Origin of the sequence: Pseudoalteromonas sp. MM1 (genome assembly GCF_030296835.1) — a bacterium.
Lineage (GTDB): Bacteria > Pseudomonadota > Gammaproteobacteria > Enterobacterales > Alteromonadaceae > Pseudoalteromonas.
Window position 1 is genome coordinate 1,614,803 of the sequence record NZ_AP027922.1, and the last position, 115,343, is coordinate 1,730,145.

Below are 115,343 nucleotides of genomic sequence, written 5' to 3' on the forward strand. Positions count from 1 at the left end.
TTCAAATGGGTTAGTAGGGAACATATCGATAATAACGCGAGCCAGTGTAGGGGCTTCTTTTGCGTTAAAGCTTGCATCTGATGGCAGTGCAATACCTTGGCCTGGGTTAAATAATAACGCCAATGAAATAGCTACCGTGATAGCCACGGCAGTAGTCACTAAATATAAGCCAATAGATTTACCGCCTAAACGGCCTAATTTTTTAGGATCGCTTAAGCTACACGTACCACATACAAGCGAGACGAATACCAGCGGTACAACCAACATTTTTAAGCTGGCAATAAAAATTTGTCCGCCAACATGGAAAAGGCCATCTACAAAAAAAGCTTTAATTGGCAAAGAGAATAACCCAAGAGGAATTAGATAATCGTCTTCACCAGCTAATATAGCTTGAAATAAAAAGCCTACTGCAATACCTAGCCCCATACCTATCATGATACGGGTAGTTAAACTCATTGAACGTATTTTAGACATATTCCCTAATCTATTTTTTCAAATTTGCCATAGACTACCAGCAAGGAAATATTTACTACAGAAAAAAATAACCTTTGCGGAATTTTTTACATAAAAAAGTGATAAAAAACTGTGATATTAGACTAAGTTATAGGTTAATATTAGGTAAACAACTATTAGTAAATAATAACAACGCTAGGGAGAGGTCCATGCCTTTAACGCGACTACTCAGCATTACACTATTTAGCATCATGCTTTGCGCTTGTGGTGGTGGTGGAACAATCGAAAAAGACGGCACCATCGGAGAAGATGACGATTCTACAACAGAAACATCCACTTTTACGGTAACCTTAAAAGGTTATTTACAATCTAGCGACACTGAGTCAAACGCAGTTACAGCCAGTGCTCCTTTAGAACTTAGAGCTACTTTAGAAGATAATGATGGCGATGCGGTTACGGGCGAGCGAATTACTTTTACCCTTGCAGACTCAATAGGTGAATTAAATCCTACAGCAGGCACTGCGTTAACTCAATCAAATGGTATTGCGACAATAGAGCTTACCGCAGGTGAAAACGCGGGAGCTGGTGAAGTAACTGCAACCTATACAGTTGATGGCGTAAGTTACACAGACACATTTGCATTTGAGTCAGATGGCGCTCAATCAACAGATCCACAATTAAGCGTCTCGCTTGTTGATTCATCAGGTGGAGCAACTCGAAGTGTTGACTATTTAAACCCCGCCACTGCTCAAGTTGAACTATTAATTAATAATGAGCCAGCTGCTTATGAATTAATTGAATTCGTGCTTACTGGTTTAGGCACTATAAACCCTACTAATGGTACAGCTTTAACAAATGAACAAGGTATTGCCACAATTAGCTTGCTAGCAGGGACTGAAGCGGGTGCTGGCTCAATTGTTGCCACTTACACAGATAATGAAAATACAGTTTTTAGCTCGGACGGTTATACGTTCACGACTGAAGGCGATGCGCCCATTCAAGGTGAGTCGCTAGACTTTTCTATCGGTTTAAGCCTTACCTCTTCAACGACTTTATCAGAAATTAGTACAATCAGCGCAGCTGACAGTGCGGTAGTTAAAGCAACTATATTAGACGGTGATGGTGTTGAAGTTGAAGGGGCGGTTGTAAACTTCTCATCAACATTAGGAAACTTAATTCCAAGTATTGGTACAGCACTAACAAATGGCAGCGGCGTTGCATCAATTAATTTAACGTCGGGGACTGTAGAAGGGGCAGGTGTTATAACAGCTCAATATGAAGGTGTTGAACAAACTTTGGGTTTTTATACAAAAGGCGATGCTGTAAATCCAGACCAAAGTACTGCCGATATTAGCTTTTCTATTTTACAAAATTGTCCAGCAGACTTTAAATCACAAAGAGATGCAAGCCAATGTGACACAGTGACGAGTATTTCTGGTGATTCAACTGCGATTCTTTATGTACAAGTAACAAATGAAAATTCGACAACACCACTTTCACAAACTTTGGTAACAGCAAGCACAACAATTGGCTCAATTACACCTTCAACTGGTACAGCTATTACCGATGCAAACGGTATTGCACTTTTAGATATAGTGCCAGGTCAAGATGTAGGCGCTGGTGAGATTACTGTGTCAGTGCTTGATAGCGATTTAACCAAGGCATTTCAAATTGCTGCTGTAGATGTTGAAATTGCTATTAGCAGCTCGATTGCTGACGTTGAGCTATTAGCTGCAGGTGCGACAGCACTAATCTCAATAGAAATTTCAAAAGACGGTGAGCTTTATACCACACCACTTACTGTTGAGTTTTCATCTGGTTGTGTTGGCTCTGGTCAAGCACTTATAGATGAAACAGTAACCAGTATTGGCGGCTTTGCGCGCTCTACATACCGCCCACTTACTTGTGTGGGTGGCGATATAATTACAGCCACTGTGATCACCGGTGGCGATACGGTTTCTGCGAGCACGACTATAAATGTATCACCAGCCAATATTGGCTTTTTACAATTTGTAGAAGTGACCGAGCCAGTAATTGCATTAAAGGGCACAGGTGGAGCTGATAGAACAGAAATATCTGAAGTAACATTTAAACTTATCGATTCAAATGGCAATGATTTAGCTTCAAGAACGGTTAACTTTGAACTATCTACGGCAGTTGGTGGTATAACGTTAGGCACCGCCAGCGCAATCACTAATGCCAGTGGTGAAGTAACGACTTCAGTACAATCGGGCTCAATAGCCACGCCTGTACGTGTCATTGCATCGAGTGAAGAAGAGGTTGATGGCAACACGGTTATTGTCACCGCGCCTTCAGATACTCTAGTCGTTAGCACAGGTATTGCTGATCAAAACAGCTTCTCGTTGTCGCGTTCCATTTTCAACCCGCACGCATTAAATGTTGATGGTAATACGGTATCGGTTAACGCTCGTTTAGCTGATCACTTTAACAACCCTGTGCCAGATGGAACTGCAGTTAGCTTTATCACAGAAGGGGGCGTAATAGAGCCAAGTTGTACCACAACTAATGGTGCGTGTAGCGTAACATGGACAAGTAGTAACCCACGTCCATTTACTGACTCTATGTATGAAAATACTATTACACAGAAGTGTGATGGCGGCTTACCATGCCCATTAGGTATTTTAAATAATGACTTAACGGTAGATTTACCCCTAGGCGGACGCGCAACGGTACATGCTTATGCGATTGGTGAAGAAACCTTTTCTGATTTAAATGGTAACGGTTACTTCGATAGCGAAGACTTTTTTGATGATTTATTTGATATTCCAGAAGCCTTTATCGATAACAATGAAGATGGCACTTATGGTGGCAAAGACTGTAATGATGGTACAGATCCATGTTCACGTGATAACTCTACTGGTGACGAGTTTGAAGAGTTTGTTGATTTTGATGGTAATGGTACATGGACCACTGAGAATGGGCTTTACAACGGTTTACTGTGCCGTGAAGAAGACGAACTTGCAGGTATTTGTAGCCGTCAAATGGTTAACGTGTTTCAAAATCAAGAAATCGTGATGTCAGGTGATACTGCTTTCTTTAGACTCGTTACGTACGCTGATGATTGCTCTGCTATTGTGGGTGCAACTGCTTCAGAGGTTCGTGTAAACAGCGACCCTGCAAGCCCACTTGTACGCCGTGTACAAAACGATCCAACCAGCGCGTTAATGTGTCAGGTTGATGCAATAGACTTAACCCAAACTACGGGTGCATCAAGTCTAAACCTTACGGTATTTATTGCTGACCTTTATAACAACCCAATGCCTGCGGAAACTACTATTTCTATTGATACAGACAATGGTATTTTAACGGGTAGTGATAACTACACTTACCCAAATACGACAAGTATTGTGCCTGTAGGCCTTTCGTTTGGTATTACACGTGAGGATTTAGATGGTGGTAATGAGCAATTTAGCGGTATTTTAACTGTCACAGCTGAGGCCCCTTCTGGGCTTGAAAGTACTCTTTCTGTTAGCGTCAGTGACGATTTATAATAGATAGAATGTAAAAAAGCCAACCTTTAAGGTTGGCTTTTTTATTTGTGTTCTATATATTCCTCAGCAATTATTCTAAAAACACTAGTTTGTATAATTTAACAACAAAAATTGTTTGTTTATTCAGTAAATACTGAAAAGTTTGTATTAAAAGCTTGTAACAATAGGTGTTTGTAGATATACCTATAAATATTCGCGCCGTTTATGTCGGCAAAACACATTTAAATATTTGGTTAGAAATAGGCAACTATGGGCAAATCGCTAGTAATTGTAGAGTCACCTGCTAAGGCTAAAACAATTAATAAATACTTAGGTAAAGACTTCATCGTAAAGTCCAGTATTGGACATGTGCGTGATTTACCTACTTCAGGTTCGAGCAAGGCTAAAGTACCGGCGACTAAAACGCCAGCTGAAGTTCGTAAAATGGAGCCTGAAGAAAAGGCAGCGTATAAACAGCAACGAGATTACACTAATTTAGTTGCACGTATGGGTATTGATCCTGAAAAAGGGTGGGAGCCACATTACGAAATTTTGCCGGGTAAAGAGAAAGTAGTTCAAGAGTTAAAAAAGCTGGCCGAAAATGCAGACCAAGTTTATCTCGCAACGGATTTGGATAGAGAAGGGGAAGCAATTGCTTGGCACCTTCAAGAAATTATTGGCGGTGAGCCTGAAAAATATAAACGCGTTGTATTTAACGAAATTACAAAAAATGCGATTCAACAAGCGTTTGAAACACCCGGCGAGCTAAATACCGACATGGTATATGCACAGCAAACACGCCGCTTTTTAGACCGTGTAGTTGGCTTTATGGTATCGCCATTATTATGGGCTAAAGTAGCGCGCGGGCTTTCTGCTGGGCGTGTGCAATCGGTTGCGGTACGCTTATTAGTAGAGCGCGAGCGTGAAATTAAAGCGTTTATTCCAGAAGAGTTTTGGGATATCCACGCCGATGTTAAAAATACTGAGTCACAATTACGCTTAGAAGTCACCAAACAAGCAGACAAGCCATTTAAGCCCGTAAATGAGGCTGAGGCTACAGCCGCAGTTAAACGCCTTGAGAGCGCAGAATATAAAGTAATTAGTGTTGAAGAAAAACCAAGTAAAAGCCGCCCAAGTGCACCTTTTATTACTTCAACTATGCAACAAGCCGCCAGTACCCGTTTAGGCTATGGCGTTAAAAAAACCATGATGCTTGCACAGCGCCTTTACGAAGGCGGTTACATTACTTATATGCGTACCGACTCAACTAACCTGTCAAAAGATGCGGTTGAAATGTGTCGTGATTATGTAACTCAAGAGTTTGGTGCAAAATACTTACCTAAAGAGCCAATTAGCTACAGCTCAAAAGGTAACGCACAAGAAGCGCACGAAGCGATTCGTCCTTCAAGCGTAACAGTACTTTCTGGACATGTAGAAGGCGTTGATGCGGACGCTAAAAAGCTGTACGAATTAATTTGGCGTCAGTTTGTAGCCTGTCAAATGGTGCCTGCAGAGTACGATTTAACAACGCTTACTGTGGCCGCTGATGAGTTTCAACTAAAAGCAAAAGGGCGAGTACTTCGTTTTGATGGTTGGACAAAAGTGCAACCTGCGGTACGTAAAAAGAATGAAGAAGATCAATCGCTGCCAGCAGTAAAAGAAGGCGAAGTACTTAGTTTAATTGAGCTTGATCCTAAGCAGCACTTTACTAAACCGCCAGCGCGCTTTAGTGAAGCAAGTTTAGTAAAAGAGCTTGAAAAACGTGGTATTGGTCGTCCATCTACGTATGCATCAATTATTTCAACAATTCAAGATCGTGGTTATGTACGGGTAGAAAACCGTCGTTTCTTCGCTGAAAAAATGGGCGAAATAGTTACTGACCGTTTGGTTGAGAACTTCACCGATTTAATGAACTTTGACTTTACGGCTAAAATGGAAGGTCGTTTAGATGATATCGCCGAAGGCGAGCGTGTATGGACTCAGGTGCTTGATAAGTTTTATGCTGATTTTTCTACGCAATTGAACATAGCCAAAGATGAGCCAGAGCAAGGCGGAATGCGCCTTAATCAAATGGTCGAAACCGATATTGACTGCCCTACATGTGGCAGAAAAATGGGTATCCGCACAGCATCTACTGGGGTATTTTTAGGGTGTACAGGTTATAACTTACCGCCTAAAGAGCGTTGTACAACCACGATGAACTTAGTTTCAGGGGATGAGGCGGTTGCCGCAGATGTTGAGGACATTGAAACTGAAACATTAATGCAAATGAAGCGCTGTCCAATCTGTGAAACGGCTATGGACTCTTACCTAATAGACGAAACCCGTAAATTACATGTTTGTGGTAATAACCCTGCTTGTGAAGGGTACATCGTTGAGCAAGGTACCTTTAAGATTAAAGGGTATGATGGCCCTATTATCGAATGTGATAAATGTGGCTCAGACATGGAGCTTAAATCAGGCCGTTTTGGTAAGTATTTTGGTTGTAACAACGAAGAGTGTAAAAATACGCGTAAGTTACTTAAAAACGGTGAAGCTGCGCCACCAAAAGAAGACCCAGTACACATACCAGAACTTGAATGTGAAAAGTCAGAAGCTTATTTTGTTTTACGTGATGGGGCTGCAGGTATTTTCTTGGCGGCTAACACTTTCCCTAAATCACGCGAGACGCGCGCGCCTAAAGTGGCTGAGCTAAAGCGTTTTAGAGACCGTATTTCACCTAAGTTTTATTACTTAGCTGATGCGCCAGAAAAAGATCCTGAGGGTAATTTAGCGGTAGTACGTTATAGCCGTAAAAATAAAGCGCAATACGTGATGACTGAAGTGGACGGAAAAGCCACAGGCTGGACTGCTCACTTTGAAGCAGGTAAGTGGGTAGAAGAAGCAAAGAAAAAAGCAACGCCCAAAAAGAAAGCGCCCGCAAAAAAATCGCCGGCTAAGCCTAAAGCAAAAAAAGAAGCTGAATAAACGTTAAAATTTATTTACAAATAAAAACCGGAATGCACAGCTTGTGTCATTCCGGTTTTTTTATATTAGGCTAAGTGTCGCAATGGCTTTGTTAGCCACATAGCCTTATACCAATCCGCAATAATATTTAATCATTTTTAGGGGCTAAACGTGTCGCTATCTGCGTTAAAAAGTTCTCATTTAGAACAACTAAATAGCGAATTTTTTGCCTTGCTATCAACACGTTTTTCCAGTCTCAAAATAGATCACTTAATTATGCTAATTGCTATTAATAAAAGATTTAAATTTTAACAGATGAGACTTTTTTATAGCCTTCAGACTCTAATTCGTCATTTACGCACTGTAATACATATGCATATAAATCATCGTTAGTTACGTCGTCGTCTTTAGCCCAATTTATACACATATCTGTGTATTCTGTTATTGTTTGTGCAGAAGCTGCAGGTGCATCGTCTGCGACTGCATATGTTGCAGATACAGCAAAAAGTGGTGCTACTATTAATGCTAGCAATGCTTTATTCATTTGTTTATTCCTAAATAAATGGTTTGACGATTTAAATACATTTTAATGCTGTACTTAAATAGTGCCCAATGCAGAACAACTCTGTTGGTATGGTGATTTTTAATCGAATTGAAAATAAAAGATAACGAAAAATTTTTATCGTCAAGATGAGTAAATTACTCACTAATTAATATATAAGTAATTGTGCTTAAATAAATTATAAGCTAAGGTCGCTTTTTTATAAAAAGATAAATTAATGTTAGAAGATCAAGTAAAAGCAGCTAATACGGCCCGTAAAATACACAAAGTAGAGCAGGGCTTAGAGTCATTTATATTTAAAGGTCGCTGGTTATTGGCGCCGTTTTTTGTGGGCTTACTATTTGCTGTAATATTACTGCTTATTAAGTTTTTTAAGCAGCTTTATTTAATGGGGATTGCCACTTTTAGCGCGACTAACCAAGAGCTATTGGTAGGTATACTTACGTTGGTTGATACCGCCTTATTGGCAGGTTTATTACTTATTATAATTTTTAGTGGTTATGAAAATTTTGTATCTAAGCTTAATATTGATGGCCATGAAGATAGGCCATCATGGATGGGCAAGGTTGGCTTCTCTGGTTTAAAAATGAAGTTGATCAGTGCAATAGTCGCTATATCGGCAGTGGAGCTTTTAAAGGTATTTATTAATTCAAATATTCACTCAAGTGATGAGTTATTTTGGAAAGTGATAATCCACATTACCTTTGTTAGCTCAGGCGTATTATTTGCGCTTACTGATTATTTAAATAGTAAAACACAGTCACATTAAAAAGGTTAAATTAGTGTTTTGGTGGCCGGTATTTCCTCTTAATACCGGCTGTAGCAGCCCCACGATTTGAGCGCACAAAAAAGCCCGATAAAATCGGGCTTTTGAGTATTATTAGTCAGGGCATTCTCATTTTACAAAAGCAAAATAGCACCCAAAACCGCTTATGCTTAACGTATTACCTTCTAAAGTGGCACTACAATGAGATAGTGAGTCATGCGCTTCAGTCACTGTTTTAGTCAGCTCAACTGTTTGATTGGTTTGTGCTAAATTAAACACACACAGCATTGTTTGCTCATTTAATGTTCTGTAAAAAGCAAGTATAGGCTCGGCCGTCTTAATAAACTCAATGTCGCCTTCTAATAACACAGCATGCTGTTTACGCCATGCCATAAACTCACGGTAGGCATTAAGTATAGAGTCTGAATCTTTATCTTGAACAGATACAGCACTTTGAGTGTGCGCGTTATCGACAGGTAACCAAGGTTTTGCATTACTAAAACCTGCATGTTCTGAGCTATTGTCATCCCACGGCATTGGTGTTCTGCAGCCATCACGGCCTTTAAAGTTAGGCCAAAAAGTAATGCCGTACGGGTCTTGTAAGTCTTCAAATGCAACAGAAGCTTCACCTAAGCCAAGCTCTTCACCTTGGTACATGCATACGCTACCACGCAAAGAAGCAAGTAGGGCTGTAAGCATTTTGCATTGTGCAGAGTTAATTTCACCACTTTGGCTCCAGCGGCTCGCTACGCGCTCTACATCGTGGTTGCTAAACGCCCAGCATGGCCAACCCTCAAGCATACGTTGCTCCAGTGTTTGTACTGTTTCTCTAATGTATTCACTTGAATAATCATCAGTAAGTAGTTCAAAGCTGTAGCCCATGTGCAGCTTATCACCGCCTTGGGTATATTCTGCCATTGTGGCCAATGAATCTTCTGATGAAATTTCACCTAACGACACAGTACCTGGGTACTTATCAAGTAATGCACGTATGTCTTGCATAAACTCAATGTTTTCTGGCTGAGTGTTATTATAATAGTGATACTGAAAAGCATACGGGTTATCTTCACTAAAGCCACGGCCTTGGCGCTTATCTTTTGGCTTTGCTGGATTATCGCGCAGTTGTGCATCGTGGTAGCAAAAATTAATTGCATCTAGCCTAAATCCATCAACCCCTTTTTTAAGCCAAAACTCAACGTTATCAAGCACTGCTTTTCTTACTTCTGGGTTATGAAAGTTTAAATCAGGCTGTTCGGTTAAAAAGTTATGTAAATAGTACTGACCACGACGAGGCTCCCATTGCCACGCGCCGCCACCAAATATAGATAACCAGTTATTTGGCGCTGTACCATCGTCTTTAGCATCTGCCCATACGTACCAGTCGGCTTTATTATTGTTTTGGTTTTCGCGGCTATCTAAAAACCATTGATGTTGGTCTGATGTATGGCTTAACACTTGGTCAATAATAATTTTAATACCGCGTTTGTGAGCTTGATCTATTAATTCGTCAAAGTCGTTCAAGTCACCAAAAATAGGGTCTATGTCGCGATAATCGCTAATATCATAGCCAAAATCTTTCATTGGCGATTTAAAAAAAGGAGAAATCCAAATAGCGTCAACGCCTAAGCTTTTAATGTAATCAATGCGATTAATTATCCCTTTAAGATCACCAATACCATCGTTATTGCTATCTTGAAAGCTTCGCGGGTAAACCTGATAAATAACCGCACCTTTATACCACTGCTGTTGGGCCATGCTTTTCTCCGTCGTTCCACACAGTATTTATATTGTTATTAGTTCGATTGAAACAATCGCTAAATTTTCAAAAAGCATACGTGAAGGGGGCTACTCTGTAAAAAGCCTGCATACGTATGCAGCTAATTTACTCACTTAAAAGTACTTTTAAGAAGGTGTATTTAAGGTGCTGTATTTTTATTGCTAGCTTTACCAATCATGCTTTTTACTTATAAATAAAAAGGTGCGATCTGTTTTGGTGCTTATTTTAAAAGGCTTGCACGGTATTGGTGAAATTGTCGAATGGTCTTACCAATTTCATAAAACTCAAATTATTAAAATAACTTATGTAAATATTAAAAAATGCCTTATTTAACGCTAGTTACACGCTGTATCGTAAGTAATTCATACTGCGCACAAATGTATTTTTATAAAACTCATTAACAATCATGTTGCACCATAATAATAAATTTAAAATCAATAGGTTAGCCTTGGATTTGTGAACTTATTGTTAATTTTTAATGCGTTGCATAGTCTTGAATACGTATGCATAAAGTTGTTAATAAAATAATTCGAGCGTTAATATTGATGCTGACAACAAAATTAGCTCGCCTGTTTGACTATCACTCAAATAAAGAAGCGGGTATCACAATATGGGTAACGGGAAAAACATCATGTCTATGTTCAAACCAAGTATATTAACTTTGGCATTAGCAACTGCAGGTTTAGCAAGCTTTACCTCTGTAGCAGCGCAAGAAGATACAGTTAAAAATGATGACGTTGAGGTTATCGAAGTAAAAGGCTTTCGTGGCAGTGTTGTTGAATCTATCAACACCAAACGCTTTTCTACACAGGTTGTAGAATCTATTTCTGCAGAAGATATAGGTAAACTACCTGACTCATCAATTGCTGAGTCTATTGCACGCTTACCTGGTTTAACAGCGCAGCGCCTAGATGGTCGTGCAAGTAGAGTATCAATTCGTGGTTTTGGTGAAAACGAAAGTGGTACTACGTTTAACGGCCGCGAGCAAGTATCTATTGGCGATAACCGCGGCGTAGAGTTTGACCTGTACCCATCAGAAATCATGAGCGGTGTAACCGTTTATAAAACACCTAACGCAAGTATCGAAGCCGAAGGTATCGCCGGTGTTATTAACATGCAAACCGTGCGTCCTTTAAGTAAAGGCGAGCGTGTATTCCAAGTTAATGGCCAATACGAGCAAACAAGCTTTGATAAACTAAACCCAGACGGTAACGACGATGGTTATCGCGGTACTATTTCATACATTGATCAGTTTGCTGATGACACTATAGGTGTTGCATTTGCACTAAACACCATGAGCTCACCAAACCAAGAAAAACGCTGGAACGCTTGGGGCTACCCCGAAAGAGAAGTAGGTGGCCAAACATATTCAATTTTAGGTGGTGCAAAACCATTTGTGCGTTCATCAACACTTGAGCGTGATTCAGCCATGCTCGTATTAGAAGCGGCTCCAACAGACAAACTAAACATGACGTTTGATGCATTGTATGTTGATTTTACAGATGAAAAAATCTTACGTGGTATCGAAATTCCATTCGCATGGGGCCAAGGCTCAATTGACCCTGCAAGCGTAGCTGTAGATGATGCAAGCGGATTTATTACCAGTGCTGTTACTAATGGCCAGCGTGTAGTTGTTCGTAACGATTATGAAGAGCGTGAAGCAGAGCTAACCGCGTTTGGTTTTAATACTAAATACGATATTGACGATGCTTGGTCAGTTGAGTTTGATGCAAGTTACTCGCAAGTTGATCGTAAAATTTGGAGCCTTGAAAGTTACTCAGGTACAGGGCGTGGTGATTCACGTGGCGTTGCAGATAACTTAGGTTACACATTTAACGGTGGTAATACTGGCGCTACGTTTACTCATGACTTAGATTACAGTGACTATAGTTTGATTCAATTAGGTGGTCCACTTTCTTGGGGGTCAAACAAAGCATTGAATAATAAGTATGGTTTAGTTGATGCTGATGGAAATGATATTTCTGGTTATAAAGATCAGGCACAGGATGGATTCATCAATGCCCCAACCATTGAAGATGAGCTGTCTACGTTAAAGCTAGCGGCTTCTAAAGTATTAGAAAACGAATACTTTAGCTCAATTGAATTTGGCATGTCTTATAAAGAGCGCGAAAAAACCAAAGATTCGCAAGGCTTTTATATGACACTATCGGGTTTTTCACTTGATAATCCTGGCATGCTAGCTGTGCCAGAGCAGTACCGAATGGGCAGTGTCGATTTAAACTTTATTGGCATGGGCGATATGATTGCCTATAACGCTAACAGTTTATTAAACGATGGCTATTATACACTCGTTGACCAAAGATTAGCAGACACAAGTCACTTAACTAAATCGTGGACAGTAAAAGAAGAAATTACTTCGGCGTTTGTACAAGCTAATATTAATGCTGAAGTGAGTGGTTTAGCATTAACAGGTAACATTGGTGTACGTTATGTACATACTGACCAGTCTTCACAAAGTAACGCTTTTAATTCAGACGATGATGGTAATATTTTTGTTACGCCGACAGATCTTAGACACGATTATTCTCACGTATTACCAAGCTTAAACTTATCACTTGCAATTGATGAGCAGCAAACAGTGCGTTTTGGTGCAGCTAAAACAATCTCACGCGCCCGTTTGGATGAAATGAACTCATCTGTTGATGCGTCATACAACACAACACCTGATGAAAATGGTAACTACTGGTCTGTATCGGGTGGTAACCCTAATTTAGAGCCAAAAGAGGCAACGGGTTACGACTTAACATACGAAAACTACTTTAGTGATGAAGGTTACTTCTCTGCTGCGTTTTTCTACAAAGACATAACCCAGTGGATTTTTGACGGCACATACGAAATTGATATGTCGGGCGTTGCTGACCCATCAACAGGTGAAATTCCTGCAACATCTGAGGGGACGGGCAGTGGTAAAGTTAATGGCGGTGGGGGTGACCTATACGGTTACGAGCTATCACTGGCGCTTCCATTTAAAATATTCCACCCGTCACTTGAAGGCTTTGGCTTAATTGCCAGCCATACCGGTATTGAATCTGACATAGAAGATCAAAACGGTAACGAGTACGAGCTACCGGGTCTATCAGATAAAATTCAAAGCTTAACGGTTTACTACGAAATGAATGGTATTCAATTACGTACTAGTATGCGTAAGCGTAGTGACTTCAAAGGTGATGTATATGGGCTAGGTTTTGATACTCAACAAGTTGATATTCTGGGTGAGACTATTTGGGATGTGCAAGCAGGATATGACTTCTCTGAAGCCGGTATTGAAAGCCTCGAAGGTTTATCTATTCAGTTCCAAGTTCAAAACTTAACAGAAGAGCCGTTTACATCGCTTTCTGGCGATAACGCACTACAAGTTCGTGACTACCAAGATTACGGTCGTACTTACTTGTTAGGCTTTAGCTACAAGCTATAATAAAGGTTGTGTGTAGGAGCCCTTGTAATTTGTTTTACAAGGGCTTTTTTATAGCTACTTTATCAAACTTAACAAAGCTTTAAACTGTAAACGTGGACAATAATATGAAACCAATAAAACACGTCGTAATTGCTGGTGGTGGCACGGCAGGGTGGATAACAGCCGCATTGCTTAATAAAGTGTTAGGTAAAGTAATTAACATAACGCTGATAGAATCAAGCTCAATAGGCACTATAGGTGTTGGTGAAGCAACAATTCCGCCTATTATTCAACTTAATAACGCGCTGGGTATAAACGAGCAAGATTTTATAAACGCCACCAATGCATCTATAAAATTAGGTATTGAGTTCGAAAATTGGAAAACCCTCTCTCATAGCTACATGCATGCTTTTGGCTCATTTGGAAAAGATTTCCCCTTTTGTGATTTTTACAATTTTTGGGTAAAGGGAAAAATTACAGGCTCTGAAGATAGCCTATGGGATTTTTCGTTAAATTACCAAGCGGCAAAACAGCATAAATTTGCTCCCCTAAATACTATACCTAATACGCAACTGCCTGGCTTGAGTTATGCGTATCATTTTGATGCAACTTTATATGCCGATTTTTTAAAAAAGATCGCAACATTACGAGGTGTTGAGCATATTGATGCCAAAATAGAGCAGGTAGAACAATGCCCTCTATCAGGCAATATAAAATCATTAACCCTTGATAATGCACAGCAAATAAATGGCGACCTTTTTATAGACGCTACAGGTCAGCGCGCCTTACTCATAGAGCAAACCCTTAACACAGGTTTTGTAGATTGGTCTCATTATTTACCATGCGATAGCGCCGTTGCTGTGCAATCTCGTGGTACTGATTCGCTAAAACCTTATACGCGTTCAATTGCACACAGCGCAGGCTGGCAGTGGCAAATACCGCTGCAAAGCCGAATAGGTAATGGCTTGGTGTATTGTAGTCGTTACTTATCTGACGATGCGGCAACGCAGTTATTATTAAATAATTTACCCGCTGAGCCCATTACTGAGCCGCGGGTGATTAAATTTAAAACAGGACGGCGGTTAAAACAATGGCATAAAAACGTGGTGTCGGTTGGCCTTGCAAGTGGCTTTTTAGAGCCGTTAGAGTCTACCAGTATTCATTTAATACAAAGTGCCGTAACCCGTTTAATAAAGCTGTTTCCGCATAATGGTATTAGCGATGCGTTAGTTGCAGAGTTTAATAAGCAAAGCGTAACCGAAATAGAGCACATTCGTGATTTTATAATTTTGCATTACAAACTAACAGAGCGAGAAGACTCTCCATTTTGGCGACAATGCAAGCAAATGGATATTCCCGATTCATTAGCCCATAAACTCAATTTATTTAAACACACAGGCAAAGTAGTGCGTGAAAACGATGAACTATTTGCAGAGGTTGCTTGGCAACAGGTTTTTATTGGCCAAGGGCTTATTCCCAATGATTACAACAGTATTGTTGACTCACTCAGTAGTGAACAACTTAACGATTTATTTTCCACATTAAACACGCTTATTACTTCAACGGTAGAGCAGCTACCTCCTCATAAAGAATTTTTAGCAAAAATTAAAAAGGTCTAATGATGAAATTTTTAAATAAACTTTTACTCGTAGGTGCATGTACCTTACCAACCATTAGCTACGCACTTGACGTTGAGCCAGCTAATTGGTGGGTTGGTATGAACAAAAATACCATCACCGTCATGGTGCATGAGCAAAACATTGCAAACGAGCAAATTAAATTAGCTAAATACAACGGCGTTAAGTTAAATAAAGTAACGCGCACAGATAACCCAAATTATGTATTTTTAAATATTACTGTTAGCGATGCTGCTAAAGCCGGAACGCTTGAATTTAATAGCAGCAAAACACGCAATAACTTTGAGTTTCCACTTCTTGAGCGAGATAAAAACAGCGCTCAGCGTCAAGGGTTTACATCAGCTGATACGCTTTATTTAATTAACCCAGATCGCTTTGCTAATGGTGATAAACAAAACGATACGGTTCCAAGCATGTTAGAAGCGGCAAACCCAAGTATAAAGGGCGGGCGCCACGGTGGTGATATTCAAGGTGTTATAAACGCATTACCTTACTTAGATGATTTAGGTATAACACAGCTTTGGCTTACCCCAGTACTTGAAAACAACATGCCAGATTACTCTTATCATGGTTATGCGATTACAGACTTTTATAATGTTGACCCACGTATGGGCTCAAACCAGTTATACAAAACGTTATCAATAAAGGCAAAAGAACATGGTATAGGGCTGGTAATGGATATGGTACTAAACCATTTTGGCTCTGAGCATACATGGGTTAAGGATAAACCCACTAAAGATTGGATTAACTTTAATGGCGAGTTTAATAAAGGCAAAAATGCTACTAGCCATGCGCGACAAACCATACAAGACCCACACGCCAGTGAATACGACAAGCGCCAGTTTAACGATGGCTGGTTTGTAGAAACCATGCCTGATTTAAATCAGCGCGAACCACTGTTAAGCGAATATTTAATTCAAAATTCGATATGGTGGATTGAATACGCGGATTTAAGCGGTATTCGCGTTGATACCTACTCATACTCAGATAAAGCATTTTTGAGTGATTGGACAAAAGCCATTATGCAAGAGTACCCAGACTTTAATATTGTTGGCGAAGAGTGGACGTCTAACCCAGCTATTGCCTCTTACTGGCAACGTGGCAAGCATAACCAAGATGGCTATACATCAAGCTTACCAAGCGTGATGGACTTTTCTTTACAGGAGTCTGTAATTCAAGCACTAAATGAAGATGAAAGTTGGAATACCGGTTGGGTTAAAGTATATGAATCGCTAGCTAATGACTTTTTATACCCTGATACCAATAACATTATGGTATTTGCCGATAACCACGATATGAGCCGTGTTTATACCGAACTTGGCCAAGATGTTGCTAAAACAAAAATGGCGATGACGTTATTTTTAACCACACGTGGTATAGCGCAAATGTATTACGGCACCGAAGTACTGTTAGATAACACCCCAAGTAAAGATCATGGCGATATTAGAATCGATTTCCCAGGTGGATTTGAAGGCCAAACGAGTAATGCCTTTACAGGTAAAGGGCTCACAGCGCAGCAAAAAGACATGCACAAAACAATTAGCACCTTGCTTAACTTTAGAAAAGATAGCTCTGCGCTAGATAAAGGCAAACTAGTGCACTTTACGCCTCAACAAGGGGTGTATAGTTATGCCCGCATTAGCGACGAGCAAACGGTGTTGGTATTTATGAATAAAAATACTCAAGCGCTACAAAAAAACATTGAGTATATGCAAGAGGTGATGCCTAACAGCACAACAGCATTTAATTTATTTACTCAAAACACACAAAAGCTTGGTAAAACCATTGAATTACCAGCCATGAGCGCAACGGTACTCGTTATAAATACGCCACAATAGTGACCTGAATACGTATGCAGCAACTGTATGGTTGCTGCAGTAATCTTTAGTATAAAGTTAATAACAATACTGACAAAAAAGACACACAATGAAAAAATCAGTTTATGTACCCGCAGTACTGTGTAGTGCACTTATTGCTACAGGGTGTTCAGAAAATAACAAACCTGAACAACAGCAACCACCTGCACACACACAAAATGAACTTACAAAGCCGGTTGTATATCAAGTATTTACCCGTTTGTTTGGTAATACCCAAACAGCCAATGTGCCATGGGGCACTAAAGAGCAAAACGGCGTAGGTAAATTTGCCGACTTTAACGATGCAGCCCTCAAAGGCATTAAAGAGCTAGGTACCACGCACATTTGGTATACCGGTGTATTACACCATGCGTTAGTGGGCGATTATACCGACTACGGCATTTCACAAGATGACCCCGACGTAGTAAAAGGGCGTGCAGGTTCACCGTACGCAATTAAAGATTACTACGATGTTAACCCTGATTTAGCTGTTAATGTGACAAACCGCATGGGGGAGTTTAGCCAGCTTATAGAGCGTACACATAGCCACGGTATGAAAGTCATTATTGATATAGTGCCTAACCATGTAGCACGAAATTACCAATCACTTGGAAAGCCAAAAGGCGTAGAGGATTTCGGCGCACAAGACAACACCAGTAAAACGTACGATAAAAATAACAACTTTTATTATGTCCCTGGGCAGTCATTTCAAGTGCCTACTTCTACAACCTATACCGTATTAGGTGGAAAGGCTCACCCGCTTGCAGATGGCTTTTTTGATGAAACACCCGCTAAATGGACAGGTAACGGTGCCCGTGCACCAAAACCCGATATTAACGATTGGTACGAAACAGTAAAAGTAAATTATGGCGTAAAGCCAGATGGTAGCTACGATTTTGCTCAATTACCAAATGATTACAAGGACAAGGATTACCGTGCTCATTATGCGTTTTGGCAAGACAAAGAGCTACCGAATAGCTGGTACAAATTTAGAGACATTGCGCTTTTTTGGCTAGACAAAGGCGTTGATGGCTTTAGATATGACATGGCCGAAATGGTACCTGTAGAGTTTTGGAGCTTTTTAAATTCATCAATAAAAATGCACAAAAGCGATGCCTTTTTATTGGCCGAAGTATATAACCCGTTAATGTACCGTGCCTATATTCAGCAAGGTAAAATGGATTACCTTTACGATAAAGTCGGTTTTTACGATACCTTAAAAGCGATAATGCAACTTAAACAACCTGCCACTAGTATTTTTGATGCGCATCAAAGTGTGCTCGATATAGAGCAGCACATGCTGCACTTTTTAGAAAATCACGATGAGCAACGCATCGCAAGTCCAGACTTTGCAGGTAATGCCCAGTGGGGTAAACCTGCTTTAGTAGTTTCTAATTTAATTAGCCGCGCGCCAACGCTTTTATATTTTGCTCAAGATGTGGGAGAAGATGGCTCTGAAAACGCAGGATTTGGCACAGCCACACGTACCAGTATTTTTGATTACATTGGCGTGCCAGCGCACCAAGCATGGATGAATAACGGCAAGTTTGACGGCGCTAACTTAACCGCAGAGCAAGTAGCACTGCGTGACTACTACAAAGCAGTTATGTCACTTAATAGTTTACCTGCTGTATTAGGCGGGGAAATGTCGGCACTTAACCTTGAAGGAAGTGAACGTGTTGTTGGTTTTACCCGCACTTTAGGCCAGCAAAGTGTGTATGTGTTAAGTAACTTTAGCGAACAATCTCAAACAGTTACGGTTAATTTATCAAAGGCACAATTAGGTGCAATGAGTGAAAATACACTATTAAATGATTTACTTGAAAATCACACCCCCCAGCTTAAAGCTCACCCGCAAGGCGCTACATTTAACCTAACACTTGATGCATTTAGCAGCGCAGTATTAACTAATAAGGCTAGCAATGAATAATCAAAATAATAATACCGATAAGCCAAATTTAAGTTTTTGGCAAATATGGAACATGTGCTTTGGCTTTTTAGGCATACAATTTGGTTTTGCTTTGCAAAACGGCAATGTGAGCCGAATATTTCAAACATTAGGCGCACAAGTTGATGATATACCCATTTTATGGGTTGCAGCCCCACTTACAGGCTTAATTGTGCAGCCTATTATTGGTTACTGGAGCGACAAAACGTGGGGCCGTTTTGGCCGCCGCCGTCCGTTCTTTTTTATAGGTGCGGTGTTAACAACGCTTTCATTATTTATTATGCCGCATTCGCCTACGCTTTGGATTGCCGCCGGAATGTTATGGATTATGGATGCGTCAATCAACGTAACCATGGAACCGTTTAGAGCACTTGTAGGCGATAACTTGCCAGAAAAACAACGCGCTACCGGTTATGGTTTACAAAGTTTTTTTATTGGTATTGGTGCAGTGTTAGCCTCGGCGCTACCTTGGATGATGACCAATTGGTTTGACGTAAGCAATACCGCAGCGCCAGGGCAAATTCCTGAGTCTGTTAAATACTCATTTTATTGGGGCGGGGTGGTGTTACTTGTTGCTGTGCTTTGGACCGTGGCGCGAACTAAAGAATACAGCCCAGAACAATTAGCAGCTTTTGAAAAGCAAAGCGCTCAACCTACATCTAGCAAAGTGGTTGATATTAACTTTAATAAAGGCGCTATTATTTTTGTGGTACTGGGTTTAGCAACTCTTGCATTAGTAATTGGGTTATCGCTTGAAAAGGAGCTTTACCTACTTGCTGGTGGTTTATTAGCGTTTGGGATTGTGCAGTGGATTGCAGCAGCGCTTAAAAGTGCTAATAAAACCCAAGGGGGTTTTTACCAAGTAGTACAAGATGTATTTACTATGCCAGAAGCTATGAAGCAGCTTGCATGGGTGCAGTTTTTTAGCTGGTTTACGTTATTTGCCATGTGGATTTACACCACCGCAGCAGTAACAAGCTTTCACTATGGGAGTAGCGATGCAACCTCTAAAGCCTTTAACGATGGTGCAGATTGGGTGGGTATTTTATTTGCCGCTTACAATGGTTTTGCCGCTATTGCCGCTATGTGTATTCCGTTTTTAGTTAAAAAAATGGGATTAAAAGGCGCGCATTGCTTTAATTTATTACTGGGTGCGTTAGGTCTTGCAAGCTTTATGTTTATTCAAGACCCTAAGATGTTACTTATTCCTATGATTGGGGTGGGTTTTGCGTGGGCATCTATATTATCGCTACCTTACGCCATGTTAAGTAACGCACTACCTAGTAACAAAATGGGCGTTTACATGGGTATTTTCAACTTCTTTATTGTTATACCGCAGTTACTTGCCGCCAGTATTTTAGGGCTTATTTTACGTCACGCATTTTCAAATCAGCCTATTTACGCATTATTAATTGGCGCAGCGTCGTTTGTTGTTGCCGGCATTGCGGTAATGCGCGTTAAAAATTCTAATTAAGGACACACAATGAATAAATATAACCTTATAACCGCCTCACTTTTAACATTAGGCTTAACAGCTTGTGGCGCACAAAACACAAGCACAGCTAATGAAAGCACCACAGTACAAGTTAAATCGGCACCTGGCGCACCAGGTGTAGAGCCATTTTGGGCTTATGCAGGTAAAAGCGGTATTGGTACGTCTTACGAGCAATACCAAAAAGGCCAGTACAGTGATTCAGCTGCAACGGGGGATGTGTCTAAAGTATGGTTTTCAATTGCTAAAGGTATGATCACCGAAACCATGTTTGGGCTTATTCACCAAGCGCAAATAAAAGATATGCAGTTTGTTGTAACAGGTAAAGACTTTACCGTTAGTGAAGCTGATGAATTAGATGTCAGCATAGATTACTTATACAAAGATGCACAAGGCCGCCCACTTTCGCTTGCTTATAAAGTAACAAGCACTGATAAAAAAGGCCGCTTTAGTCTAGAAAAACACATATTTACTGACCCTGACGGGCAAACCCTGTTTGTACGCAGCATATTTAATACTGAGCTTGAAGGACTAAAAGCGTATGTGTCTGTTAATCCGTACATTAATAATAACGGCTTAGATGACTTTGCTAGAACAACAGAGCAAGGGCTAGTTGCATGGGAAGACGATAATTATTTATCACTTCAATCAGCAACTCCTTTTAAGGCTAAAACAGTTGGCTTTACAGGTAAAAGCGATGGCATTAACGCACTTAAAACAACGCAATCTTTACAAAACCAGTACACAAATACTGGCGAAAATGCTGGTAATGTAAGCATGTTGGCTGAGCTTGGTGAAATAAGCGCTAACACCACCTTTGATTTAGCATTGAGTTTTGGAAATACGCAGCAGCAAAGTATCCAGCAAGGCGAGCAAAGCTTAGCAAAAGGCTACCAAGCAGTGCTTGATCACTATAATGGTATAGGTGAAGCGCTCGGCTGGGAAGATTACCTACAAAGCCTAAAACCGCTTAATACCATGGTTGAACAAACTGCCGATAACGGCAAGCTTTTATACACCAGCGCCATGGTTTTAAAAGCACAAGAAGATAAAACACACGCCGGGGCATTAATTGCCTCTTTATCTAACCCTTGGGGCGAAACGGTTTCAGCAAAAGAAGGCTCAACCGGTTATAAAGCGGTATGGGTGCGTGACTTTTATCAAGTAGCTATGGCATTTATGGCACTTGGCGATACTGCCACAGCTAAAACAGCATTCGAATACCTTGAAAAAGTACAAGTAAACAGCAAAACACCAGGTAATAACGGCGATACAGGCTGGTTTTTACAAAAAACACATGTAGATGGTGAACTTGAATGGGTAGGTGTACAGCTTGATCAAACCGCTATGCCTATTATGCTCGCCTGGAAGTTACATAAAGCTAATGTACTTAGCGATGAAGAGCTAAAAAGCTGGTACGGCAAAATGTTAAAACCCGCGGCCGATTTTTTAGTTGATGGCGGCCTTGCTAAAATTTTATGGAACGACACGCAAATTACACCACCTGCAACCCAACAAGAACGCTGGGAAGAGCAAGAAGGTTACTCACCTTCGACTACTGCGGCAATAGTCGCAGGCCTTATTACCGCCAGTGATATTGCAACACTAAGTGGTGATGATAAAAACGCAAAGCGCTACCTCGCAACGGCTAAAAAGTACAACAACGATATTGAATCGCAAATGTTTACCACTAAAGGTAACTTAAAAGGCGATAATAGCGATGGTGAATACTTTATTCGTATAGGCCAAGATACCGATGCAAATTCAGACACTAAAATTAACGCTAATAATGGCCGCGAAGGGTTTAATAAAAAGCAAATACTAGATGGCGGGTTTTTAGAACTAGTACGCTACGGCGTACGTGGTGCTAACGACGAAAGCATTGTTAAAACACTGCCTGAGTACGATGACGAAACGCTTGAAGATAACCTGCAAGTTAAATACAGCTTTAGCTTTGATGATGGAAGCGGCACATTTGCGGGCTACCGCCGATATGGTAACGACGGCTACGGCGAAGATGAAGTAATAGGCACTAATTACGCAGAGGGCGGCAGCAATACACCAGGGCAACGCGGTCGTGTATGGCCATTTTTTACAGGTGAACGTGGCCACTATGAAATAGCTGCAGCCAATGCAAACAACGCCCTTAATGATGCAAAACAAGCCCAAATTAAAAACAGCTATGTTAAAGGCTTAGAGCAATTTGCCAATAACGGCCTTATGTTACCTGAGCAAGTTTGGGATGGCGTAGGAGTCAACAAAGCAGGTTATAAGCTAGGCGAGGGCACTAATTCAGCAACCCCATTGGCATGGACACATGCTGAGTACGTTAAACTGGTACGATCATTGAGTGACAAACAAGTATGGGATCATTACCCAGTTGTAGAGAAAGCCTTAAAGTAGAGTTACTTTGAAAAATTTAAAAGCCATGGTTAATAGCCGTGGCTTTTTTGTATTTAATTGGGGTTTAATGTTGAGTAAGGACAATGAAGTTGAGTGATAAATTTTTAACTACTACCCCTAGCAATTAATACCGGTGGCAAAAGGGTGCTTTGCACTTCTTCTTCACGTATTAATTTAAGTAGGTTTTCTACCAGCATTTGCCCTGCAACGGTGGTGTCTTGCGCTATGGTAGTAAGCGGTGGGTTTATATAGCTTGCAATAGCTATGTTATCAAAGCCTACAACGGCTACATCGGTAGGCACTTTTATGTTAGCTTCTTTAAGGGCGCGTATTGCACCAATGGCTATTAAATCACTGGCGGCAAATAATGCGTTAAATTTTATATTATTAGCAATAAGTGAGCGTGTTGCATGATACCCCGACTCCTCAGTAGAAATTGCATTTGCCATTTTTCGCTCATTTATAGTTACGTTATTAGCTAATAGCTCGTCTTTAAACCCTTGAAAGCGAGCAAAAAACTCTGGGCTGTGATCAGATGCATCACCAATAAAGGCACAATCTGTACGGCTATGCGCAATTAAATGGCCTGCTGCAAGTTTACCCCCGCCGTAATTATCACAGCATACGGTGAGGTCAGGGCGGTTATCTACAGTGGCGCCCCAGCAAACAAACTTGGTGTTTTGATCAAGCAGGGTTTTAAATTTTGGCTGGAAGTCTATGTAATCACCGTAGCCGAGTAAAATAATGCCATCGGCTCTGTGGCTATCCTCGTAATCGGCTTGCCAATCAGCACTTGCTGATTGAAACGAAACCAGTAAATCGTAACCTTCTTTTGCACACGCTCGGGTTATGCTCCCCAGCATAGATAAAAAGAATGGATTTATTTGTGATTCATCAGAAGTAGGGTCTTCAAATAATAATAAGGCTAGCGTGCTACTTTGTTGGGTACGTAAGTTGCTGGCATTTTTATCAACTTTATAGTTAAGCTGTTTTGCTATATCGTGAACGCGCTTGCGTGTTTCTTCATTAACAAGGGGGCTGTTACGTAAAGCACGAGATACCGTTGATTGTGAAACCCCTGCATAATGGGCAATGTCAAATGAGGTGGCTTTACCTTTCATTGTTACAACTTACTTAAATGCTAAATAATTGTGTCATTTTCGACTATTAGTGAATTATTTCAAGCTTTTTGCGATTTATTATTGATCTAATCCTGACACCGGTGTCATAATGCTAATGTTTTATCATTTTGTTGTCAAAACGTATTAGCTGCTACTTACTAGTAGCAGCCTTTTTTTACTGTGATAGCTACTTTGAGGTGATAGCTCAAAGTGTATAAATAACAACGCAATGCCGTTGTAAAATAATAAGCATAAGCCGCTTACACAAAAGAGATAATACCATGAGCCAAAATTCGTCTGCCCAGTTTACTCCCATTTTAGTCGCCGATATAGGCGGTACTAACGCTCGCTTTGCATTAATCACCGATTTTAACGAGCAGTCAAACCAATTTGTTATTGAGCATATTAACATATTTCCCAGTGCTAATTTTGGATCTTTAGAAAGCGCGCTTGAACAGTATTTAACAACTATTCCTCATGTTACACCTACTCGCGCATGTTTGGCGGTTGCGGGCCCAATAAAAGCAGGCCAAGTGCATTTAACAAATTTAGGTTGGCACTTTAGTGTGAGTGAATTTAAAGCACATTTTAATTTAACACAATTAGAAGTCATTAATGATTTTGCAGCATTTGCCTACGCAGCGCCTTATTTAGATGCTACGCAAAATATTACAATTAAGCCAGGCCAGGCTGATGCAAATGCAAATATTGGTGTTATGGGCCCAGGTACAGGTTTTGGTGCTGCGTGCTTAGTGCGTACTGCGCAATCTACGGCAGTGTTAAGCTCTGAAGGCGGCCATATGACGCTTGCTCCAGTAAACGAGCTTGACTCTTTATTAATAAATGAGCTTCGTAAAGAGCATCCTCATGTGTCAATCGAAACTGTATTTTCAGGCCCTGGTATTGCACATTTATACAAAGCAATGGCAGCAGTGAAAGGGATTCCAGCTAAAAACTTAGATGCAGCGCAAATTAGTAGCTTGGCTAATAGTGGCGAGTGTGAAGTATGTGATGCAACACTTAATCAGTTTTGTGATTGGATAGGCAGCGTGGCAGGTGATTTGGCGGTAGTATACGGCGCATTAGGTGGCCTATTTATAGGCGGTGGCATTTTACCACGCATGCAAAGCAGATTATTAGAAAGCCGTTTTGTAGAGCGCTTTTCGCAAAAAGGGGTAATGTCGCAATATGCAGGTCAAATTCCGGTTACGTTAGTAACACAAGATAACATTCCGCTTATTGGCGCTGGTGCGTGTTTATTTAACAGCAAATAGTTTTTTGCTTAATGGTTGTATTTGGATAATGAACAAATGAAAAAAGTAACCATAAATAGTGTAGCAAGCCATGCTGGGGTTTCTAAAAAAACCGTGTCGCGGGTTTTAAATAATGAGCCTAACGTAAGTGCGGCTACGCGCGAAAAAGTGCTTAAAGTATTTAAAGAACTTGATTATACGCCAAACCCAATAGCACGAGGCCTTGCCCAAAATCGCAGCTTTATTATTGGTTGTTTATACGACAACCCCAGTAAAAGTTATATAACACGTGTACAAACGGGTGCGCTTGCTGCGTGTAAAGAGAATAACTATAACTTACTAATTCACCCATGCGAATTACGTGGCGACGATTTAATAAACGATATAGAGCAGCTATTACAAACATCGCGCCTAGATGGCGTTGTACTCACACCACCATTTGGTGATTTTGAAAAGCTTGCTAACTTTTTGAAAGCAAAAAAAATTCCGTATGCACGGGTTGCATCAGCACTGCTTGAAGATGATTCAATTTCGGTGCGCAGCAATGACGAGCAGGGCGCCTATGAAATCACCGAGCATTTAATTTCGCTTGGACACAAATCTATCGCCTTTATTAAAGGTCACCCAGATCACAGTGCAACTCAGCAGCGCTTTAAAGGTTACAGACGCGCTTTAGCAAGTCACGGTATAGAATTTGACGAGCGACTAGTAGAAGAGGGTAACTTTAGTTACCACTCAGGTGTAGACAGTGCGCGTAGTATTTTAGATCTATCACCAAGGCCTACGGCTGTATTTGCATCGAATGATTACATGGCGGCGGCGGTACTAAAGCTTGCCACACAACGCCAATTACGCGTACCGGATGATATATCTATTGCAGGGTTTGATAACGCACCCATTGCACGCCATATTTGGCCTGGTTTAACAACAATTGCACAACCTGTAGAAGAAATGACTAAACAAGCTGTGACGCAGCTTATATCGCATATTTCACAGCCGCAAGAACAGCCTTATCAGGTAACACTTGAATCACGTTTAATCACCCGCGAGTCAACAGCTGCAATAAAATAGCCCCCATTTTTGTTTTTCACAGTAACCCGAATTTGAGTGACGCTTATTCGGGTTTTTTTTGTGCGAATTTTAGCAAATAAACTAAAATTCGCGTGGTCATTAATTGTTCACGTTAAAATTTTAGACTATTTTTGTTACTCAGGGTTGACACCGGTGTCAATGCTATGCGTTAATACAGTGACACCGGTGTCAGGGTTGTTGTGAGAGGCTCCCTGGTAGCGTACCTTTGAACGGGTAAATCAAAGATGCTCAGTGCAGTTATTTACGTGGAGTCTGTAATTGCAACTGAGCCTTTTTCCTCTAACTAATAGAGATGAGCTAAATTATGTTGCACCCTCGCATTGAAGAAGTCACCCAGCGCGTTATTGAACGCAGTAAACAAACCCGTCAAGATTATTTAGATCGTATTTCGCACGCAAAAAAACAAACAAGAGTTCGTGCCGGACTAGGCTGCGGAAACATCGCTCACGTTATGGCGGCATGTAGCAGCGACGACAAAGCGCGCTTAAAGGCTGATGAGCAGCCAAATCTTGCTATCATCAACTCATATAACGATATGCTTTCGGCCCATGTGCCATACAAAGACTACCCAGATTTAATTAAAGACCTTGCAACTAAGTACGACGCAACAGCACAAGTTGCTGGTGGCGTACCTGCAATGTGTGATGGTGTTACGCAAGGGCGTGACGGCATGGAACTATCGCTTTTCTCTCGCGATGTTATTGCAATGTCTACAGCGGTTTCATTATCGCATGATGTATTTGACGGCGTTTTTTGTTTAGGCGTATGTGACAAAATTGTCCCAGGTTTATTGATTGGCGCATTATCATTTGGCCACTTACCTGTGTTCTTTTTACCAGCAGGCCCAATGCAATCGGGTATTCCTAACAAAGAAAAAGCACGTATTCGCCAAAAATTTGCACAAGGCTTAGTAAGCCGTGAAGACTTGCTAGAAGCTGAAAGCGCGTCTTACCACAGCGCAGGTACTTGTACGTTTTATGGTACTGCTAACTCAAACCAAATGCTTATGGAAATAATGGGCTTGCACCTTCCTGGTAGCTCGTTTATCAACCCATACACAGAGCTTCGCGATGGACTAACAGGTAATGCTGTAGAAACTATGCTGAAGCAGCTTACAGATGATAAAGAAAGCCCGTGTCTAGCAGATGTGATCAGCGAAAAAACCATTATTAATGGTTTAGTTGGCTTATTATCTACAGGCGGCTCTACTAACCACGCTATTCATATTGTTGCCATTGCAAAAGCGGCGGGTATACAAGTAACGTGGAAAGACATGTCTGATTTATCAGAAGTTGTGCCACTACTTACGCGTATTTACCCTAACGGCTCAGCAGATGTAAATCATTTCCAAGCTGCAGGCGGTATGGGCTTTTTAATGCGTGAATTAGCCGGTGCAGGTTACTTGCATACTGATGTTAAAACAATGCTTGGAGAAGGCTTAGCGCCTTACATGATGGAGCCGCGTTTAGATAAAGACGACAGCTTAATTATGAGCAACTCTACAGGTCCTTCTAAAGTTAAATGGGTAGATTGCCCTGAAAACTCACTCGATGAAGAAGTGCTGCGTCCAATTAGCAATCCATTCAGTAAGCAAGGTGGCCTACAACTACTTACGGGTAACCTAGGTAAAGCCGTAATTAAAGTCTCTGCGGTAGCAACAGAGCACCAAGTAGTAACAGCCCCAGCTAAAGTATTTAGCTCACAAGGCGAACTGCAAGAAGCATACAGCCGTGGCGAGTTAAACCAAGACTTTATTGCTGTGCTTAAAGAGCAAGGCCCTAAAGCTAAAGGTATGCCAGAGCTTCATAAATTAACGCCAGTAATGGCAACTCTTCAAGACGAAGGCTTTAAAGTAGCCATTGTAACTGACGGCCGTATGTCGGGCGCATCAGGTAAAGTGCCTGCTGCTATTCACTTAGCACCAGAAGCTGTTGAAGGTGGCATTATTGCAAAAATTCTTGAGGGCGATTTAGTAACACTGGATGCGCCAAACGGAATATTAAAAGTACATGTTAGCGACGAAGAGCTTGCTAAGCGTGAACTACAACTTAGCCAACCAAGCTTAACCTTTGGTACTGGCCGAGAGTTATTTACTGGATTTAGAAATATTGTAAGCAGCGCCGATTTAGGTGCGAGTGCTTTTGGACTTGAATAATAATTGCCACACACTGGGTAATGAGGAACAAGTAATGAGTATTGAAAAAATCTTAGCGTCGGCACCTGTGGTGCCAGTGGTTGTAATCGAAAAACTAGAAGATGCAGCACCACTCGCTAGAGCGTTATACAACGGTGGCCTAAAAGCACTTGAAATTACGCTACGCACGCCTGTTGCAGTTGAAGCTGTAAAACTAATGAAAGCAGAAGTTCCAGACGCTTATGTTGGTACAGGTACAGTGGTTGATAAAGCAAGCTTTGATGCTTCAGTAGAAGCAGGCGCTGATTTTATGGTTAGCCCAGGTGTAAGTGATGAATTATTAGCATTAGCTAAAAATTCAGACATTCCCTTTTTACCAGGTGCAGCAACTGCGAGCGAAGTTATGCAGTTAGCAAGCCATGGCTTTAAGTATTTAAAATTCTTCCCAGCTGAAGCTGCTGGCGGAACAGCAATGCTTAAGTCGATTGGTGGCCCATTACCACATATTACTTTTTGCCCAACAGGTGGCATTAGCCTAGCAACCGCACCTAACTATTTAGCACTTAATAACGTTATTTGTGTTGGTGGTACGTGGATGCTAGATAAGCAACTAATTGAAAACAAAGACTGGCAAGCCATTGAAGCGCTTGCTCGACAAGCAAGTGAAGTTAAATAGGAGTCTAAAAATGATTAATGTAGCAATTAATGGCTATGGCCGTATCGGTCGCAACGTATTACGTGCACTTTACGAGTCAGCACAAAACAGTGAAATTAAAATTGTAGCAATTAACGACTTAGCACCGGCTAACGTAAATGCACACTTAACACAATTTGACTCAGTTCATGGTCAATTTTCTCAAAAAGTAACACTTGAAGATAACACCATGTTAATTGGTGATGACGTAATTACTTTAACGCAAGAGCGTGACCCTGCAAACTTACCGTGGAAAGAGCTAAACGTAGATATCGTTTTAGAATGTACAGGTTTTTTCACTAAGCGTGAAGACGCCGCTAAGCATATTACAGCAGGCGCTAAAAAAGTTATTGTATCAGCACCAGGTAAAGACTTAGACGCAACGGTAGTACACGGTGTTAACAGCGATGTAATTAACGCTGATAGCAATATTATTTCTAACGCTTCTTGTACCACTAACTGTTTAGCGCCAATTGCTAAAGCAATTAACGACACAGTCGGTATTGAGCAAGGCAGCATGACTACAATCCATGCTTACACAAACGATCAAAACTTATCTGACGTCTATCACCCAGATCTATACCGTGCACGTAGTGCAACACAATCTATGATCCCAACTAAAACAGGTGCTGCTGCCGCTGTTGGCTTAGTACTTCCTGAGCTTGCGGGTAAATTAGACGGCATGTCGGTACGTGTACCTACTATCAATGTTTCTTTAGTAGACTTTACGTTTATTACTAAGCGCGACACAACAGCTGAAGAAATCAACGAAGTAATGAAAGCCGCAGCAACAGGTTCAATGAAAGAAATTTTAGAGTATAACGAGCTTCCGCTTGTATCTATTGATTTTAATCACAACCCTGCGTCGTCAATTTTTGATGCAACGCAAACTAAAGCTGATGGCAAACTAGTTAAAGTAATGGCTTGGTACGACAACGAATGGGGCTTCTCAAACCGCATGTTAGACCAAGTTAAAGCATTAGGTCAGTACTTATAATTGACCCTATAAAAGTTTAGCTTTATCCAACCAAGCCTGCATTATGCAGGCTTTTTTATTTTGATTACTTTATACCAAGTTGTTTAATAAGGTGCTTAGCCCTTTAAAACTAGGGCGCGATGCAATAGCTGTATTTACAGCACGCGCTGCTATATCGGACATTTTATCAAACAGTTCGTTTTGCTTATCGTTAAAGCTTACAGTACTTAGTAAATCCTCAATTAAACACCCAAAAGCGCGTACTTCAATTAACTGTATTTGCTGTTGCTGATGCTTGCTAAGCATGGCTAAATTTGTTGCAGCACCAAAGTCGCCAAATAAAACATCGTACTGTTCATTTATCATGGTGTTGTGTGCGTAAATATCGCCATGGCTTACGTAATTATCATGTAGGTGAGTTAGCGTATTTGCCATCTGTTTTGAAATTTTATAAACAGCTTCAATAGGGTAATTACAACCATCATTAAATGTATCGCGCGTACACGTTTCTAAACTTGGTGGTAAACCCAAATTTGTATAATTGGTATCTATTAATTCCATTACTAAGCCAAGCTGTGTGCTTTGCTCTATGTAACTTAATACGTTTATTAAATTTTTATGGGAGCCTGCTTGTAAACAGCAATTTACTTCATCAAGTGGGTAGCCATCGCTCGTTATTGCCCCTTTAAACAATTTTACCGCCACATCGCGGTGTGCTGTTTTAGCTAAATGAATAACGCCCGATGCACCTTGGCCAATTACTTTTTTAAGCTTAAAATTTTCAAGCGGCGTGTTTTGCAAACGACTGTTAGTTAAGCACTGCGCTTTATTAAATGTATTACCGGCAAAGGCAAGCCAAGCAAGTTTTGGTAATTCTAATAGCCAACCATCAAGTTTTGTTAGGTTATTAGCAGAGAGCCTCACAAGCTCTAGATTAGTACAGTTAGCCATACTCTCGGGTAGGTGTTTTAGGCTATTTCCTGCAAGGGCGAGTTTTTTAAGTTTGGTGTAATTACCAAAGTCACTAGGCAACGCGCTTAATTTGTTATCGGTCAGTATTAACCATTCAATATTTTTAGGTAAGCTGTTTAATGCAAACTGTGTTATTTGATTGCCTTTAAAGGCAACCATAATTAAAGCAGGGCACTTAGCGAGTACTTTAGGTATATGTTTAAACTGGTTAAACGATAAAAACACCCGCTTAAGCTTTGTTAAGCTTGCAAATTCATCAGGTAGTGTAGTGAGATTATTGTTTGATAAATCGAGTACTTCGAGGGTGTCTGCAAGGGTTAAAATTTCCAAAGGAAACTCAGTTAAGCCATCAACAAGTTGTAAGCGAGTAACACCATTCAACCTACCAGCTTTAAGCTGTGCAAGGGTATTCATAAATTTTCACAAGCCTTTTAAAATAAAAAAGCCAACATGGCTGTTGGCTTAAAATAAATACGTTTAGTAAAGTTTAAAACTGCGCGTTATGGTAAACGTTTTGCACGTCGTCACAATCTTCAAGCATGGCTAAAAAGCGTTCCATTACTTCTACGTCTTCACCTTCAATTGGGGCTTCAACTTGTGGTACAAACGAAATCAAGTCTACGTCAAAATCTGTAATCCCCATTTCTTCAAGTGCTGTGCGTGTGTTGTTGTATTCAGTATGCGGAGCAAAAACCGTTACTTTGCCGTTCTCTACTTCTACATCTGTAACATCAACATCGGCCATCATAAGGGCTTCGAGTACAGCTTCATCGTCATCGCCGTCAAAAACAAAAATAGCGAGGTGATCAAATAAATGTGATACTGAATTTTGCGCGCCAATTTTAGCGTTTGCTTTGGTAAAACAAATACGTACATCAGCAAACGTGCGTTTATTGTTGTCTGTTAAACAGTCAACAATAATCATACAGTTGCCAGGGCCGTAACCCTCGTAACGTGTGGCTGCGTAATCTTCACCGCCACCGCCTTTCGCTTTTTCTATTGCGCGTTCAATTACGTGTGCCGGTACTTGGTCTTTTTTAGCGCGCTCAATTAAACGGCGTAGCGCAAGGTTGCCATCAGTATCGACGCCACCGTTTTTAGCACATATGTATATTTCTTTACCGTACTTAGAATAAACTTTAGTTTTAGCACCCGCAGTTTTAGCCATTGAATCTTTTTTGTTTTGGTAAGCTCTTCCCATCTGCGTCTCGCCTTAATATATGTAAATTATTGAATAAAATTGCAAGTCGGTATTCTAAAGGTAAAGCGGCAGTATCGCCAGTAAATGGCTGTAATTAACCAAAGTTCAAGTTAATTAATCTTCCTGCTGTTGTAATTGCCACATTTGAGCGTATTGACCTTTTTTTGCTATAAGTGCTGCATGTGTACCTTGCTCTACCAGCTCACCGTTGTTAAATACCAGTATGTTATCGGCATCGATAATAGTAGAGAGCCTATGAGCAATCACCACGCTAGTATGGTTTTGAGTAACTGCACGCATTGCGTTTAATATTGCTTGTTCAGCGTGCGAGTCGAGTGCTGAGGTTGCTTCATCAAAAATTAAAATAGGAGAGCGCTTTAAAATAGCGCGTGCAATGGCAATACGTTGTTTTTCGCCGCCAGATACTTTTAAACCGCGCTCGCCAACCAGTGTTTTATCGCCTTGCGCTAATGTTGAAATAAAGTCTTTTAAATGGGCCATTTCTATTGCTTTATCTATTTCAGCATCGCTCGCTGAGGGTCTGCCATAGGCTATGTTTTCACGTATAGTGGTATTAAATAGCACAGTGTCTTGTGGCACTATAGCAATGGCACTGCGCAGGCTATTAAGTGTAACTGAATCTATGGCTTGGTTATCTATAGTAATAGTGCCCGAGTTCACATCGTAAAAGCGATACAGTAACCGTGCTAATGAGCTTTTACCCGCGCCACTTGCCCCTACAACAGCTACTTTACTGCCTGCTTTTACTTTAAAGCTAATGTTATTTAGTATTGGGCGACTGGCATTGTAACTAAAGCTTACATTATTAAACGCTATATCGCCTTGGGTAAGTATTAGGTTTTGTGCATTAGGTTGCTCAACGACTTGTGGCTTTTTATTAAGTAAACCCAGCATGTTTTCTAAATCGGTAAGCGCGCGCCTTATTTCTCGATACACAAATCCCAAAAAGTTAAGCGGTAAAAATAATTGGATCATGTAGGCGTTTATCATTACAAGTTCACCAATTGTTAAAGCGCAAGTTATCACTTCTTTGGCGCCTAACCACATCAGCGCCGTTATAGCACTGGCTATAATTAGCGCCTGGCCAGAATTAAGCGCCAGTAACGACATTCTATTTTTCAAACGGGCGGCTTCCCAGTTTGCTAAAAAGGAGTTGTATGTTTTTGCCTCAAATTCTTCGTTATTAAAATACTTTACGGTTTCAAAGTTAAGAAGGCTGTCTATGGCGCGTGTATTACTCAAATTATCGGCGGCGTTTGCCTCACGTATAAAGCGGTTTCGCCACTGCGTTACTGTTACGGTAAAGGTAATATAAATAGCAACCGCCAATAAGGTTATTAACGCAAACCAAACAGAAAATAGCGTCCCAAAAATAATGGCAACGGTGAGTATTTCAAAAAGGGTGGGTACAATATTAAACATTAAAAAACGCATTAAAAAGCTCAGCCCACTCGTGCCGCGCTCTATATCACGGCTTATGCCGCCTGTTTGCCTATCGAGGTGAAACGCAAGCTCTAGTGAGTGTAAATGTTTAAATACTTTTAAACCAATATCGCGCATAGCGTGCTCTGTCACACGCGAGAACACCGCATCGCGTACCTCGCCTAAAAACACGCTGGCAAACCTAAGTCCACCATACATAAGCAGTAGTAACGCCGGGATAACTAAAATAGGATTGATTGATTTATCTACCGAATCGATAATCTCTTTTAGTGCCCAAGGCATTAAGAGTGTCGCGCCTTTAGCACCTATAAGCGCTAAAAGTGCAATAAATACTCGCCCTTTAAATTTAGTAATGTAAGGCCACAGTGTTTTAATGCTTTGTTTTAAGGTCATGGCATCGGCGCGTTTTATAGTACTGTGCTTGGAGCGCATTAAGGGTCTCAGTTAAATTAAATACTTAATTAATAAGCATTGTATTTTAATTACTTGCCCATATATACTACGCATCCCTTGTTTAGTTTGAAGTAACTATGTTTAACGTTCGTGTATTTATAACTGCTTTTTTGCTGTTTTGTGCGCTTTTTAGTGTGCAAAGTAGTGCGCAGTGCGCGACACACAAATTAAACACGGTAGCCATTTCATTGAGTGTATTTGCTGATAGCGTTGATTTAACTAAAACGCTGCCTATATCAAAATCGGTAAAGGGCAGTGAGCACAAAAAAACGCATCAAACGGGCTTTGATGCTCATCAACCTAGGTTAACGGCTAGTAACTCTTCTTTATTTTTACATGCCGCGCAAAGTGAGCCTGAATACGACCTTGTATTTGAGTTTTTTGCACAAACTCTTTTTAGAGAAATACACCTAAGGCCCAACGCTTTTGTTGTCCAACAGCCTTGGTATACACTTGTATCACATAGCAAAAAGTCGCGACTGAGCGGCTGGAAAGATGCAAACTTGCTCTACAGCGCTGTAACTACTTACCACGCTTAATTTTCTTATTTAATTTTTTATTAGGTTTAACGTTTTACGTTTAAGCCTTGAGATTAATTGTGCTTTTAAAAAGTACGTTGCCAGTAATTTACTGGTAATAAGGAAAAAACATGTTAAGTGTAAAAAAAGATCAAAAGTCATTTATGGCTAAATTTAAATTAAGCTATATAGCCATGCTTATTGTGCTGATTTTATTAGCTATTAGCGCATTACCCAACTTATACCCTAATAAATCGTGGTTGCATGTAAGCAACGCGCCTCATAGCGAAACCCAAGCCGTGCTAAGTACTAACACATTAGTTACTTTTTTAAATAACCAAGGCTTTAATGTTGAACAAGGGCTTGATAAGCAAGCAACTATAAATATTTTATTAAACGAGCCAACTAAAAGCGCTCAAGCGCAAGCGGCTATAAAGGCGCAGTATCCAAACACACAAGTTAAAATTGTAGAACATGCAACAAGCCCACTTTGGCTGCAAGAATTTGGTTTATCACCAATAAAATTGGGCCTTGATTTAAATGGCGGCGTGTTATTTGTACTCGACGTAGATTTAGACAAAGCCGTTGATGAGCAATTAGTGAGTGCATATCAACAAGCTAAATCAATCATCGTAAAGCAAAAAGCGCATGGCCTTAAAGCGCTGAAAACGGATCATGGTTTTGAAATTAGCGCACTACCAAATGCGGTGCAAAAACTTAACCCAGTGATTGATGAGCTACAAAGTCGCTTTGCTAATTTAGCGGTTACAACAACCAATAATGGGGACGTTAAAAATGCACTATTTAGTTATTCAGAGCAAGGACGCAGCAGCTTTGATAAAGAAGTAATGAGCCAAACACTCACCACGCTTCGCTCACGCATTGAAGAATTAGGTATTACCGAAGCCGTAACACAGCGCCAAGGTAAGCAGCGTATACGTATTGAGCTACCAGGCGTGCAAGACCCAACCGAGGCAAAGCGCATTATAGGCGCGACTGCTTCACTTGGGTTTTACCAGTTAAAAGAAGTAGGTGGCCAAACATTTAATATGCAGTCTGGTGGGACCATTAAACTTGATCCTGTGCCTATTTTTACCGGTGATCACATTAATAATGCCAACATAGGGCGCGACGACTGGGGTAAACCCCTAGTACAACTGAGCCTAGATGGGCAAGGCGGCGATGCTATGTCGGCATTTTCAAAAGCGAATATTGGTAAGCCTATGGCCACGGTTTACTCTGAGTACTCTCAAAATGCAAACGGTGAAACCGTTAAAAAAAGCGAAGTTATAAACGTGGCTAATATTGCACAGCATTTAAGCTCACGTTTTAGCATTACCAATATGAAAAGCCAACAAGCAGCGGCAGATTTAGCCCTGTTATTACGCGCAGGCTCACTAACCGCGCCTGTAACTATAGTGCATGAGCAAACAATAGGGCCAAGCCTTGGCAGCGAAAATATTAGTAATGGTTTAGCCGCATTAATGTTGGGCATGGGGATTACACTTGCCTTTATGGCGCTGTGGTATCGACGTTTAGGGCTTATTGCAAACGTAGCGCTGTTATTAAATTTAACATCGCTTGTTGGCCTCATGTCGTTATTACCAGGAGTTGTATTAACCCTGCCGGGTATTGCTGGGCTTGTGCTTACTATTGGTATGGCGGTAGATACCAACGTTATTATATTTGAACGAATTAAAGAAGAGCGCAGAAAAGGGCGCTCTGCATATCAGGCGATTCAAGAAGGTTACAAACAGGCGGCCAATACAATATTTGATGCCAATATAACCACTATGATCACCGCGCTTATTTTATACGGCATAGGTTACGGCCCAGTTAAAGGCTTTGCCATCACATTGGCACTTGGTTTAATAACCTCTGTATTTACTGGCGTGTACGTATCAAAAATACTAAGCCAAACGTTATATTTAAAAACGGCTAAAAAAGCAGGAGTAAATGCACATGCTTAACACTTTTTTAAAAGGCGAGGCGGGCACGCGTCTGCGTTTTTCGGGCATGCTTTTGAGCGCCATACTTGTACTGCTATCGGTATTTACACTTAGTCAAAAAGGGCTTAATTTTGGACTCGATTTTACCGGTGGCTACCTAACGGAATTTACCACCAGCCAAGGTGTTGAGCTAAAAGAGCTTCAATCGTTTATTACTAAAAATCACAATGGCGAGTTTGAGCTAACCGCGCAAGGCAATAGCCATTTTCAACTACGCGAAGCGCCTAGCGATTCAACAGCAAATAGTAATGATTGGCAAACTGCCATTACTCAAAACGCAGATATGAACGCTGAGGTATTATCGTCAGCGTATATTGGCTCACAAGTGGGTGATGAACTGTTTGAGCAAGGTTGTTTAGCCCTGTTTTCAGCTATGATTGCAGTAATGCTTTATTTAGCGGTGCGGTTTGAATGGCGTTTAGCTGTTGGCTCAGTAGTTGCGCTAGTGCATGATTTATTACTGGTACTGGGGCTATTTTCGCTATTTCAACTTGAGTTTAATTTAACCGTACTTGCCAGCTTACTCGCCATTATAGGTTATTCACTAAACGACTCAATAATAGTCGGTGATAGAGTACGCGAGCTTTTACGTGTTAAATCTAATAATGCACTTAGCCCCGCAAGTATTATAAATAGCGCGATTAAAAGCACGTTAACGCGTACACTTATTACATCGGGCACCACACTTGCTACGGTTGCCAGCGTTTGGTTACTCGCAGGCGCGCCATTACAAGGCTTTGCCATTGCATTATTTACCGGCATTGTAGTAGGTACGTTTTCGTCTATTTGTATAGCGGCAACCTTGCCTGAGCTTTTAGGATTAAGCGCTGAAAACTACGAAGAAAAACTCGATGTAAAAACCCAAGCATTAATGGATATGCCATAAATGCGAGTCTAAATGATTAAGTAAACATATCGGCGCTTAAAATAATGGTTTTAAGCGCCTTATAACGTTAAAATTAACCACATAGTTTACAGCATTGGTTATTAGCGCTACCTCATGAACAAGACCCACGTAATTGAACACCTTAAATTTGCACTTGAAGCACAATTAAACAGCGCAAAACAAGCTGCCAAAGCCGCGCACGACGCCGCAACTCACGAAGAAAGCGTAGCAGAAACGCAATATGATACCCTAGGGCTCGAAGCCGCTTATTTAGCACAAGGCCAAGCCGAGCGTGTAAACGAATGCTACAAAAGCATTAAACAATTTGAAGCCATTTTTAAAGAGCCGACTCACAATAAAGTGATTATAAGCTCACTCGTTTGTTTAGAAGATGAAAACACCATACAAAAATGGTTTTATTTAGGCCCAGCCGCAGGTGGCTTAACGGTTGAAGTAAAAGGGCTAACTATTCAAGTTGTTACACCCGAAGCCCCGCTAGGCAAACAACTTTTAGGCAAGCAGCTTGACGATGAAGTAAGCCTAAGTATTGCAGGCAATAACCATGAATATGGAGTGGTAGAAATTTTATAAAACATTGGTTTTATATGTAGGTCGGATAAGCGCAGCGCCATCCGACAAAGCTAATTTTTTTCACAACATTATCAACAGTCGTTTTGGTGTAAATCATTAGAACCATTTAATTACTTGTTTACATTAGAGTTGTTTGGTGGAATTATTGAGCGATGAAATATACGCGGTTTGGGGGTGTTATAAACCGCGAAAATGGTGTTTGATAAGTTGTTATGTACTTAGGGAGTATATTTAGAATGTGGCTGATGAAAAATTGGAAGTCGCTAGCCTCTATGTTGATTGTTGTAGGTGTTTTAATGCTGGCAGCAATGATGTATTTCTTTTCATTTGGTGGTGAACTATCAAGTGAATCTGGGGATTGGGGGGCATTTGGTAGCTATTTAAGTGGTACAGCTGGGGTAGTTATTGCTCTTTTTGCAGTAATTTGGTTAATTTACTCAGTCAGTATTCAAAAAGAAGAGCTTTCACAACTCAAGAGTGAGCTTAAAAAATCAGGTGATGAGCAAGTTGTTCAAACGCGCATCAGCTCCCTTACGGCTTTAATCAATTCATACGGCACAGCAGCTTCAGTTAGTCAACAAAAACTCAACGCGTGTAATGATGGTGACAATCATTTTTTACCAAATGAAACACCTGAGACCATCAAGCAAACCATGCAGAATGAGCTTAGCAATATGGCTAAATACACTAAAGAGTTAGAAGTGATACTTCAAGATCGTACATAGCAAACGCTTTAAGTGGGACTATCAACTCTAGGCAGTTTTAGCGTGGTTAGGTGTTTGCAGTGATAAAGCAAGTTAGTTACTAGCCCCTTAAGCTGGCGTTCTACAACTAGGTGAATAATGCGAACAATCGTAGCTTTTGATGATACAGGATCTCCCGGTGTTGATATGCCTTCAAATTGGTTGAAAACCAATCGAAAGACTTATGTAGCAGTTATTTTGCTTTCTGAACAAATAGAGCAACTTACAAATAGTATAAATGCTGGGCTGAAATTAATAAAAGCCCAGTATGGAATCGATGAGTTTCATTTGACAGATATTATGAATGGTAAAGGCCAGTGGAGTGTAATGGAGCAAACTGATAGGTTTGGTACGTTTAAAGTCTTATGTGAAGTGTTTTCTGAGTATTATATACCGTGTGTTGCGCAAACTTGGAGTAAAGAGAGTTATGACTTTAATAATATAAATGCATCTGCTCTACCTGACTTTGAAAATCTTGATAAATATAATTATGAACATGTAGCATTTTATTTAGCGTTAATTAAAAGTGTTAAATATTTATACAAGAAAAACCTATTGGACACTGCATATTTTTATTGCGATGAGGGTATTAGAAAGCCAGGTGTAAATTTATCTTTTAGTTTCTTAAAAAATAATTCAGTTAGTTTTGAAGAGTCAAAGAATAATATTTATCTACAAATCGCAGATTTCGCTGCATACTGTTTTAATAAATCACAAATGCTAGCAGTAAAAGAAAATAAGACTGAAAGTGACTGGGAAATATTAAAATGTTTCCAGAACTCGGGATTTTATTTTTTAGATTCTGTAGAAATAAATGTCCCTAAAGAGCAGCTTAACTCTGAGTTATATGATTATGTTCAATGGCATAACCATGTATATGTGCATCGAAATTAAATTGTATAACAAGATAATTGGACTCCCAACCTCTACACAGTAGTAGAAATTATTTTATGAGTTCAATTATGAATAAGTCAAGATTTGAGAAAAATAAACAAGACACCCATCCTAAATTTTGCAGTTTACGCATAGGTTCGTCTGTTAAATTAAAGTGGGTGTCAAGTTTGGTTTTATTCTCAAGTTTGGTTTTATTCTCAAGTTTGGTTTTCGTTACGGAGTTAGGTTGCATCGATAAAAGTAAAGGGGTCAAATCTTGACTTCAAAAGTAAAGGGGTCAAATCTTGACTTCAGACATCAAGCGCTTTTGAAAGAAATAGTAAACGACTCGAGTAAATAGAGCCTGCTTTTTTCATATAAAAGGTGGAGTATGACCGTCAAGAAAAAAATAAACAGGCAACCATCCTAAATTTTACAGTTTACGCATAGGTTCGTCTGTTAAATTAAAGTGGGTGTCAAGTTTGGTTTTCGTTACGGAGTTAGGTTGCATCGATTATGAATGATGAGTCAAGTAAGAGAAAGTCTTGTGAGCTTGCGAAGGCGTTGTTAACAAGCAATGAAGACTATTTGGATACTGTCTTAGCTTTGTCATTTTTAGGAAATAATATTCATGGTCAATGTTGGGAAACAGAGTTTCATATTTTTGGGCTAATTACATCAGAAACTGATCATTTGCCACTTAAAAAAGTCAGGCAACATTGTAGCGATGAGTTATTATCTAAATCTGACAGTGAAATACAAGAAACTATTAATTATTATTCAACGCAAGTACACGCTGCATGCACTGAAATATTGGAAAAATATGGCAATGTATAACAAACAAGTCATCCCAAAACAAAACAATCAGCATGACACCGATCCAAATTACCAATACAATAAACGCTTATACTTATAAATTAACTGTCGGATGGCATGGCTCCGCCACTTATCCGACCTACGTCAATGTTGTATATATCCTAAAATTACGCTTTATTTAGCTAATGTGTAACAAATAGAGCAGTGGATGTGTAATGCGATATCGTCGTAATTATGTTAAAGGTGGGACGTACTTTTTTACCGTTAATTTGCTCGATAGGAATAAATCGTTGTTGGTTGAGCATATCGATTTATTAAGAGAGTCTATCCGTATTGTTAAATTCCAAAGGCCATTTTATATAGATGCATGGGTTGTGCTACCCGATCACCTTCATGCGGTTTTAACCTTACCAGATGGTGATATGGATTATTCGAGTCGCTGGCGAGAAATTAAAAAGCGATTTTCAAAATCTCTCCCAAAAACAGAGTTTTTAACTCAAACACGAAAACGTAAAAATGAGCGCGGAATTTGGCAGCGCCGGTTTTGGGAGCACATCATTAAAAATAATGATGATTATTGGCATCATATTAACTACGTTCACTTTAATCCGTTAAAGCACGGTTTAATTAGTCGAGTAGTTGATTGGCCTTATTCAAGTTTTCACAGAGCCGTAAAACAAGGTGTTTATACAAATAATTGGTGTGGCGAAAAAATATAAATTATTCGTAGGTCGGATAAGCGAAGCGCCATCCGACGAAGCCATAGTTACATTATACATTTTAGCCTTGTATATAACTCTATTGTTGAATGAAATAACCTAGGTCTTTATGGCGCGTCGGATGGCATGGCTTCGCCATTTATCCGACCTACCCAGCTAGTTAGCCTTTTTTACAAACTTCGCTGTTACCATCATTTCGCCAATACCATCTACTTTACAATCTAGCTCGTGATCTTTTTTATCAAGCACACGCCTTACGACCGCTTTGGTGCCAATTTTAATAACTTGTGAGCTACCTTTAATTTTTAAATCTTTGGCTACGGTTACTTTATCGCCATCATTAAGTAGTGTGCCGTTGGCATCTTTAACTAAAATTGCGTCTTCATCGTTTGTACTATTTGGGTTCCATTCATAGGCGCATTCAGGGCAAATAAGCATTTGTTGGTCTTCGTAAACATATTCAGATTGGCACTGTGGGCAGGCAGGATGTGACATTTATAACGCTCATAAAATAGTAATTTTGCGTATTTTAATCTGCATTAATAGGAAAATATAGTTAATCAATATTTTTTATCTTCACGCTAAAAATATCTCGTTTGTGTGGTTTTTAAAAAGGGCATATAAAGCAGATGTCGCTTAAGCAATTTAAGCGCTAACACTTACAGTAGGTATTTGTTAAAGCACCCATCGTATTAAGTGATACGCGCAATGCCCACTTAGTACGCTGGGTGTTTCTATTTATAGTGCTGAGTATTTTATTAGGCATGCTTTTTATATTTCTGACTTAACTAGGAAAAGTCGTGTTTAAAACCTTAATAGTGGTTGATAACAACGAGCAAACACTTGCTCAATCGTTCGAAAATGTCATTACGTTTAATAGTTACTTACGTGATTACCCAAAACATAATGAACCTAAAACTCGCATTATTAATTTATGCGACTCAAGCCAATACTTGAGTAAGGGTTACTATTGCTCACTGCTTGCAGAGGCGCGTAAGCACCAAGTTTTGCCAAGTGTAAAAACAATAAACGCGCTTAGAAGTGGCCAAGCTCCTATGTCAAATGTGGGGCAAATTGATGGCGAAATTTACTTTGGTAATGCCTTAAACGAATTACAAAGCAAAGCGGCTAAATCGGTATTTAAACAATACCCAGCGCCTATTTTATATGTAGATGAGCAAGGTTTGTTACAGCAAGGTTCGCTAAATACTTTAAACGATGAACAATATAGCAATTTTGTAGCAAAACTAAATACATTTACCCAAACACAATGGCGTATTGGTACTGTGCAGCGCCGTTTTAGATGGGACATGGCAATACTGGTTGATCATAACGAAAAAGTACCACCGAGCGATAAAGACGCCATTGCCCGCTTTATAAAAGCAGCGGCTAAACACGGTATTAATGCACAAGCACTCAGTTTTGATGAAATAGACAATATTGCCCAGTTTGATGCGTTATTTATTCGTCAAACTACAGCGATTGACCATCCAACGTATCGCCTTGCAAGTAAAGCGCAAAGCCTAGGTTTAGTGGTAATTGACGATGCTGAATCTATTTTACGTTGTTGTAATAAAGTGTATTTACACGATGCATTTAATTATCAAAAAGTGCCCAGTTTAAAAACGGTTGTAGTGGCTGATCAATCAGCGCAAACGCTTGAGCAATTAGAAGAGACGTTTACCTATCCGCTGGTGTTAAAAATGCCTGAAGGGTCGTTCTCAAAAGGGGTGTTTAAAGTTGCAAACCGCAGTGAGCTTGAAGCAAAACTAACCGAGCTGTTTGATTATAGCGCATTGGTACTTGCACAAGAATACATGTATACCGAGTACGATTGGCGAGTGGGTGTGTTAAATGGCCGTGCTATATATGCGTGTCGCTATTTAATGGCACGCAACCATTGGCAAATTTATAACCACGACGCTAAACGGTTTTTCTCGGGTGGTTTTGAAACGTTACCTACCTTTGAGTTACCAAAAGCTGTACTAGATGCCGCTTTAAAAGCATGCAAAACAGTGGGTAAAGGGTTATATGGCGTAGATGTTAAAGAGCATCAGGGCCGTGCTTATGTGCTTGAAGTAAATGACAATCCAAGTATTGATCACAAAGTTGAAGACGGCTATTTAGGCGACGAACTATACATGATCATTATGGATGAATTTAAACAACGTTTAGAAGCGCGAGGCCGTGGTTAATAACATGAGCAACCTTGTTATTAGAAAGGCAATTAGCAGTGATTTAAACGCACTAATTGATGTTGAAAACGCGTGCTTTAATAACGATAAATTGAGCCCGCGTAGCTTAAAGCGCTGGTTAAGTGCTAAGCACGGTATTTTGCTAATCGCAGAAAATAGCGAACAAGTATGCGGCTATGGGCTGGTGTGGTGCCATAAAGGCACGCGTTTGGCACGTTTATATTCGCTTGCTGTAAAACCCACAATGCAAGGTAAAGGCATTGCCAAAATGCTTTTAGCTGCGCTTGAAAAACAAACGTGTGAGCGCGGGCGAATTTACCTTCGTTTAGAAGTGGCCGTAAATAACGACAGTGCTATTGGGCTTTATAAAAGTTTGGGTTACAGAGTGTTTGGCCAATATAGCGATTATTATGACGATCACAGTGATGCGTTGCGAATGCAAAAAAATATTCGCCAAACGAGTGAGCTAAAAGTAGCGCGATTAACGCCGTGGTATCAGCAAACTACCGAGTTTACCTGTGGGCCAGCGGCGTTATTAATGGCAATGGGGGCACTTAAGCCAACAACCGAGCTTAGCCAATCACATGAGCTGGCACTTTGGCGTGAAGGTACCACCATTTTTATGACCTCAGGCCATGGTGGTTGCCATCCGTTTGGTTTGGCACTTGCCGCTAATAAGCGTGGTTTTAAAAGCGAGGTAATGGTTAATACCACAGAGCCTTTGTTTTTAGATGGCGTACGCAATGAAAACAAAAAAGTGGTACTTGCCACCGTGCATCAACAATTTGTAGATGGTATTGCACAGGCAAATATACCGCTTGTGCATAAAGATGTTGAGCTTGAGCATATTGAACAGTGGTTAAGCGAAGGCTTTAGTGTGCTCTTATTAATTAGCACATACAGTTTTGATGGTAAAAAATCACCTCATTGGGTGTGCGTTACCCACCTTGATGAGCACTGCGTGTATGTTCATGACCCGTTTTGCGAGCCAGGAAGCGACAAACAACTCGCAATAGATTGCCAGTACGTACCTATAGCACGCAGTGATTTTAGTAAAATGTCAGCATTTGGTGGCCAACGGCTAAGAACCGCAGTGGCCATTGCTAATAATTAATAGGTTTAATGTAAAGAGTGACTTTTTTAGATTTAATTGATGTAGCCCCTTATTCTTGGGCAGCCATTGGCACCGCCGCTTTTTGTGGTGCCATAATTGGTTTAGAGCGCCAGTTACGCGGTAAACCTGTGGGTATTCGCACATCTGCTTTAATAACTTTAGGCACGTATTTGTTTTTATCGACCGCGTTTAACTTACAAGGCGATGTAATTGATCATTCTCGTGTAGTGGGGCAAATAATTACAGGTATAGGCTTTTTAGGCGCTGGCGTAATGCTTGCAAAAGACGGAGCCGTAGTAGGGGTTACCTCAGCTGCAACCATTTGGGTGCTTGCCTCTATTGGCGTAATGATAGCCACCGACAATCTAGCTGCTGCCATTAAGCTTTCGGTGCTGGTGGTTGGTATTTTATATGGGGTAGATGTACTAGAGGCAAAATTTAAAAGCTTAAGTAAAGGCGTCCATACTAAAGTAAAAAATTATCAAAAACGTTACTACCGAAAAGACTTTAATGACCCAGAACGCCACTGATTTAACGCCACTAATTTAGTGGCGTTATTATTTGCATTAACCAAATAACTTTCTTCTCACTACTTTTCTATACTCGCTTGGCGTTTGGCTTAGCACTTTTTTAAATACGCGAGTTAGATGGCCTTGGTCGTTATAGCCAACCTCAAGCGCCACTTCTTGAATAGTTAAATTAGACGACGCTAATAACTCTTTAGCACCTTCAACCCGTAATTGTTGCCAATATTCTATCGGACTTTGGTTAGTGGCAAGTTTAAAGCGCCGTGTAAAGGTACGGTAGCTTAAACTAAATTGTGCCGCTACTTCTTGTAGGTTTAACTCGCTGGCTAAATTGGTTTTAAGCCAAAACTGAATTTGCGCTATTAGTTCATCTGGGTGGCGGTCAACCGCGCCTTCAAGGTAGCGCTGATCTTCGTAGGGTTTACGTACTTCGTGCGAAAAGTTACGTTCTACGTGCTGCGCAGCTGCTTTGCCGTAATATTGGCTAATAATATGTACGATCACATCGGCAAGGGCATTTAAGCTTGCCACCGTATACATGCGCTCAGATTGGGTGATAAAAAAGTCGGGCTTTAGGCTGACCAAAGGGTAGTCGTGGCTAAATTGTTTTGCATAATGCCAATGGGTTGTTGCGGGGTGCCCATCAAGTAACCCTGCCTCTGCAACTAAGCAATTACCAGTACCCACACCAATTAGTTGGCTGCCAGTTTCAAAACTTTCTTGCAGCCATTCAACCACTTCTTTATTAGTACGAACAACTGGGCGAGGGTTTCGCCATATACCGGGTACAATAATTAAATCGTTATGCGGTGCGTTGGCTGTAGTGAAATCGGGAACTATAGCAAGACCAGTACGGTTTTGTATTGGCTCATTATTTTTAGCAATTAAATTTATACTAAGTGGTCTAAAATCAGCTTGGTTTAAATGGCCTTTTGCATAGGCTTCGCCGGCTCTTAGCATTTCAATAGGGAGTGTTAAACTGGTAATAAGTAAATGCGGGTATACTGCTATGGCAATATTTAACGCTGGGTTTACTGATTTGTTATTCATGTGAATGCTCCGACCAGTATTTTTTGGCCTTTAATGCTGAATATTTGGCTATTAAAGCACAAAGTGCTGTGGTGAATCCAATTAAACTGTTTGCTTCTCCTATAACACGTTTTAAAGGTTAATTATGACAGCATTACCTGTAATTGTAGGCATGGGCGGTATTAACGCCGCAGGCCGAACTTCTTTCCATCAAGGTTACCGCCGTATCGTGTTAGATGCATTAAACGCACAAGATCGTAGTGAAACATTTTTAGGCCTCGCCACATTAATGAACTTGGTACGCGTTGTTGATGGCCAATTACAAGATACAAACGGTAATAATGTTGAGCAAAGCGACATAGAAGCACGCTTTGGTGAGCAAATTATTGCTGGCACACTTATTCGTAAAATTGAAAAAGAGCACTTTGATGCAGATGCCACACCTTGGCAGCAAAAAATGACATTAAAGACATCTGACGAAAACGCAATTGTATTTGAAACTCGCGCTCGCGATTTACCAACGCCGGTTCCGGCGAGTTGGCAGGTTGAAGAGCTTGAAGGCAAAAAGGTAAAAGTAACCATAGCCGCAGAGCTAGACGTAAAGCTTGACTCTACCCGTGACAACCCGATTAAATCGGCGGGGCAGTTTCCTACTGGGTTTGATCCATCAATAATGTATAACAGCCGTTATCAGCCACGCGGTTTGCAAGCCACCATATTTGCTGCAAACGACGCTATTAAGTCAACTGGGCTTGACTGGCAACGTATAATGAATAGCGTAGAGCCAGATAAAATTGGTACCTATTCAGCCTCTGTTATTGGCCAAATGGACGATAAAGGATTAGGTGGTTTAGTTAAAGCGCGCCAGCAGGGCGATCGTGTTAGTACTAAGCAATTAGCACTTGGCTTAAATACGATGTCTACTGATTTTATAAACGCGTACGTTACAGGTAATGTAGGTACTACGTTTTCTACCTCGGGCGCATGTGCCACATTTTTATATAACTTACGCGCTGCAGTAAACGATATTCAAGCTGGGCGTACCCGTGTTGCGGTTGTTGCAAGTGTTGAATGCGCTATAACGCCTGAAGTAGTCGAAGGCTTTGGTAATATGAGCGCCCTTGCAAATGTTGAAGGCCTGCGCCGTTTAGATAACTTAAGCAGTGAACAAGAGCCTGATTACCGTAAAAGCAGCCGCCCGTTTGGCGAAAACTGTGGTTTTACATTAGGTGAAGGCGCGCAAGTGACTATTTTAATGGATGATGCATTAGCACTAGAGCTTGGTGCAGACATTATGGGCTCAGTACCAGATGTATTTGTAAATGCCGATGGCATTAAAAAATCAATCACCTCGCCGGGCCCAGGTAATTACATTACCATGGCTAAATCTGCGGCATTGGCAACAAGCTTATTAGGTAAAGACGCGCTACAAAATCGCAGCTTTATTTTAGCGCATGGTTCAAGTACGCCACAAAATAGAGTAACTGAGTCACTTATTTATCATAAAGTAGCACAAACCTTTGCCATTGATAGCTGGAAAGTAACAGCGCCAAAAGCTTATGTAGGGCATACAATTGCCCCTGCTAGTGGCGATCAGCTTGCGATAGCGCTGGGTGTATTTAGCCATAATATTATGCCGGGTATTACGACTATAGATAAAGTTGCTGACGATGTTTATGCAGATCACTTAGATATACGTAACAGTCATTATGATTGCGGCGATTTGGACATAGCTTTTATAAACTCAAAAGGCTTTGGCGGTAATAACGCCACTGCGACTGTACTTAGCGCTAAAGTAACAATGCAAATGCTTGCTAAGCGCCATGGTGAAAAAGCAATGAGTAATTACGCTGATAAGCATACATCTGTTGTTGCTGCGCAAAATACCTATAAAGCACAAGCAGATCTAGGCAAGTACGAATTAGTATACCGTTTTGGCGATGGCGCCATAGATGATAACGATATTGTAATTGGCGAAGAGGGCATTGAACTACCTGGTTTTGATAAAGCCATTTCGTTTACTACAACCAACTCCTATCAAGATATGTTTTAAGCACACATACTTGAATCCAAAGGCGCTGTTTAAGGCGCCTTTTTTTATGCTTGAATTTTACCTAGCTGAGTTTTGCTGCGATTAAAAAACAATCGCTTTTGTTGTTTCTTGTATTGCGTTTATGGGCTAGATTTGTTTTTATATTAGAAACATAATCTAGGATGGATAAATCGATGAAAAAACGTTTACTCGCACTTTCTTTAGCTTCAACCTTTACTCACCTATCTGCATCAGCGGATGACTTTGTACCTGCACAGGTAATAAATAAAAATTACGACCAGCTCACTAATACGTCACCACGCGCATCAAGGTTAGAAGGCATTAACTTAAGTAGCTACGTGGTTGATAAAAACGGGCAGGTGAGTGATATCGAAATTGTAGCCACGGCAGGGCAAAAAAAATATCAACGAGAAGTCGTCGATTACGTTTCTAAACTTAATTATAAAAGTGCACAAATTAATGGCGGTGCTGTTTCTACAGCTAAAACTATTACGGTAAGCTCACAAAATGTACATGCTAGTTTTTCAAACGATCAGGCATCTCCTGGCTTTTTTAAAGATTATGAAAAAGCCAGCCAGCTTATCGATGATAAAAAGTTTGATGAAGCTAAAACGTATATTACTGAGCTTGAAAACGAACATACTAAAAACACCGTTGAAATAGTTTTACTGGCTTGGCTTAAAAGCCAACATAGCTACTTTGTAAAGGATTGGAAAAGCTTTGATAAGTCTATTTATGAAGCGTTTTTGTTTAGAGATAACTTGCCGGATCAAATAAAAAAACGCGTTATTAAAAATGCGCTACAGTGGTTTATTTCAAAGCAAGATTACGTACGTGCTTACGATGCAATTGATGCATTAGGCGATATAGAATCTATAACCTTTTCAGAGCAAAACAAAGCGCAGCTATTAGCGCAAGTAAACGATATATATAAAAATTCGGGTGATATTAATCAGCAAATTTCACTTGAGTCTGAGCAGGCTGTTTTACCTTTATTGTCTAAAAGCGAAGCTGTATTAAAGGCTGAAAAACCATTGTCTAAAGTTCAGCTTAGATGTGAAAACAAAGTAGTGGATTACGATACAAGCGCTATTGATAAAATTGTAATTTCTAAAAATGATATGCGCTGTGGATTATTAATTAAAAGTGCTCATGCCCAAACTGTGACCCTAAAACAAAGTGGTAAAAGCTTTTTATAGCTATTGAGCAAGCTCGCTTATCAATAAAAACCCCGCAGTGTATGCGGGGTTTTGTTTTAAATGTATTTAGCAATTAAGCTGTGTTTGTTATTGCGCTTCCAACCTAAATAGCGTTTAGCAAGTAGCGTTGTTAACCCTATAACCACAGCTATAAATAATAGGGTTGCGCCATAACTCATACCGTAACCAGCTGGAAGGCCTACTAATGTATCTCCGTAAGTCATATCGCTAAAATTAAGCCCTAAAACGGGGATTAGTAGCCAAGCTAATGCGTGCAATAAGTACAAATGTACAAGGTATGAAAACATACTGGTTTTTCCGAGCACTTGTAAAAAGTCACGAGAAAAATCGGTTTTTAGATGGCTTAAACACTTAAGTGCAATAAGCCCAAGGCCTACTGTGAGCAACATGAACTGTAATGACAGTGGGTACTTTGTAGGGTTTAAAAACGACATAACGGTTTCAAACGTATGGTCATGAATTGTAAAAGTTGAAGTATCGCCGTATAAATTAAAACCTCGTAATACTGCATATAAAGCTAAGCAACTTACACCAAGTAAAGCAGCATGGTTTATTGATTTTGTACTGTATTGTTTTGCTTTGTAATAAACACCAGCGCAATAAGCGAGTGCCATTAAGCCTACAATGGGGGCTACAGGGTAGGTTGTTCTGATTTTAAAATCGAAAGGCAGTTCGAGTACATTTTTTTGATGAGCGATAGACCAAAGCGTATTTGCTAGCGTATTAGGCTCAAAACTTACACCATCAAACATATTGTGGCCAAATACTAATAATAGGCCAGCTATAAATACAGCATGTAGGCCAATTAAACGAAGCAGCCCCAGCATTACAAATCCCCAGCCAATAGCCCATATAACTTGTGCGTATAACATTGGAAATAACGGGTTAAAGCTCCACGACCATGAGACGATTGTAAATTCAAACAAAATAAGTACCAAACCGCGGACAATCAAGTTTTGTGAAAATGCTTTGGTGGAGGCATATTTATGCTCGGTTATAGCCGCCGAAAGCCCCGCTAAAAATACAAATAAAGGGGCGCAAAAGTGTGAAACAAAGCGCGTAAAAAAGGTGAGGGGATCAGTCCCTGGAATAGTCATCGGGTCGGTGACTGAATAATTTAGGCAGTAATACATGCCATGGTCTATCACCATAAAAATGATGATAATACCTCGAAGTAAATCAATGTGATGCAATCGAGGCGTTACGGAAGGGGTCGACATAGTTAAGCTCAAAACGCGTGTTGAAAATTTACCGGTATTATATGTTATATAATAACGCCATGCGAGTTTGAGGGAGTTAGTTTATGTGCATGTAAGCTGCACTTTTTAAAGTTGGTAAAAAGTTTAGTATTCAGATTTGTGGCTATTTAAACTTTTTAACGTACCTGAGTGTTATAAAATTAATAACAGCGAGCAGTATCGCTATTTCATAACGGCTGTAGGCTACAGCAATGCCAATTAACCCCATATTCCAGATACTTGCTGCGGTTGCAGTGCCTGATGTTGACTTATTATTTTTTAAAATTGCACCACCGCCTATAAAACCAATACCAGTGATTATGCCTTGTAGCATTTTAGACTGCGCTTCTGCGCCATCTAAAACCGACATAGCTATTAATGCATACCCACACGATGCTACGGCAACTAATGGAAAAGTTCTTAACCCTGCACCATCGTGGCTGCGCTCTCTATCGTAAGCCATAGGAAGAGCCAGTAAATAGGCTATGCCGAGGTGAATTAAATTATCTATGATTTCGTTCCATTGTAAATCAATTTCCATTGTTATTCCTGTTGGTAAAGTTTGTAAATTAATAGCAATAGATAAGCCAACTTAAAACTAATTATAAAACAGTGACTTATTAGTTAATTGTGCCCCTAAAGTTAAAAGAACTAGAAACATTTACACAATCAGTTACGCTTTTACTCAATAATGAACATAAATAGCAATGTGCAGACGTTGCTTTTTAGAGAATTTAAATAACACGTTTTTCATTACTTCCGCCGAGGTTTTCACCTATTAAACCCTAAATTAGCTCACTTAATTAAGCAATTGGCATAAGAAGATTTGAACTGTGTATTAAAGCGCCTTATTCTTTTAAACATAAACAACATATGCGCGAGAGCCACTTGCACTTAACAACTCCAAAGCTTGAAAAAACAGCCTTATTTCTTTGCATTAGTTTATCTATTGTCGCTTTTTTATTTCCTGAATTACTAACGGGAAACTTACAGCCAATTATTAATGATTTATTAGGCTTGTTAGGAGCACCATTTTTTATTTTGGTAAATCTTTTACTATTTGCGGTAATTGTTATTGCGATTAGCCCAATTGGGCAACGTAAAATGGGTGGAGAACAGGCCCATATTGAATTTAGTCTGTTTGGCTGGCTTTCTATGCTTTTTGCGGCAGGAATGGGATCGGGGCTCATTTTTTGGGGTGTAGCAGAACCTGCACTTCACTCAGTTAATCCTGTACTAAAACAAAGTTTATATGCAAACACTCAAACGAGTGGCTTGGCGCTTACACTTGTAAACTGGGGAGCACATGCATGGGCACTGTATGCGGTGTTTGGTTTAGTTTTAGGAGGGCTTAGTACTCAAAGTGGTAAAGCTGGCGATATAACCGCGCCTGTAATTAATGCAACCAAAGGGATTATTAATAGAGGTTGGCAATTAAAGTTGAGCTTTAGTATTAAACTTATAGCCATATTTGCAATATTTTTTGGCGTCGTAGGGACTATTGCAAACTCAACGTTATTGCTTCGTAAAGGATTGGAGTTAAAGCTTGGCGTTGAGTCGGTATTGCTTTCAGGTTTTATTATAATTAGTTTGATCGTTATTTTGTATACGGCTTCGGCAAAGCTTGGCCTGAAAAAGGGTGTGCAAGCGCTGAGTAAGTTTAATGTTTTTTTAGCTTTTGGGCTGATTATATGGTTATTGTTTTATGTACCGATAAAACCAATTATTGATATAGCAATTGGGGGGACTTGGGATTACATTCAACTTATTACTACTGGTACTTGGCAATTAGAAAGCGTACTTAAAAACCCTGAGTGGGCAAATGGTTGGACCTATAATTATTATTTTTGGTGGTTAGCTTGGGGGCCATTTGTAGGTGTGTTTTTAGCTAAAATAAGCCAAGGTAGACCGGTTTGGCAATACATTATAGGCGTAGTGTTTGTGCCTACGTTTGTCACCATAATATGGTTTAGTGTTTTTTCGGGGTCGGCTATAGCGTGGGACCAAACGCACAATGCAGGTATTTTAGCGGCTATTAAAGCCGATTATACTCAAGGGTTATTTGTATTTTTTGCACAATTAGGCTGGCAAGGAAGTATTTTAATTTGGTCAAGCTTACTGCTTTTGCTGATTTTTGTAGCAACATCGGCAGACTCAGCAATACTTGTAATAAAGGAGTTAAGTTCGTCAAATAAAAATATGCATACTAATAACTCAGCTAGTTTATATGGGTGGGCTTTTGCTTTAGGTTTATGTGCCTTAGTATTACTTGTTCAAAATAACGAGCCACTCAATAGAAGTGTTGCCATTATTGGTGCGCTTCCGTTTTTGGTTATTTTTATTTTACAGCTGGTGGGTTTTATTAAAGAGTTTATAAGTGAATTTAAGCACTAGCGCTTACATATTTTTACAATACTATTTATAAGGTTGTATATAATTTAGGTAATATTTTGATCAGGATACATCATGAGAACGTTAACTGTATTTTTATGTGTTATTTACCTAAGTGGCTGCACAGTCGCCGGTGCCATAATTGATGGCCAGGCACAGTCAAATGCACGTGATAATAAACATAGTAATAGTCCTGCTCGTTCAGAGCCTTATAAAAATCCACTCGAACCAGTACCTAAAGACAAAAACGGGTTTAGCTTTACCGATATAGGATTGAAAATAGATTCATTGCTGATCAATTTAGTCAAAGGTGAGGGCAATACGGTACAAGTTTGCAGGGAAGTGAATAAAGTATTGAAAGAGTGTGTAGAAGTAGATAGATCCGAACTACACACTAATGAAACTACGCAGATAAAAACTGACTATGAAATGATAAGTGTTGGTCAATAAAACTGCTTATAAAAAAGTAGCTATGATCGTAGCCTGGTTGCATTTCAATACTAAGCGGATAGCCTTTATTTTTAGCAACAGCCGCTAAGTTTTGTGGCTTAAGTTGCTCCTCTAAAAACCCATCGGCATCACCCTGTGTAACAAGCATAGGGAGAAAATCAGCCTGTTGGGCTTTTTTCATCAACTCGCACGAATCGTATTGAGCCCAAAGCTCTTTATCAGTGCCTAAATAACCCGTAAACGCTTTCACGCCCCATGGGCAATCAATTGGATTTACGATAGGACTAAAGGCCGATGCGCTAACAAACGCTTTAGGGTTTTTAAGTGCCACCATTAAAGCGCCGTGCCCGCCCATAGAGTGACCGCTAATTGCTTTAGTACTGGTCACTGGAAAGTGTTGTTCAATAAGTGTTGGAAGCTCATCCACCACATAGTCATACATATTAAAATGTGTATTGAACGGTGCTTGTGTCGCATTTACGTAAAAGCCAGCGCCTTGGCCAAAGTCGTAATTATCGTCATCCGGGACATTATCACCACGTGGGCTTGTATCAGGCGCTACAATAGCAATGCCCAGCTCAGCCGCTTTTCTAAATGCGCCGGCTTTTTGCATAAAGTTTTCATCGGTACAAGTTAAGCCCGACAACCAATAAAGCACCGGCACTTTATTTTTTTCGCTTGCGCCAGGGGGTAAAAATACCGCAAAACGCATTGTGCAATGGGTACTTGTTGCTGCGTGGGTATATTGTTTGTGCCAACCACCAGCTACTTTTGTACTTGAGATATTTTCTAACATAAAAATCCTTAAAAGCCGCAAACCTTTAGGTTTTACGGCTTTTTAAATTGCTTACTAGTTGCGTATTAGTAGTGAATTACTGTACGAATACTTTTACCTTCGTGCATTAAATCAAACGAATCGTTAATTTCTTCAAGGCTCATTGTATGAGTAATAAAGTCGTTTAACGCAAATTCACCAGCCATGTAGCGCTCAACTATTTCAGGAAGTTGCGAGCGACCTTTAACGCCACCAAATGCGCTACCACGCCATACACGACCAGTAACCAGTTGGAAAGGGCGTGTAGAAATTTCTTGGCCAGCACCGGCTACACCAATGATTACCGACTCCCCCCAACCTTTATGACAACACTCAAGGGCAGAGCGCATTACATCAACGTTACCAATACATTCAAATGAGTAGTCAACACCGCCATCGGTCATCTCAACAATCACTTCTTGAACTGGCTTATCGAAATCTTTAGGGTTTATTAAATCTGTTGCGCCAAGTTTTGTCGCAAGGTCAAATTTACTGGTGTTAATATCAACACCAATAATACGACCTGCACCTGCCATTTTTGCACCAATAATTGCTGATAAACCAATACCACCCAGGCCAAAAATAGCCACAGTATCGCCTGGTTTTACGTTTGCAGTATTTGTTACAGCACCCATACCTGTAGTTACACCACAGCCTAATAAACAAATTTCTTCAAGCGATGCTTCTTTGTTTACTTTAGCTAATGAAATTTCTGGAAGTACTGTGTACTCAGAAAACGTTGAACAACCCATATAGTGGTAAATTGGCTGGCCGTCTTTAAAAAAGCGTGTTGTGCCGTCTGGCATAAGGCCTTTACCTTGTGTTTCGCGCACTGCTGAACACAGGTTAGTTTTGCCTGATGTACACATTTTACATACACCACATTCAGCTGTGTATAAAGGAATTACGTGATCGCCCACTTCAACACTGGTTACGCCTTCGCCCACTGCATACACAACGCCTGCGCCTTCGTGACCTAAAATTGCTGGGAAAATACCTTCTGGATCTTCACCCGACAAAGTAAATGCATCAGTATGACAAACACCAGTAGCGGTAATTTTTACCATTACTTCGCCTTTTTTAGGCATCATCACATCAACTTCTTCAACGCTTAGTGGTTGGTTAGGTCCCCACGCAATAGCTGCTTTTGATTTTATAAATTCAGACATGTGTTTATCCTTTGTAGTGGTTTTAAATAACAATTGTAGACCCAATTTGTTTGGGTAATGCAGCTATTGTATTTGTTTCTCAGATAATGATAATCTCTGATTTATTAAAACACTTTTACAGTATGGCAATAATGGCGCGTTGGGATGGCATAGACGAATTTATAGCGGTAGGCGAAGAGGGCAGTTTTACCGCCGCTGCTAACTTATTGGGTTTATCGGTTGCACATATAAGTCGCCATGTAACGGCGCTTGAGCAGCGATTAAACACCCAGTTACTCACCCGTACCACCCGCAAAGTGGTATTAACCAAAGAAGGTGAAGCCTTTTTACATCAAACTAAGCAATTACAACTTGCTATGGACGATGCCACGCAAAGCTTAGCTACGCAGCAAACAACGCCTAAAGGTAAAATTAAATTAACAGCCCCGGTTATGTATGGTGAAACTTTTATTATGCCCATTGTGCACAATTTTATGCACGCTCACCCTGAGGTCGAAGTTATTGCTACACTTTCGAACGAGCAAGAAAATTTGCTCGAAGGCGGGTTTGATTTAGCTATACGGTTAGGCCATTTAAAAGATTCAAGCCACAGAGCCCGGCGTTTAAGTGCTCGGCGCTTTATAATGTGTGCCTCCCCAGATTATTTATCCCGTGTAGGTGAGCCTCATACGTTAGGCGAGCTAACTCAACATCAATGTTTAATTGGTAACAGCAGTTATTGGCGAGTAAAAGAAAATGACCGCGATAAACATATTAAAATTGCAGGGCGCTTGCGCTGTAATAGTGGCTGGGCGTTAGTTGATGGAGCTAAAAAAGGCTTAGGAATAGTGCAGCTGCCCAATTATTACATTGAAAATGAGCTACGAACGGGCGAGCTTGTGCCAGTATTAACTTCTTATCAGCCGGATCAAGAGGGCGTGTGGGGAATTTACCCGCCGCGTCAGTTTGTTGCCACTAACGTAAGAGTATTACTCGATTATTTAGTAGCGGGGCTTGAATAAAGCGCGCCTAAAATATAGCCAAGTATAAGATTTATAAATTATTTCTTACATTTATGGTCATATTCAATTCATCGTAGTTCGTGCTACTATAGCTGCACACTTTTAGCATAAATGTTTTAAATAATATGTTTCAACCGGTTAGCTTATTTATAGGGCTCAGATATAGCCGCTCCTCCAAAGGAAATGCGTTTATATCGTTTATCTCGTTTTTTTCTATTGCCGGAATAGCCATAGGGCTAATGGCCTTATTCACTGTAAGTAGTGTAATGAATGGCTTTGAAAACAGTTTAAAAACAAATATGTTAGGGCTTATCCCCCATGTAGAAGTACAAGCCAATAAACACTCCAGCGCACAAATGACAGCGTTAAAAGCCGATTTAGAGCGCTCAGATTATGTAGATCACGTAAGCCTTTACCGCCACGGCGAAGCCATTTTACAAACCAATAAAGATTTACACGGCGTATTACTGCAAGGTTTGTATGGCGACAACGGCTCGTTATATAAAATTACCGATAAAGTTGTGCAGGGCAATTGGCAAAACGTTTTAAATAATAGCTACAACATAGCTATTAGCCGTTATTTAAGCCGTAAACTTGGCGTAGGTATGGGAGAAAAACTGCGCGTAATTATGCCTAATGCCTCAACTTACACGCCACTTGGGCGTGTTCCTAGCCAGCGTTTATTTAAAATAGCCGCAATATACGAAACCGGCTCTGAGATAGATATGAGCCTTGCATTTACCAGTGGTACATCTTTACAGCGCGTATTAAAGCTTAACAAAAATACCGCGCCTAACTTAAGTGTATCGTTACATGAACCTTTTGAATTAGCGCAATTTACAAAGGACAGCCAGCACATTTTGCGCGACTACCAAGTAAGTGACTGGCGCAGTAGCCAAGGTACCTTATTTGCCGCGGTTGCCATGGAAAAACGTATTATGTCTATGTTGTTAGGGCTGATTGTATTAGTGGCTGTATTTAATATTGTTTCGGCACTGACTATGATGGTGAGTGAAAAACAAGGTGAAGTGGCTATATTACAAACCTTAGGGTTAACGCCTTCACAAGTACAAAAAGTGTTTATGGTGCAAGGCTTATATAACGGGGTTATTGGCACCGCAATAGGGGCACTTTTAGGTGTGTTGTTTAGCTTATATATTAATGAACTACTCGCTGCTGTGGGGCTAAACCTACTAGCAGGCGTAGAGCTTCCGGTAAAATTTGATGTGTTTAGCCTCGTTTTTATTGCACTTAGCAGTATTGCAATGAGCTTTTTAGCCACTTTATATCCTGCGCGCAAAGCCGCAAAAGTAAAACCAGCAGAGGTATTGCGTTATGAATGATTTAGTTATTAGCTGTCAAAATTTAAGTAAAGTTTATCAAGATGGCCAAAACCAAGTAGAAGTATTAAAAGGGGTGGACCTATCGCTCAACCAAGGGGATATGCTGGCTATAGTGGGCAGTTCAGGCTCAGGGAAAAGTACCTTATTGCATATTTTAGGAACCCTTGATACGGCTACCTCAGGGAGCGCTAAAATAAAAAACCAAGACGTTGCTAAATTATCGCGAACAGAGCAAGCGGCGTTTAGAAATAAAAACTTGGGTTTTATTTATCAGTTTCACCATTTATTAATGGAATTTAGTGCGGTTGAAAACGTGGCTATGCCGCTGTTAATTAAAGGGCTCAACGCAAAAGAGGCGAAAGAGCAAGCTTTGCAAATGTTAGATAAAGTAGGTCTTGCGCATCGTAGTGAGCATAAACCTTCAGCGCTATCGGGTGGAGAGCGCCAGCGTGTTGCTATTGCCCGAGCGCTGGTGACTAAACCTGCATTAGTGTTAGCCGACGAACCCACTGGTAATCTTGATAAGCAAAATGCGATTAAAATTTACGATTTAATTAATGAGCTAAATAAAAGCCTAAATACCAGTTTTGTAGTGGTTACTCACGACTTAGAGCTAGCAGACAAACTAGGTAAAATTGCGTATTTAGATGATGGAAAACTTGCCATTAAAGAGTCGCAACATGTTGCTTAGTTTATTTTTAAGTGAGCGCTTTAGAGCGTATTCTGGCCATAAAGACGAAAAAAACGCATTTGTAAGCTTTATTGCCAAAGCCTCTACCGTTGGTATTTTATTAGGGGTGGCGGTGTTAATTGTTGCGCTTTCGGTTATTAATGGCTTTGAGCAGCAATTAGTACATCGTTTGTTAAGTGTAGTACCGCAAGTTGAATACGTAGCGCCTAGCCGCCCCATTGCTGATTGGCCTAATAAAGTAGAAAAACTTAAAGCTGAGCCTCATGTTACAGGTGCTGCGCCGTTTATTGCCGTAAATGGTATGGCGCAATTTAAAAGCCAGCTAAAAGCGGTAGAAATACGTGGCGTTGAACCTAGCTATGAGGGAAATGTATCGGCCATAAATCAATTTACCCAAGGTACATTGGTTAGTCAGCTACGCACGGATGACGTTATTTTAGGCAAGCAAATTGTAAAGCAATTGGGCGCTAATATAGGCGATAATATAACTTTACTCATTCCTAAAATTAGCGAGCAAGGCAAGTCTCTATTAGCCCCTAAGCGCGTAACGTTAACACTTGCGGGCATTATAGAAATGGGTGGGCCGATTGATAGTAGCGCTGCGTTTATTCATTTAAATAAAGCACAATCAGTTTTAGGTTACGACACCAGCCAAGTGACAGGATTACGACTGAGCGTAGACGATGTGTTTGCTGCGCATCAAATTGCACTGCGAGTAGGCCAAACTATCAGTGATTATGTGTATGTGTCTAGCTGGTTTAGAACGCAAGGTAGCCTGTATCAAGATATACAAATGGTGCGCACTATTGTGTACATTGTGGTGTTTTTAATTATTGCGGTAGCCAGTTTTAATATTGTGTCCTCCTTGGTAATGGAAGTGCGCGAAAAACAAGGCAACATAGCTATTTTAAAAACCATGGGCGCAAAAGACAGTACCATTTTAGCCACCTTTGTAATGCAAGGCTTAACGCAAGCTTTTGTTGGTGTGTTACTTGGCACACTGGTTGGGGTTATATTAGCGCTTAACATTAGTGAACTGTTTACATGGGCTAGCCAGTTATTTGCAGCTAACCCACTCGAAGGCGTTTATTTTATTGAGTTTTTACCCAGTAAATTAGTACTCAGTGATATAGGTATAACAGTGATAGTTACCTTTATTTTAGCTGTACTTGCTACTATTTACCCTGCGTGGCAAGCAACTCGAGTAGACCCTGCCAAGGTACTAGGTAATTAACAGCCCTTTATAGTGTAAATATCAATAGGGCAGTGTGCCTTAAGCTGATAAACTTCGCGCTCATTTAACGTGGGCGCTATAATTTAGCCCCTCTCCCTACTCAGGAAATTACTTTGACAAATAACGATATTTTACGCCGTGTTCGCTATACCTTTAATTTAACCGATACTGCCATGGTCGGTATTTACGCCGCCGCAGAGGCTACAGTTACCACTGAGCAAGTCGTTGCATGGTTAACAAAAGAGGGTGAGCCAGGGTTTGTTAAAATGTCAGACACTGAGTTTGCGACATTTTTAAATGGCTTTATAAATACTAAGCGTGGTAAACGCGAAGGCCCGCAGCCGGTACCAGAGGCTAAGTTAAACAATAATATTATTTTTATGAAGCTACGCATTGCTTTAGACATGAAAGCAGAAGATGTCATTGCAACACTTGCACTGGTTAACTTTGAATTAAGCAAGCATGAGCTCAGTGCGTTTTCTCGCAAAGTAGAAAATAAACATTACCGTGTTTGTAACGACCAAGTTTTGCGTTTGTTTTTAACAGGTGTTCAGCAGCAGTATCGCCCTGCAGAGTAAATAAACTATTTAACGCTAAAAGCTCAGTAATTGCTGAGCTTTTTTGTAGTTTAAGAAAAGGCCTTATCAGTAAGTGATTGCTGCATTTGCTCTCGCATTTTAAACTTTTGTAGTTTGCCTGTTACTGTCATTGGGTAACTCTCTACAAAACGAATATAACGGGGCATTTTAAAATAGGCGAGTTTGTCTTTTAAAAATGCACGTATTGCTTGCTCATCAAGCTCAGCATCTTCTTTTGGCTGGATCCACGCGCATACTTCTTCGCCGTACTTTTCATCACTAATACCAAATATAGCGGCATCTTGAATACCAGGGTATGTATAAAGGATTTCTTCAATTTCGCGAGGATAAATGTTTTCACCACCCCGAATGATCATGTCTTTTATGCGACCAACAATACTCACAAACCCTTCGCTGTCCATTACCCCTAAATCACCAGAGTGTAACCAACCTTCATCATCTATAGTGGCTTGTGTTTTTTCTTCGTCATTCCAATAGCAGCGCATTATACCGGCGCCTTTACTACAAACCTCACCGGGTACACCTACTTTTTGAATGTTACCCAATTCGTCAATAATTTTAACTTCAGTGTGAGCAAGGGCGCGGCCAACGGTTGTTACTTGACGCTCTATAGATGAGTCGGTTTCGGTTATATTATTGATTGGGCTGCATTCTGTTTGCCCATACGCAATTAAAACCTGATGCATATTCATTTGTGTTTGTACTTTACGCATGACTTGCTCAGGGCACGTAGAACCTGCCATAACACCGGTGCGCAACGTGCTAAGGTTATAGTTAGTAAAATTAGGCAGCTCTAGCTGGCTAATAAACATAGTAGGTACACCGTGCAGCGCCGTGCAGCCTTCTTGCTGTACTACATCAAGCGTGGTTTTTGCATCAAATGCATCGCTAGGGTATATTGCTGCGGCGCCTTTAGTCACACACAAAAGACTGCCAAGCACCATACCAAAGCAATGATACAGTGGCACAGGAATACATAGTTTATCTTGTGCTGTAAAATGCATAGCATCAGCAACAAAAAGTGCATTGTTGAGTATGTTTTTATGGGTGAGGGTTGCGCCTTTTGGGTTACCTGTTGTGCCAGAAGTAAATTGAATATTTATGTCCTGATCGGCACTTAAATTTGCTGCAATAGCGTTAAGCTCTAGCTCATGAGCTGACGTGGCCATCTTCATAACATCCAAAAAAGAAAACATACCTGCGCTTGCCTCATCACCAATACGGATCACATTTTTAAGACTCGGCAAAGCGTGAGATGACAGCTTCCCATTTTCACACTGTTTAAGTTCTGGCGCTAAACTATTTAGCATCTCTACATAGTTACTGCCTTTAAATTGCGAAGCGGTAATGAGTGTTGAACACTCAACGCTGTTTAATGCAAATTGAAGCTCGTTAGGCCGATAGGCTGGGTTGATGCACACCATAATGGCACCTATTTTTGCAGTAGCAAATTGAGTTAAACACCACTCAATGTTATTGGGTGACCATATTCCTACTCTATCGCCAGGTTTAACGCCTATGGCTAATAACCCCATAGCGAGTTGGTTCACTTCTTTTTGAAACGCTTTATACGTTAAGCGCACATTTTGATTGCTAACAACGACAGCGAGCGAATCTGGGTGTTTGTCGACAATAAAATCAAAGTACTCGCCAATTGTTTTATTTGTAAGGGGCGTGCTTTGCGCTCCTTTAAAATAGCTTTTCGTGAGCGGCAAAGAGTTTATTTGTTCTACTTCTTTAACCGCTTTATGGTGTGTGTGCATGTTTTTCTCCATGTCGATGTGTGTGAAGTACATAAACTAAAGTTCAAATAAACACATATTGTCGACAAAAAGAAGTCTATCTAGACTAATGTCTTAGAGAGGTGCGTGTAGTCATTATTTTGCAGGCACAAAAAAACGCGCCGTATGGGCACGTTTTTACTTTAAAGCTTTATAAAACTTTTTATATTACATTTCGTCACTGCGGTAGGTTTTTTTCATAATGTATACATAGGCATTAACAAAAGCGTTTTCTTGGTACTTTTTAAGGCCAGTGTCTTCAAACGCAATAGGAATAGGATTGCGCTTAAGCTGCTCTTTAATTTCGGTTGTTGAGAACACACGAACGTCTAACTCTTCAATTAATTGAATCGCAGTTTCCATTTTAAAGCCTTTTGCACTGCCGGCAAATTTTCCTTTAGGTTGGCGTTCACGAATGGCAACAGAATCAATTTGGTAATCTTGCATTAATTTTGCAAAATCAAATTGAAATTTACGCATTATTTCAGTGTCGTTACCGTTACCTAAGGTAAAGCGTGTTTGGCGCACATCGCGAATATCAAATACGTCGTTATCTTTACTTAAAATACAAAGTAGTACATCACTACCGGTAATTTCTACACCACATGTTCTCATTGCTATTCTCTAATATAACTTAATTGCTTGGTATTATACCCAACATCGAATAAATTGCGAGAGCAAGGCTTTGCGTGTGCATTTTAATAATCAATAAACTCAAGTTGTCACACGGTTAATTTAAATTAGTGAGCGAAAATCAAAAAAATGACTATTTTAGAAATAATTTAAGGTAATGGGCGTGCTTTAAACTTGTAATTGATACTCTATCACGCGACAATATCTTTTTTGTAGTTGAGCAGACTCAGCATCTACATTAGTCATTTATGGCGAAAAATAGTCAATGCTTATTCGTAAAAGCGTTGTCGAGTCATTCTCATTTAATTTATTTAAAAATACACGTGATACATTGTAGGTGTCACCACTGTATGTAAGGATTTATAATGCCAGTTATTACTCTTCCTGACGGCAGTCAGCGTAGTTTTGAAAACCCTGTAAGTACTCTTGATGTAGCTAACGATATCGGCCCTGGTCTTGCTAAAGCTACCATTGCTGGACGCGTTAATGGTGAGCGAGTTGATGCTTGCGATATGATCAACGAAGATTCGCGCCTTGAAATCATCACCGCAAAAGATGACGACGGCCTAGAAATTATTCGTCACTCGTGTGCTCACTTGATAGGTCATGCAGTTAAGCAACTTTTCCCAGATGCTAAAATGGCGATTGGTCCAACTATCGATAACGGTTTTTACTACGATATTGATATGGACCACTCTTTGTCTCAAGAAGATTTAGATGCCATTGAAAAGCGTATGTTGCAACTTGCAAAAACAAACTACGATGTAGTGAAAAAAAATGTAAGCTGGCAAGAAGCACGCGATACATTTGAAGCGCGTGGCGAAACATACAAAATGGAAATTTTGGACGAAAACATCGCAAAAGATGACAGACCAGGATTATACCACCACGAAGAATACGTAGACATGTGTCGTGGGCCTCACGTACCAAACATGAAATTCTGCCAAAACTTCAAAATAATGAAAGTAGCAGGTGCCTACTGGCGTGGCGACTCTGAAAACAAAATGCTACAGCGCATATACGGCACAGCGTGGGGTGATAAAAAGCAACTTAAAGCGTACCTTAAGCGCTTAGAAGAGGCTGAAAAACGCGATCACCGCCGCATTGGTAAAGCGCTCGACTTATGGCACTGGCAAGAAGAAGCGCCAGGCATGGTATTTTGGCACAACGATGGTTGGAGCATTTATCGCGAGCTTGAAGAATTTGTTCGTGAAAAACTGCGTGAGTACAGCTACGAAGAAGTTAAAGGTCCAATGATGATGGACCGCTCTTTGTGGGAAAAATCAGGTCACTGGGAAAAATACTCAGACGCCATGTTTACCACAGAGTCTGAAAAACGCGAATACGCTATAAAACCAATGAACTGCCCAGGTCACGTGCAAATTTTTAACCAAGGTTTAAAATCGTACCGTGATTTACCACTGCGTATGGCCGAGTTTGGTTGTTGTCACCGTAACGAACCATCAGGTGCTTTACATGGCTTAATGCGTGTACGTGGCTTTACACAAGATGATGCTCACGTATTCTGTACCGAAGAGCAAGTAATGGACGAAGTTTCAGCGTGTATTAAGATGGTTTATGATACCTATGAGACATTCGGTTTTGACAAAATTGTAGTGAAGCTTTCTACGCGTCCTGAAAAACGTATCGGCGACGATGAAATTTGGGACAAAGCAGAGGTTGCATTAGCCGATGCACTTAAAGCAAACGACATTGAATTTGATTACCTACCAGGTGAAGGGGCGTTTTATGGCCCTAAAATTGAATTTACTTTGTACGATTGTTTAGACAGAGCGTGGCAATGTGGTACAGTGCAACTCGACTTTGCATTACCGGGTCGTTTAGGTGCTACTTATGTAGCAGAAAACAACGAACGACGCACTCCAGTTATGATACACCGTGCTATTTTAGGCTCAATTGAGCGCTTTATCGGTATTTTAACTGAAGAGTACGCTGGTTTATTCCCAACGTGGCTTGCGCCAAAGCAAGTGGTAATTATGAACATTACCGATAAACAAGCAGATTACGTGCACGAAATTGTACAAAAATTAAATAAACTTGGAATTAGAGCCGCTGCCGACTTGAGAAATGAGAAGATTGGCTTTAAAATCCGAGAGCATACACTTAAGCGTATTCCTTACTTACTTGTTGTTGGCGATAAAGAAGTTGAACAACAGGAAGTAGCAGTACGTACCCGCACAGGTGAAGACCTAGGCAAATTTAATGTTGATGATTTTGTAGCTAAAATTAGTGAAGAAATTAAAAATCGACAGTAAAAATCGAGCGTGTAGGGCAATCACAAACAGCCAACTACACGCTTATATTATTGATATTCTTGGAGGAACGTACCATTAGAGGCGGCAAGAAAGGGCAACAAACAGCTCAAAAAAATCGTATTAACGAAGAAATTACAGCTCAAGAAGTTCGTTTAATCGACATCGAAGGCGAACAAGCTGGAATTCAGTCATTAAAAGACGCGCAAGCTATGGCTGATGCAGCGGGTGTTGATCTTGTAGAGATTAGCCCAAACGCTGAGCCGCCTGTTTGTAAGGTTATGGACTACGGTAAGTTCATCTTTGAAAAAAGCAAAGAACTAAAAGAGCAGAAGAAGAAGCAAAAGCAAATCCAGATTAAAGAAATCAAATTCCGTCCTGGCACGGATGAAGGTGATTATCAGGTTAAGCTTCGCAACTTACGTAAGTTCTTAGAAGCTGGCGATAAAGCTAAGATTACTATCCGCTTCCGTGGCCGCGAAATGGCTCACCAAGAAATTGGTATCGAATTATTAAACCGTGTTAAGGCTGATTTAGAAGAACTTGCAGTAGTTGAGTCTTTCCCAAATCGTGTTGAAGGCCGCCAAATGGTTATGATGATGGCGCCTGTTGCTAAAAAATAATTTTTAAGCGATAATGCGCACCGAATTTAGCTCAGGTACCCAAGTAATATGCAAATATTCACCTGTGCTAACCGGTTTTAAAGTAAAATTGCGGCATTTATGCTGGGTTTTCACCGGAATATGGCAGTAAGTTAGGCCTAAAAGTGGAGCTATAGAAATATATCTCACGCCTGCTTACTAATTTTTAAGCAATACATTTGGAGTTATTGCAATGGCTTATAAGCTAAAAAGTCACAGAGGCGCTGCTAAGCGTTTCAAGAAAACTGCTTCTGGCGGTTTCAAGCGTAAACAAGCGCATCTTCGTCACATTCTGACTAAGAAAACTTCTAAGCGTAAGTTACACCTACGTCCTAAGATGATGGTTCATAAAAATGACCATGGTCTAGTTTCACGTATGTTACCATTCGCTTAATAGGGGTTTTTAGAAATGGCAAGAGTTAAACGCGGCGTTGTCGCACGTGCACGTCACAAAAAAGTTTTAAAGCAAGCTAAAGGTTACTACGGAGCACGTTCACGTGTTTACCGCGTAGCTTTCCAGGCAGTTACTAAAGCGGGTCAATACGCTTACCGTGACCGTCGTGCTAAGAAACGTACTTTCCGTCAATTATGGATTGCACGTATCAATGCAGCTTCACGTCAAAATGGTCTGTCTTACAGCCGTTTTATCAATGGTCTTAAAAAGACTTCTGTAGAAATCGATCGTAAGATCCTTGCAGATATCGCTGTTTACGACCAAGTTGCATTTGCAGCGCTTGTTGAAAAAGCAAAAGAAGGCCTAGCGGCAGCTTAAGCTTTTTTAAATAAGTATTAAAGAGGAGCCCTAGGCTCCTTTTTTTGTGTTTATAATTTAATACATTCTTTACTCCCACCCGCAATGATACTCAATCATTATCGGGGCTAAGCGTGTAGCTACCTGCGTTAAAACCTCATTTAGAGCAACTAAATAGCGAAATTTTTTGGCTAGTTATCAACACGTTTTTTCATCCTCAAAATAGATCACCTAATTAAGCGAATTGATATAAATGGACTTCCTTTTTTGTTGAATCACCGCACTTTTATAATATAAGCATGTTTACTTGATATAATTTATTTTATTAAAGCGTTTGTTAGAGAAAACTATGTTTGCAAGTCTGTTATTTTTATCTGCAATTGTGGCAGATAACAGTCACTTACCGCCCCTTATTCCTTGGCAAGGTGATAGCGTTTCGTTATTACAGCAGCAAGGCCCGCTAACCACTGATTTTGAATTATCTCAGGGGAAATCTTCGCCAAGCTATGCCGACACAATGGCGTTTGTAGATAGGCTCGTAGCGGCAAATCCCACACAGTTTCAGTCTCAAGTAATAGGCTACAGTAATAGCCATCGCGCTATTAAAATGTTGGTTGCCAGTGAACAAGGGTTCTTCGAAGCAGGGCAAATGGCCAACAGCACTAAGCCAACTATTTTTATCCAAGCCGGTATTCATGCTGGTGAGATAGATGGTAAAGACGCCATGTTTATGTTGCTTCGCGATATTGCAACGGGTAAGCGCCGTGATATTCTAAAAAAGGTAAACATACTTTTTATTCCTATTTTAAACGTAGATGGGCATGAACGCAGTAGTGCATTTAATCGCATAAATCAGCGCGGCCCTGAAAAAATGGGCTTTAGAACCAATGCAAATAATCTAAACCTTAATCGCGATTTTACTAAGTTAGATACACCAGAGGTGAGAAGTGTTTTAAAAGTTATTAATGATTACAACCCTAACTTATACATTGATGTGCATGTTACTGATGGCGCTGATTATCAGTACGATGTGACCTATGGTTATAACCCTGTATTTGCAAGTGAATCACCCGCGATATCTGATGCATTAAATCAGTATATAAAGCCGGTTATTGATGAAACATTACAAAAGCAAGGGCATATACCTGGGCCATTGGTGTTTGTTATGGATAAACGCGACTTTAAAAAAGGCCTTGCGGGCTGGGTTGCCACACCGCGTTTTTCAAACGGGTGGGGTGATTTAAAATCATTACCAACAATTTTAGTCGAAAATCATTCTTTAAAACCTTATCAACAACGTGTATTAGGCACCTATGTATTTTTAGATGGGGCGATTAATGCGCTATCTCAGTATAGTCATGAACTTGCGAACGCAGTAAAAAAAGAGCAAGAATTTGTACCTGAGAAACTAATTGTTAAACGAGCTTATGCTAAACAAGCAGACACAATCAGTGAATTTAAAGGGGTAGAATACACATCAAGTATGAGTGCGCTCTCGGGGCAAACTGAGGTTAAATATTTAGGCAAAGCGTATACCTATACTGATTTACCGATTTATTGGCAAAAAGAGGTTGAGCGAGTTGTTGATGTGCCGCAGGCGTTTTTTATTCCACCTGTGTATACCGACATAATAGAAAAACTCAAGCTACATGGGGTGTCCGTAAACAAACTTAAAGGCGAGAATACGCAACCGCTAAAGCTTGCTAAAGTGCTTGATTACTCGTTTGATAACGCCCCGTTTGAGGGTCGTTTTAGAGTTTCTGCAAGTTTTGATTATGTGCCGGCAATAAATGTAAATTTAGACGGGTGGTATCAAGTAAATACACAGCAAAAAGCAGGGGAATTAGCGGTTCATTTATTACACCCAGAAGCCCCAGATTCTTTTTTTGCGTGGGGGGAATTCAACACAATTTTTCAACGAACAGAGTATATGGAAAACTATGCGTTAATCCCGTACGCACGAAAAATGCTCAAAGACAACCCGAAACTTGCCTTGGAGTTTGATGAAAAGCTTAAAGATAAAGCATTTTCGCAAGATGCTAAGGCACGTTTGCACTGGTTATATTCACACACCCCATTTTATGACGAGGCGTATTTAAAATACCCAATTTTGATGTCGTACGAACAAGTAGCCGTTATTCCCGATCAAAAAGATAAAGAAATTTAATATGCACGTTATTACGATACCCGTGACTGGTTTTTCTCAAAATTGCAGAATAATTAGCTGTCCAGAAACAAAGCAAGCTGTGGTGATAGACCCAGGCGGTGACCCAAAAAAAATTATTGCCACGCTTAGTGAGCACCAATTAGTATTGAGCGCTATTTGGCTTACGCATGGTCATTTAGACCACGTAGGTGCGGCCGATGAACTACGCTCACATTACAATGTGCAAATTATTGGCCCGCAAAAAGATGAGTCATTTTGGTTTGACAACTTGCCTATGCAAGCACAAATGTTTGGCTTTTCAACTATTGATGCATTTTATCCTGATATTTGGCTTAACCATAATGATGTACTAACGCTTGGAAAACTTAGCTTTAGTGTTAAGCATTGCCCTGGGCACACTCCTGGCCATATTGTATTTTATGAGCCTGATCAGCAATGCGTTATTGTTGGTGATGTTATTTTTAAAGGTTCGGTAGGGCGTACAGATTTCCCTAAAGGCAACACAGAGCAGCTCATTGAGTCGATTAAAAATCATATTTTAACGCTTGATGACAACACAAAAATTTTAGCTGGCCATGGTGAAGATACCACTGTAGGCCACGAAAAACGCACTAATCCATTTATAAGTGGCCAATTTGGTTAATTAAAATCCATGGAAATGCAAAATTATGCAGACGGAATTTTAAATTGGCTGTATAATTTAACCAGTTTATTAGATAAATAAGAAATAAAATGTCTCTAAATCACGTAGATCGCCAAATTTTGGCACTTTTACAACAGGACGCAAGTCTTTCAACTGCCGAAATTGCAGACAAAGTAGGCTTATCTCAATCACCTTGTTGGCGACGCATTGCAAAGCTTGAACAAGATGGCTACATCAAAAGTAAAGTCGCGCTTTTAGATGAGAAAAAGCTTGGCTTTGACATGCTTGTATACGCACATGTGCGCTTATCTAACCATGGTAAGAAAAACTTAGCTGAGTTTGAAAAGCTAATTATGAGCTATGACGAAGTGACAGAATGTTACACGATGGCCGGCACTATGGATTTTATGCTGCGCATAATCTCACAAGGTATAGAAGGCTATGAACACTTTGTACGTGATAATTTACTCAGCTTAGAATACGTTCAAGAGGTACACTCTAACGTAACGATGACATGTGTAAAACGCAGTACGTCTCTTCCTCTATAAAAAATAAACAACTCACAGTTAAGCTATACTAACAAAGCTAATAACGCTGTGTGCGAATTGTTAAATGAGCGCTAATTTGGTAACATTTAGCGCTTTTTTCGATCCTAACCTGATAACCCCTGAGGAACTCAATGTTTAACTTACTCAGCAAAGCGCCTAGCTCTGCTAAAAACGATATTTTATCTGGCTTAACTGTAGCACTTGCTTTAGTTCCAGAAGCTGTTGCGTTTGCTTTTGTAGCAAATGTCGAACCTTTAGTTGGTCTCTATGCCGCGTTTATCGTTGGTTTAATTACGGCTATTTTTGGTGGTCGCCCTGGTATGATTTCGGGCGCAACCGGTGCACTCGCTGTTGTAATGGTAAGTTTGGTTTTAGATCACGGTGTTGAGTATTTATTTGCCACAGTGTTGCTGATGGGGATACTGCAAATACTCGCGGGGGTATTTAAGCTTGGTAAGTTTATTCGCATGGTTCCGCATCCTGTTATGCTCGGCTTTGTAAATGGATTAGCGATAGTTATATTTTTAGCACAACTTGGCCAGTTTAAAGTGCCAGATGGCGCAGGCGGTCAGCAATGGATGACGGGCGAAGCCCTATACATCATGTTGGGTTTGGTGGCGTTAACTATGGCTATCATTCACTTTTTACCAAAGCTAACTACTGCAGTGCCTTCTTCTTTAGTTGCTATTGTAACGGTAACGGCGTTAGTAATAGGCCTTGATTTAGACTCACGCACAGTACTTGATTTCTTGAAAGGGATGACAGGGAATGAAGCGGCTACCATTGCTGGCGGCTTGCCAGAATTTCATATTCCTATGGTTCCATTTACGCTAGAAACGTTTTATATCATTTTTCCATATGCATTAATTTTAGCGGCTATTGGTTTAATTGAGTCGTTATTAACGCTTAGCTTAATTGATGAAATTACCGAAACCCGTGGTCATTCAAATAAAGAGTGTATTGGCCAAGGTGCTGCTAATGTAACCTGTGGCTTTTTTGGCGCTATGGGGGGCTGTGCCATGATTGGACAATCAATGATTAATATTAACTCGGGCGGGCGCTCGCGCTTGTCGGGGATAAGTGCAGCATTAATGCTGCTTGCTTTTATAATATTTGCTTCAAGTTTAATTGAAATGATCCCACTGGCAGCGCTTGTCGGTGTTATGTTTATGGTTGTGCTTGGTACCTTTGAATGGGCAAGCTTTAAAATGATGAAGCGTGTGCCACTGTCTGATGCTTTTGTTATTGTATTAGTATCGGGTGTGACTGTAATAACAGATTTAGCGATTGCAGTGTGTGTTGGTGTTATTGTTTCTGCCTTAGTTTTTGCTTGGCAACATGCAAAACATATTTACACAACTAACTACATTGACGAGCAAGGTGCTAAAGTATACGAACTGCATGGCCCGTTATTTTTCGGCTCAGTTAAAAACTTTTCAGAGTTATTCGATGTTAAAAACGACCCTAAAGATGTAATTATTGAATTTGAACACAGCCGTGTTGCAGATCACAGTGCAATAGAAGCCATCGACAGCTTAGCTGATAAGTACACTAAAGCAGGTAAGCAGCTTCACTTACGTCATTTAAGTAAAGACTGTAAGCAACTTTTACACAAAGCGCGTGATTTAGTTGAAGTGAACGTAATTGAAGACCCAACTTATAAAGTGGCATCAGACAAGCTGGCTTAACTTAAATCCTGCTATTAAATATTTAAAAGCGAAAGGTAAATACCTTTCGCTTTTTTATGGGCGTTACTTTGCGGTAAGGGTCTTAAAAATTAAGACAGTTGGCACTGCTAACACTTTGTAATAATCGATATAATAACAAAACCAGTGGTTAAATTACCTAACGGAATTTTAACTTATTGGCTAACTTATACGGAGTTGTATTTTATTTTGAATTGGCAATCTTTGGTTGATAACAGGCAACGCTTTTTTTGGCTATTGCAAATTGCTGGCTGGATTGGTTATGCGCTTGTAAATTATATCGGCTCTAAAGTATTTGAAATGCGTGATATTTACGTATTCGTTATATTATTAAATGCCTATGCTGGTTGTTTAATGACAGTTCCACTTCGTTATATTTACAGAAAAACTTGGAATGCATCACCATGGGTATTAATGGTGGTTGTATTTGGTGCCTCGTACATTACAGGTACGTTGTGGGCAATTGTACAAAAATTTAATTTATGGGAAATATACCGCCATGGTTACCGCCCAGAAGATTGGTTTTACTATTTACAGCATGGTTTAGACTCTGTTTACATAATTTTATGTTGGAGTGGCTTATACTTTGGCATAAAGTATTATCAGCTATTACAGAGTGAGCGACAAAAAGCGCTTAAAGCAACTACAATGGCCCATGAAGCACAATTAAAAATGCTCAGATACCAACTTAACCCGCATTTTTTATTTAATACCCTCAATGCTATTTCTACATTAGTTTTGGTAAAAGAAAACAAAGATGCTAACTTAATGGTAGCAAGGTTAAGCGACTTTTTGCGTTATACACTAAATACTGATCCCATTAAAAAAGTGCCTTTAGAGCAAGAGCTACACGCATTAATGCTGTATTTAGAAATTGAGCGAGTTAGATTTGATGAGCGTTTAAAAGTAAATGTAGATGTTAGCGAGCAAGCAAAAGAGGCACTTGTGCCGAGCTTAATTTTGCAGCCGATAATTGAGAACGCAATTAAATACGCCATTGCGCATATGTCACAAGGCGGTGTGATAGACATAAAAGCACAGGTTTTTGCCAACGAGCTACTACTAGAAGTAGGTGATAATGGACCCGGTACCGAACTAATAGACGGACAACTTGTAAATGCACAAGGGGTAGGGGTGGCAAATACCAAAGACAGATTAAAAACGCTCTATGAAAATAATTATTCGTTTGTATTATCACATAATACGCCAAGTGGATTGAAAGTTAATCTGCGAGTACCGTTTGAGAAGGCTGTGAAGAAATGACTAAAATTAAAACCATCATTGTTGATGATGAACCATTAGCAAGAAAGGGCTTAGCAGTAAGACTTGAAGAATATACTGATATAGAAGTCATTAAACTGTGTAGTTCAGGCTCTGATGCAATAGAAGCATGCAAAGAGCACGCAATAGACTTAGTTTTTTTAGATATACAAATGCCAGGAATGAATGGCTTTGAAGTTGCTCGTGCCTTAAGCGAAAGCACTAAAGCGTTACCCGCGATTGTGTTTGTTACTGCGTTTGATCAATTTGCAGTAAAGGCATTTGAAATACATGCTTTGGATTACATTTTAAAACCCGTTGACGATAACAGACTAAAACAGGCGGTAGAAAAAGTGCATAGTTACTTAAAAACACAGCAAGACAACGCCCATAAGAAAAAACTAGCGAGTTTTGTTGCCGGTATTACAGGTAATAACTGTGAAGAAATTCTTAAAAAATTAGCCACAGGCGATACCCTAACTGATAAACGTTACCCAGAATCACTGGCGGTAAAAGAGCAGGGTGAAATTATTCGTGTCCCGGTTGCAACAATTCAATGGGTTGATGCCGCTGGAGATTATATGTGTTTACATTGCCAAGATGGGCAAACACATATTTTGCGTAAAACAATGAAAGAGCTTGAGCAAGAGCTCGACCCACATTTGTTTGTGCGAGTTCATCGCAGTGCAATTGTAAATACCAAACAAATAAGCAAGCTGGTTACACAAGTAAGTGGTGAGTATTTATTAGTGCTTGAAAATGGACAAGAGCTTAAAGTAAGCCGAAGCTACCGCGATAAAGTAAAAGCAGCGCTAGCTAGCTAGTTTGATGTTTTACACCAATCAACAATAATACTTAATCATTTTTTTTGGGCTAAACGTGTCGCTATCTGCGTTAAAAATTTCTCATTTACGACTGCATGGATGCAGAAGGTAGAGCAATACAGGAGCAATTGCCGAGAACAACTAAATAGCAAATTTTTTGCCGTGCTATCAACACGTTTATCCATCCTCAAAATAGATCACTTAATTATGCGGATTGGTATTTATAAAAAATGCGAGCTTTAGCTCGCATTTTTTATATAAGGCAGAAATTACGCTACAGTTACAATTTTCATTGTGTTAGTTGCGCCCACAGTTTCCATTGAGTCACCGTGAGTAATAATGACTGTATCGCCAGACTGTAATGAACCTTGTGCAACAAGGGTATCAAGTGCAGCTTTTACCATGCCGTCTTTTTCAGTTTTTGTTGAATCAAAAAATACAGGATAAACACCGCGATAAAGCGCTGTTTGGCCTAGCGTGCTTGCATGGCGTGAAAGCGAGTAAATAGGTAAACCAGAGCTGATACGCGACATAAGTTTAGCAGTGCTACCTGACTCAGTTAAGGTAACAATTGCTTTAACCGAATCTAAGTGGTTAGCAGCGTACATAGCTGAAAGCGCGATAGATTCTGCATTGTTAGAAAAACGGCTGTCTAAACGGTGCTTAGATACGTGGGTTTCTTTTTGCGATTCTGCACCTAAACAAACACGTGCCATTGTCGCTACCGTTTCTTCAGGGTAATCACCAGCAGCGGTTTCTGCTGAAAGCATAACGGCATCAGTACCATCAAGTACTGCGTTTGCTACATCCATAACTTCTGCGCGTGTTGGCATTGGGTTATCGATCATCGATTCCATCATTTGTGTTGCGGTTACAACAGTACGGTTTAATGAACGAGCTCGACGAATAATGAGTTTTTGTTTACCCATTAGTGCAGCATCACCAATTTCAACACCTAAATCGCCACGAGCAACCATTACAGCGTCTGATGCTAAAACGATATCATCTACTGCTTCTTGTGTTTCTACGGCTTCTGCACGTTCAATCTTTGCAAGTAGTTGTGCTTTAGAGCCTGCAGCTTCTGCTAAAGAGCGTACATAACGCATATCATCGCCACTGCGTGGGAATGATACTGCAATGTAATCAACATCTATTTCAGCTGCAGTGATTAAATCTTCTTTGTCTTTTTCTGTAAACGCAGGGGCCGTTAAACCACCGCCTAAACGGTTAATGCCTTTATTATTTGATAATACACCACCTACCGTAACCGAGCAGTGTACTAAGTGACCTTCTACTTGCTCTACGGTTAGTTGAATAAGGCCATCGTTTAATAGTAATAAATCCCCTGGGCTTACATCTTGTGGTAATTCTTTGTAATCAATACCTACCGCATTTACGTCGCCTTCACCTTTTTCCATTTTCGCATCAAGGGTAAATTTTGCGCCTACTGCAAGGTTTACTTTACCTTCTTTAAAGGTAGAAACACGAATTTTAGGGCCCTGAAGGTCTGCAAGTATAGCAACGTGTTTACCTAATTTTTTAGCTATATTGCGTACAGCTTGTGCACGGTCTTTATGATCTTGTGCAACACCATGTGAGAAGTTTAAACGTACTACATTAGCGCCAGCACGAATAATTTTTTCTAAATTGTTATCTCGATCTGTTGCAGGCCCAAGTGTAGCGACTATTTTTGTGCGTCTTAGCATCAAATTCTCCTGTGTGCTTAGATGTGTAAGCAGGTTGACGGTTATTTTGTGACTTCAAAATACTTATAACTTATGTATAAACATTTTTAGTTATAGGCAAACTAGTTAGTATTGCCACTATTTTATACAAAACGAATATGTCATCATTATGACACCGGTGTCAAAATCCGTCAATGATCTTAAATTCAAAATACGCAGAGTATTTGTAACCGCGAAGCCCTTATATTTGATACAATTGCAGTGCTTTTTAATAGCGTAATAAAAAAGCATGCTGTATTAGCTCAACGTTCGCATTTTATGACGGTATGAGTATAATGCACGCGGTATTATTTAATGAATTACTTAGTTTACTAACCAAATAGTTGTTACCGAGGAGGACACTAAATGCAAGTTGCATTAGTCGGGTTAGGCGTTATGGGCAAAAATATTGCCTTAAACATGATTGAAAAAGGCATAACGTTAGTCGCATATGATAAAAACCCACATGCGGGTGAAGAGTTATTAAGTTGTGCTAAATCGCAAGGCATGGCCGATAGACTTCATATTGTTTCTGATTTAGGAGACATGGTAAGGCGTTTAGAAACACCTCGCTCTATTTTATTACTAGTGCCGGCAGGCGAACTGGTAGATGCGGTATGTAATGAGCTTATTGAAGCCGGCGTACAGTGTAATGATATGATTGTAGATTGTGGTAACAGCAACTACAAAGATGGCATTAATCGTAAACTTAAGTATCAAAACAAATTTGAATTTGCCACTATGGGTATTTCTGGCGGTGCAGAAGGCGCACGTCATGGCCCTGCAATGATGGCAAGTGGCTCAGAAGGCGGTTGGGAGCGAATCGAACCGTGGTTTGAAAAAGTAGCCGCTAGCTACAATGGCGAGTCGTGCTTTGCACGCGTTGGTCAATCGGCCAGTGGCCATTTTGTAAAAATGGTTCACAACGGTATTGAATACGCAATTATGCAACTTATTGCAGAGGTGTATCAATTACTGCGTATTGGCACAGGCCGCTCACCAAAAGAAGTGGCTGAAATTTTTGATGACTGGTCTACTGGCCACCTAAATAGTTATTTGCTTGCTATTTCTAGCCATATTTTGTCTCTTGAAAACACCAAGCAAGAGCCGCTTGTTGATTTAATTGATAATAAAGTGGGCGCAAAAGGCACAGGCCTTTGGACTGCGCAAAATGCACTTGAGCTAGGTATTGCTGTTCCTTCTTTGGTAGCTGCAGTACAAGCTCGCCATTTAACCAATGTATGCGACACAACTGCTGCACAAGAAATGACGTATGCTGCTAAAGCTACAAACGAGGTTGATATTGACCTTGAAGAGCTAAAAGATGCATTTACATTAGCGAGTTTATTAGCGTATCGCCAAGGTTTAGCGTTAATTAAAGGGGCGTCTCGTACCCATCAGTGGAAAGTAGACTTAGCTAAAACACTGCAAACATGGCGTGCTGGTTGTATTATTCGTGCTGACTACCTAGATAGCGTAGCGCAAGGCGTTGAATACATTGATACACTTGAAAATGAATCTAATGCGCTTCGTAAAATAACAGGGCAAGCCGTAATGACTGGCTTAGCGTTTCCTGTACTTGCATCAACACAAACATATTTAGCAACATTAACCACGCCAAGTAATGGACATTTAGTACAAGCTCAGCGCGATTACTTTGGTGAGCATGGCATTAAAACTCACTCAGGTGAAGTGTGCCACTTAACAGATTTAGTCGCTATAGACGCAAAAGTAAGATAATTACTGTATTAAAATAATAAAGGCACGCTATTTAGCGTGCCTTTTGCGTTTTGGTTACTAACATTAGCGGCTTAATTCACCGCGTAAATTGTCTTGCATTAAATGGCGAATCGTTTCAATTTCTAAGTTTTGGCTAAACAAATAATGCAGCTTTGTTAAACACGCCTCTAGTGTCATATCGTAGCCACTTATTACACCAATATTTAATAACGCGTTACCCGTAGCGTAGCCGCCCATATTTACATGGCCTTTTAAACATTGCGTTAAATTAACAATAACCATGCCGCGTTTACTTGCCTCACTTAGCACGTCTAAAAAGTCAGGGTCTTGAGGTGCATTACCTACGCCAAAGCTCAGTAATACCAATGCCTTTATATTGTCATTCACCAAACTTTTAACCACATCTTTACTAATGCCTGGGTATAAATAAAGTACACCAATGGGTTGGGGTGTAATGGGGGTGACTTGTAGTTCGTTTTCTACATAAGGACTTAGTTGACCTTTAATTAGCTGAATATTAATACCAGATAACGCTAAAGGCTCTAGGTTAGGAGATGCAAAGGCATTAAAACCATCGGCATGAGCTTTAGTGGCTCGGTTACCTCTAAATAATTGGTTATTAAAAAATAAGCTCACTTCAGCAATTGGGTAATTAGCCGCTAAAAACATGGCGTTTAATAAGTTTACTTGCCCATCTGAGCGTAGCTGCGATAGCGGAATTTGTGAGCCAGTAACTATAACGGGTTTAGTCAGGTTTTCGAACATGAATGACAAAGCGGAGGCCGTGTAAGCCATTGTATCGGTGCCATGAAGTACAACAAAGCCATCGTAATCGTGGTATTTGCTTTTAATATCATCAGCTATAAGTTGCCAATGCGCTGGCGACATATCAGATGAATCAATGAGAGGGCAGTATTCGTGAATATCAAAAAGGGGCATTTCTTCACGGTTAAATTCTGCGTTATTGACCACTGTTTCTGTTAAAAAACCTTCAGCCGGAATATAGCCACGGCTCGATTTTTTCATCCCTATGGTACCGCCTGTGTATGCGATATAAATGCGTTTACGTTTCATAAAAAAAGCCCAGTAAAAAAACTGGGCTTAGTATAACGTTAAGTTGTTTTAAATACAGCTGCTTGAGTAAATACGCGCACGCTTATTGTGCAACGCTACACACTAAACAACGTGCGTACACACCTTGCGGATCGTTATAATCTTTTAAGTCTGCTACTTCACTACTTAAACGCTTTATCACCGTATTAATATTAGCTTGAGTGGCTAAAACAGAGGCTGTATTTGTATTTAAACCAAGCATAGATTTAACGGATGCACTACCAAAAATATCTTGTAGCATTTTTTCTTGCGGGCTTAGGTCTTGCTTAATTGTTTTCACTTCGTAGTGATTAAGCTTTGCAAGTGCTGCAGCGGCATCAATTGCATCTTGTTTATCGCCAAGCTTATCAATTAGGCCAAGCTCTTGCGCTTGTGAAGCAATCCACACACGCCCTTGTGCAATTTTATCAACTTGCTCTGGTGTCATATTACGCGCATCTGCAACCACATTTAAAAAGCGCCCATAAGCTTCTTCAACACTCATTTGAATAACGTGTGCCATTTTTTCATTAAGAGGGCGAGTAATAGAAAATCCTGCCATTTCTGTTGTTGCAACACCATCTGAGTAAACACCAATTTCAGATAATGTATCTTCGAACGTCATAAATGTACCAAATACACCAATAGAGCCGGTGATGGTACTTGGTGCTGCCCAAATCTCATTCGCTGCTGATGCAATCCAATAACCGCCAGATGCGGCAACTGAGCTCATTGATGCGATTACAGGTTTGCCAGCGGCTTTTAGTGCTAATACTTCAGCGCGAATAACCTCTGAGGCAAACATGCTTCCGCCACCCGAATCAATACGTAAAACAACCGCTTTTACTTTATCATCAAGGCGAGCTTTGCGAAGTAAAGCTGCGGTAGAATCGCCGCCAATCTCACCAGCTTTGCGATCACCATCAACAATCGTCCCTTTAGCAACAACTACGGCAACTTTTTCTGTTATGGGGTTATCAAATTCGATAGGGGGCTTAACTACGCTTAAGTACTCACGAAATGACACTTGCTTAAATGTTTTGCCGTCTTCTTGTGCGCCAACTAAATCAATTAGTTGTTGGCGAATTTGCTGAGTTGTTTTAAGCGAGTCGACCCATTGATGGTCAAGTGCATATTTACCTGCATCGCCATTTGCTGCTTTCATTTTAGCAAGGTAAACATCCATGGTTTCGTCAAAGTTAGATTCATCAAAAGGGCGTACCGCAGCAACATCTTGCTTATATTCACTCCACAACGCACCAAGCCAAACACGGTTAGCTTCTTTAGCAGCATCAGACATATCGTTACGAATAAACGGCTCTACTGCCGACTTAAACGTACCGACACGGAAAATATGCTGCGTTACTTTAAGCTTTTCTAGTGCTTCTTTAAAGTAAAGTGGGTACATTCCATAGCCTTCAATGGCTACCGAACCATAAGGGTGCATTGCAATTTCATCGGCATGCGAAGCAATATAATATTGCGATTGGGTGTAATAGTAGCCCGAAGCAATCACTTTTTTACCTGCTTGCTTAAAGGCATCTAACGATTTAGTTATACGCTTTAACTTATTTAAGTGAGCTTTAGGCATTTCTTGCAAATCTAGTAAGATAACGCTGATGCGCTCATCATTCGTGGCTTCATCAATTACTCTGACTACATCGTCAAGTAAAATTTCGCTCGGTGCTTCTGAATTAGATGTTGCATCGTTAATGGCTGCTTCAACAGGGTCTATGTATGTTTTTTCTTCAACAATTGGCCCATTAAGATTAAGCCTAAGTACAGAGCCATCTTCTATCATTATTGTATCGTCATCGCTCGAAAGCGACATAAAAAATACAACAACCAGTAATAAAAACAAAATGTTGAGTATTAAACGACGAGAAAAGTTTATTCCAGTCCAAATACCTCTAAATACCTTTGCTATCAAAATAGCTCCTTAATATTGGTACAGCTAATACATTAGTTCCATCTTAGCCTAGAATAAAAATAATTTTAACTGTTAAATCGTAACGAAGTGTTTATGAGGTTATATAAATATACGTTTTTAATAGTATTTTTAATTAAATGCAGGCACATATTGCTTATTACTTGCCATTAAAGCAGAATTAGCTAATGTATACAGGTTAGACCAGTTAACGGGGCACAGGATGTTAGAACAACAACTACAATTAAAACACACACAATTACGAAACCGCTTGGTAATGGGCTCAATGCATACAGGGCTTGAAGAGGGCTGGCATAACCGCAAAAGATTAAGTGCTTTTTATGAAGCACGGGCTAAAGGCGGCACTGCGATGATCATTACCGGGGGCTATAGCCCTAATTTGCGCGGTAAGCTAACGCCAATTTCTTCATCATTTAATAGTTACTATGATGTATTTAAACACCGTGCATACACTGGTGCTGTTCATAAACATGGTGGGAAAATATGTTTACAGCTTTTACATGCCGGTCGATATGCTTATCATCCGTTTAACCAAGCTCCTAGCGCTATTCAAGCGCCAATTAACCCATACAAACCTAAACAAATGTCGTTAAGTTCGATAAAAAAAACGATTAAAGACTTCGCCCATTCTGCTTACATGGCACAGAAGGCCGGTTACGATGGCGTAGAGGTTATGGGCTCTGAAGGTTACTTAATTAATGAATTTATGGCGCCGCACACCAATAAACGCAATGACGAATTTGGTGGTAGCCTAGAAAATAGAATGCGATTAGCGCTTGAAATAGTTAAAGCTGTTAGAGCGAAAGTATCTGATACGTTTTTAATTATTTTTAGATTATCTGTTATGGATCTTATCCCTAATGGCTCAACCCCTGATGAGGTGACTATTCAGGCCAAAGCACTTGAGCAAGCTGGTGTTGATATTTTTAATACCGGCATTGGTTGGCATGAGGCTCGTGTGCCAACAATTGCTAGCATGGTACCGCCTGGAGCATTTAAAGAAGCGTCAAAACGATTAAAGTCAGTGGTGAATGTACCTGTTATAGCTGTAAATCGTATCAATACGCCGGATATAGCCAACCAAATTCTTAATGATGATGAAGCCGATTTAATTTCAATGGCGCGCCCGTTATTGGCCGACCCAGAGTTTTTTAATAAATATCAAAATCAACAAACTAAACAAATAAATATTTGTATTGGCTGTAATCAAGGCTGTTTAGACCACGTATTTAAAAATAAACGTGCAACCTGTTTAGTCAACCCACAAGCTGCCTTTGAACTTGATTACCCGTTAGATAAAGCTTCCAAAGCGAAGAGTGTATTAGTAGTAGGTGCTGGTCCCGCGGGGCTTTCGGCAAGTTGCTATTTGGCTCAAAAAGGGCACACAGTAACGCTTATCGATCAGAAAACACAGATGGGTGGACAGTTTAATTTAGCTATGCAAATACCTGGTAAAGAAGATTTTAATCATACGCTTAGCTACTTTACTAATGAACTTGAAAGACTTAACGTAAATGTAGAGCTTGGCAAAGCCTACGATGATTCAATGTTACAAAAATACGATGACATCGTATTTGCTACAGGTGTTCGTCCTCGTGAAGCATCAATTAAGTGCAGTGATGGCAAACGCGTATTTGCCTATGATGAAGTGATACGAGGTGAGGTTGAGCTTGGTAAATCAATAGCCATTTTAGGGGCCGGTGGTATTGGTTTTGATATGGTCGCTTTTTTAAGCGAGCACAAATCGCAAACTATTCCTGAGTTTAAAAAGCAATGGGGTATTGAATGCGAGGCACAACCACATAAAGACGAGCGGCAGTTATACATGCTAAAACGCAGTGCAGGTCGCTTTGGCAGTGGGCTTGGGAAAACCACAGGCTGGATACATCGTCAAGTTGCTAAGCAACATGGTGTTAAGCAAATTGCAGATTGCCAATACCATAGCTTTGATAATAATGGCCTAACAATCACTGTTGAAGGTGAAAAACAAGTACTGCCGGTTGATACAGTTATTGCGTGTATAGGGCAGGTTTCTAATAATGAACTGTTAAAAGCGCATGCTGAAAACGCGAATGTACATGTTATTGGTGGTGCTAAACTTGCTGCTGCGATTGATGCTAAACGCGCTATTTTTGAAGCATTACAAATAGCGAGAAGTATTTAAACGATGTAAATAAAATGAAATAGTTTTTTTAATCATGCGGTCTTTACTGTCTATAGTCTATAACTAAATAAACGCTTAACACACAGGATTCGCATGAAGAAACTAACTCACTTTTATCATTCAGTTATTGGTAAACTATCGTTTCTAGATGGTTTACCCGCGTTACTCTTTCGTCTTATTTTAGCCCCAGTTATGATCATTGCTGGTTATAACAAGCTTGCGATAAGTGGCGATACCCAAGGTTTTTTTAATTATTTCTTAGCGTCGCCTGATGTTGTGCAATGGTTTGGAAATAGTGAATGGGGCTTAGGGTTACCATTTCCCGATTTACTGGCTTTTTTGGCTGGGTGGAGTGAGTTTTTAGGCGGTTGGTTTTTATTATTTGGCCTGTTTACTCGTTTAATCAGTATTCCGCTGATGTTTACAATGGTTGTGGCAGCAACAACCGTACACTGGCACAACGGTTGGTTTGCCATTGCACCGACAAACCCTGACACAAGTGCAGCCCAAGTGCTTGATTGGTTATCTATTCCTGGTGCAAAAGAAAGCCTAGAAAACTCACTTGAAGTGCAAGAGCGAATAGGAAAAATCCGCGGCTTAGTTGAAGAACATGGTTTTCCTGATTACTTATACGAAAAAGGCAAACCATCAATTTTAAATAATGGCATTGAGTTTTCGGCTATTTACTTTGCGATGCTCCTGAGCTTATTTTTTGTCGGTGGCGGCCGCTTTGTAAGCGTTGATTATTGGCTAAAGCGTGCAGTAGTAAAACAGTAGTAAGCAAATGGGTTTAAAAAGGGTGTGTAAATATTTTTTATACGCCCTTTTTGTTATAGCTTAGGTAAAGCGCATAGCACCTTCATCTGATTTTTACTGTGGTCTATGAATATGATTCAACGCAGTTAGGGTGTTTAATACGAGAGAATAATTATGGTTTTAATAAAATTGATAATAAAAGCATAGTTTATTTTTTAAAGGCATAAATGGTACTCTAACGTTTTAATTATGAGAGTACGCTATGGATGCTATTGAGCTTTTACTAACCCGCCAATCAGACGCTAAATTAACCGCCCCAGGACCAAATTCAGAGCAACTCGATATTATCAAACAAGCCGCATTGCGTGTGCCTGATCATGGGTGTATTGCACCATGGCAATTTATAGTTGTAGAAGGTGAAACCCGCGAAAAGCTCGGCGATATATATTATCAAAGCGCAGTGGCCGAACAACAAGAAGAAAAGGTAATTAAACGCGCAAAAGCGCTCCCGCTGCGTGCGCCGATGATTATTATTGCTATTGCTAAGTATCAAGCTCATCCAAAAGTACCGCGTATTGAGCAAGTCCAAAGTGCCGGTTGCAGTGTACTTGCCATGCAACAAGCCGCATTTGCACAAGGTTTGGGGGGAGTATGGCGTACAGGGTATTTTGCACAAAGTGTAGCTGTAAAAAATGCCCTTAATTTAAATGAGCAAGATGAAATAGTTGGGTATTTATATTTAGGTACCCCAGAGGTTGAGTGTAAAAAGACCGCTAAGCATAAACCTGATGACTACTTTAGCTATTTATAATAAATAATGAACTTTAGCGATTTCTCACAGTCATACAGGATTAAGGTTGCTGCTGTTAAGCTTGTACTTTTTGATTTAGCTGTGAGAAGCGCACGGAAGCAATAAAGGTTAACTTTTTCTTCTTCAGTTTGTTTTTTAATCGGTTGTTTTTTGTTAATGTATGGAAAGTCTTAATAAAAATAACGATAAAGAAGACGAAAACGATGGGAAATTTATTTTTACAAGAAAAAGAGAATTGGCTGGCATGGTCAATTTGGGGAATAGTGGGTGCTTTTATTACTCTTTATGTGGCAATGAGCACCAATACGGCACACTTTATAGCTGGATCAGCTATGGGAATGCTTGTTTTATTAACTTGGTGGATGCAGCAGTCTAAGCGGTTTGACTTTGGTCGAGCCTTTAAAATTTGTTTTTATGTATTATTACTCAGTGTATTGCCTGCATTTTTATTTGTGGTTGTCCCAAGTGATGACTTAAACCGTTTTGACTTAATCTTTCAAAGTGTTACATTTTTAGCGCTTAGTTTATTACTGTGCTTAATTTGTTCGTGGATTGCACGCAGGCCAAAGCAATATTATTGATAAGGTAATGTACAACGTAGGTTTTTAGCTATTTGTGGTGTTTTTTTGAACCAAATAGTGTTTTTAGCTAATTATTTACATTTAGGTCTTTACAAGTTGCTCAATACCTCCTATTATTCGCGCCGTACGGAGAGATGGCAGAGTGGTCGAATGCACCGGTCTTGAAAACCGGCATAGGTTTGTAGCCTATCTAGGGTTCAAATCCCTATCTCTCCACCATTATTTAAAAAAACCGCCTTATGGGCGGTTTTTTGCTTTTTGGAGTTTAATAAATGTCAAAAGAAGCAAACCTTACAACATCGCAACGCTTAGTAAAGCATGTATTACTGTGGATTGTATTTGGCTACTGTTATCAAAGCGCGATTAATTTATTAATAAAAATGGCAGCAGATGCACAACCAGACGCAACGCTTATCACCGCCTTTGTATATGGTATTGGCTTTAATGTATTAACTGCGCATCTTATTACTAAATACGATACGCATTGGCCTGTCATTGGCGCAGCTTTTATTGCTTTAGTGGGTTTAGTATTAGTGCCATTGGTGCTGTTTGGCTCTGGCGGTTTATTGGCGTGGCCGTTGCTTGTTGGATTTTTATTCAGTTTACCCCTTTGTAGTTACATAGTTGGCAAAATTAAGGTGAAACACAGTAAAAACTAGCCCCAAACCGGTTTTATTTTATGTTAGCATGTACGCGTCTTTTAACTAACAAAACGTGAAAAACACATTATGTCAGATAATTTTACTACAGATGCTGAAAAAGCAAGTTACGGTATTGGCTTACAAATGGGTGAGCAACTTAAGTCTAACCCTTTTGAAGGCTTAAACCTAAATTCAGTATTTGAAGGCATGAAAGATGCGTACGCTGGTAGCGCTTTTCAAGTTGAGATCCCTGAGATCCAAGCTGCATTTGAAAAAATTAACGAAGAGATTCAAGCGCGTCGTGAAGAAGAAGCAAAAGTACTTTCTGCTGAAGGTATCGCATTCTTAGAAGAAAACGCTAAGCGTCCTGAAATCACTGTTACAGAGTCTGGTCTTCAATACGAAGTACTAGCAACGGGTGAAGGCGAAAAGCCAACAGCTGAGTCTACAGTACGTGTTGATTACCACGGTACACTAATTAACGGTACAGTATTTGATAGCTCTTATGAGCGCGGTCAACCAGCTGAATTCCCAGTTGGTGGCGTGATCAAAGGTTGGACTGAAGCTTTACAAATGATGCCAGTAGGTACTAAATGGCGTATTTACGTTCCTCATGAGCTTGCTTATGGTGAACGTGGTGCAGGTGCTGCAATTGCACCTTTCTCAACGCTTGTATTCGACGTTGAGCTACACGAAATACTTTCTTAGTTTAGTTATTAAGTCAGTACTTAAAAAGCCGTGGTTTTGACCGCGGCTTTTTTGTGTCCTGTGCTTTAATACCAAGCTATATAACGTTAGGAATTTAGGCCAATCCGCATAATTAAGTGAGTTATGTTGGGGATAGATAAACGTGTTGCTACCTGCGCTACAAACGCCTATTACAACAAGTAAATAACCTAGTTAATTAAATGAGTAGGCATAAAAAACCGCATATAAAATGCGGCTTTAAAATTAACTAAATAAATGCCAAAGCGTTATTAAAAATAACCTCTAATACCAAAGCGGAAGTTTCTACCAGGTAGTGGGGCTTTATCCTTTATAAACGAGCTGTGAACAAAGCCAAGTTCGTCTGTAATGTTATCTACATTCAAATAAAGTTGCGTGTCAATTGCGCCTAAACTTAACTGATAATTAGCTTGTGCATCAACAATTGTGTAGCCATCTGTTTTGGTTTCGAAGGCGCTTATATCGTCTTGCTCAAAGTAATGCGTGCCAGTAAGAGTAAGCTGTAAGTCACCTAAATTATATTGTAATTCAGAGCCTAACTTATTAGCAGGGATGCGTGGTAAATTGCCCTCATCATCTTTAAGTTTAGCGCGAGTTGAATCACCAAATACTTTAACCATAGCATTAGAGTCAATTTGATAGTGTACATCAAACTCAATACCATATAGCTCAGCATCTTTGCTGGCAAATTGATAAACAGCAACTGCATCATCATGTGCGCCAATCGCTGACTCTAGACCATCTTCTTCGTCGTAAACTAGGCCGGTGTTTTCTTGATAGTAAAAGTTTTTAATATCGTTATAGAAAAAGTTTACTGTGTAGCCAAAATCACCGCTAAAACGTCTAAAGCTTAAATCAAGATTAGTAGATTTTTCTTGTTTAATGTCTTCAGGTTCAAAATGAACCTCGTTATCTTCAATATGATAGCCAAGGCCTAGCTCGTAAGTCCCTGTAGCAATGTGTAACCCGTTTGATAAAAGCTCAGCTGAAAGGGGCGCACGCTCTGAATGAGATAAGCTAAGTGCTATGCTTTGTCCTGGTGTGTATTGCCAAATAGCACCGGCAGAGGCGCTTACATTAGTAAAGCTTTCACTGTAAGCAATACTTTCTTCTTCGCCTTCGTCATGATCTTCCTCTTCTTCATCATGGCTGTGGTCGTGCTCTGCTTCTGTAATTGTGCTCGTAATCTCATAATCTTCAATACGTGCACCAAGCTCTAGCGTAACATCTCCAAACTCACGTTCTTCAAGTAGATATAGTGCATGAGTAGTGGTAACACTTGCAGGAGTAAAGGCTTCTTCACCAATGGCGTCGTAATCAGACTCGCTATAATGATAGCCTATCATACCATGCCATTGAGCTAACTTATGCTCTACATTTAAGCGTGCTTCGGTTGTTTCGTTTTTAAAGGTAGTGCCAATTTCACCGTCTTCAATTTCACTGTGTTTGTAATCAGTGTAGCCAACACGAAGGTTAATATTTTCAATCCAGTTATTATCTAGCGCATAACTTATCAGGCCTTGCCAACGGTCTTGCTCAAGATGCGCATAAACAGACTCTTCTTCCTCTTCATCTGCGTGCTCGTCGTGTTCTTCTTCGGTTTCACCTTCATGGTCATGATCATGATGCTCATGCCCAGGAATACCGTAATCGGTTTCAATGCTACCGTAAGAAAAGCCAACCGTTAAATGATCGCCCACATAACTCGTACCCACATTAAATGTGTCGCTATCAATAAAAGTGTTTTCTACAGTGTTGGCTGTTTCAACGTCACCATCTTCATCTGTAATGCTAAATGTCGGTGTGTCATAGTCATCACCACTGCGCTTAGTTCCATCAAAATGAAAGTTAAGCCCATCATTGCCTGTTTCTAGTTTTGCCGCCACAGTATTTGAATTAGATACCGTGTCGTGGCTGTATTCAGCAGCGCCGGTTAAATCATTTAAATTACTTGTTGGTATACGGTTATCAACTACGTTTACTACACCACCAATTGCACCTGATCCATAAAGTAGGGTGCTTGGTCCGCGCAATACTTCAATTTGTTCAGCCGCTAAGCTGTCGCTTGAAGTCGCATGGTCTGGACCAATACGCGATGCATCGCTGGCATCTAAACCGTTTTGTGTAATTTTTACGCGTGGGCCATCTAAGCCACGGATAATAGGGCTTGATGATACTGGGCCAAAGTAACTGGCATTTACACCCGGTAAGCCTTTTAGTGTTTCGCCAAGGGTAGGTTTTGACTTGTTTTTAAGCTCATCACCAGATAATACGCTGACAGGAGAAATCATCTCAAGGCTATTTTTATGCAATGCAGAGGCATATACAACCACGGTTTCTACCGAGGTAGGGGTAAGCGAAACCGTCACATTGTTTGAGTTTTCATTGACCGCAATACGCGAGTCTATAAAGTTGTCTTTACTTACGTGCAACTGACTTTGAGAGTCTACATCAATAGAAAATTCGCCCTGTGCGTTGGTTTTTACACCTTGGTCTTTACCATGAACGTGTACAGCTGCGTTTTCAATAGGTTGGTTTTTATCATCTGTTATTTTACCGGTAACGGTAGCAGCAAGTGCTGAATGAGAACATAAAACAGAAAAAACTGCAGAGGAAATTAATGTTAACTTTGTCATTATCTTAAAGGTTCGCGGTTACTATGTTGTGATATAATATAACACCACATTATTGACTTATCAATAATGTTATACTATAGCTTAATGTTTTTCGATGAATAAACATGCAAATAAGATAAGTTGTTTAAGAGCGGCTATCTAGCATAATTATATTAAGCTTATGTTGTGCTCTAATTTGGTTTTTTACATCGGTAGGTTCTATCATTTCGCATTCATCACGTATCATTTCTGAAACCAAACTTGGATAATGGCGGCAATCTTCTGGTCTATCTAGGTAAATGCTACAGGTATACAGTGTTTTATGGGAGGGCTCTTTTTTGGGCACTACCTCTAAAAAGGGACAAGTGGTGAGTCTCAATTGCGTTTTTGGATCAAACCAAATTTCATCACCTTTAACGTATTTATAAATGTCTGGGTTAAACAGTGCCCACATTTCAATTTCTTGTGCAGTTGCGCTTAAATCGCCCCCACCGTATTTAATACAGCATTTACCACATTGGTTGCACTCTTTCATTTTTAGCCAGTATATTAGTTTTTCAGTGTATCACTGTAACTAACGTGGATTACTTTTTATATATAATTTTAAAAGCATGCTCTTAATTACAACCCGTTATCAATTAATAATGTATTATTACGTCTAAATAATTAGCTTCTCTAATAAGATTAGAGCGGCTCTAGATAGTATCTTTGCTAAATTTAATTGTTAGTTTAGTGACCCGTTAAGGATAGTTCCTGATGATGAACACCAAAGTATATAAAGCAGTGCATGATTTAGCAGAGCAACTGATGGAGGCGGCAAACAGAAACGACCGTAAAAGGTTCGAATTGTTATTTTCTAGGCTTAAAGCGATTTGTGTAGAAAATGAGAATACCTCGAAAGATCATCCTGTGCAGTGGGAAACCCTTGCTGATTTTACAGAAGAACTTGAAGAAGCAATTACCACCTATGAAAAAGCGCTTAAGAAATCAATTGCTATAAATAATAAAGATCACATGTCGTCGATTGCTTATTCAATGGCTACATTACAAATAGAGCTTGGTCAAAAGGACGAAGCCATTAAAAATTTAAAAGATGCTAAAGTAAGCGCGAATAAAATTTCAGATAAAGATCTTAAAGCCGAAATACACGATTTACTCGAGTCGCTTGTTGAAGTAGGTTAACTCCATTTTTTTAGGGGTATTAATCTTAAAATTATTCAATTAAAAAACGCTGACGGTTTATACCCTCAGCGCTTTTGTATGTGTATTACAAAATTAATTACTTTTGTGTGTTTTTAAGGGCCAATTTATCCATAAAGTTGACGATATACTTTGCGACTTCAACGGGTTGTTCTTCAACAGTAAAATGACCAGAATCAAGCAAGTGTAGCTCGGCGTTTGGCACATCTTTTAAATAGGCTTTTGCACCTTGCGCTATAAATGCGGGATCGTTTTTACCCCATACAATTAATGTAGGCGGTTGGTACTTTCTTAAGTAAGCTTGCCATTTTGGGTAGTCTAGCAAGTTATTATAATAGTCTTGAAATAGTTGTACTTGAATTAATCGATCGCTTTTTGTTTGTAAAAAACTTAGGTCGTGAGTCCAACTGTCAGGGTTCATTATTTGTGTCTTATTTTGTACATCACGTAAATACTGCTTATTAATGATTGCTTGCTCTGATGTAAATGAGTAAAGCTTAGCCTGTTGCTCTTTTGACCTATCTTGATTTGCAGCTTTAAAAAAGGCTTGCCTTGCAGGTGTTAATCCTTCTAGATATGCGTTCCCATTTTGTACAATAAGTGCATTAAGCTTATCTGTATTTTTTAACAGCATTCTAAACCCAACCGGTGCACCAAAATCTTGTATATAAAGACTATAGCTATTAACGTTAAGTTTTTTTAGTAATCCATCTACATAACTAGCGAGTAAATCAAAAGTGTATATTTGTGTATTTGGATCAGGTTTTTCACTATAACCAGAACCTAAATAATCAGGTGCTATTATATGAAAGCGGCCAGATAAAAGAGGGATTAGCTCGCGATAGCTATGTGACGACGATGGATAACCGTGTAATAAAACAATCGTTTGTTTATGTTGTGTACCTGCTTCTCGGTAGAATATTTTTTTACCGTCTACGTTTACATATTTATAAGTAGTTTTTGAAGGCCATACTGCATCTGCTGCATATATTTTGGCAGTAAGTGTCGACATAGAAATTAGTAAAAACACAATAAAAGAAACGATGTGAGCAGGTAGTATTTTAAAGTTTTTATGTATAGTTGTATGCATAAGTGTACTCGTAATTTTTGTAATAACGCTTTATTAATTTACTAGACCTGTTATTTACACCATTGTGTTCAGCTTAATAGTGCATAAGTTGTTATTGCTAAATAGTGCATAGAAATAATATCTGCGATTTTGAAGTGTTATAATGTTGTACAAGGATGCAAGATTACAAAAAAAGCATATTCCTTTGTGGTAGGCCAAATACCAAAGCTAGACTTTACGGGCCTGCGAGAAATGGACCTAGGTGATTTTGTCGATATGGACGCGGCGAGTGTAATGTATAAAAATACTTATTATATACTTCCCCACATCGCTACTAATTTAAGGATTCATTTTCATAAGTTTGTTCATGTAGCGCTGTGGGCTGAACTAGGCTCAAGTGCATTTATGCAGCGTTATATGCGTGAAATTCAGCAGGTTGGTTATCATAATGCACCACTTGAGCTTATGGTTTATGAGCTTGATGCGCATTTTGCCCATGCGGGCGAGGGAATTAACATCCCAAATCATGTTGCAAATAAACTGTAGCTAAACAATTTTAAAAGGAATTTATATGATTCGTTATTATCTATATTTATTCGCGCTTATGTCTTTTTCTGGTGCTGCTAATACATTTGATGAAGACATAACCGCAGCTTTAATCGAAAGAACAACGCATAATATTACTTATAATGGCGCTTATTATTCAATTGGCTACCCAGGTGGTGATGTGCCGAGCAATATTGGGGTATGTACAGATGTAATTATTAGGGCGTACCGCACACTTGGCGTAGATTTACAAAAACGTGTACACGAAGACATGCAAGCGCACTTTACTCACTATCCGTCAAAGCGTATATGGGGGTTATCAAAACCTGATAAAAATATAGACCACCGACGTGTGCCAAATTTACAAGTGTTTTTTAAAAAGCACGGCGCTGTTTTAGCAAAATCTACAAACCCGAATGATTACAAAGTCGGAGATATAGTCACGTGGATGTTACCGGGTAGTTTACCGCATATAGGTATGGTTGTCAGTGCAAGCACAGAAGAAGGCGATAACCCGTTAATAGTGCATAATATTGGCCGAGGGCCTGAAAAAAGCGACATGTTGTTTGCTTATCCGATCACTGGGCATTACCGTTATGCAAGCGAGCATTTTACTGCTGCCAATTAGCACTCTCTATTTTAGATTTATACTAATGTGGCCATTAGGTTTACAGCAGCACAGCAGTATTTCTCCCTCGCGTACAAAGGCTAAAGGTTCTTCGTTATATTGTACTTGGCCAGAGACTAAGGTGGCTCTACACGCGCCGCAATAGCCTTCGCGGCACTGATAAGCTACGTCTATTTTTTGGTTTTCTAAGCAATGTAAAACTGAAGGGCAGCCAGTGCTAAATTCAATACACTGGCTGTTATCTGCAAGCGTTATACTTGCAGTGGGTTTGTCATTCATTATAAATCAAAGTCACCAAATTCTGAGGCATCTACTTGAGAGTCGATTTGACCTACAAGGTATGAGCTAATTTCAGCTTCTTGCGGCGCAACTTGCACGTTATCAGACACAAGCCAAGAGTTGATCCATGGAATAGGGTTGCTGTTGTTTTCAAACTGCGCTGGTAAGCCAATTGCTGTCATACGTGCATTAGTGATGTATTCAACATACTGACACAAAATGTGTTTATTTAAGCCAATCATTGAGCCATCTTTGAACAGGTATTCGGCCCATTCTTTTTCTTGCTCTGCGGCCTCAACAAACATTTTAATCGCTTCTTCACGGCACTGCGCGGCAACAATCGCCATTTCTGGGTCGTCTTTACCATCTTGCATAATGTTTAAAATATGCTGCGTACCCGATAGGTGAAGTGCTTCATCACGTGCGATTAGCTTGATGATTTTAGCGTTACCTTCCATTAATTCACGTTCTGCAAAGGCAAATGAGCAGGCAAAACTAACATAAAAACGAATGGCTTCAAGAATATTTACCGACATCATTGCAAGGTAAAGTTTCTTTTTAAGATCGAATAAACTAATCACGACGGTTTGACCGTTAATTTCGTGCTTGCCCTCGCCATACAGGTTATAAAGCGACACGCCATTAATTAAATCGTCGTAATAGGTGGTTACCGCATCAGCACGTTCGCTGATTTTTTCGTTACTTACAATGTCATCAAAAATAAGCTCGGGTGACTGTGTTACGTTACGAATAATGTGGGTATAAGAGCGACTATGGATAGTTTCGCTAAATGCCCACGTTTCTATCCATGTTTCTAGCTCAGGAATAGACACAATGGGGAGTAGAGCAACGTTTGGCGAGCGACCTTGTACACTATCAAGCAGCGTTTGATATTTTAAGTTACTTAAAAATATGTGCTTTTCGTGCTCTGGTAATGCTTGAAAGTCTAAACGGTCTTTACTTACGTCTACTTCTTCTGGACGCCAAAAAAACGAAAGTTGCTTTTCAATCAATTTTTCAAAAATAGGGTATTTTTGTTGATCGTAACGCGAAACGTTAACGGTTTGGCCAAAAAACATTGGCTCTTGCATTTGATCATTATGGTTACGACTAAAAGTAGTATAAGACATGTCTATCACTCAAAAAACTATCACTAAAACTATCAGGACAAAGCGGGCAAAGAGCCCGCTTTAAGTTTAACTATTAAATTTTACACGCGCCGCCTGCACAATCATCATCTTCCACTTCTGGTGTGTCGTCTTGTGCATCTGATGCACCATCGCGTGTATTGTGGTAGTACAAGGTTTTAACACCTAATTTATAGGCACCTAGTAAGTCTTTTAATAAGACTTTCATAGGTACTTTACCGCCTTCGTATTTACTTGGATCATAATTAGTATTGGCCGAAATAGTTTGGTCAATAAATTTTTGCATTATGCCCACTAACTGTAAGTAACCATCGTTTGAAGGAATATCCCAAAGTAACTCGTAGTTATCTTTTAAGCGTTCGTACTCAGGAACTACTTGTTTTAAAATACCGTCTTTACTTGCTTTAACGCTAATGTGTCCACGTGGTGGCTCAATACCGTTAGTTGCGTTAGAGATTTGCGATGATGTTTCTGAAGGCATTAATGCGCTAAGCGTAGAGTTACGCATACCGTGCTCTTTAATGCTGGCACGTAACGAATCCCAGTCTAAGTGCAGTGGCTCATCACAAATTTTATCTAAGTCACGTTTGTACGTATCCGTTGGCATAATACCTTGTGAGTACGTTGTTTCGTTAAATTTAGGACACGCACCACGCTCTTTAGCCAGCTCGTTTGACGCTTTCATTAAGTAGTATTGAATTGCTTCAAACGTTTTGTGAGTCAGTGCATTAGCACTGCCATCTGAGTAACGCTTACCATTTTTAGCTAGGTAGTAAGCGTAGTTAATTACGCCTATTCCTAACGTACGACGACCCATAGTGGCATTACGTGCAGCCGGTACAGGGTAGTCTTGGAAATCAAGTAGGTTATCAAGGGCACGTACAGCAAGCTCGGCAAGCTCTTCGAGTTCATCAAGTGACTCAATAGCGCCTAAGTTAAATGCAGATAGCGTACAAAGGGCAATTTCGCCTTCTTCATCGTTTACGTTATTTAACGGCTTAGTTGGCAATGCAATTTCTAAACATAAGTTAGATTGGCGAATTGGCGCAACTTTAGAAATAAACGGACTGTGCGTATTACAGTGGTCCACATTTTGTAAATAAATACGGCCTGTGCTGGCGCGCTCTTGTGCGAACATTGAGAAAAGCTCAATCGCTTTAATACGCTTTTTACGAATTGACTCATCTTGCTCGTATTTAACATATAACGCGTCAAACTCGTCTTGGTCTTCAAAGAATGCATCGTAAAGGCCAGGCACATCTGATGGGCTAAATAACGTAATGTAGTCGTCTTTAATTAAACGAGAATACATTAGTTTATTAAACTGTACGCCGTAATCTAAGTGACGCACACGGTTATCATCAACACCACGGTTATTTTTAAGTACTAGTAGGTTTTCTACTTCTAAATGCCAAAGCGGGTAGAATAACGTTGCAGCACCGCCACGTACGCCACCTTGCGAGCAGCTTTTAACTGCTGTTTGAAAGTGCTTATAAAAAGGAATACAACCTGTGTGGTACGCCTCACCATTACGGATATGGCTACCTAATGCACGAATACGCCCAGCGTTAATACCAATACCTGCACGTTGTGAAACGTACTTAACAATGGCAGATGATGTGGCGTTAATTGAATCAAGGCTGTCGCCACATTCAATAAGTACACACGAGCTAAACTGACGCGTAGGCGTACGCACACCCGACATAATTGGCGTAGGTAAAGAGATTTTAAATGTTGATACTGCATCGTAAAAACGTTTGATGTAGTCAGTACGCGTTTCCCGCGGATAGTCAGAGAATAAACTCGCAGCCACTAAGATATATAAAAACTGGGCGCTTTCGTAAATTTCACCTGTTACACGGTTTTGTACTAAGTATTTACCTTCAAGCTGCTTTACTGCTGCGTAGCTAAAGTTAAGATCGCGCGAATGATCAAGATAAGCATCTAGCTCGTCAAGCTCTTGCTCTGTGTAATCAACAAGTAAGTGAGCATCGTAGCGTTTGTCTTCAACCATTTTTGTAACATGGTCAAATAAACGTGGAGGCTCAAACTGGCCATACGCTTTTTTACGTAAGTGGAATACAGCTAAGCGGGCAGCTAAGTACTGGTAGTCAGGCGACTCTTTTGAAATTTGATCGGCTGCTGCTTTAATGATGGTTTCGTGAATGTCTTTTGTACGAATACCGTCGTAAAATTGAATGTGTGACTTTAATTCAACCTGTGAAACCGATACGTTGTTTAAACCTTCGGCGGCCCATTCAATAACGCGATGGATCTTATCAAGATCTAGAGGCTCTTTACGCCCGTCACGCTTGCTTACAGATAACTGTTGGTTCATAGCTTTGCCTGTATTCCTTGGGAATTATGTATTTTGACCAATGCTTTATACCTCGCTAAAGCAAGGTACGTATTCATTTATTATAAGTTTCACCGTATTGGCGAATTTAATTGAATAACATTTGGCCACAATATCTGGTGTTGTTCAATTTAGAGATCACAAGATAGTGTGGTCTGAGCTGATTTGCAAGGGACATAATAGCCCCTATTTGTGGATAACTTTGGGATAACGTATTTGTGTTAGTAGTCACTCACCTTTGAACAATCATTTAAGTTGAAATAGGTAAAAATCAACTAATGATCAGCTAAATTTACGCAATTTGAAAATAAATTTCGACTGCTTTTTTTATCATCAAGCTTTGCGTAAAAACTAACACAATCACAATATATAGTGTTTAATAATTTACATGGCACTATATATGGTTAAAAGCATCAATAGGGCTGTGCCAGTTAAAATCGGCTTCCCAGCCCTTAGCTACATCAATACTTGGTATATAGCCCCAAAGCGCTGTTGCTGTGTGCATACCTGCGGCTTTACCTGCTTCTATATCTCGTTGCGCATCACCTACGTATAAACAACGTTTAGGATCTACGTTCATCAGTTTTGTACAGTGTAATAAGGGCAAAGGTGATGGTTTAGCCTCGGCGAGAGTATCGCCACTGATCACAACGTGTGCATTTTTTAAAGCGGGTATAGCAGCCACTAATGGATCGGTTAAAAACCCTGGCTTATTGGTCATTATTCCCCATTTTATACCTTGGTTCTCAAGGGCTATGAGTAATGATTCTATGCCTTCGAAGCAGTGGGTGTGTGTGGCTAGGTTTTGGCTGTAGTAACTGACTAATTGTTTTATTCGTTCAGTTTGTGGTTGCGATGCCCATAGCGCTTTAAAGCCAAGTTCAAGTAATGCGCCGGCGCCATTAGAAGCTACTTTCCTATACGCTTCAGGCGCTATTTGCGCAACACCTTCACTTTTAAGTACGGCATTTAAAGCAGCACCTAAATCGTCTGCTGTATCAAGCAAGGTGCCATCTAAATCAAATAAAAAAGCGTCGTACTCAAAAGGAGTCAAGTGGGTATGAGAGCTAGCCATTACGCTAACTTCTCAAAATGAAGAATGTAATTAACACTCACATCGGTATTTAATGAATACTGCTTAGAAAGCGGATTGTAGCTAAGGCCTGCGCTGGCACGTACTTTTAAACCGGCTTGCTCAGCCCATGCAATAAGTTGTGCAGGTTTGATAAATTTGTTGTGATCGTGAGTGCCCTCAGGCACCATTTTTAATAGCTTTTCAGCACCTACAATAGCAAACAAGTAAGCTTTAGGTGTTTTATTTAGTGTTGAGAAAAACACATCAGCCCCAGGCTTGGCAAGCTTTGCTACTGCATGAATAATAGAAGCAGGGTCAGGTACGTGCTCCAGCATCTCCATACAGGTTATTACATCAAAGCGAGCAGGGTGCTGGGTTGCAAACTCCTCTGCAGGTACTTTTATATAGTCAACATTTACACCGGTTTCTAGGCTGTGTAGTTTGGCCACAGTGAGTGGCTCTTGGCCCATGTCTATACCGGTTACGTGTGCGCCCATGCGTGCCATGCTTTCACTAAGAATGCCGCCGCCACAGCCTACATCGAGTGTCTCTTTATCAAATAAGCCTTGGCTTTTGTTAGCCACAAAGTCTAATCGTAATGGGTTGATTTCGTGAAGAGGTTTAAACTCTCCGTCTTGGTCCCACCATCGCTCTGCAATGGCTTCAAATTTTGCTATTTCTGCGTTATCTACATTTTGATGTTCGGTCATAAAATACTTCCTCGTCAATCTGAGGCCATTATATAGGGCTAAATTGATAAATCGCAAAGTTTTGCGCCTGTAAATTTAAATTAATTGTGATAGCATGGTCGCTTAGAAATAATAACAAATACTCTTGGCGCCTAATACCGGGTTGCTAAGAGCTGATACTGAAGGAATGTGATATCAAATGACTGATCTCGCCAATGAAATTCTGCCAGTCAATATTGAAGACGAGTTAAAAAACTCCTACCTTGATTACGCAATGAGCGTAATTGTAGGACGTGCATTACCAGACGTACGTGATGGTTTAAAACCTGTTCACCGCCGCGTTTTGTTTGCAATGAACGAGCTTAGTAATGACTGGAATAAGCCTTACAAAAAATCGGCCCGTGTGGTCGGTGACGTAATTGGTAAATACCACCCACACGGCGACAGTGCAGTTTATGACACCATCGTACGTATGGCACAGCCATTCTCACTACGTTATATGCTTGTAGATGGCCAAGGTAACTTCGGTTCGGTTGATGGTGATTCAGCAGCGGCAATGCGTTATACAGAAGTTCGTATGGCAAAAATGTCGCATGAGTTATTAGCCGATCTTGAAAAAGAAACGGTTGATTTCGTTCCAAACTACGACGGTACCGAACAAATTCCTGACGTTTTACCAACCAAAGTGCCTAACTTACTAGTTAACGGTTCATCGGGTATTGCGGTAGGTATGGCAACAAACATTCCACCACATAACTTAACTGAAGTGGTTAATGGTTGTTTAGCGCTTATTCAAAATCCTGATTTAACAATCCATGAATTAATGGATTACATCCCAGGTCCTGATTTCCCAACGGCTGCCATCATTAATGGTAAAAAGGGCATTGAAGATGCTTATTTAACCGGCCGTGGTAAAGTGTACATGCGTGCCCGCGCCGACATCGAAACCGATGAAAAAACAGGCCGCGAAACCATTATCGTGCACGAAATTCCTTATCAAGTTAACAAAGCACGTTTAATTGAAAAAATTGCTGAGCTTGTTAAAGATAAAAAAATTGAAGGCATTAGCGCACTACGTGATGAATCAGATAAAGACGGTATGCGTATCGTTATTGAGATCAAACGTGGTGACGTAGGTGAAGTTATTTTAAATAACCTATACGCACAAACTCAGTTACAAACTGTGTTTGGTATGAATATGGTTGCATTAATTAATAACCAACCTAAGTGTTTCAACTTAAAAGAAATGCTTGAAGAGTTTGTTATTCACCGCCGTGAAGTGGTTACACGCCGTACCGTATTTGATTTACGTAAAGCGCGCGACCGTGCTCATACCCTTGAAGGTTTAGCAATTGCGCTTGCCAACATCGACCCAATTATTGAGCTTATTCGTAAATCGCCAACCCCAGCTGAGGCTAAAGTTGCCTTAACAGCTCGCCCATGGGATTTAGGTAACGTACAAGCGATGCTTGAAAAAGCAGGCGAAGACAACGTAGCCCGCCCAGATTGGCTCGCAAGCGAGCTTGGTATTCGCGATGGTCAGTACTATATTTCTGAGCAACAAGCGCAAGCAATTCTTGATTTACGTTTACACAAACTAACCGGCCTTGAGCATGAAAAAATCTTAGCAGAGTATCAATCGCTGTTAGATTTAATTGCTGAATTATTACATATATTAAGCAGCCCTGAGCGTTTAATGGAAGTTATTCGTGATGAGTTAGTTGAAATTAAAGAGCAATATGGTGATGAGCGCCGCACAGAAATTAACGCCGCAGCGCACGACATTAGCCTTGAAGATTTGATTAACGAAGAAGATGTTGTTGTGACCTTGTCGCACGAAGGTTATGTTAAGTATCAGGCTCTGTCTGATTACGAAGCGCAGCGCCGAGGTGGTAAAGGTAAGTCAGCAACAAAGATGAAAGATGAAGATTTCATTGAGCGTCTTTTAGTGGCTAACACCCACGACACCATTTTATGTTTCTCGACTGCGGGTCGGTTGTACTGGCTTAAAGTATACCAGTTACCACTGGCTAGTCGCGCCGCACGCGGTAAGCCAATTGTTAACTTACTGCCACTTGAAGATGATGAGCGTATTACTGCTATCTTACCTGTACGCGAGTACGAAGAAGATAAGTACATCTTTATGGCAACTGCGTTTGGTACCGTGAAGAAAACACCACTAACGGCATACAGCCGTCAACGTGCAAGCGGTATTATTGCGGTAAACCTCAACGAAGGCGATAGCCTAATTGGGGTTGATATTACCGACGGTAGCAACGAAATTATGTTGTTTACTGATGCAGGTAAAGTAGTACGCTTTAAAGAAGCGGAAGAGTCTACTGTAGTTGATGAAAACGGTAACCCGGTACTTGACGAAGAAGGCAACCCTGAAATTCGTTTCAAAGGTGTTCGTCCTATGGGTCGTACTGCTACTGGCGTTCGTGGTATTAAAATGGCCGACGACCAACGCGTAGTGTCATTAATTGTGCCAAAATCTGACGGTGCTATTTTAACCGTGACTGAAAATGGTTATGGTAAACGTACTCAACTTGAAGATTATCCATCTAAGAGCCGTGCAACACAAGGTGTTGTATCTATCAAGGTGAGTGAGCGTAATGGCGCAGTAGTTGGTGCTGTACAAGTTGACGACAACGATGAAATAATGATTATTTCAAACCGTGGTACACTTGTTCGTACCCGTGTTAATGAAGTATCGACAGTTGGACGTAACACCCAAGGTGTTATTTTGATCAGAACTATTGACGAAGAGCAAGTAGTTGGTTTACAACGTATCGAAGAGATTGAAGTTACAGATAGTGACTTAGTTGATATTGAAGACGTTGAAACGGTTGATACAGTAAATGAAGAAGCAACGGATGATAATCCACCTTCTGAATAACTGAAATTGAAAAAGCGGCTAAGGCCGCTTTTTTTAATCATGTTGAAAAAAATTAATAACCCTTTTTTGTTTATCAAAAAAGTTTAAATTACTGGAATGAGGCAAAGGTAATGAGTAAATATAATTTTTGTGCGGGGCCAGCTATGCTTCCGCAAGCTGTGATGCAAAAAGCACAAAAAGAATTTTTAGACTGGCAAGACTTAGGTGTCTCTGTGATGGAAATAAGCCATCGCAGTAAAGATTTTTTAGCGCTTACTGAAAAATGCGAAGCTAGCCTTCGTCGTTTAATGAACATTAGCGATGAATTTGAAGTGTTATTCATGCATGGTGGCGGTCGCGGACAATTTAGCGCTGTGCCATTAAATTTACATCAAAATGGTAAAGCGGCGGTTTATTGCGAGAACGGCGTATGGTCTAAAAGTGCCACTGACGAAGCTAATAAATTTACTCAAACCCACTCAATCAATGTTAGAAATGACGAAAATGGGTTGTTTTCTATAAAAGAAGTAGCGCAATGGGATTTACCTGAAGATGCATCTTACATTCACTACTGCCCAAATGAAACGGTAGACGGATTAGAGATTTTTGATGTGCCGAGTCACCCAACGGCGCCTATTATTGCCGATATGTCGTCGACTATTTTGTCGCGTGAAATTGACGTAAATAAGTTTGATTTAATTTATGCTGGTGCCCAAAAAAATATAGGTCCATCAGGTATTGCTATTGTTATTGTTCGCAAAACATTACTTGAGCGTGAAGGGTTAGCTAAACCAGGTATTTTAGATTACGCGCTTGAAGCGAAACAAGGCAGCATGTTTAATACACCGCCTACTTTTGCTTGGTATTTAGCAGCCGAAGTGTTTGCATGGCTAGAGCAAAACGGTGGCGTAAAGGCAATGGAAGCACAAAATATTGCTAAAGCTAAGCTGCTTTATGACTTTATTGATGAATCACCTTTTTATACCAATAAAGTAGCGACGCATTGCCGCTCTCGTATGAATGTACCGTTTTGGTTAAACGATGAAAGCTTAAACGAAAAATTTGTAACGCAATCTAAAGAAGCCGGTTTACTTGCCCTAGAAGGGCACAGAATTGTAGGGGGTATGCGCGCAAGTATTTATAACGCAATGCCACTTGCAGGTGTGCAAGCATTGGTTGATTTTATGGCGGCATTTGCTAAGGAGCACAGCTAATGGAACAACTTCGTTTAGAGCCTATTTCTCGTGTAAATGGCAGTGTCACCTTACCAGGGTCTAAAAGCCTATCAAACCGTATTTTATTGTTAGCAGCGTTGGCTCAAGGGACTACCGTTGTAGAAAACCTACTAGATAGTGATGATATTCGCCACATGTTGGGGGCATTAAAACTACTAGGTGTTAACGTAACGCTCAATGATGATCGCACCGTGGCAACTGTTGAAGGGGTTGGCGGCGTATTTAAAACCCCAAGTGAACCTTTATTTTTAGGGAATGCAGGTACTGCTTATCGTCCTTTAACAGCGGTACTTGCTGCTGTATCTGGCGAGTATGAGCTAATAGGTGAGCCGCGCATGGAAGAGCGTCCTATAGGGCACTTAGTTGATGCGTTGCAAGCACTTGGCGGCGATATTACTTACACAAAACATAAAGACTACCCACCATTAAAAATCATTGGTGGGCAAATTAAAGGCGGTACTGTTGAAATTGATGGCAGTATTTCGAGTCAGTTTTTAACTGCATTGCTTATGGCTGCCCCTTTATTTAGTGGTGATACGCAAATTTCCATTAAGGGTACTTTGGTATCTAAGCCTTACATTGATATTACGTTAGATGTAATGGCGCGTTTTGGGGTGATTGTTGAGCACAGTGACTATACAACATTTAAAGTCAAAGGTGCTCAACAGTATCAATCACTTGATCGTATCATGGTTGAGGGTGATGCATCATCAGCGTCTTACTTTGTGGCGGCAGCGGCTATTGCCGGTGGCGAAATTGAAATTAAAGGTGTTGGTGCAAAATCAGTGCAAGGTGATATCGGTTTTGCAAAAGTAATGGAGCAAGTTGGAGCGAAGATTGATTGGTATGATGAGCGTTTAGTTGTACGTAAAGGCGAATTAAATGGCGTAGATATTGACGCGAATGCGATTCCAGATGCAGCGATGACGCTTGCAACTGTAGCGTTATTTGCCAAAGGGCCTACAGCTATACGTAATATTTATAACTGGCGTGTAAAAGAAACTGACCGTTTATATGCAATGGCAACTGAACTTCGTAAAGTGGGTGCTGAGGTTGTAGAGGGTGAGGATTTTATCGAAATTACACCACCGGAAACATTTAATGATGTGGCTATTGATACCTATGACGATCACCGTATAGCCATGTGTTTTGCAATGGTAGCGGTAGGTGGAAAGCCTATTACAATCAACGATCCTAAGTGTACATATAAAACTTTTCCAACCTTTTTCAAGGTTTTAGCATCAGTAAGTGAGTAGGCTTTTTATAAATAATTATAAAAAGTTACACACTAAAGCGGATCTATTTGCAGAAGTGACGTATAATATCGCGGTTTTATTTAGGTGTGCATTGCAGGAGGTTTTAAATGCAGGCGTTATTAATGCCCGTAATCACCGTTGATGGCCCAAGTGGTTCAGGTAAAGGAACTGTTTGTCGCTTGTTAGCCGACAAATTGGGATGGGATGTATTGGATAGCGGCGCAATTTACCGTGTATTATCCCTTGCCGCACTTCATCACCAAATAGCATTAGACAACGAAGAAGCGCTTGTCCCGCTTGCTGCAAACTTAGATGTGCAGTTTTTGGTTGATAGCCAAACTAATGCTGGAAAAGTTATATTAGAAGGCGAAGATGTCACCTCGACAATTCGCAACGAAGAGGTTGGGGCAGCTGCCTCTAAAGTAGCTGCATTACCCCGTGTACGTGAAGCGTTACTTCGACGCCAGAGAGCGTTTAAAACGGAACGAGGCTTAATTGCTGATGGCCGAGATATGGGCACTGTGGTTTTTCAAGATGCGCCATTAAAAATATATTTAACCGCCAGTGCACAAGAACGTGCGCGTAGACGTTATGTTGAGTTGAATGAGCGCGGCCTTGATGTTACACTAAGTGGTCTATTACAGGACATTCAGGCTCGTGATGAGCGCGATATGAATCGCACCGTTGCGCCGCTTGTTCCTGCTGATGATGCAATTGAAATAGATACAAGCGAGCTTAACGCTCAGCAAGTATTTGATAAAGTTATAACTTTAGTCGATATTGCTATCTCACAAGGCAAGCTTCCTAAACGAAGCTAAACACATTTTATGCACCAGCAGGACGCCAGTGCTATTTTAACAACCCCATGCAGCATGGTTGCTTATTGGTATTAATATATGAGACGTATATTCGTATGTCAGAAAATTTTGCGCAGTTATTTGAAGAAAGCTTAAAGGGTTTTGAAGCAGAGCAAGGCTCTATTGTTAAAGGTACAGTAATCTCTATCGAGAATAACATTGTACTTGTAGATGCTGGTCTTAAATCAGAAAGTGCTATCCCTGCAGAGCAGTTCAAAAATGCTGCTGGTGAACTAGAAGTTGCTGTAGGCGACGAAGTAGATGTTGCACTAGATGCAATCGAAGACGGTTTCGGTGAAACTATCCTTTCTCGCGAGAAAGCGAAGCGTCACGAAGCGTGGATCCGTCTTGAGAAAGCATGTGAAGAGCAAGAAACTGTTACTGGTGTTATCAACGGTAAAGTTAAAGGCGGTTTCACAGTTGAAGTTGATTCAATCCGTGCTTTCCTACCTGGTTCACTTGTTGATGTTCGTCCAGTACGTGACACAACTCACCTTGAAGGCAAAGAGCTTGAATTTAAAGTAATCAAGCTTGATCAAAAACGTAACAACGTTGTTGTTTCACGTCGTGCAGTTATCGAATCTGAAAACTCACAAGAACGTGAAGAGCTTCTTGCTAACCTTGTTGAAGGTCAAGAAGTTAAAGGTATCGTTAAGAACCTTACTGACTACGGTGCATTCGTTGACCTTGGTGGTGTTGATGGTCTACTACACATCACTGACATGGCGTGGAAGCGTGTTAAGCACCCTTCAGAAATCGTTAATGTTGGCGACGAAATCGCAGTTAAAGTTCTTAAATTCGACAAAGATAAAACTCGTGTATCTCTAGGCCTTAAACAGCTTGGCGAAGATCCATGGGCAGCTATCGCTGGTCGTTACCCAGAAGGTTCTAAGCTTTCTGGTCGTGTAACTAACCTTACTGATTACGGTTGCTTCGTAGAAATCGAAGAAGGCGTTGAAGGTCTAGTTCACGTTTCTGAAATGGATTGGACTAACAAGAACATCCACCCTTCAAAAGTTGTTTCACTAGGTGACACTGTTGAAGTAATGGTTCTTGAAATCGATGAAGAGCGTCGTCGTATTTCTCTTGGTCTTAAGCAATGTATTGCTAATCCTTGGCAGGAATTTGCTCGTCTACAAAACAAAGGCGACCAAGTTACTGGTAAGATCAAATCAATCACTGACTTCGGTATCTTTATCGGTCTTGACGGTGGTATTGATGGTCTTGTACACCTTTCAGACATTTCTTGGAACACGCCTGGCGAAGAAGCTGTACGTGAATTCAAGAAAGGCGACGAAATCACTGCTATCGTATTGCAAGTTGACCCAGAGCGTGAACGTATCTCTCTAGGTGTTAAGCAAATCGAAGCTGACCCTTTCAATAACTACCTTGATGCAAACAAAAAAGGTGCTATTGTTAAAGGTAAAGTGACTGAAGTTGATGCGAAAGGCGCAACTGTAGAGCTTATCGAAGGCGTTGAAGGTTACATCCGTGTAGCTGATATCGCTCAAGAGCGCGTTGAAGATGCAACGACTGTTGCTTCTGTAGGCGACGAAATCGAAGCTAAATACGTTGGCGTTGATCGTAAGAACCGCACTTTAAGCTTATCTGTTAAAGCTCTTTTCGAAGCAGAAGAGAAAGAAGTACTAGAGAAGCTTAAGAAAGAAGAGCCAGTGTTTGAAAACGCAATGGCAGCTGCTTTCGCAAATGCACAAAAAGACTAATTACTAATTAGTTTTTAATTGGAAGGGCAGTTTTGCCCTTCCACTATTCTCTTTAAGGAAACGCTATGACTAAGTCAGAACTGATAGAAACACTTGCCGAACAGCACGCACACGTTCCAGTGAAAGATGTTGAAAATGCAGTAAAAGAAATTCTTGAACAAATGGCCGGCTCATTATCTACTTCAGATCGTATTGAGATCAGAGGTTTTGGTAGTTTCTCTTTGCATTACCGCGCTCCTCGCACAGGTCGTAACCCTAAGACTGGCGATACAGTAGAGCTTGATGGTAAGCATGTACCTCATTTTAAACCAGGCAAAGAATTACGCGACCGCGTAAACGAGAGTATTGCCTAGTTAATCAGTTGGAGTAGTTACTTGTTTAAGGTATTAAAAATTATTCTGGTTGTACTATGCCTATTTTGCGCATTTTTATTGGGTTCTCAAAATCCACAATTAGTACAAATAAATTACATTATTGCCAGTAATACCTTGCCACTCGCTGTAATAATAAGTACCTGCTTTATACTGGGTGTAATAATAGGGTGTTTTATTAGCTTTAAATTGTTTTCTAAATTAAAGTGGCAAAATTACCGCTTAAAAAAACAATTAGCGCCAGAAAAAAATAATAGTAAGCTTATTGCTAATAAAGACACCTAATCATGATTGAGCTTTTGTTTTTACTACTGCCTGTTGCTGCCGGTTATGGCTGGATTATGGGCAAAAATAGTGCAAAAAACCAAGCTCATCAACTCAACCGTCAAATCACTTCTGAATACAGTAAAGGCTTAAAGTTTTTACTAGACAGAGAAGAAGATCAGGGCTTAGAGCACCTAATCAACTTATTAGAGGTCGCTGCTGACTCTGTCGACCACTACTCAACCCTTGCTACCATGTTTCGCCGAAGAGGTGAGCTTGACCGCGCAATAAAAATCCATGAACTCCTTTTAAAACATCCAAGTTTAAATGAACAACAAGCTGCTGCTAGCCGTCTAGAATTAGCCGAAGATTATATTATGGCCGGCTTATTAGATGGTGCAGAAGAGCATTTAGTGTGGCTTGTTAAAGCGGGGCATGAACAAGCACTTGACCCAATTATTACTTTATACTCGCAAACCCGAGAGTGGGAAAAGGGCATTAATATGTTCGAAGCCCATAGTGAGTTATTTGTTAAAGAACAGCATTTTAAAGCAATTGCTAATTTTTACAGCGAAGCTGCCCTAAGTGAAAATAAACCGCAATTAATGAGCAAAGCCATTAGTTTAAATTACAAAGCGGTTCGCCCTTTATACGAATTAGGGTTATCGGCTTACACAAGCGAAGACTACGTAAAAGCAATTTACTATTGGCGTGAATTAGTTTGCCAATTTACGTTGTTTGCACCTTTATTTATTGACCAGCTTGCACATAGTTATAAGCAGTTAAATTTAACACATCAATTTCATGATTTATTATGTGACTTGCTCGACAAAGGTGGGGTACTAATAAAAATAAAACATTGCCAAGCATTGTTAGAGCAGGGAAATACTAAACAGGCATTTGAGTTTTTAACTGACAGCTTAAAACGCCAGCCAACAATTAGAGGTTTTAGCTTTTTACTACAGCTAATGGGTGATAAAAACCCAAATACCAAAGAAGTACTTGATGAAATTGACAAGCTAGTTACATCGTATATAGCTACAAAACCAGACTTTCAATGCCAACATTGTGGTTTTACAAGCCACACAATTTATTGGAACTGCCCATCTTGTAAACATTGGGAAACCATTGTGCCAAGTAGAGGCCTAGACGGATTTTAATAACCCCCAACTATTTATAACTTTACTGCCATTCATTAGGATAGTTATGTCTTTAGAAGATACAAAAAAAGTTCTTATTGCCCTAGATTACGACTCACAAGAGGCGGCTCTTAATTTTGTAAAAAAACTCTCACCAGATACGTGTCGTTTAAAAGTAGGCAAAGAAATGTTTACTTATTTCGGCCCTGCATTCGTTAAACAGTTAATTGATTTAGGCTTTGATGTATTTTTAGATTTAAAATTTCATGATATTCCTAACACAGTGGCAAAAGCGGTCACCGCAGCGGCTAATATGGGCGTTTGGATGGTAAACGTTCATGCATCTGGTGGTTTTGAAATGATGAATAAGGCAAAGCTTGCACTTGAAAAGTTTGGTGATAAAGCCCCTTTATTAATTGCAGTGACAGTGCTAACCAGCATGGATGAAGCTGAGCTAAAGCGTTTAGGTGTTGAAAAATCAGCGCAAGAACAAGTTATTCATTTAGCTAAATTAACAAAAGAAGCTGGGCTTGATGGCGTAGTATGTTCTGCCCAAGAAGCGAAAGCACTAAAAGCGCAATTAGGTAGCGAGTTTAAGCTAGTTACTCCTGGCATTCGTCCTGCTGGTAGTGATGTGGGCGACCAAAAGCGAATTATGACACCAAAGCAAGCTATTGAAGCCGGAAGCGATTACTTAGTGATTGGTAGACCAATAACACAATCGTCAGATCCGGTACAAACTTTAATCGATGTTAATAAAACTTTGGTTTAAGTTAACAAAAAGCAATTATTTAGTGCTAAACCCCTTTTATGAATACATTTTTATGCTACATTAGTACTAAGAATGCAGTAAGGGGTTTATTTTGAAGTTAATTTTTGGATCTATTTTAATTGTTGTTGCAGGTTTTTCAGTAAATAAATATGTTTTTTCTAGTAAAGCATATGATGGAGTAGCGACAATTACCGACCTAGTCGCAAATTATCCTGTGGATTTATTTGAATTTAAGCAAACCATGCATGGCTACGCGCATCACTTATGCTATAAAAATGAAGAGCGATTAACGCGCCAAAACGTAACTACGTCAGATTGCATTTCAAATCATGACGACAAACAAATTGAATGTGAAAATAAAGTATTTAGGTTGGCGCCACTAAGCTTAGAAACTAAAGCTGAGATACTAGATTATTCTAAGCAGTATACAGAATGTACGTTACCGTATAAGCGTATTATGGGTTAATGCCTATTAGCGATCCCCTAATTATTTTAAGCGGAGGAAGCTTAGTTTTAGCTTCGTTTAATAAATTTCACTTACTACGAGGTGAAGGTAAAGAGTAGGGCAAAATAAGTGCCGTTATTAATAATAGCTAACTAACGTTTTTATTCATCAAACGTTCTATCATCCTTTAACAATTATTTAATTAAACTATTTAGAAACGTTTTTAACCGTAAGCGCTAACATAATGTTAGCGCTTATAAAAGTGTACGACTATTTTAAGCGGATAGATTTGGCTTCTATGTCAATCAAGCCTTGCTTAAATAAACCACCAATGGCTTTTTTATAGTTAGCTTTACTGGTTGAAAATACTTTTTTGATAAGTTCAGGATCAGATTTATCACCAATAGCTAGTATACCGCCTTCGTTTTTAAGCTTTTCCATTATTTTATCGCCAAGCTCACTTACTTTACCCATGCCTGGTTTTTCAAGAATAACGTCGATTTTTCCGTCTTCTCGTACTTTTTGAATAAAGCCTTTAAGCTTTTGCCCTACAAATAAGTTTTTAAATACCATATTGTAAAAAACAACACCAAAGTGAGACTCTTCAATAAGCACTTTGTAGCCAATATCTGTTTTACCAGCAACAATTAAATCAACTTCTTGTAGGTGTGTGTACTCAGGCTCATCTTTTGATAAAAAGCGGTTAAAGTTGCTTGATGCACAAATACGTTGGCTTGCATTATCTAAATACAAGCGAACTAAATAAGAATGACCTTCTTGCATACGTGGTTTTTGCTCATTAAATGGAGCTAAAACATCTTTTTCTAGACCCCAATCTAAAAAAGCACCTATGCTATTTATTTCTTTAACACGAAGCAGTGCATATTCACCTACTTGAGCATGGGGTTTTTTTACTGTTGCTGTTGGTAAATTGGCGTTATCTAAAAAGATAAAAACGCTTATGCTATCGCCAGCTTCAAGTTCATCTTTAATTTCGTGCTTTGGTAAAAACACTTCCCCTAAATCGTGACCATCAAGGTAAGCGCCTTCATTGCTCACTTCTTTTACAAATAAGGTTTGTGTTGTTCCTAGGTAATTCATAATTATTCCTGCTCAGGCTTTTTTTTACGGCGCATTGGAGAATTGCCATCAATATTCATCGGGGCTTTTATAGGTGCAGCTGGTTTTTTAGGTTTAGCTTTACGTTTAACTTGCGGCTTTTTGACCTGTGCAACTTTTTTAGTTTTTACAACGGTTGTTGCAGGCTTTTTCTCTTTTATACCTTTAAATTTAGCTTTAAGGCCATCAACGCTTGCAAAAACCAGTTCGTCGTTCAAAAACGACTTAATTGCTAAGTAACTGGTCCAGTCTTTAGGACCTACTAGCGATAATGCATTACCTTTAAATCCGGCGCGGCCTGTACGACCAATACGGTGTACATATTCTTCAGCGTGTTTTGGTAAATCAAAGTTGATAACGTGCGTTACACTTAATAAGTCCAGTCCACGTGAAGCAACGTCAGTGGTGATTAAAATTTTAAAATTTTCGCGGCTAAACGAGTCCATAATATCAAGACGTTTGCTCTGTGTTAAATCGCCAGCTAAAGCCACCGATTTAAAACCTTTTGTATTTAATGCTTCGCTTAAACGGCTTGTATCGGCACGGGTCGCTGTAAAAATAATACACTGGCCAACATCATCTTGTTTTAAAAAATGCTCAAGTAATGCTTCTTTATGATCAAGGTGATCGGCTAAATAGAGTGTTTGTTTAATATCACTGTGTTGCTCGTTTGCGGCGCTCAGTGTAATTTGCTTTGGTTTTTTTAATAAATTACGCGATAGAGCATCGACTTGAGCATGATCTAGTGTCGCTGAAAAAAGTAATGTTTGGCGCAAGCGATGATTAGCTTGCTCGTTAATCATTTTTAGCTGTTCAGTAAAACCTAAGTCTAATATACGATCGGCTTCATCAAAAATTAATAGCTCTAGTCCGCTTAATTGTAATGAGCGTTTAGTGATGTGATCGGCCAAACGCCCTGGGGTTGCCACAACAAAGTGCGGGTCGTTACGAAGGGCTTTAATTTGATCGTTAAAGTTCTCGCCACCGAGTATTTTTACAGCTTTAATGTTTGTGCCTGCAATTAATAAACGCAATTGAGTAAATACTTGGGTTGCAAGCTCACGGGTTGGTGCAACGATGAGGACACGAGGATCGCGTTTACTGAGCGCTTTTTGTTTCATCACTCGCTGAACAGCAGGTAATAAAAACGCTAATGTTTTGCCCGACCCAGTTTTTGACTGAGCAAAAATGTCATGCCCTGCAAGTGCGGTAGGCACTGCATGTGCTTGAATATCTGTGGGCTGGGTGATCCCTTGATGTGCTAATTGTGTTTCAAGGCGAGTATCAATCCCAAGATCAGTAAAGTGCAAAGTCGTGTTCTCCAATGTGCAACTTAAATTAATGGCCGCATTATAGCTTACACATGGGTTGTGCCGACAGTAAAAACCATTCTAACGCGCTATTTTTTGCAATTAATTATAAAAAGCGTAAAATACGCGCCCCATATGCGCCGGATTTACGATTCGGTAAACGCCACTTAAGGCTATCAAAGCAAAATAGGAAGCAAAATGACTGCTGTTCATAAAAATGATGTAACAAACGAGCACTTTGTAGTGTGTGCAATGTACAAATTTGTAGGCTTGCCAAATTTTGAAGCACTGCGTAAACCCCTTTTAGAAGTGATGGAAGTAAACAAAGTACGCGGTACTTTATTGCTTGCTGCTGAAGGTATTAACGGTACTGTATCGGCTAAGCGCGAAGGAATAGACAACTTACTTGCGTGGTTAGATACACAAGAAAACCTAAAAGACATAGTGACTAAAGAATCATACGATGATGAATGCCCGTTTTACCGCACTAAAGTAAAGCTAAAAAACGAAATTGTTACGATGGGCGTTGAAGGGGTTGACCCACTAAAAGTAGTGGGAAGCTATGTAAAACCCCAAGAGTGGAATGCATTAATATCAGACCCTGATGTGATTTTGATTGATACACGTAACGATTACGAAATTGAAATTGGCACTTTTCAAAATGCAGTCGATCCTAATACCAAAACTTTCCGTGAGTTCCCTCAGTGGGCAAAAGAAAATTTAGACCCAGAAAAACACAAAAAAGTAGCCATGTTTTGTACCGGCGGTATCCGCTGCGAAAAATCAACGGCTTACATGAAAGAGCAAGGGTTTGATGAAGTTTACCACCTTGAAGGCGGTATTTTAAAATACCTAGAAGAAGTGCCAAAAGAAGAAACAATGTGGGAAGGTGAGTGTTTTGTTTTTGATAATCGTGTAGCAGTAAATCATGATTTACAAAAAGGCTCTTACGATCAATGTCATGCGTGTCGTATGCCGATCACAGAAGACGAAAAGCAAAAGCCAGAATACATGGAAGGCGTTTCGTGTCATCACTGTATTGATAATGTAACCGATGAGCAGCGTGCTCGTTTTGCTGAGCGTCAAAAGCAAATAGAATTAGCACAAGCACGTGGTGAAGGGCATATTGGTAATGAAGCGCAAGCGGTTTTACAACAACGTAAAGAAGCTAAAAAAGCTCAAAAAGATGCGCAGCGCGGTAAATAATCTCTAACTCCTTATTATTTGCATAGCCCAGTTTATACTGGGCTTTTTTATTTAAATAGCCACTTTTTAGTTTAATCCTGCCTGTATTTGTATAAATGCTCAGCCTTTAGGCGCCTTTTTCAAAAATTAATTGGTATTACCAATTAATTTCATCTAATAGTTTTGCTAATTTGTCGTTCTATCCTACCTATTAATCAATCAGCTGTTAGACTTCGTAAGGTAATGGGAATAATAATTAATTAAGGTGTTACTTTGAAATCGCAAAATGTTTTAATCGGTGTGCTCAGTTTGCTGCTGTTGTTCAGCCTTCCTGCAATGAGTGCGAACGTTGTTGTACAAAAAATTACTCTCGAAAGTGTAAAACAACAAGTGCAAGCGGTAGGAAATACAGAAGCAATTCATTCAGTTGTAATGTACCCCGCTGTAGGCGATAGAGTAACAGATGTTTATTTTAAGCCAGGTGATAAAGTAAAAAAAGGCGATACTTTACTCGAACTTGATTCTCGTAGGCAAAAAGCCGTACTTGATGAGGCTAAGATTAAACTTGCCGATACCCAGCGAATATTAAAACGATTAGAACAAAGTCAGGCCAAAGGCGCAGTGCCTAAAAGTGATGTTGACGACGCTAAAACGGTTGTAGAGCTTGCCAAAGTCACCCTCATACAGGCTCAAACTGAACTTGAAGACAGAAAAGTAATTGCGCCGTTCAATGGCATTATGGGTTTAACAGATGTTGAGGTTGGCGATAGAATAACCGAGCAAACCCCCATTGCCACAATAGATGACACAACAAGTCTGTATATAAATTTTAACGCACCGGAGTCCGCTATCAGTATGCTGCGTAATAAAAGCAGCTTAACGGTATTTCCTTGGCAATCAGAAGTTGCCATTAAGGCTGATATTGCCTATTTAGACTCACGCGTAGACCCGCAAACTCGTACTTTACGTGTTAAAGCAAAGCTAAATAATGAGAAGCAACAATTTTTACCTGGTATGAGTTTTAGGGTTCATATTGAGGTGTTAGGGGAGCGTTTTGCAGCAGTTCCTGAAGCTGCATTACTGTGGGGAGCTACAGGCCCTTATGTATGGACCAGCGTCGATAAAAAAGCCACACGTGTTGATGTAAAAATAGAGCAGCGTTTGGCGGGGCGATTGTTAGTCTCTGGGCCGTTAAATAAAGGCGATATTCTAGTTGTTGAAGGGGTACAACGCTTACGTGCAGGCCAAGATCTAAGCTTTAATTTACTCGCTAAAGATACGCAGGAGTAGGTATGAAACAACAACCTATGATGCAAGATTTACCCTCAATGGCGATTCGCCGTCCAGTCCTTATTGTGGTGCTTAACTTACTAATTATTATTGCAGGTATTGCCGCTATTGCGGGTGTTGAAGTAAGAGAACTTCCTGATGTAGATAGGCCACGTATTACGGTTTCGGCCCCGTTTCCTGGCGGCTCGCCTGAGACCGTTGACACGGAAGTAACCAGTAAATTAGAAGGCGCAGTAGCACGTGTAAGTGGCGTTAAATCAATACGCGCACAAAGTGAAGAGGGAAATGCACGTATTGTGGTCGAATTTAGACCAGGCATAAACTTAGATGACGCCGCAAATGAAACGCGTGAATCTGTGGCACGTGTAGAACGAGACCTTCCAGAGGAAGTGGAGCGGGTTTCTATTATTAAAGCCGACAACGACGCCGAAGCGGTGGTATCTCTTACTGTTTCGAGTGAAAGTTTATCGCTTGAAGCGCTTACCGAGCGCGTAAATGTTGACTTAGCGCCGCAATATTTAACTATTCCGGGTGTTGCAGATGTACGCTTAAACGGTGATAGAGAAAGAGTATTAAGAGTACGAATTGACCCGTTAAAACTAAGTAGCTTTAATTTAACAGTGCCCGATGTAGCACAAGTACTTAGCCAAGCGCCGTTTGATGTGCCAGCAGGGAGTTTGAAGTCAAACGATCAGCAAATTATTGTACGTGCCGATGCAACCTCCATTACTCCAGAGCAAGTGGGCGATATTATAATACAAGGCGATACCCGAATTAGTGATATTGCGGCTGTGTATTTTGGCCCTGCCGATCCGCGCTCTATGGTAAGGCTAAATGGTAAGCCCGTTATTGGTATGGAAATTATTCGACAAGCACAATCAAATACAATTGAAATATCAGATGAAGTGCTCAAACTCATTACAAGTATGCAAACGCGCTTTCCAGAAATGGAATTTACACTTACCTCCGATGACGCACAATTTATAAGAAGCTCAGTAGATGAAGTAATTTACTCTTTATTACTTACGGTATTGTTAGTGGTTGTCACTTTGTGGGTATTCATTGGCTCTTGGCGGGCCACTTTAGTGCCTGCTTTTGCTATTCCTGTTGCCTTAATAGGGTCTTTAGCACTTATATGGGCACTGGGTTTTTCAATAAATATTTTAACCTTGTTAGCGCTCGTATTAGCCACAGGCTTAATTGTTGATGATGCCATTGTAGTAAGTGAAAATATTCAGCGCCAGCGGGGGCTAGGTTTAGGGCGTCGAGCTGCTGCTGTTATTGGCACACGCGAGGTGTTTTTTGCTGTTATGGCAACCACTGCTGTACTTGCAGCTGTATTTATACCCATTGCCTTTTTACCCTCTACGGCGGGTCGCTTATTCAGAGAGTTTGGTGGTGTACTGGCCGGCGCAGTAATTATCTCAAGCTTTGTTGCACTTTCATTAGTACCTGCGCTTACCTCCAAATTAAAGTTGAAACAGGGAGGTTTTCACCCATTTGCTAAACTAGGTCATTGGTTGGGCGGTATTTATACAAAAACAATTCATAAAGTGCTTAATCAGGCATGGCTTACGTTTACGGTGTGTTTAATGGTTGCAGCAGGCTCAGGTGCATTGTACGCCAGTTTAGATAACGAGCTTTTGCCCACAGAAGACCGAGGGAAAATTCGTATATTTGCACGAGGCCCAGATGGTGTAGGGCTTAACTTTATGGATAGGCAAGCAATGAAAATGGAAGATATTTTACTTCCGTTTGTAGATAGCGGCGAAATTGAGTCTATTTATACTGTGGTAGGCCAATGGGACCCTAATATTGTGTTTATTACTGTGCCACTAAAACACTGGGATGAAAGGCACTTTAGCCAACAAGAAATTATTAATAAGATACGTCAGCCACTTGGCGATATTCCAGGAGCACCGGCTTACCCGGGGGGGGCTAATAGTTTAAATTTACGTGGCCAAGGGGGAGGCGTTGAAATAGCGCTGCTTGGGCAAGATTATTTGCAAATATTTAAAGCGGCTCAGCAGTTTTCTGCGGCTCTTGAAAAGGCTGTTCCTGAGGTGGCACCTGTGCGTATCTCATATCAGCCTTCTCAACCACAACTTAGAGTAAATATAGACAGGCGCCGTGCACAAGAGCTCGGTGTATCGC

Annotated in this window: 95 protein-coding genes and 1 tRNA gene (2 of these 96 running past the window's edge); 68 read left to right on the forward strand and 28 right to left on the reverse strand. The window is 40.2% G+C overall.

Annotated elements, in window-relative coordinates; translation table 11 throughout:
- Nucleotides 1–474, reverse strand: partial view of a dicarboxylate/amino acid:cation symporter gene (locus QUE46_RS07370; RefSeq protein WP_286247259.1) — the 5' end (the start) only. It extends 858 nt beyond the left edge of the window; 474 of the gene's 1,332 nt are visible here — the first part of the coding sequence; it begins with the start codon at nt 472–474; the stop codon falls past the left edge of the window.
- A gap of 188 nt (nt 475–662) precedes the next feature.
- Here QUE46_RS07370 and QUE46_RS07375 point away from each other — a divergent pair, with 188 nt between their 5' ends.
- Together QUE46_RS07375 and topA are read left to right on the forward strand one after the other, a co-directional pair.
- Nucleotides 663–3,965, forward strand: a complete 3,303-nt coding sequence (locus QUE46_RS07375) for an Ig domain-containing protein (protein WP_286247261.1) — start codon at nt 663–665, stop codon at nt 3,963–3,965.
- A 249-nt stretch (nt 3,966–4,214) separates the two neighbouring features.
- The gene (topA, locus tag QUE46_RS07380) at nt 4,215–6,911 is read left to right on the forward strand and encodes a type I DNA topoisomerase (RefSeq protein ID WP_286247263.1); all 2,697 of its coding nucleotides are present in this window, start codon (nt 4,215–4,217) and stop codon (nt 6,909–6,911) included.
- A 280-nt stretch (nt 6,912–7,191) separates the two neighbouring features.
- On the opposite strand, the gene QUE46_RS07385 is transcribed toward topA, so the two are convergent.
- On the reverse strand, nt 7,192–7,434 hold the full coding sequence (locus QUE46_RS07385) for a hypothetical protein (protein ID WP_286247265.1): 243 nt from the start codon (nt 7,432–7,434) through the stop codon (nt 7,192–7,194).
- Nucleotides 7,435–7,669: 235 nt separating this feature from the next.
- Between QUE46_RS07385 and QUE46_RS07390 the strand changes: the two genes are divergently transcribed.
- Nucleotides 7,670–8,221 carry a TIGR00645 family protein gene (locus QUE46_RS07390; protein WP_286247267.1) on the forward strand — a complete coding sequence of 184 codons (552 nt, stop codon included), beginning with the start codon at nt 7,670–7,672 and terminating at the stop codon, nt 8,219–8,221.
- Nucleotides 8,222–8,347: 126 nt separating this feature from the next.
- Here QUE46_RS07390 and QUE46_RS07395 read toward each other — a convergent pair whose 3' ends face one another.
- Entirely contained in the window at nt 8,348–9,973 is a 1,626-nt protein-coding gene (locus tag QUE46_RS07395; RefSeq protein ID WP_286247269.1) for an alpha-glucosidase family protein, read from the reverse strand.
- A gap of 653 nt (nt 9,974–10,626) precedes the next feature.
- Here QUE46_RS07395 and QUE46_RS07400 point away from each other — a divergent pair.
- The 6 genes from QUE46_RS07400 (at nt 10,627) to QUE46_RS07425 (ending at nt 22,746) form a co-directional block, all read left to right on the forward strand.
- Nucleotides 10,627–13,431: a TonB-dependent receptor gene (locus QUE46_RS07400; protein WP_286247271.1), complete on the forward strand. Its 2,805-nt coding sequence runs from the start codon at nt 10,627–10,629 to the stop codon at nt 13,429–13,431.
- 104 nt (nt 13,432–13,535) lie between these two features.
- Nucleotides 13,536–15,029, forward strand: a complete 1,494-nt coding sequence (locus tag QUE46_RS07405; protein ID WP_286247273.1) for a tryptophan halogenase family protein — start codon at nt 13,536–13,538, stop codon at nt 15,027–15,029.
- Nucleotides 15,029–16,885, forward strand: a complete 1,857-nt coding sequence (locus tag QUE46_RS07410) for a glycoside hydrolase family 13 protein (RefSeq protein WP_286247274.1) — start codon at nt 15,029–15,031, stop codon at nt 16,883–16,885. The genes QUE46_RS07405 and QUE46_RS07410 overlap by 1 nt, the downstream gene beginning before the upstream one ends.
- A gap of 88 nt (nt 16,886–16,973) precedes the next feature.
- Nucleotides 16,974–18,833 (forward strand): alpha-amylase family glycosyl hydrolase, encoded by a 1,860-nt coding sequence (locus tag QUE46_RS07415; protein ID WP_286247276.1) that lies wholly within the window; start codon nt 16,974–16,976, stop codon nt 18,831–18,833.
- Nucleotides 18,826–20,325: an MFS transporter gene (locus QUE46_RS07420; RefSeq protein ID WP_286247278.1), complete on the forward strand. Its 1,500-nt coding sequence runs from the start codon at nt 18,826–18,828 to the stop codon at nt 20,323–20,325. Before QUE46_RS07415 ends, QUE46_RS07420 begins: the two co-directional genes overlap by 8 nt.
- Before the next feature lie 9 nt (nt 20,326–20,334).
- Nucleotides 20,335–22,746 carry a glycoside hydrolase family 15 protein gene (locus QUE46_RS07425; protein WP_286247279.1) on the forward strand — a complete coding sequence of 804 codons (2,412 nt, stop codon included), beginning with the start codon at nt 20,335–20,337 and terminating at the stop codon, nt 22,744–22,746.
- A gap of 104 nt (nt 22,747–22,850) precedes the next feature.
- Here QUE46_RS07425 and QUE46_RS07430 read toward each other — a convergent pair whose 3' ends face one another.
- Complete coding sequence (locus tag QUE46_RS07430) at nt 22,851–23,867, reverse strand: LacI family DNA-binding transcriptional regulator (protein WP_089347470.1); 1,017 nt, start codon at nt 23,865–23,867, stop codon at nt 22,851–22,853.
- Between the two features lie 281 nt (nt 23,868–24,148).
- Between QUE46_RS07430 and glk the strand changes: the two genes are divergently transcribed.
- The 5 genes from glk to gap all read left to right on the forward strand — a co-directional run bounded on the left by glk (nt 24,149) and on the right by gap (nt 30,037).
- Entirely contained in the window at nt 24,149–25,141 is a 993-nt protein-coding gene (gene glk / locus QUE46_RS07435) for a glucokinase (RefSeq protein ID WP_286247283.1), read from the forward strand.
- Between the two features lie 36 nt (nt 25,142–25,177).
- The gene (locus tag QUE46_RS07440; protein ID WP_024034047.1) at nt 25,178–26,191 is read left to right on the forward strand and encodes a LacI family DNA-binding transcriptional regulator; all 1,014 of its coding nucleotides are present in this window, start codon (nt 25,178–25,180) and stop codon (nt 26,189–26,191) included.
- A 325-nt stretch (nt 26,192–26,516) separates the two neighbouring features.
- The gene (gene edd / locus QUE46_RS07445) at nt 26,517–28,367 is read left to right on the forward strand and encodes a phosphogluconate dehydratase (RefSeq protein ID WP_286247288.1); all 1,851 of its coding nucleotides are present in this window, start codon (nt 26,517–26,519) and stop codon (nt 28,365–28,367) included.
- Nucleotides 28,368–28,401: 34 nt separating this feature from the next.
- Entirely contained in the window at nt 28,402–29,022 is a 621-nt protein-coding gene (eda, locus tag QUE46_RS07450; protein ID WP_286247290.1) for a bifunctional 4-hydroxy-2-oxoglutarate aldolase/2-dehydro-3-deoxy-phosphogluconate aldolase, read from the forward strand.
- 10 nt (nt 29,023–29,032) lie between these two features.
- Nucleotides 29,033–30,037, forward strand: coding sequence for a type I glyceraldehyde-3-phosphate dehydrogenase (gene gap, locus QUE46_RS07455; RefSeq protein WP_055014983.1), 1,005 nt, complete (start codon nt 29,033–29,035; stop codon nt 30,035–30,037).
- 69 nt (nt 30,038–30,106) lie between these two features.
- On the opposite strand, the gene QUE46_RS07460 is transcribed toward gap, so the two are convergent.
- The 3 genes from QUE46_RS07460 to QUE46_RS07470 form a co-directional block, all read right to left on the reverse strand.
- Nucleotides 30,107–31,402: a leucine-rich repeat domain-containing protein gene (locus QUE46_RS07460; protein ID WP_286247294.1), complete on the reverse strand. Its 1,296-nt coding sequence runs from the start codon at nt 31,400–31,402 to the stop codon at nt 30,107–30,109.
- Nucleotides 31,403–31,475: 73 nt separating this feature from the next.
- A complete protein-coding gene (locus tag QUE46_RS07465; RefSeq protein ID WP_055017806.1) occupies nt 31,476–32,189 on the reverse strand; it encodes a YebC/PmpR family DNA-binding transcriptional regulator in 714 nt (237 codons plus the stop codon).
- A gap of 114 nt (nt 32,190–32,303) precedes the next feature.
- On the reverse strand, nt 32,304–34,085 hold the full coding sequence (locus QUE46_RS07470) for an ABC transporter ATP-binding protein/permease (RefSeq protein WP_286247297.1): 1,782 nt from the start codon (nt 34,083–34,085) through the stop codon (nt 32,304–32,306).
- A gap of 98 nt (nt 34,086–34,183) precedes the next feature.
- Between QUE46_RS07470 and QUE46_RS07475 the strand changes: the two genes are divergently transcribed.
- From QUE46_RS07475 to QUE46_RS07510, 8 genes are all read left to right on the forward strand, one after another.
- Entirely contained in the window at nt 34,184–34,645 is a 462-nt protein-coding gene (locus tag QUE46_RS07475; protein WP_286247299.1) for a hypothetical protein, read from the forward strand.
- A gap of 110 nt (nt 34,646–34,755) precedes the next feature.
- Nucleotides 34,756–36,594, forward strand: coding sequence for a protein translocase subunit SecD (gene secD, locus QUE46_RS07480; RefSeq protein WP_286247301.1), 1,839 nt, complete (start codon nt 34,756–34,758; stop codon nt 36,592–36,594).
- Nucleotides 36,587–37,519, forward strand: coding sequence for a protein translocase subunit SecF (gene secF, locus QUE46_RS07485; RefSeq protein WP_286247302.1), 933 nt, complete (start codon nt 36,587–36,589; stop codon nt 37,517–37,519). The genes secD and secF overlap by 8 nt, the downstream gene beginning before the upstream one ends.
- 114 nt (nt 37,520–37,633) lie before the next feature.
- On the forward strand, nt 37,634–38,110 hold the full coding sequence (locus QUE46_RS07490) for a transcription elongation factor GreAB (RefSeq protein ID WP_286247304.1): 477 nt from the start codon (nt 37,634–37,636) through the stop codon (nt 38,108–38,110).
- A gap of 236 nt (nt 38,111–38,346) precedes the next feature.
- Nucleotides 38,347–38,835 (forward strand): hypothetical protein, encoded by a 489-nt coding sequence (locus QUE46_RS07495; RefSeq protein ID WP_286247306.1) that lies wholly within the window; start codon nt 38,347–38,349, stop codon nt 38,833–38,835.
- A 117-nt stretch (nt 38,836–38,952) separates the two neighbouring features.
- Nucleotides 38,953–39,747: a DUF3800 domain-containing protein gene (locus tag QUE46_RS07500; protein ID WP_286247309.1), complete on the forward strand. Its 795-nt coding sequence runs from the start codon at nt 38,953–38,955 to the stop codon at nt 39,745–39,747.
- 495 nt (nt 39,748–40,242) lie between these two features.
- Nucleotides 40,243–40,563: a hypothetical protein gene (locus QUE46_RS07505; protein ID WP_055016431.1), complete on the forward strand. Its 321-nt coding sequence runs from the start codon at nt 40,243–40,245 to the stop codon at nt 40,561–40,563.
- A gap of 194 nt (nt 40,564–40,757) precedes the next feature.
- A complete protein-coding gene (locus QUE46_RS07510; RefSeq protein ID WP_286247312.1) occupies nt 40,758–41,261 on the forward strand; it encodes a transposase in 504 nt (167 codons plus the stop codon).
- A 156-nt stretch (nt 41,262–41,417) separates the two neighbouring features.
- Here the strand turns inward: QUE46_RS07510 and QUE46_RS07515 are convergent, their stop codons facing one another.
- Nucleotides 41,418–41,756, reverse strand: a complete 339-nt coding sequence (locus tag QUE46_RS07515; protein ID WP_286247314.1) for a zinc ribbon domain-containing protein YjdM — start codon at nt 41,754–41,756, stop codon at nt 41,418–41,420.
- A 305-nt stretch (nt 41,757–42,061) separates the two neighbouring features.
- On the opposite strand from QUE46_RS07515, the gene QUE46_RS07520 reads away from it, so the two are divergent.
- From QUE46_RS07520 to QUE46_RS07530, 3 genes are read left to right on the forward strand one after another with little or no spacing between them, the layout of a single operon-like run.
- Nucleotides 42,062–43,456 (forward strand): RimK family protein, encoded by a 1,395-nt coding sequence (locus QUE46_RS07520; protein WP_286247316.1) that lies wholly within the window; start codon nt 42,062–42,064, stop codon nt 43,454–43,456.
- A gap of 4 nt (nt 43,457–43,460) precedes the next feature.
- On the forward strand, nt 43,461–44,570 hold the full coding sequence (locus tag QUE46_RS07525; protein WP_286247317.1) for a GNAT family N-acetyltransferase/peptidase C39 family protein: 1,110 nt from the start codon (nt 43,461–43,463) through the stop codon (nt 44,568–44,570).
- A 17-nt stretch (nt 44,571–44,587) separates the two neighbouring features.
- Nucleotides 44,588–45,100, forward strand: a complete 513-nt coding sequence (locus QUE46_RS07530) for an MgtC/SapB family protein (RefSeq protein ID WP_286247318.1) — start codon at nt 44,588–44,590, stop codon at nt 45,098–45,100.
- A gap of 36 nt (nt 45,101–45,136) precedes the next feature.
- On the opposite strand, the gene QUE46_RS07535 is transcribed toward QUE46_RS07530, so the two are convergent.
- Nucleotides 45,137–46,147 carry a GlxA family transcriptional regulator gene (locus tag QUE46_RS07535; protein WP_286247322.1) on the reverse strand — a complete coding sequence of 337 codons (1,011 nt, stop codon included), beginning with the start codon at nt 46,145–46,147 and terminating at the stop codon, nt 45,137–45,139.
- 124 nt (nt 46,148–46,271) lie between these two features.
- Here QUE46_RS07535 and QUE46_RS07540 point away from each other — a divergent pair, with 124 nt between their 5' ends.
- Both QUE46_RS07540 and QUE46_RS07545 read left to right on the forward strand, forming a co-directional pair.
- Complete coding sequence (locus QUE46_RS07540; RefSeq protein WP_286247324.1) at nt 46,272–48,179, forward strand: beta-ketoacyl synthase; 1,908 nt, start codon at nt 46,272–46,274, stop codon at nt 48,177–48,179.
- A gap of 173 nt (nt 48,180–48,352) precedes the next feature.
- Nucleotides 48,353–49,378 (forward strand): energy transducer TonB, encoded by a 1,026-nt coding sequence (locus QUE46_RS07545; protein WP_286247326.1) that lies wholly within the window; start codon nt 48,353–48,355, stop codon nt 49,376–49,378.
- Between the two features lie 56 nt (nt 49,379–49,434).
- Here QUE46_RS07545 and QUE46_RS07550 read toward each other — a convergent pair whose 3' ends face one another.
- Both QUE46_RS07550 and QUE46_RS07555 read right to left on the reverse strand, forming a co-directional pair.
- Nucleotides 49,435–50,619, reverse strand: coding sequence for a DUF1624 domain-containing protein (locus QUE46_RS07550; protein ID WP_286247328.1), 1,185 nt, complete (start codon nt 50,617–50,619; stop codon nt 49,435–49,437).
- 142 nt (nt 50,620–50,761) lie between these two features.
- A complete protein-coding gene (locus QUE46_RS07555) occupies nt 50,762–51,178 on the reverse strand; it encodes an MgtC/SapB family protein (protein ID WP_058549073.1) in 417 nt (138 codons plus the stop codon).
- A gap of 347 nt (nt 51,179–51,525) precedes the next feature.
- Between QUE46_RS07555 and QUE46_RS07560 the strand changes: the two genes are divergently transcribed.
- On the forward strand, nt 51,526–53,031 hold the full coding sequence (locus QUE46_RS07560) for a BCCT family transporter (RefSeq protein ID WP_286247334.1): 1,506 nt from the start codon (nt 51,526–51,528) through the stop codon (nt 53,029–53,031).
- Nucleotides 53,032–53,103: 72 nt separating this feature from the next.
- Complete coding sequence (locus tag QUE46_RS07565) at nt 53,104–53,478, forward strand: hypothetical protein (RefSeq protein WP_286247336.1); 375 nt, start codon at nt 53,104–53,106, stop codon at nt 53,476–53,478.
- On the opposite strand, the gene fghA is transcribed toward QUE46_RS07565, so the two are convergent.
- Nucleotides 53,432–54,274 (reverse strand): S-formylglutathione hydrolase, encoded by an 843-nt coding sequence (gene fghA, locus QUE46_RS07570; RefSeq protein WP_286247338.1) that lies wholly within the window; start codon nt 54,272–54,274, stop codon nt 53,432–53,434. The two genes, QUE46_RS07565 and fghA, sit on opposite strands and share 47 nt — an antisense overlap.
- A 65-nt stretch (nt 54,275–54,339) precedes the next feature.
- Nucleotides 54,340–55,461, reverse strand: coding sequence for an S-(hydroxymethyl)glutathione dehydrogenase/class III alcohol dehydrogenase (locus QUE46_RS07575; protein WP_286247340.1), 1,122 nt, complete (start codon nt 55,459–55,461; stop codon nt 54,340–54,342).
- A 131-nt stretch (nt 55,462–55,592) separates the two neighbouring features.
- On the opposite strand from QUE46_RS07575, the gene QUE46_RS07580 reads away from it, so the two are divergent.
- From QUE46_RS07580 to QUE46_RS07600, 5 genes are all read left to right on the forward strand, one after another.
- Nucleotides 55,593–56,462, forward strand: coding sequence for a LysR family transcriptional regulator (locus QUE46_RS07580; protein WP_286247702.1), 870 nt, complete (start codon nt 55,593–55,595; stop codon nt 56,460–56,462).
- Nucleotides 56,463–56,587: 125 nt separating this feature from the next.
- On the forward strand, nt 56,588–57,805 hold the full coding sequence (locus QUE46_RS07585; protein ID WP_286247342.1) for a lipoprotein-releasing ABC transporter permease subunit: 1,218 nt from the start codon (nt 56,588–56,590) through the stop codon (nt 57,803–57,805).
- Nucleotides 57,798–58,496: a lipoprotein-releasing ABC transporter ATP-binding protein LolD gene (gene lolD / locus QUE46_RS07590; RefSeq protein WP_286247344.1), complete on the forward strand. Its 699-nt coding sequence runs from the start codon at nt 57,798–57,800 to the stop codon at nt 58,494–58,496. Before QUE46_RS07585 ends, lolD begins: the two co-directional genes overlap by 8 nt.
- A complete protein-coding gene (locus QUE46_RS07595; protein ID WP_286247347.1) occupies nt 58,486–59,730 on the forward strand; it encodes a lipoprotein-releasing ABC transporter permease subunit in 1,245 nt (414 codons plus the stop codon). Before lolD ends, QUE46_RS07595 begins: the two co-directional genes overlap by 11 nt.
- 113 nt (nt 59,731–59,843) lie before the next feature.
- The gene (locus QUE46_RS07600) at nt 59,844–60,308 is read left to right on the forward strand and encodes a DUF1456 family protein (protein WP_286247349.1); all 465 of its coding nucleotides are present in this window, start codon (nt 59,844–59,846) and stop codon (nt 60,306–60,308) included.
- 50 nt (nt 60,309–60,358) lie between these two features.
- Here QUE46_RS07600 and QUE46_RS07605 read toward each other — a convergent pair whose 3' ends face one another.
- A complete protein-coding gene (locus QUE46_RS07605) occupies nt 60,359–62,092 on the reverse strand; it encodes an AMP-binding protein (RefSeq protein ID WP_286247351.1) in 1,734 nt (577 codons plus the stop codon).
- A 186-nt stretch (nt 62,093–62,278) separates the two neighbouring features.
- The gene (locus QUE46_RS07610; protein WP_273603268.1) at nt 62,279–62,725 is read right to left on the reverse strand and encodes a DUF3010 family protein; all 447 of its coding nucleotides are present in this window, start codon (nt 62,723–62,725) and stop codon (nt 62,279–62,281) included.
- 383 nt (nt 62,726–63,108) lie between these two features.
- Between QUE46_RS07610 and thrS the strand changes: the two genes are divergently transcribed.
- The 10 genes from thrS to QUE46_RS07660 all read left to right on the forward strand — a co-directional run bounded on the left by thrS (nt 63,109) and on the right by QUE46_RS07660 (nt 73,556).
- Nucleotides 63,109–65,019, forward strand: a complete 1,911-nt coding sequence (gene thrS, locus QUE46_RS07615; RefSeq protein WP_286247357.1) for a threonine--tRNA ligase — start codon at nt 63,109–63,111, stop codon at nt 65,017–65,019.
- Between the two features lie 59 nt (nt 65,020–65,078).
- Nucleotides 65,079–65,639: a translation initiation factor IF-3 gene (gene infC / locus QUE46_RS07620; RefSeq protein WP_024034072.1), complete on the forward strand. Its 561-nt coding sequence runs from the start codon at nt 65,079–65,081 to the stop codon at nt 65,637–65,639.
- Between the two features lie 211 nt (nt 65,640–65,850).
- Nucleotides 65,851–66,051: a 50S ribosomal protein L35 gene (gene rpmI / locus QUE46_RS07625; RefSeq protein ID WP_004587840.1), complete on the forward strand. Its 201-nt coding sequence runs from the start codon at nt 65,851–65,853 to the stop codon at nt 66,049–66,051.
- A 15-nt stretch (nt 66,052–66,066) separates the two neighbouring features.
- Entirely contained in the window at nt 66,067–66,429 is a 363-nt protein-coding gene (gene rplT / locus QUE46_RS07630; protein WP_004587841.1) for a 50S ribosomal protein L20, read from the forward strand.
- A 328-nt stretch (nt 66,430–66,757) separates the two neighbouring features.
- Complete coding sequence (locus QUE46_RS07635; RefSeq protein WP_286247379.1) at nt 66,758–68,575, forward strand: M14 family metallopeptidase; 1,818 nt, start codon at nt 66,758–66,760, stop codon at nt 68,573–68,575.
- Nucleotide 68,576: 1 nt separating this feature from the next.
- On the forward strand, nt 68,577–69,218 hold the full coding sequence (locus tag QUE46_RS07640) for an MBL fold metallo-hydrolase (protein WP_286247381.1): 642 nt from the start codon (nt 68,577–68,579) through the stop codon (nt 69,216–69,218).
- Nucleotides 69,219–69,307: 89 nt separating this feature from the next.
- Entirely contained in the window at nt 69,308–69,766 is a 459-nt protein-coding gene (locus QUE46_RS07645) for an Lrp/AsnC family transcriptional regulator (RefSeq protein WP_002960703.1), read from the forward strand.
- Between the two features lie 131 nt (nt 69,767–69,897).
- The gene (locus QUE46_RS07650) at nt 69,898–71,454 is read left to right on the forward strand and encodes a SulP family inorganic anion transporter (RefSeq protein ID WP_286247391.1); all 1,557 of its coding nucleotides are present in this window, start codon (nt 69,898–69,900) and stop codon (nt 71,452–71,454) included.
- 207 nt (nt 71,455–71,661) lie between these two features.
- A complete protein-coding gene (locus tag QUE46_RS07655) occupies nt 71,662–72,735 on the forward strand; it encodes a sensor histidine kinase (protein WP_286247392.1) in 1,074 nt (357 codons plus the stop codon).
- Entirely contained in the window at nt 72,732–73,556 is an 825-nt protein-coding gene (locus QUE46_RS07660; RefSeq protein WP_286247393.1) for a LytTR family DNA-binding domain-containing protein, read from the forward strand. The genes QUE46_RS07655 and QUE46_RS07660 overlap by 4 nt, the downstream gene beginning before the upstream one ends.
- Before the next feature lie 269 nt (nt 73,557–73,825).
- Here QUE46_RS07660 and pyk read toward each other — a convergent pair whose 3' ends face one another.
- A complete protein-coding gene (gene pyk, locus QUE46_RS07665; protein ID WP_286247394.1) occupies nt 73,826–75,262 on the reverse strand; it encodes a pyruvate kinase in 1,437 nt (478 codons plus the stop codon).
- Between the two features lie 384 nt (nt 75,263–75,646).
- Here pyk and gndA point away from each other — a divergent pair, with 384 nt between their 5' ends.
- Entirely contained in the window at nt 75,647–77,020 is a 1,374-nt protein-coding gene (gene gndA / locus QUE46_RS07670; RefSeq protein WP_286247395.1) for an NADP-dependent phosphogluconate dehydrogenase, read from the forward strand.
- Nucleotides 77,021–77,083: 63 nt separating this feature from the next.
- On the opposite strand, the gene ansA is transcribed toward gndA, so the two are convergent.
- Both ansA and sppA read right to left on the reverse strand, forming a co-directional pair.
- Nucleotides 77,084–78,094: an asparaginase gene (ansA, locus tag QUE46_RS07675; RefSeq protein WP_286247396.1), complete on the reverse strand. Its 1,011-nt coding sequence runs from the start codon at nt 78,092–78,094 to the stop codon at nt 77,084–77,086.
- Nucleotides 78,095–78,176: 82 nt separating this feature from the next.
- Nucleotides 78,177–80,042, reverse strand: coding sequence for a signal peptide peptidase SppA (gene sppA, locus QUE46_RS07680; RefSeq protein ID WP_286247398.1), 1,866 nt, complete (start codon nt 80,040–80,042; stop codon nt 78,177–78,179).
- 220 nt (nt 80,043–80,262) lie between these two features.
- Between sppA and QUE46_RS07685 the strand changes: the two genes are divergently transcribed.
- The 7 genes from QUE46_RS07685 (at nt 80,263) to QUE46_RS07715 (ending at nt 85,721) form a co-directional block, all read left to right on the forward strand.
- A complete protein-coding gene (locus QUE46_RS07685; protein ID WP_286247400.1) occupies nt 80,263–82,224 on the forward strand; it encodes an FAD-dependent oxidoreductase in 1,962 nt (653 codons plus the stop codon).
- 93 nt (nt 82,225–82,317) lie between these two features.
- The gene (locus QUE46_RS07690; protein WP_286247402.1) at nt 82,318–83,001 is read left to right on the forward strand and encodes a DoxX family protein; all 684 of its coding nucleotides are present in this window, start codon (nt 82,318–82,320) and stop codon (nt 82,999–83,001) included.
- 241 nt (nt 83,002–83,242) lie between these two features.
- Nucleotides 83,243–83,791 carry an NAD(P)H nitroreductase gene (locus tag QUE46_RS07695; protein WP_286247404.1) on the forward strand — a complete coding sequence of 183 codons (549 nt, stop codon included), beginning with the start codon at nt 83,243–83,245 and terminating at the stop codon, nt 83,789–83,791.
- Nucleotides 83,792–83,994: 203 nt separating this feature from the next.
- On the forward strand, nt 83,995–84,372 hold the full coding sequence (locus QUE46_RS07700) for a hypothetical protein (protein WP_024034084.1): 378 nt from the start codon (nt 83,995–83,997) through the stop codon (nt 84,370–84,372).
- A gap of 128 nt (nt 84,373–84,500) precedes the next feature.
- Nucleotides 84,501–84,591 (forward strand) — tRNA-Ser (locus QUE46_RS07705).
- Between the two features lie 53 nt (nt 84,592–84,644).
- The gene (locus QUE46_RS07710) at nt 84,645–85,031 is read left to right on the forward strand and encodes a hypothetical protein (protein ID WP_029772511.1); all 387 of its coding nucleotides are present in this window, start codon (nt 84,645–84,647) and stop codon (nt 85,029–85,031) included.
- Between the two features lie 69 nt (nt 85,032–85,100).
- Nucleotides 85,101–85,721: an FKBP-type peptidyl-prolyl cis-trans isomerase gene (locus QUE46_RS07715; RefSeq protein WP_004587856.1), complete on the forward strand. Its 621-nt coding sequence runs from the start codon at nt 85,101–85,103 to the stop codon at nt 85,719–85,721.
- Between the two features lie 269 nt (nt 85,722–85,990).
- Here QUE46_RS07715 and QUE46_RS07720 read toward each other — a convergent pair whose 3' ends face one another.
- Both QUE46_RS07720 and QUE46_RS07725 read right to left on the reverse strand, forming a co-directional pair.
- A complete protein-coding gene (locus tag QUE46_RS07720; RefSeq protein ID WP_286247411.1) occupies nt 85,991–88,375 on the reverse strand; it encodes a TonB-dependent receptor domain-containing protein in 2,385 nt (794 codons plus the stop codon).
- Nucleotides 88,376–88,499: 124 nt separating this feature from the next.
- Nucleotides 88,500–88,889, reverse strand: a complete 390-nt coding sequence (locus tag QUE46_RS07725) for a YkgJ family cysteine cluster protein (RefSeq protein WP_286247412.1) — start codon at nt 88,887–88,889, stop codon at nt 88,500–88,502.
- 221 nt (nt 88,890–89,110) lie between these two features.
- Here QUE46_RS07725 and QUE46_RS07730 point away from each other — a divergent pair, with 221 nt between their 5' ends.
- Nucleotides 89,111–89,536, forward strand: a complete 426-nt coding sequence (locus QUE46_RS07730; protein WP_286247414.1) for a tetratricopeptide repeat protein — start codon at nt 89,111–89,113, stop codon at nt 89,534–89,536.
- A gap of 97 nt (nt 89,537–89,633) precedes the next feature.
- On the opposite strand, the gene QUE46_RS07735 is transcribed toward QUE46_RS07730, so the two are convergent.
- Nucleotides 89,634–90,644, reverse strand: a complete 1,011-nt coding sequence (locus tag QUE46_RS07735) for an alpha/beta fold hydrolase (protein WP_286247415.1) — start codon at nt 90,642–90,644, stop codon at nt 89,634–89,636.
- Nucleotides 90,645–90,830: 186 nt separating this feature from the next.
- On the opposite strand from QUE46_RS07735, the gene QUE46_RS07740 reads away from it, so the two are divergent.
- Nucleotides 90,831–91,169 carry a hypothetical protein gene (locus QUE46_RS07740; protein WP_286247416.1) on the forward strand — a complete coding sequence of 113 codons (339 nt, stop codon included), beginning with the start codon at nt 90,831–90,833 and terminating at the stop codon, nt 91,167–91,169.
- A gap of 25 nt (nt 91,170–91,194) precedes the next feature.
- Nucleotides 91,195–91,797, forward strand: a complete 603-nt coding sequence (locus QUE46_RS07745; protein ID WP_286247417.1) for a DUF1287 domain-containing protein — start codon at nt 91,195–91,197, stop codon at nt 91,795–91,797.
- Between the two features lie 6 nt (nt 91,798–91,803).
- On the opposite strand, the gene yfaE is transcribed toward QUE46_RS07745, so the two are convergent.
- From yfaE to ubiG, 5 genes are all read right to left on the reverse strand, one after another.
- Nucleotides 91,804–92,076, reverse strand: coding sequence for a class I ribonucleotide reductase maintenance protein YfaE (gene yfaE, locus QUE46_RS07750; protein WP_286247419.1), 273 nt, complete (start codon nt 92,074–92,076; stop codon nt 91,804–91,806).
- Entirely contained in the window at nt 92,076–93,206 is a 1,131-nt protein-coding gene (gene nrdB / locus QUE46_RS07755; protein WP_004587863.1) for a class Ia ribonucleoside-diphosphate reductase subunit beta, read from the reverse strand. Before nrdB ends, yfaE begins: the two co-directional genes overlap by 1 nt.
- A 73-nt stretch (nt 93,207–93,279) precedes the next feature.
- The gene (nrdA, locus tag QUE46_RS07760; RefSeq protein ID WP_286247421.1) at nt 93,280–95,562 is read right to left on the reverse strand and encodes a class 1a ribonucleoside-diphosphate reductase subunit alpha; all 2,283 of its coding nucleotides are present in this window, start codon (nt 95,560–95,562) and stop codon (nt 93,280–93,282) included.
- A 412-nt stretch (nt 95,563–95,974) separates the two neighbouring features.
- Entirely contained in the window at nt 95,975–96,655 is a 681-nt protein-coding gene (locus tag QUE46_RS07765; protein WP_286247423.1) for an HAD family hydrolase, read from the reverse strand.
- A complete protein-coding gene (ubiG, locus tag QUE46_RS07770) occupies nt 96,655–97,365 on the reverse strand; it encodes a bifunctional 2-polyprenyl-6-hydroxyphenol methylase/3-demethylubiquinol 3-O-methyltransferase UbiG (protein WP_286247425.1) in 711 nt (236 codons plus the stop codon). Before ubiG ends, QUE46_RS07765 begins: the two co-directional genes overlap by 1 nt.
- A gap of 178 nt (nt 97,366–97,543) precedes the next feature.
- Here ubiG and gyrA point away from each other — a divergent pair, with 178 nt between their 5' ends.
- The 10 genes from gyrA (at nt 97,544) to QUE46_RS07820 (ending at nt 108,306) form a co-directional block, all read left to right on the forward strand.
- Complete coding sequence (gyrA, locus tag QUE46_RS07775) at nt 97,544–100,243, forward strand: DNA topoisomerase (ATP-hydrolyzing) subunit A (protein ID WP_286247428.1); 2,700 nt, start codon at nt 97,544–97,546, stop codon at nt 100,241–100,243.
- 110 nt (nt 100,244–100,353) lie between these two features.
- Nucleotides 100,354–101,436, forward strand: coding sequence for a 3-phosphoserine/phosphohydroxythreonine transaminase (gene serC, locus QUE46_RS07780; RefSeq protein ID WP_286247431.1), 1,083 nt, complete (start codon nt 100,354–100,356; stop codon nt 101,434–101,436).
- Complete coding sequence (gene aroA / locus QUE46_RS07785; protein WP_286247433.1) at nt 101,436–102,713, forward strand: 3-phosphoshikimate 1-carboxyvinyltransferase; 1,278 nt, start codon at nt 101,436–101,438, stop codon at nt 102,711–102,713. The genes serC and aroA overlap by 1 nt, the downstream gene beginning before the upstream one ends.
- A 107-nt stretch (nt 102,714–102,820) precedes the next feature.
- Entirely contained in the window at nt 102,821–103,531 is a 711-nt protein-coding gene (cmk, locus tag QUE46_RS07790; RefSeq protein WP_004587870.1) for a (d)CMP kinase, read from the forward strand.
- A gap of 95 nt (nt 103,532–103,626) precedes the next feature.
- Nucleotides 103,627–105,294: a 30S ribosomal protein S1 gene (gene rpsA / locus QUE46_RS07795; RefSeq protein ID WP_004587871.1), complete on the forward strand. Its 1,668-nt coding sequence runs from the start codon at nt 103,627–103,629 to the stop codon at nt 105,292–105,294.
- 65 nt (nt 105,295–105,359) lie between these two features.
- The gene (ihfB, locus tag QUE46_RS07800; RefSeq protein WP_004587872.1) at nt 105,360–105,647 is read left to right on the forward strand and encodes an integration host factor subunit beta; all 288 of its coding nucleotides are present in this window, start codon (nt 105,360–105,362) and stop codon (nt 105,645–105,647) included.
- A gap of 21 nt (nt 105,648–105,668) precedes the next feature.
- Nucleotides 105,669–105,950 (forward strand): LapA family protein, encoded by a 282-nt coding sequence (locus QUE46_RS07805; protein WP_286247437.1) that lies wholly within the window; start codon nt 105,669–105,671, stop codon nt 105,948–105,950.
- Between the two features lie 2 nt (nt 105,951–105,952).
- Nucleotides 105,953–107,089: a lipopolysaccharide assembly protein LapB gene (gene lapB, locus QUE46_RS07810; RefSeq protein WP_286247439.1), complete on the forward strand. Its 1,137-nt coding sequence runs from the start codon at nt 105,953–105,955 to the stop codon at nt 107,087–107,089.
- A 46-nt stretch (nt 107,090–107,135) separates the two neighbouring features.
- Nucleotides 107,136–107,840 (forward strand): orotidine-5'-phosphate decarboxylase, encoded by a 705-nt coding sequence (pyrF, locus tag QUE46_RS07815; RefSeq protein WP_286247440.1) that lies wholly within the window; start codon nt 107,136–107,138, stop codon nt 107,838–107,840.
- Nucleotides 107,841–107,931: 91 nt separating this feature from the next.
- Complete coding sequence (locus QUE46_RS07820) at nt 107,932–108,306, forward strand: hypothetical protein (protein ID WP_286247442.1); 375 nt, start codon at nt 107,932–107,934, stop codon at nt 108,304–108,306.
- Between the two features lie 249 nt (nt 108,307–108,555).
- Here QUE46_RS07820 and QUE46_RS07825 read toward each other — a convergent pair whose 3' ends face one another.
- Both QUE46_RS07825 and QUE46_RS07830 read right to left on the reverse strand, forming a co-directional pair.
- Nucleotides 108,556–109,386, reverse strand: a complete 831-nt coding sequence (locus QUE46_RS07825) for a S1 RNA-binding domain-containing protein (RefSeq protein ID WP_286247444.1) — start codon at nt 109,384–109,386, stop codon at nt 108,556–108,558.
- 2 nt (nt 109,387–109,388) lie between these two features.
- Nucleotides 109,389–110,714: a DEAD/DEAH box helicase gene (locus QUE46_RS07830; RefSeq protein ID WP_286247446.1), complete on the reverse strand. Its 1,326-nt coding sequence runs from the start codon at nt 110,712–110,714 to the stop codon at nt 109,389–109,391.
- A 198-nt stretch (nt 110,715–110,912) separates the two neighbouring features.
- Here QUE46_RS07830 and QUE46_RS07835 point away from each other — a divergent pair, with 198 nt between their 5' ends.
- The 3 genes from QUE46_RS07835 to QUE46_RS07845 form a co-directional block, all read left to right on the forward strand.
- On the forward strand, nt 110,913–111,920 hold the full coding sequence (locus QUE46_RS07835) for a rhodanese-related sulfurtransferase (RefSeq protein ID WP_286247448.1): 1,008 nt from the start codon (nt 110,913–110,915) through the stop codon (nt 111,918–111,920).
- A gap of 252 nt (nt 111,921–112,172) precedes the next feature.
- Complete coding sequence (locus QUE46_RS07840; protein ID WP_286247450.1) at nt 112,173–113,189, forward strand: efflux RND transporter periplasmic adaptor subunit; 1,017 nt, start codon at nt 112,173–112,175, stop codon at nt 113,187–113,189.
- Between the two features lie 2 nt (nt 113,190–113,191).
- Nucleotides 113,192–115,343: the 5' portion of an efflux RND transporter permease subunit gene (locus QUE46_RS07845; protein ID WP_286247452.1), read on the forward strand. It continues 926 nt past the right edge of the window; 2,152 of the gene's 3,078 nt are visible here — the first part of the coding sequence; its start codon is at nt 113,192–113,194; its stop codon lies beyond the right edge, outside the window.

Excerpts from the sequence above, each read along its gene's own strand:
- QUE46_RS07375 (WP_286247261.1), top strand. The coding sequence starts at position 663 with ATGCCTTTAACGCGACTACTCAGCATTACACTATTTAGCATCATGCTT.
- topA (WP_286247263.1), top strand. The coding sequence starts at position 4,215 with ATGGGCAAATCGCTAGTAATTGTAGAGTCACCTGCTAAGGCTAAAACA.
- QUE46_RS07385 (WP_286247265.1), bottom strand. The coding sequence starts at position 7,434 with ATGAATAAAGCATTGCTAGCATTAATAGTAGCACCACTTTTTGCTGTA.
- QUE46_RS07390 (WP_286247267.1), top strand. The coding sequence starts at position 7,670 with ATGTTAGAAGATCAAGTAAAAGCAGCTAATACGGCCCGTAAAATACAC.
- QUE46_RS07395 (WP_286247269.1), bottom strand. The coding sequence starts at position 9,973 with ATGGCCCAACAGCAGTGGTATAAAGGTGCGGTTATTTATCAGGTTTAC.
- QUE46_RS07400 (WP_286247271.1), top strand. The coding sequence starts at position 10,627 with ATGTCTATGTTCAAACCAAGTATATTAACTTTGGCATTAGCAACTGCA.
- QUE46_RS07405 (WP_286247273.1), top strand. The coding sequence starts at position 13,536 with ATGAAACCAATAAAACACGTCGTAATTGCTGGTGGTGGCACGGCAGGG.
- QUE46_RS07410 (WP_286247274.1), top strand. The coding sequence starts at position 15,029 with ATGATGAAATTTTTAAATAAACTTTTACTCGTAGGTGCATGTACCTTA.
- QUE46_RS07415 (WP_286247276.1), top strand. The coding sequence starts at position 16,974 with ATGAAAAAATCAGTTTATGTACCCGCAGTACTGTGTAGTGCACTTATT.
- QUE46_RS07420 (WP_286247278.1), top strand. The coding sequence starts at position 18,826 with ATGAATAATCAAAATAATAATACCGATAAGCCAAATTTAAGTTTTTGG.
- QUE46_RS07425 (WP_286247279.1), top strand. The coding sequence starts at position 20,335 with ATGAATAAATATAACCTTATAACCGCCTCACTTTTAACATTAGGCTTA.
- QUE46_RS07430 (WP_089347470.1), bottom strand. The coding sequence starts at position 23,867 with ATGAAAGGTAAAGCCACCTCATTTGACATTGCCCATTATGCAGGGGTT.
- glk (WP_286247283.1), top strand. The coding sequence starts at position 24,149 with ATGAGCCAAAATTCGTCTGCCCAGTTTACTCCCATTTTAGTCGCCGAT.
- QUE46_RS07440 (WP_024034047.1), top strand. The coding sequence starts at position 25,178 with ATGAAAAAAGTAACCATAAATAGTGTAGCAAGCCATGCTGGGGTTTCT.
- edd (WP_286247288.1), top strand. The coding sequence starts at position 26,517 with ATGTTGCACCCTCGCATTGAAGAAGTCACCCAGCGCGTTATTGAACGC.
- eda (WP_286247290.1), top strand. The coding sequence starts at position 28,402 with ATGAGTATTGAAAAAATCTTAGCGTCGGCACCTGTGGTGCCAGTGGTT.
- gap (WP_055014983.1), top strand. The coding sequence starts at position 29,033 with ATGATTAATGTAGCAATTAATGGCTATGGCCGTATCGGTCGCAACGTA.
- QUE46_RS07460 (WP_286247294.1), bottom strand. The coding sequence starts at position 31,402 with ATGAATACCCTTGCACAGCTTAAAGCTGGTAGGTTGAATGGTGTTACT.
- QUE46_RS07465 (WP_055017806.1), bottom strand. The coding sequence starts at position 32,189 with ATGGGAAGAGCTTACCAAAACAAAAAAGATTCAATGGCTAAAACTGCG.
- QUE46_RS07470 (WP_286247297.1), bottom strand. The coding sequence starts at position 34,085 with ATGCGCTCCAAGCACAGTACTATAAAACGCGCCGATGCCATGACCTTA.
- QUE46_RS07475 (WP_286247299.1), top strand. The coding sequence starts at position 34,184 with ATGTTTAACGTTCGTGTATTTATAACTGCTTTTTTGCTGTTTTGTGCG.
- secD (WP_286247301.1), top strand. The coding sequence starts at position 34,756 with ATGTTAAGTGTAAAAAAAGATCAAAAGTCATTTATGGCTAAATTTAAA.
- secF (WP_286247302.1), top strand. The coding sequence starts at position 36,587 with ATGCTTAACACTTTTTTAAAAGGCGAGGCGGGCACGCGTCTGCGTTTT.
- QUE46_RS07490 (WP_286247304.1), top strand. The coding sequence starts at position 37,634 with ATGAACAAGACCCACGTAATTGAACACCTTAAATTTGCACTTGAAGCA.
- QUE46_RS07495 (WP_286247306.1), top strand. The coding sequence starts at position 38,347 with ATGTGGCTGATGAAAAATTGGAAGTCGCTAGCCTCTATGTTGATTGTT.
- QUE46_RS07500 (WP_286247309.1), top strand. The coding sequence starts at position 38,953 with ATGCGAACAATCGTAGCTTTTGATGATACAGGATCTCCCGGTGTTGAT.
- QUE46_RS07505 (WP_055016431.1), top strand. The coding sequence starts at position 40,243 with ATGAATGATGAGTCAAGTAAGAGAAAGTCTTGTGAGCTTGCGAAGGCG.
- QUE46_RS07510 (WP_286247312.1), top strand. The coding sequence starts at position 40,758 with ATGCGATATCGTCGTAATTATGTTAAAGGTGGGACGTACTTTTTTACC.
- QUE46_RS07515 (WP_286247314.1), bottom strand. The coding sequence starts at position 41,756 with ATGTCACATCCTGCCTGCCCACAGTGCCAATCTGAATATGTTTACGAA.
- QUE46_RS07525 (WP_286247317.1), top strand. The coding sequence starts at position 43,461 with ATGAGCAACCTTGTTATTAGAAAGGCAATTAGCAGTGATTTAAACGCA.
- QUE46_RS07535 (WP_286247322.1), bottom strand. The coding sequence starts at position 46,147 with ATGAATAACAAATCAGTAAACCCAGCGTTAAATATTGCCATAGCAGTA.
- QUE46_RS07540 (WP_286247324.1), top strand. The coding sequence starts at position 46,272 with ATGACAGCATTACCTGTAATTGTAGGCATGGGCGGTATTAACGCCGCA.
- QUE46_RS07545 (WP_286247326.1), top strand. The coding sequence starts at position 48,353 with ATGAAAAAACGTTTACTCGCACTTTCTTTAGCTTCAACCTTTACTCAC.
- QUE46_RS07550 (WP_286247328.1), bottom strand. The coding sequence starts at position 50,619 with ATGTCGACCCCTTCCGTAACGCCTCGATTGCATCACATTGATTTACTT.
- QUE46_RS07555 (WP_058549073.1), bottom strand. The coding sequence starts at position 51,178 with ATGGAAATTGATTTACAATGGAACGAAATCATAGATAATTTAATTCAC.
- QUE46_RS07565 (WP_286247336.1), top strand. The coding sequence starts at position 53,104 with ATGAGAACGTTAACTGTATTTTTATGTGTTATTTACCTAAGTGGCTGC.
- fghA (WP_286247338.1), bottom strand. The coding sequence starts at position 54,274 with ATGTTAGAAAATATCTCAAGTACAAAAGTAGCTGGTGGTTGGCACAAA.
- QUE46_RS07575 (WP_286247340.1), bottom strand. The coding sequence starts at position 55,461 with ATGTCTGAATTTATAAAATCAAAAGCAGCTATTGCGTGGGGACCTAAC.
- QUE46_RS07580 (WP_286247702.1), top strand. The coding sequence starts at position 55,593 with ATGGCGCGTTGGGATGGCATAGACGAATTTATAGCGGTAGGCGAAGAG.
- QUE46_RS07585 (WP_286247342.1), top strand. The coding sequence starts at position 56,588 with ATGTTTCAACCGGTTAGCTTATTTATAGGGCTCAGATATAGCCGCTCC.
- lolD (WP_286247344.1), top strand. The coding sequence starts at position 57,798 with ATGAATGATTTAGTTATTAGCTGTCAAAATTTAAGTAAAGTTTATCAA.
- QUE46_RS07595 (WP_286247347.1), top strand. The coding sequence starts at position 58,486 with ATGTTGCTTAGTTTATTTTTAAGTGAGCGCTTTAGAGCGTATTCTGGC.
- QUE46_RS07605 (WP_286247351.1), bottom strand. The coding sequence starts at position 62,092 with ATGCACACACACCATAAAGCGGTTAAAGAAGTAGAACAAATAAACTCT.
- QUE46_RS07610 (WP_273603268.1), bottom strand. The coding sequence starts at position 62,725 with ATGAGAACATGTGGTGTAGAAATTACCGGTAGTGATGTACTACTTTGT.
- thrS (WP_286247357.1), top strand. The coding sequence starts at position 63,109 with ATGCCAGTTATTACTCTTCCTGACGGCAGTCAGCGTAGTTTTGAAAAC.
- rpmI (WP_004587840.1), top strand. The coding sequence starts at position 65,851 with ATGGCTTATAAGCTAAAAAGTCACAGAGGCGCTGCTAAGCGTTTCAAG.
- rplT (WP_004587841.1), top strand. The coding sequence starts at position 66,067 with ATGGCAAGAGTTAAACGCGGCGTTGTCGCACGTGCACGTCACAAAAAA.
- QUE46_RS07635 (WP_286247379.1), top strand. The coding sequence starts at position 66,758 with ATGTTTGCAAGTCTGTTATTTTTATCTGCAATTGTGGCAGATAACAGT.
- QUE46_RS07640 (WP_286247381.1), top strand. The coding sequence starts at position 68,577 with ATGCACGTTATTACGATACCCGTGACTGGTTTTTCTCAAAATTGCAGA.
- QUE46_RS07645 (WP_002960703.1), top strand. The coding sequence starts at position 69,308 with ATGTCTCTAAATCACGTAGATCGCCAAATTTTGGCACTTTTACAACAG.
- QUE46_RS07650 (WP_286247391.1), top strand. The coding sequence starts at position 69,898 with ATGTTTAACTTACTCAGCAAAGCGCCTAGCTCTGCTAAAAACGATATT.
- QUE46_RS07660 (WP_286247393.1), top strand. The coding sequence starts at position 72,732 with ATGACTAAAATTAAAACCATCATTGTTGATGATGAACCATTAGCAAGA.
- pyk (WP_286247394.1), bottom strand. The coding sequence starts at position 75,262 with ATGCTAAGACGCACAAAAATAGTCGCTACACTTGGGCCTGCAACAGAT.
- gndA (WP_286247395.1), top strand. The coding sequence starts at position 75,647 with ATGCAAGTTGCATTAGTCGGGTTAGGCGTTATGGGCAAAAATATTGCC.
- ansA (WP_286247396.1), bottom strand. The coding sequence starts at position 78,094 with ATGAAACGTAAACGCATTTATATCGCATACACAGGCGGTACCATAGGG.
- QUE46_RS07685 (WP_286247400.1), top strand. The coding sequence starts at position 80,263 with ATGTTAGAACAACAACTACAATTAAAACACACACAATTACGAAACCGC.
- QUE46_RS07690 (WP_286247402.1), top strand. The coding sequence starts at position 82,318 with ATGAAGAAACTAACTCACTTTTATCATTCAGTTATTGGTAAACTATCG.
- QUE46_RS07695 (WP_286247404.1), top strand. The coding sequence starts at position 83,243 with ATGGATGCTATTGAGCTTTTACTAACCCGCCAATCAGACGCTAAATTA.
- QUE46_RS07700 (WP_024034084.1), top strand. The coding sequence starts at position 83,995 with ATGGGAAATTTATTTTTACAAGAAAAAGAGAATTGGCTGGCATGGTCA.
- QUE46_RS07710 (WP_029772511.1), top strand. The coding sequence starts at position 84,645 with ATGTCAAAAGAAGCAAACCTTACAACATCGCAACGCTTAGTAAAGCAT.
- QUE46_RS07715 (WP_004587856.1), top strand. The coding sequence starts at position 85,101 with ATGTCAGATAATTTTACTACAGATGCTGAAAAAGCAAGTTACGGTATT.
- QUE46_RS07720 (WP_286247411.1), bottom strand. The coding sequence starts at position 88,375 with ATGACAAAGTTAACATTAATTTCCTCTGCAGTTTTTTCTGTTTTATGT.
- QUE46_RS07725 (WP_286247412.1), bottom strand. The coding sequence starts at position 88,889 with ATGAAAGAGTGCAACCAATGTGGTAAATGCTGTATTAAATACGGTGGG.
- QUE46_RS07730 (WP_286247414.1), top strand. The coding sequence starts at position 89,111 with ATGATGAACACCAAAGTATATAAAGCAGTGCATGATTTAGCAGAGCAA.
- QUE46_RS07735 (WP_286247415.1), bottom strand. The coding sequence starts at position 90,644 with ATGCATACAACTATACATAAAAACTTTAAAATACTACCTGCTCACATC.
- QUE46_RS07745 (WP_286247417.1), top strand. The coding sequence starts at position 91,195 with ATGATTCGTTATTATCTATATTTATTCGCGCTTATGTCTTTTTCTGGT.
- yfaE (WP_286247419.1), bottom strand. The coding sequence starts at position 92,076 with ATGAATGACAAACCCACTGCAAGTATAACGCTTGCAGATAACAGCCAG.
- nrdB (WP_004587863.1), bottom strand. The coding sequence starts at position 93,206 with ATGTCTTATACTACTTTTAGTCGTAACCATAATGATCAAATGCAAGAG.
- nrdA (WP_286247421.1), bottom strand. The coding sequence starts at position 95,562 with ATGAACCAACAGTTATCTGTAAGCAAGCGTGACGGGCGTAAAGAGCCT.
- QUE46_RS07765 (WP_286247423.1), bottom strand. The coding sequence starts at position 96,655 with ATGGCTAGCTCTCATACCCACTTGACTCCTTTTGAGTACGACGCTTTT.
- ubiG (WP_286247425.1), bottom strand. The coding sequence starts at position 97,365 with ATGACCGAACATCAAAATGTAGATAACGCAGAAATAGCAAAATTTGAA.
- gyrA (WP_286247428.1), top strand. The coding sequence starts at position 97,544 with ATGACTGATCTCGCCAATGAAATTCTGCCAGTCAATATTGAAGACGAG.
- serC (WP_286247431.1), top strand. The coding sequence starts at position 100,354 with ATGAGTAAATATAATTTTTGTGCGGGGCCAGCTATGCTTCCGCAAGCT.
- aroA (WP_286247433.1), top strand. The coding sequence starts at position 101,436 with ATGGAACAACTTCGTTTAGAGCCTATTTCTCGTGTAAATGGCAGTGTC.
- cmk (WP_004587870.1), top strand. The coding sequence starts at position 102,821 with ATGCAGGCGTTATTAATGCCCGTAATCACCGTTGATGGCCCAAGTGGT.
- rpsA (WP_004587871.1), top strand. The coding sequence starts at position 103,627 with ATGTCAGAAAATTTTGCGCAGTTATTTGAAGAAAGCTTAAAGGGTTTT.
- ihfB (WP_004587872.1), top strand. The coding sequence starts at position 105,360 with ATGACTAAGTCAGAACTGATAGAAACACTTGCCGAACAGCACGCACAC.
- lapB (WP_286247439.1), top strand. The coding sequence starts at position 105,953 with ATGATTGAGCTTTTGTTTTTACTACTGCCTGTTGCTGCCGGTTATGGC.
- pyrF (WP_286247440.1), top strand. The coding sequence starts at position 107,136 with ATGTCTTTAGAAGATACAAAAAAAGTTCTTATTGCCCTAGATTACGAC.
- QUE46_RS07825 (WP_286247444.1), bottom strand. The coding sequence starts at position 109,386 with ATGAATTACCTAGGAACAACACAAACCTTATTTGTAAAAGAAGTGAGC.
- QUE46_RS07835 (WP_286247448.1), top strand. The coding sequence starts at position 110,913 with ATGACTGCTGTTCATAAAAATGATGTAACAAACGAGCACTTTGTAGTG.